Origin of the sequence: Pseudomonas sp. GLN_2 (genome assembly GCF_043106005.1) — a bacterium.
Classification (GTDB): Bacteria; Pseudomonadota; Gammaproteobacteria; order Pseudomonadales; family Pseudomonadaceae; genus Aquipseudomonas; species Aquipseudomonas alloputida.
Window position 1 is genome coordinate 56,098 of sequence record NZ_JBICMC010000090.1, and the last position, 109,853, is coordinate 165,950.

Annotated in this window: 92 protein-coding genes; 43 read left to right on the top strand and 49 right to left on the bottom strand. The window is 62.6% G+C overall.

Features of this window, described 5'->3' with window-relative positions:
• Positions 1-40: 40 nt before the first annotated feature.
• The gene (gene apbC / locus ACF8Q6_RS22495; protein ID WP_392492639.1) at positions 41-1,135 is read right to left on the bottom strand and encodes an iron-sulfur cluster carrier protein ApbC; all 1,095 of its coding nucleotides are present in this window, start codon (positions 1,133-1,135) and stop codon (positions 41-43) included.
• Between the two features lie 158 nt (positions 1,136-1,293).
• On the opposite strand from apbC, the gene metG reads away from it, so the two are divergent.
• The 7 genes from metG to ACF8Q6_RS22530 all read left to right on the top strand — a co-directional run bounded on the left by metG (position 1,294) and on the right by ACF8Q6_RS22530 (position 6,996).
• Positions 1,294-3,333 (top strand): methionine--tRNA ligase, encoded by a 2,040-nt coding sequence (gene metG / locus ACF8Q6_RS22500; protein ID WP_014860064.1) that lies wholly within the window; start codon positions 1,294-1,296, stop codon positions 3,331-3,333.
• Between the two features lie 106 nt (positions 3,334-3,439).
• The gene (locus ACF8Q6_RS22505) at positions 3,440-3,988 is read left to right on the top strand and encodes an Rnf-Nqr domain containing protein (RefSeq protein WP_392492641.1); all 549 of its coding nucleotides are present in this window, start codon (positions 3,440-3,442) and stop codon (positions 3,986-3,988) included.
• Positions 3,985-4,956, top strand: coding sequence for an RnfABCDGE type electron transport complex subunit D (locus ACF8Q6_RS22510; RefSeq protein WP_392492642.1), 972 nt, complete (start codon positions 3,985-3,987; stop codon positions 4,954-4,956). The genes ACF8Q6_RS22505 and ACF8Q6_RS22510 overlap by 4 nt, the downstream gene beginning before the upstream one ends.
• Entirely contained in the window at positions 4,953-5,555 is a 603-nt protein-coding gene (locus ACF8Q6_RS22515; protein WP_392492644.1) for an RnfABCDGE type electron transport complex subunit G, read from the top strand. Before ACF8Q6_RS22510 ends, ACF8Q6_RS22515 begins: the two co-directional genes overlap by 4 nt.
• Complete coding sequence (locus tag ACF8Q6_RS22520) at positions 5,548-6,072, top strand: Rnf-Nqr domain containing protein (RefSeq protein WP_392492646.1); 525 nt, start codon at positions 5,548-5,550, stop codon at positions 6,070-6,072. The genes ACF8Q6_RS22515 and ACF8Q6_RS22520 overlap by 8 nt, the downstream gene beginning before the upstream one ends.
• Before the next feature lie 4 nt (positions 6,073-6,076).
• Positions 6,077-6,715, top strand: coding sequence for an endonuclease III (nth, locus tag ACF8Q6_RS22525; protein ID WP_003254935.1), 639 nt, complete (start codon positions 6,077-6,079; stop codon positions 6,713-6,715).
• A 104-nt stretch (positions 6,716-6,819) separates the two neighbouring features.
• On the top strand, positions 6,820-6,996 hold the full coding sequence (locus ACF8Q6_RS22530) for a PA3496 family putative envelope integrity protein (RefSeq protein ID WP_010952256.1): 177 nt from the start codon (positions 6,820-6,822) through the stop codon (positions 6,994-6,996).
• A 70-nt stretch (positions 6,997-7,066) separates the two neighbouring features.
• Here the strand turns inward: ACF8Q6_RS22530 and ACF8Q6_RS22535 are convergent, their stop codons facing one another.
• A complete protein-coding gene (locus ACF8Q6_RS22535) occupies positions 7,067-7,690 on the bottom strand; it encodes a response regulator transcription factor (protein ID WP_003254939.1) in 624 nt (207 codons plus the stop codon).
• Between the two features lie 368 nt (positions 7,691-8,058).
• Between ACF8Q6_RS22535 and ACF8Q6_RS22540 the strand changes: the two genes are divergently transcribed.
• Positions 8,059-8,541, top strand: coding sequence for a hypothetical protein (locus ACF8Q6_RS22540; RefSeq protein ID WP_392492648.1), 483 nt, complete (start codon positions 8,059-8,061; stop codon positions 8,539-8,541).
• A 67-nt stretch (positions 8,542-8,608) separates the two neighbouring features.
• On the opposite strand, the gene ACF8Q6_RS22545 is transcribed toward ACF8Q6_RS22540, so the two are convergent.
• Together ACF8Q6_RS22545 and ACF8Q6_RS22550 are read right to left on the bottom strand one after the other, a co-directional pair.
• Positions 8,609-9,826, bottom strand: a complete 1,218-nt coding sequence (locus ACF8Q6_RS22545; protein ID WP_003254941.1) for an argininosuccinate synthase — start codon at positions 9,824-9,826, stop codon at positions 8,609-8,611.
• 347 nt (positions 9,827-10,173) lie between these two features.
• The gene (locus ACF8Q6_RS22550) at positions 10,174-11,115 is read right to left on the bottom strand and encodes an OmpA family protein (RefSeq protein WP_392491240.1); all 942 of its coding nucleotides are present in this window, start codon (positions 11,113-11,115) and stop codon (positions 10,174-10,176) included.
• Between the two features lie 130 nt (positions 11,116-11,245).
• Here ACF8Q6_RS22550 and pyrC point away from each other — a divergent pair, with 130 nt between their 5' ends.
• On the top strand, positions 11,246-12,292 hold the full coding sequence (gene pyrC / locus ACF8Q6_RS22555) for a dihydroorotase (protein ID WP_014755516.1): 1,047 nt from the start codon (positions 11,246-11,248) through the stop codon (positions 12,290-12,292).
• Positions 12,293-12,351: 59 nt separating this feature from the next.
• Entirely contained in the window at positions 12,352-12,963 is a 612-nt protein-coding gene (rnt, locus tag ACF8Q6_RS22560; RefSeq protein ID WP_010952252.1) for a ribonuclease T, read from the top strand.
• Positions 12,964-13,061: 98 nt separating this feature from the next.
• Here the strand turns inward: rnt and ACF8Q6_RS22565 are convergent, their stop codons facing one another.
• The gene (locus tag ACF8Q6_RS22565; protein ID WP_003254945.1) at positions 13,062-13,664 is read right to left on the bottom strand and encodes a peroxiredoxin; all 603 of its coding nucleotides are present in this window, start codon (positions 13,662-13,664) and stop codon (positions 13,062-13,064) included.
• A gap of 224 nt (positions 13,665-13,888) precedes the next feature.
• Between ACF8Q6_RS22565 and ACF8Q6_RS22570 the strand changes: the two genes are divergently transcribed.
• The gene (locus ACF8Q6_RS22570; RefSeq protein WP_003254947.1) at positions 13,889-14,107 is read left to right on the top strand and encodes a bacterioferritin-associated ferredoxin; all 219 of its coding nucleotides are present in this window, start codon (positions 13,889-13,891) and stop codon (positions 14,105-14,107) included.
• 199 nt (positions 14,108-14,306) lie between these two features.
• The gene (gene bfr / locus ACF8Q6_RS22575) at positions 14,307-14,780 is read left to right on the top strand and encodes a bacterioferritin (RefSeq protein WP_003254948.1); all 474 of its coding nucleotides are present in this window, start codon (positions 14,307-14,309) and stop codon (positions 14,778-14,780) included.
• 57 nt (positions 14,781-14,837) lie between these two features.
• Here bfr and grxD read toward each other — a convergent pair whose 3' ends face one another.
• Both grxD and ACF8Q6_RS22585 read right to left on the bottom strand, forming a co-directional pair.
• The gene (gene grxD / locus ACF8Q6_RS22580) at positions 14,838-15,173 is read right to left on the bottom strand and encodes a Grx4 family monothiol glutaredoxin (RefSeq protein WP_003254949.1); all 336 of its coding nucleotides are present in this window, start codon (positions 15,171-15,173) and stop codon (positions 14,838-14,840) included.
• Positions 15,174-15,264: 91 nt separating this feature from the next.
• Positions 15,265-17,373 (bottom strand): molybdopterin-dependent oxidoreductase, encoded by a 2,109-nt coding sequence (locus ACF8Q6_RS22585; protein WP_392491241.1) that lies wholly within the window; start codon positions 17,371-17,373, stop codon positions 15,265-15,267.
• Positions 17,374-17,747: 374 nt separating this feature from the next.
• Between ACF8Q6_RS22585 and argF the strand changes: the two genes are divergently transcribed.
• Together argF and ACF8Q6_RS22595 are read left to right on the top strand one after the other, a co-directional pair.
• Positions 17,748-18,668 (top strand): ornithine carbamoyltransferase, encoded by a 921-nt coding sequence (gene argF / locus ACF8Q6_RS22590; protein WP_003254953.1) that lies wholly within the window; start codon positions 17,748-17,750, stop codon positions 18,666-18,668.
• On the top strand, positions 18,665-19,774 hold the full coding sequence (locus tag ACF8Q6_RS22595; RefSeq protein WP_014755513.1) for an ABC transporter ATP-binding protein: 1,110 nt from the start codon (positions 18,665-18,667) through the stop codon (positions 19,772-19,774). The genes argF and ACF8Q6_RS22595 overlap by 4 nt, the downstream gene beginning before the upstream one ends.
• 120 nt (positions 19,775-19,894) lie before the next feature.
• Here ACF8Q6_RS22595 and ybaK read toward each other — a convergent pair whose 3' ends face one another.
• Positions 19,895-20,365: a Cys-tRNA(Pro) deacylase gene (gene ybaK, locus ACF8Q6_RS22600; protein WP_392491661.1), complete on the bottom strand. Its 471-nt coding sequence runs from the start codon at positions 20,363-20,365 to the stop codon at positions 19,895-19,897.
• Positions 20,366-20,667: 302 nt separating this feature from the next.
• On the opposite strand from ybaK, the gene ACF8Q6_RS22605 reads away from it, so the two are divergent.
• The 4 genes from ACF8Q6_RS22605 to glpD all read left to right on the top strand — a co-directional run bounded on the left by ACF8Q6_RS22605 (position 20,668) and on the right by glpD (position 25,760).
• On the top strand, positions 20,668-21,519 hold the full coding sequence (locus tag ACF8Q6_RS22605) for an MIP/aquaporin family protein (protein ID WP_003254959.1): 852 nt from the start codon (positions 20,668-20,670) through the stop codon (positions 21,517-21,519).
• 51 nt (positions 21,520-21,570) lie between these two features.
• Positions 21,571-23,070 carry a glycerol kinase GlpK gene (glpK, locus tag ACF8Q6_RS22610; protein ID WP_392491662.1) on the top strand — a complete coding sequence of 500 codons (1,500 nt, stop codon included), beginning with the start codon at positions 21,571-21,573 and terminating at the stop codon, positions 23,068-23,070.
• A 101-nt stretch (positions 23,071-23,171) separates the two neighbouring features.
• Positions 23,172-23,927, top strand: coding sequence for a DNA-binding transcriptional repressor GlpR (gene glpR / locus ACF8Q6_RS22615; protein WP_003254962.1), 756 nt, complete (start codon positions 23,172-23,174; stop codon positions 23,925-23,927).
• A 294-nt stretch (positions 23,928-24,221) separates the two neighbouring features.
• Complete coding sequence (gene glpD, locus ACF8Q6_RS22620) at positions 24,222-25,760, top strand: glycerol-3-phosphate dehydrogenase (protein WP_392491663.1); 1,539 nt, start codon at positions 24,222-24,224, stop codon at positions 25,758-25,760.
• A 27-nt stretch (positions 25,761-25,787) separates the two neighbouring features.
• Here the strand turns inward: glpD and ACF8Q6_RS22625 are convergent, their stop codons facing one another.
• Positions 25,788-30,107 (bottom strand): NEL-type E3 ubiquitin ligase domain-containing protein, encoded by a 4,320-nt coding sequence (locus ACF8Q6_RS22625; protein WP_392491664.1) that lies wholly within the window; start codon positions 30,105-30,107, stop codon positions 25,788-25,790.
• A 332-nt stretch (positions 30,108-30,439) separates the two neighbouring features.
• Between ACF8Q6_RS22625 and ACF8Q6_RS22630 the strand changes: the two genes are divergently transcribed.
• From ACF8Q6_RS22630 to ACF8Q6_RS22660, 7 genes are all read left to right on the top strand, one after another.
• Positions 30,440-31,357 (top strand): glutamate/aspartate ABC transporter substrate-binding protein, encoded by a 918-nt coding sequence (locus tag ACF8Q6_RS22630; RefSeq protein WP_392491665.1) that lies wholly within the window; start codon positions 30,440-30,442, stop codon positions 31,355-31,357.
• A 145-nt stretch (positions 31,358-31,502) separates the two neighbouring features.
• Positions 31,503-32,249 (top strand): amino acid ABC transporter permease, encoded by a 747-nt coding sequence (locus ACF8Q6_RS22635; RefSeq protein ID WP_012051388.1) that lies wholly within the window; start codon positions 31,503-31,505, stop codon positions 32,247-32,249.
• Positions 32,250-32,921: an amino acid ABC transporter permease gene (locus ACF8Q6_RS22640; protein ID WP_012051387.1), complete on the top strand. Its 672-nt coding sequence runs from the start codon at positions 32,250-32,252 to the stop codon at positions 32,919-32,921. It abuts the gene before it with no gap.
• Positions 32,918-33,652, top strand: a complete 735-nt coding sequence (locus ACF8Q6_RS22645; protein ID WP_003254971.1) for an amino acid ABC transporter ATP-binding protein — start codon at positions 32,918-32,920, stop codon at positions 33,650-33,652. The genes ACF8Q6_RS22640 and ACF8Q6_RS22645 overlap by 4 nt, the downstream gene beginning before the upstream one ends.
• Positions 33,653-33,720: 68 nt before the next feature.
• A complete protein-coding gene (locus ACF8Q6_RS22650) occupies positions 33,721-35,604 on the top strand; it encodes an ATP-binding protein (protein ID WP_392491667.1) in 1,884 nt (627 codons plus the stop codon).
• Between the two features lie 18 nt (positions 35,605-35,622).
• Positions 35,623-36,951 carry a sigma-54 dependent transcriptional regulator gene (locus ACF8Q6_RS22655; protein ID WP_010952238.1) on the top strand — a complete coding sequence of 443 codons (1,329 nt, stop codon included), beginning with the start codon at positions 35,623-35,625 and terminating at the stop codon, positions 36,949-36,951.
• Positions 36,952-36,974: 23 nt separating this feature from the next.
• Positions 36,975-37,295 (top strand): GlpM family protein, encoded by a 321-nt coding sequence (locus ACF8Q6_RS22660; RefSeq protein ID WP_392491669.1) that lies wholly within the window; start codon positions 36,975-36,977, stop codon positions 37,293-37,295.
• Positions 37,296-37,427: 132 nt separating this feature from the next.
• Here ACF8Q6_RS22660 and ACF8Q6_RS22665 read toward each other — a convergent pair whose 3' ends face one another.
• Positions 37,428-38,423, bottom strand: coding sequence for an alpha/beta fold hydrolase (locus ACF8Q6_RS22665; RefSeq protein ID WP_012051384.1), 996 nt, complete (start codon positions 38,421-38,423; stop codon positions 37,428-37,430).
• Between the two features lie 195 nt (positions 38,424-38,618).
• Here ACF8Q6_RS22665 and metR point away from each other — a divergent pair, with 195 nt between their 5' ends.
• Positions 38,619-39,536: a transcriptional regulator MetR gene (metR, locus tag ACF8Q6_RS22670; protein WP_003254981.1), complete on the top strand. Its 918-nt coding sequence runs from the start codon at positions 38,619-38,621 to the stop codon at positions 39,534-39,536.
• Here the strand turns inward: metR and ACF8Q6_RS22675 are convergent.
• The gene (locus tag ACF8Q6_RS22675; protein WP_392491393.1) at positions 39,520-39,933 is read right to left on the bottom strand and encodes an NUDIX domain-containing protein; all 414 of its coding nucleotides are present in this window, start codon (positions 39,931-39,933) and stop codon (positions 39,520-39,522) included. The two genes, metR and ACF8Q6_RS22675, sit on opposite strands and share 17 nt — an antisense overlap.
• 136 nt (positions 39,934-40,069) lie before the next feature.
• Here ACF8Q6_RS22675 and ACF8Q6_RS22680 point away from each other — a divergent pair, with 136 nt between their 5' ends.
• On the top strand, positions 40,070-44,350 hold the full coding sequence (locus ACF8Q6_RS22680) for a DEAD/DEAH box helicase (protein WP_392491394.1): 4,281 nt from the start codon (positions 40,070-40,072) through the stop codon (positions 44,348-44,350).
• A gap of 283 nt (positions 44,351-44,633) precedes the next feature.
• Positions 44,634-46,253, top strand: coding sequence for an FMN-binding glutamate synthase family protein (locus ACF8Q6_RS22685; RefSeq protein ID WP_004575669.1), 1,620 nt, complete (start codon positions 44,634-44,636; stop codon positions 46,251-46,253).
• 36 nt (positions 46,254-46,289) lie between these two features.
• Here ACF8Q6_RS22685 and ACF8Q6_RS22690 read toward each other — a convergent pair whose 3' ends face one another.
• A complete protein-coding gene (locus tag ACF8Q6_RS22690; RefSeq protein ID WP_003254987.1) occupies positions 46,290-47,708 on the bottom strand; it encodes an amino acid permease in 1,419 nt (472 codons plus the stop codon).
• A gap of 388 nt (positions 47,709-48,096) precedes the next feature.
• Here ACF8Q6_RS22690 and ACF8Q6_RS22695 point away from each other — a divergent pair, with 388 nt between their 5' ends.
• From ACF8Q6_RS22695 to ACF8Q6_RS22705, 3 genes are all read left to right on the top strand, one after another.
• Positions 48,097-51,246: a transglycosylase domain-containing protein gene (locus ACF8Q6_RS22695; RefSeq protein ID WP_392491395.1), complete on the top strand. Its 3,150-nt coding sequence runs from the start codon at positions 48,097-48,099 to the stop codon at positions 51,244-51,246.
• 89 nt (positions 51,247-51,335) lie between these two features.
• Entirely contained in the window at positions 51,336-51,881 is a 546-nt protein-coding gene (locus tag ACF8Q6_RS22700; RefSeq protein ID WP_014859958.1) for a PadR family transcriptional regulator, read from the top strand.
• A complete protein-coding gene (locus ACF8Q6_RS22705; RefSeq protein WP_324737448.1) occupies positions 51,874-52,635 on the top strand; it encodes a siderophore-interacting protein in 762 nt (253 codons plus the stop codon). The genes ACF8Q6_RS22700 and ACF8Q6_RS22705 overlap by 8 nt, the downstream gene beginning before the upstream one ends.
• A 275-nt stretch (positions 52,636-52,910) precedes the next feature.
• Here the strand turns inward: ACF8Q6_RS22705 and ACF8Q6_RS22710 are convergent, their stop codons facing one another.
• From ACF8Q6_RS22710 to ACF8Q6_RS22765, 12 genes are read right to left on the bottom strand one after another with little or no spacing between them, the layout of a single operon-like run.
• Positions 52,911-53,573, bottom strand: coding sequence for a hypothetical protein (locus ACF8Q6_RS22710; protein ID WP_392491396.1), 663 nt, complete (start codon positions 53,571-53,573; stop codon positions 52,911-52,913).
• The gene (gene gspM / locus ACF8Q6_RS22715; protein WP_014859960.1) at positions 53,570-53,956 is read right to left on the bottom strand and encodes a type II secretion system protein GspM; all 387 of its coding nucleotides are present in this window, start codon (positions 53,954-53,956) and stop codon (positions 53,570-53,572) included. Before gspM ends, ACF8Q6_RS22710 begins: the two co-directional genes overlap by 4 nt.
• The gene (gene gspL / locus ACF8Q6_RS22720) at positions 53,953-55,029 is read right to left on the bottom strand and encodes a type II secretion system protein GspL (protein ID WP_392491397.1); all 1,077 of its coding nucleotides are present in this window, start codon (positions 55,027-55,029) and stop codon (positions 53,953-53,955) included. The genes gspM and gspL overlap by 4 nt, the downstream gene beginning before the upstream one ends.
• Entirely contained in the window at positions 55,026-55,616 is a 591-nt protein-coding gene (locus tag ACF8Q6_RS22725; protein ID WP_014589891.1) for a type II secretion system protein, read from the bottom strand. The genes gspL and ACF8Q6_RS22725 overlap by 4 nt, the downstream gene beginning before the upstream one ends.
• Positions 55,613-55,981, bottom strand: coding sequence for a type II secretion system protein GspI (locus tag ACF8Q6_RS22730; protein WP_392491398.1), 369 nt, complete (start codon positions 55,979-55,981; stop codon positions 55,613-55,615). Before ACF8Q6_RS22730 ends, ACF8Q6_RS22725 begins: the two co-directional genes overlap by 4 nt.
• Complete coding sequence (gene gspH, locus ACF8Q6_RS22735; protein WP_003254996.1) at positions 55,978-56,409, bottom strand: type II secretion system minor pseudopilin GspH; 432 nt, start codon at positions 56,407-56,409, stop codon at positions 55,978-55,980. Before gspH ends, ACF8Q6_RS22730 begins: the two co-directional genes overlap by 4 nt.
• Before the next feature lie 2 nt (positions 56,410-56,411).
• A complete protein-coding gene (gspG, locus tag ACF8Q6_RS22740) occupies positions 56,412-56,846 on the bottom strand; it encodes a type II secretion system major pseudopilin GspG (protein WP_004575677.1) in 435 nt (144 codons plus the stop codon).
• Positions 56,847-56,863: 17 nt separating this feature from the next.
• Entirely contained in the window at positions 56,864-58,066 is a 1,203-nt protein-coding gene (gene gspF, locus ACF8Q6_RS22745) for a type II secretion system inner membrane protein GspF (protein ID WP_088512953.1), read from the bottom strand.
• Positions 58,067-58,069: 3 nt separating this feature from the next.
• Positions 58,070-59,518 (bottom strand): GspE/PulE family protein, encoded by a 1,449-nt coding sequence (locus ACF8Q6_RS22750; protein WP_180690157.1) that lies wholly within the window; start codon positions 59,516-59,518, stop codon positions 58,070-58,072.
• On the bottom strand, positions 59,518-61,254 hold the full coding sequence (gene gspD / locus ACF8Q6_RS22755) for a type II secretion system secretin GspD (protein WP_221100936.1): 1,737 nt from the start codon (positions 61,252-61,254) through the stop codon (positions 59,518-59,520). The genes ACF8Q6_RS22750 and gspD overlap by 1 nt, the downstream gene beginning before the upstream one ends.
• Before the next feature lie 21 nt (positions 61,255-61,275).
• Positions 61,276-61,698: a pilus assembly protein PilZ gene (locus ACF8Q6_RS22760; protein WP_049588493.1), complete on the bottom strand. Its 423-nt coding sequence runs from the start codon at positions 61,696-61,698 to the stop codon at positions 61,276-61,278.
• Entirely contained in the window at positions 61,698-63,338 is a 1,641-nt protein-coding gene (locus ACF8Q6_RS22765; protein ID WP_392491399.1) for a lipoprotein UxpA, read from the bottom strand. The genes ACF8Q6_RS22760 and ACF8Q6_RS22765 overlap by 1 nt, the downstream gene beginning before the upstream one ends.
• A gap of 224 nt (positions 63,339-63,562) precedes the next feature.
• On the opposite strand from ACF8Q6_RS22765, the gene ACF8Q6_RS22770 reads away from it, so the two are divergent.
• Positions 63,563-65,638, top strand: a complete 2,076-nt coding sequence (locus tag ACF8Q6_RS22770; RefSeq protein WP_014859299.1) for a PhoX family phosphatase — start codon at positions 63,563-63,565, stop codon at positions 65,636-65,638.
• Between the two features lie 129 nt (positions 65,639-65,767).
• Here the strand turns inward: ACF8Q6_RS22770 and gspK are convergent, their stop codons facing one another.
• Positions 65,768-66,733 (bottom strand): type II secretion system minor pseudopilin GspK, encoded by a 966-nt coding sequence (gspK, locus tag ACF8Q6_RS22775; protein WP_392491400.1) that lies wholly within the window; start codon positions 66,731-66,733, stop codon positions 65,768-65,770.
• Positions 66,734-66,878: 145 nt separating this feature from the next.
• On the opposite strand from gspK, the gene tatA reads away from it, so the two are divergent.
• Genes tatA through tatC form a run of 3 tightly spaced genes read left to right on the top strand, consistent with a single transcriptional unit; the run spans position 66,879 to position 68,160 of the window.
• Complete coding sequence (gene tatA, locus ACF8Q6_RS22780) at positions 66,879-67,112, top strand: twin-arginine translocase TatA/TatE family subunit (RefSeq protein WP_012051370.1); 234 nt, start codon at positions 66,879-66,881, stop codon at positions 67,110-67,112.
• Complete coding sequence (gene tatB, locus ACF8Q6_RS22785) at positions 67,112-67,402, top strand: Sec-independent protein translocase protein TatB (RefSeq protein WP_003255013.1); 291 nt, start codon at positions 67,112-67,114, stop codon at positions 67,400-67,402. The genes tatA and tatB overlap by 1 nt, the downstream gene beginning before the upstream one ends.
• On the top strand, positions 67,399-68,160 hold the full coding sequence (gene tatC, locus ACF8Q6_RS22790; protein ID WP_003255015.1) for a twin-arginine translocase subunit TatC: 762 nt from the start codon (positions 67,399-67,401) through the stop codon (positions 68,158-68,160). The genes tatB and tatC overlap by 4 nt, the downstream gene beginning before the upstream one ends.
• A 103-nt stretch (positions 68,161-68,263) precedes the next feature.
• Here tatC and ACF8Q6_RS22795 read toward each other — a convergent pair whose 3' ends face one another.
• Entirely contained in the window at positions 68,264-68,575 is a 312-nt protein-coding gene (locus tag ACF8Q6_RS22795) for an NGG1p interacting factor NIF3 (protein WP_392489644.1), read from the bottom strand.
• Positions 68,576-68,578: 3 nt separating this feature from the next.
• Positions 68,579-72,478, bottom strand: a complete 3,900-nt coding sequence (gene purL, locus ACF8Q6_RS22800) for a phosphoribosylformylglycinamidine synthase (protein WP_012051367.1) — start codon at positions 72,476-72,478, stop codon at positions 68,579-68,581.
• A gap of 339 nt (positions 72,479-72,817) precedes the next feature.
• Here purL and mltF point away from each other — a divergent pair, with 339 nt between their 5' ends.
• Positions 72,818-74,275, top strand: coding sequence for a membrane-bound lytic murein transglycosylase MltF (gene mltF / locus ACF8Q6_RS22805; RefSeq protein ID WP_392489643.1), 1,458 nt, complete (start codon positions 72,818-72,820; stop codon positions 74,273-74,275).
• A gap of 93 nt (positions 74,276-74,368) precedes the next feature.
• Here the strand turns inward: mltF and tadA are convergent, their stop codons facing one another.
• The gene (tadA, locus tag ACF8Q6_RS22810) at positions 74,369-74,848 is read right to left on the bottom strand and encodes a tRNA adenosine(34) deaminase TadA (protein ID WP_012051365.1); all 480 of its coding nucleotides are present in this window, start codon (positions 74,846-74,848) and stop codon (positions 74,369-74,371) included.
• Complete coding sequence (locus ACF8Q6_RS22815; RefSeq protein ID WP_392489642.1) at positions 74,848-76,227, bottom strand: multicopper oxidase family protein; 1,380 nt, start codon at positions 76,225-76,227, stop codon at positions 74,848-74,850. Before ACF8Q6_RS22815 ends, tadA begins: the two co-directional genes overlap by 1 nt.
• A gap of 196 nt (positions 76,228-76,423) precedes the next feature.
• Here ACF8Q6_RS22815 and ACF8Q6_RS22820 point away from each other — a divergent pair, with 196 nt between their 5' ends.
• Positions 76,424-79,381 (top strand): dermonecrotic toxin domain-containing protein, encoded by a 2,958-nt coding sequence (locus ACF8Q6_RS22820; protein ID WP_392499511.1) that lies wholly within the window; start codon positions 76,424-76,426, stop codon positions 79,379-79,381.
• Between the two features lie 55 nt (positions 79,382-79,436).
• Here the strand turns inward: ACF8Q6_RS22820 and guaA are convergent, their stop codons facing one another.
• The 4 genes from guaA to ACF8Q6_RS22840 all read right to left on the bottom strand — a co-directional run bounded on the left by guaA (position 79,437) and on the right by ACF8Q6_RS22840 (position 84,009).
• Positions 79,437-81,014, bottom strand: a complete 1,578-nt coding sequence (gene guaA, locus ACF8Q6_RS22825; RefSeq protein ID WP_003255024.1) for a glutamine-hydrolyzing GMP synthase — start codon at positions 81,012-81,014, stop codon at positions 79,437-79,439.
• 78 nt (positions 81,015-81,092) lie between these two features.
• Complete coding sequence (gene guaB, locus ACF8Q6_RS22830; RefSeq protein ID WP_003255025.1) at positions 81,093-82,562, bottom strand: IMP dehydrogenase; 1,470 nt, start codon at positions 82,560-82,562, stop codon at positions 81,093-81,095.
• An 86-nt stretch (positions 82,563-82,648) separates the two neighbouring features.
• Positions 82,649-83,206, bottom strand: a complete 558-nt coding sequence (locus ACF8Q6_RS22835; RefSeq protein ID WP_003255027.1) for a hypothetical protein — start codon at positions 83,204-83,206, stop codon at positions 82,649-82,651.
• A 47-nt stretch (positions 83,207-83,253) separates the two neighbouring features.
• On the bottom strand, positions 83,254-84,009 hold the full coding sequence (locus tag ACF8Q6_RS22840; protein WP_012051361.1) for a sulfite exporter TauE/SafE family protein: 756 nt from the start codon (positions 84,007-84,009) through the stop codon (positions 83,254-83,256).
• A gap of 97 nt (positions 84,010-84,106) precedes the next feature.
• Here ACF8Q6_RS22840 and ACF8Q6_RS22845 point away from each other — a divergent pair, with 97 nt between their 5' ends.
• The 4 genes from ACF8Q6_RS22845 to leuA all read left to right on the top strand — a co-directional run bounded on the left by ACF8Q6_RS22845 (position 84,107) and on the right by leuA (position 89,542).
• Positions 84,107-84,985 carry a LysR family transcriptional regulator gene (locus ACF8Q6_RS22845; protein WP_003255031.1) on the top strand — a complete coding sequence of 293 codons (879 nt, stop codon included), beginning with the start codon at positions 84,107-84,109 and terminating at the stop codon, positions 84,983-84,985.
• A 205-nt stretch (positions 84,986-85,190) separates the two neighbouring features.
• On the top strand, positions 85,191-86,570 hold the full coding sequence (xseA, locus tag ACF8Q6_RS22850; protein WP_121784236.1) for an exodeoxyribonuclease VII large subunit: 1,380 nt from the start codon (positions 85,191-85,193) through the stop codon (positions 86,568-86,570).
• A 3-nt stretch (positions 86,571-86,573) separates the two neighbouring features.
• Positions 86,574-87,401: a M23 family metallopeptidase gene (locus ACF8Q6_RS22855; RefSeq protein ID WP_054889405.1), complete on the top strand. Its 828-nt coding sequence runs from the start codon at positions 86,574-86,576 to the stop codon at positions 87,399-87,401.
• 467 nt (positions 87,402-87,868) lie between these two features.
• The gene (gene leuA, locus ACF8Q6_RS22860) at positions 87,869-89,542 is read left to right on the top strand and encodes a 2-isopropylmalate synthase (RefSeq protein WP_010952204.1); all 1,674 of its coding nucleotides are present in this window, start codon (positions 87,869-87,871) and stop codon (positions 89,540-89,542) included.
• A gap of 62 nt (positions 89,543-89,604) precedes the next feature.
• Here leuA and ACF8Q6_RS22865 read toward each other — a convergent pair whose 3' ends face one another.
• The 5 genes from ACF8Q6_RS22865 to zwf all read right to left on the bottom strand — a co-directional run bounded on the left by ACF8Q6_RS22865 (position 89,605) and on the right by zwf (position 94,142).
• Positions 89,605-90,318, bottom strand: coding sequence for a monalysin family beta-barrel pore-forming toxin (locus ACF8Q6_RS22865; RefSeq protein WP_014755484.1), 714 nt, complete (start codon positions 90,316-90,318; stop codon positions 89,605-89,607).
• Positions 90,319-90,337: 19 nt separating this feature from the next.
• On the bottom strand, positions 90,338-91,057 hold the full coding sequence (locus ACF8Q6_RS22870) for a monalysin family beta-barrel pore-forming toxin (RefSeq protein ID WP_392494273.1): 720 nt from the start codon (positions 91,055-91,057) through the stop codon (positions 90,338-90,340).
• Between the two features lie 217 nt (positions 91,058-91,274).
• Positions 91,275-91,955, bottom strand: a complete 681-nt coding sequence (locus ACF8Q6_RS22875; protein WP_003255037.1) for a bifunctional 4-hydroxy-2-oxoglutarate aldolase/2-dehydro-3-deoxy-phosphogluconate aldolase — start codon at positions 91,953-91,955, stop codon at positions 91,275-91,277.
• A gap of 17 nt (positions 91,956-91,972) precedes the next feature.
• The gene (pgl, locus tag ACF8Q6_RS22880) at positions 91,973-92,686 is read right to left on the bottom strand and encodes a 6-phosphogluconolactonase (RefSeq protein ID WP_003255038.1); all 714 of its coding nucleotides are present in this window, start codon (positions 92,684-92,686) and stop codon (positions 91,973-91,975) included.
• Positions 92,673-94,142 (bottom strand): glucose-6-phosphate dehydrogenase, encoded by a 1,470-nt coding sequence (gene zwf, locus ACF8Q6_RS22885; protein ID WP_014755481.1) that lies wholly within the window; start codon positions 94,140-94,142, stop codon positions 92,673-92,675. Before zwf ends, pgl begins: the two co-directional genes overlap by 14 nt.
• Positions 94,143-94,353: 211 nt before the next feature.
• Here zwf and hexR point away from each other — a divergent pair, with 211 nt between their 5' ends.
• The gene (hexR, locus tag ACF8Q6_RS22890) at positions 94,354-95,217 is read left to right on the top strand and encodes a DNA-binding transcriptional regulator HexR (protein ID WP_392494279.1); all 864 of its coding nucleotides are present in this window, start codon (positions 94,354-94,356) and stop codon (positions 95,215-95,217) included.
• On the opposite strand, the gene ACF8Q6_RS22895 is transcribed toward hexR, so the two are convergent.
• From ACF8Q6_RS22895 to edd, 11 genes are all read right to left on the bottom strand, one after another.
• On the bottom strand, positions 95,210-96,064 hold the full coding sequence (locus tag ACF8Q6_RS22895; RefSeq protein ID WP_003255044.1) for a D-hexose-6-phosphate mutarotase: 855 nt from the start codon (positions 96,062-96,064) through the stop codon (positions 95,210-95,212). The genes hexR and ACF8Q6_RS22895 overlap by 8 nt on opposite strands.
• A 117-nt stretch (positions 96,065-96,181) precedes the next feature.
• The gene (locus ACF8Q6_RS22900) at positions 96,182-97,525 is read right to left on the bottom strand and encodes a carbohydrate porin (protein ID WP_392494276.1); all 1,344 of its coding nucleotides are present in this window, start codon (positions 97,523-97,525) and stop codon (positions 96,182-96,184) included.
• Positions 97,526-97,565: 40 nt separating this feature from the next.
• The gene (locus ACF8Q6_RS22905) at positions 97,566-98,720 is read right to left on the bottom strand and encodes an ABC transporter ATP-binding protein (protein ID WP_392499518.1); all 1,155 of its coding nucleotides are present in this window, start codon (positions 98,718-98,720) and stop codon (positions 97,566-97,568) included.
• A 3-nt stretch (positions 98,721-98,723) separates the two neighbouring features.
• On the bottom strand, positions 98,724-99,569 hold the full coding sequence (locus ACF8Q6_RS22910; protein WP_392491170.1) for a carbohydrate ABC transporter permease: 846 nt from the start codon (positions 99,567-99,569) through the stop codon (positions 98,724-98,726).
• Positions 99,562-100,470: a carbohydrate ABC transporter permease gene (locus ACF8Q6_RS22915; RefSeq protein ID WP_009683405.1), complete on the bottom strand. Its 909-nt coding sequence runs from the start codon at positions 100,468-100,470 to the stop codon at positions 99,562-99,564. The genes ACF8Q6_RS22910 and ACF8Q6_RS22915 overlap by 8 nt, the downstream gene beginning before the upstream one ends.
• 133 nt (positions 100,471-100,603) lie before the next feature.
• Entirely contained in the window at positions 100,604-101,890 is a 1,287-nt protein-coding gene (locus ACF8Q6_RS22920; protein WP_392491169.1) for an ABC transporter substrate-binding protein, read from the bottom strand.
• 107 nt (positions 101,891-101,997) lie between these two features.
• Positions 101,998-103,251 carry an AGE family epimerase/isomerase gene (locus ACF8Q6_RS22925; protein ID WP_392491168.1) on the bottom strand — a complete coding sequence of 418 codons (1,254 nt, stop codon included), beginning with the start codon at positions 103,249-103,251 and terminating at the stop codon, positions 101,998-102,000.
• 215 nt (positions 103,252-103,466) lie between these two features.
• Positions 103,467-104,921, bottom strand: coding sequence for an ATP-binding protein (locus tag ACF8Q6_RS22930; RefSeq protein WP_012051349.1), 1,455 nt, complete (start codon positions 104,919-104,921; stop codon positions 103,467-103,469).
• Complete coding sequence (gene gltR / locus ACF8Q6_RS22935; protein WP_014589861.1) at positions 104,902-105,627, bottom strand: two-component system response regulator GltR; 726 nt, start codon at positions 105,625-105,627, stop codon at positions 104,902-104,904. The genes ACF8Q6_RS22930 and gltR overlap by 20 nt, the downstream gene beginning before the upstream one ends.
• A gap of 78 nt (positions 105,628-105,705) precedes the next feature.
• The gene (locus ACF8Q6_RS22940) at positions 105,706-106,665 is read right to left on the bottom strand and encodes a glucokinase (RefSeq protein ID WP_392493861.1); all 960 of its coding nucleotides are present in this window, start codon (positions 106,663-106,665) and stop codon (positions 105,706-105,708) included.
• A complete protein-coding gene (gene edd / locus ACF8Q6_RS22945) occupies positions 106,662-108,488 on the bottom strand; it encodes a phosphogluconate dehydratase (protein WP_392493862.1) in 1,827 nt (608 codons plus the stop codon). The genes ACF8Q6_RS22940 and edd overlap by 4 nt, the downstream gene beginning before the upstream one ends.
• A gap of 264 nt (positions 108,489-108,752) precedes the next feature.
• Here edd and gap point away from each other — a divergent pair, with 264 nt between their 5' ends.
• A complete protein-coding gene (gene gap, locus ACF8Q6_RS22950; RefSeq protein WP_003255058.1) occupies positions 108,753-109,754 on the top strand; it encodes a type I glyceraldehyde-3-phosphate dehydrogenase in 1,002 nt (333 codons plus the stop codon).
• Positions 109,755-109,853: the final 99 nt, after the last annotated feature.

Sequence of the window (109,853 nt, forward strand, 5' to 3'; positions counted from 1 at the left end):
TTAGAAATTGAGCAAGACAGTTGCCCCCACAGGGAATGCGTCAGTCTTCGCTGATGGTAATGCTGGGCATTGCCGGCGCCGCAGCTTCCTGCAGCACGATCCGCGCGCCCACCTGGCGGGCCAGTTCCTGGTAAACCATGGCAATCTGGCTTTCCGGCTCGGCGATCGCCGTCGGCTTGCCACTGTCGGCCTGCTCACGTATCAGCATCGACAACGGCAGCGACGCCAGCAGGTCGACGCCATACTGGCTGGCCAGCTTCTCGCCGCCACCTTCACCGAACAGGTGTTCGGCATGGCCGCAACTCGAGCAGATATGCACGGCCATGTTCTCGACCACGCCCAGCACCGGAATGTTGACCTTGCGGAACATTTCCACGCCCTTCTTGGCATCCAGCAGCGCCAGGTCCTGTGGCGTGGTGACGATCACCGAACCGACCACCGGCACCTTTTGTGCCAGGGTCAGCTGGATGTCACCGGTACCCGGCGGCATATCGATCACCAGGTAATCCAGGTCATCCCAGGCGGTCTGGGTGACCAGTTGCAGCAGCGCGCCAGACACCATCGGGCCACGCCATACCATCGGTGTGTTGTCGTCGGTGAGGAAGGCCATGGACATGACTTCCACGCCGTGGGCCTTGATCGGCACGAACCACTTCTGCTCACGAATCTGTGGACGAGTACCTTCGGCGATGCCGAACATCACCCCCTGACTGGGGCCGTAGATATCGGCATCGAGAATACCTACCCGTGCGCCTTCGCGTGCGAGGGCCAAGGCCAGGTTGGCAGCGGTGGTCGACTTGCCCACACCGCCCTTGCCCGAGGCCACGGCGATGATGTTCTTGACGTTGGCCATGGCTGGTACCTGGGCCTGGGCCTTGTGCGCAGCCACCACGCAATCGATCGAAACCTGGGCGCCAGTGACACCGTCGAGGCTGCCAATGGCGGTCTGCAGCACCTGGGCCCAGCCGTTCTTGAACAGCCCTGCGGCATAACCCAACTGCAACTGCACGCTGACCTGCCCGCCCTGGATATCGATGGCGCGCACGCAGCCGGCGCTGACCGGGTCCTGGTTCAGGTAGGGGTCGGTGTACTGGCGAAGCACGCCTTCAACGGCGGCACGGGTGACGGCACTCATGGAGACTCCCATTGGCAAACTGAATGTAAAACAGCCGCCTATCCTAACCCGTCAATCGTCAGCAGATGCGCTTGCGGGGTGAAATATCTTCGCCAGCCCTTTATAGTGGCCGATCACCCTCATTTTTACCCCGTAGCCAGATAAGTAGCCGAGCCACCATGTCCGAGCCACGCCAGATTCTCGTCACCAGCGCCCTGCCCTATGCCAATGGATCGATCCATCTCGGCCATATGCTGGAGTACATCCAGACGGACATGTGGGTGCGCTTCCAGAAGCTGCGCGGCAACCAGTGCATCTATGTCTGCGCCGACGACGCCCACGGTTCGGCCATCATGCTGCGCGCCGAAAAGGAAGGCATCACCCCGGAACAGCTGATCGCCAACGTCCAGGCCGAGCACAGCAGCGATTTCGCCGACTTCCTGGTGGACTTCGACAATTTCCACTCCACTCATAGCGAAGAGAACCGCGAGCTGTCGAGCCTGATCTACTCGCGCCTGCGTGAAGCCGGGCACATCGCCACCCGTTCGGTGACCCAGTACTTCGACCCGGAAAAAGGCATGTTCCTTGCCGACCGCTTCATCAAGGGCACCTGCCCGAAGTGCGCGGCCGAAGACCAGTACGGCGACAACTGCGAAAAATGCGGCGCCACCTACGCACCCACCGAGCTGAAGAACCCCAAGTCAGCGATCTCCGGTGCCACCCCGGTACTGCGTGATTCCCAGCATTTCTTCTTCAAGCTGCCAGACTTCCAGGCCATGCTGCAGCAGTGGACCCGAAGCGGCACCCTGCAGGACGCGGTAGCCAACAAGCTGGCGGAATGGCTGGACTCCGGCCTGCAGGAGTGGGATATCTCCCGCGACGCGCCGTACTTCGGCTTCGAGATCCCGGGTGAGCCTGGCAAATACTTCTACGTATGGCTGGATGCACCAATCGGCTACATGGCCAGCTTCAAGAATCTCTGCGCACGCCGCCCGGAGCTGGACTTCGACGCCTTCTGGAACGAAGGCTCCAAGGCCGAGCTGTACCACTTCATCGGCAAGGACATCGTCAACTTCCACGCCCTGTTCTGGCCAGCCATGCTCGAAGGCGCCGGCTTCCGCAAGCCGACCGCGGTCAACGTGCACGGCTACCTGACGGTCAACGGCGCCAAGATGTCCAAGTCGCGCGGTACCTTCATCAAGGCCCGCACCTACCTGGATCACCTGCAGCCGGAATACCTGCGTTACTACTATGCGGCCAAGCTGGGCCGTGGCGTCGACGACCTGGACCTGAACCTGGAAGACTTCGTGCAGAAGGTCAACTCCGACCTGGTCGGTAAGGTCGTCAACATTGCCAGCCGCTGCGCCGGCTTCATCCACAAGGGCAACGAAGGCGTGATGGTAAGCGGTGATGCCGCGCCTGAGCTGACCGAAGCCTTCCTGGCTGCCGCACCTTCCATCGCCGAAGCCTATGAGGCCCGTGATTTTGGCCGCGCCATGCGCGAAATCATGGCACTGGCCGACCGCGCCAACGCCTGGATCGCCGACAAGGCACCGTGGTCACTGGCCAAGCAGGAAGGCAAACAGGATGAAGTCCAGGCCATTTGCGCCCAAGGCATCAACCTGTTCCGCCAGCTGGTGATCTTCCTCAAACCGGTACTGCCGGTGCTGGCCGCTGACGCCGAGGCTTTCCTCAACGTGGCCCCGCTGACCTGGAACGACCACCTGACACGCCTGGAAAACCACACACTTAACCCGTTCAAGGCCCTGATGAGCCGTATCGAGCCGGCCAAGGTCGAAGCCATGGTCGCTGCCAGCAAGGAAGACCTGCTGGCAGCCGAAGCCAAGGCCCCGGCGGGCAATGGCGAGCTGGCCAAGGACCCGCTGTCGGCAGAGATCGAGTTCGATACCTTCGCTGCCGTCGACCTGCGTGTGGCGCTGATCGTCAAGGCTGAAGCCGTGGCGGGTGCCGACAAGTTGCTGCAACTGACCCTGGACATTGGTGACGAGCGCCGCAACGTGTTCTCCGGCATCAAGTCGGCCTACCCAGACCCGTCCAAGCTGGAAGGCCGCCTGACCATGATGGTAGCCAACCTCAAACCCCGGAAGATGCGCTTTGGCGTGTCCGAAGGCATGGTCATGGCTGCCGGCCCTGGCGGTGAAGAAATCTACCTGCTGAGCCCGGACAGCGGCGCCAAGCCAGGCCAGCGCATCAAGTAACCGCCCTGCGGGCCATTGTGGGAGCGGCCTGCCCGCTTCCACAATTACGCAGGCCCCTTCATGCCAAACCCGGACAATCGCCCCGATTCCCGGCTATCGTCATCTCATGAATGACTACATCCTGGTCCTGATCAGCGCCGCACTGATCAATCACCTGTGCCTGCTTCGACAGCCACTCTCCGGGCTGCAACTGCAAGTGCACGGCCTGGCCTGCGCCCTGTGCATCGCCCTGGGCGTAATCGGCGCGCAGTTGCTGGTGCACGCGGTACTTGCCCCGTTACACATCCACGATCTTGCCCTGTTTCTGCTATTGCCCTGGCTGGCTTTGCTCGCCTGGGGCCTGCCCTGGCTATTGGCCAAGTGGCGCCCGGCCTGGCCTGTAGTGGGGTTGCCAGCGTTGCTGTTGAGCAATGCAGCAGTGCTTGGGCTGGCCCTGCAACAGACAAGCGACGACGGCACCTGGCCAACCATGCTGCTCCAAGGCTTGCTGACGGGGGGCGGCTTCTGGCTCGCGCTGATGGTGTTCGCCGACCTGCGCCAGCGCAGCGCCCACGCGGATATTCCCGACGCGATGCGCGGCCTGCCGATAGAATTGATCGGCGCCGGGGTAATGGCCATGGCGCTTTCCGGTTTCAACGGAATGTTTGGCCAATGAGCAGCCCCGATCCGCGACTACGTACCAGCATGCGCCTGGTCTTGCTCGCCTGCACGCCTGGACTGCTGGCGCTGTTTTGGTTGCATGGCTGGGGCATAATGCTGAACCTGTTGCTGTGCGCCAGTGCCGCGCTGCTGTGCGAGGCATTGCTGCTGGCACTGCGCAGCCAATCACTGAGCCAGGCGCTAAACGACGGCAGCGCACTGGTGACCGCCGTGCTGCTGGCGGCCGCCCTGCCCACCTTGGCGCCATGGTGGCTGCCGGTCATCGCGGCAAGTGTCGCGATCGGTATCGGCAAGCAAGCCTACGGTGGGGTCGGGCGAAATCTGTTCAATCCGGCCATGGTAGGTTATGCCTTCGTGCTGCTCAGCTTCCCGTTGCAGATGAACCATTGGCCTGGGCAGGCCCCAGGCCTGCTCGACAGCGTGCAGCAGGTGTTCGCTGGGGGCGAACAGATCGATGCCTGGGCCCGTCCGACATTGCTCGACGGCTTGCGCCACAACCGCAGCCTGACCATCGACGAGCTGTTCGCTAGCCATCCGGGCTTTGGCAACATTGGCGGGGCAGGCAGCGAATGGGTCAACCTGGCATTCCTGCTTGGCGGCCTGTTCTTGATGCAACGCAAGGTGATCAGTTGGCATGCGCCGGCAGGTTTGCTGGCAGGGCTAGTGGTATTCAGCCTGTTGGGCTGGAACGGTTCGGGGTCGGACTCCAATGGCTCGCCTTTGCTGCACCTGTTTTCCGGCTCGACCATGCTGGCAGCCTTCTTCATTGCGACCGAGCCAGTGTCCGGCCCCAGAGACGACTGGGCCAAGCTGTGCTTCGGCGTGGGGACAGGGGTGCTCATCTACCTGATTCGTACATGGGGCAGCTACCCGGATGGCACCGCGTTCGCCGTCCTGCTGATGAACCTTTTGGCACCGGCACTCGAGCGCATGGCTGTGCAGCGTCAGCAGGCAGCCCGATGAAGCGCGGGGTTCGGGATGTGGGCCTGCTGCTGCTGACTGGAATATTGGCAGTGTCTGCCACCTTGGCCTGGCGGCAGTGGACCGGTCCGGCCATCGCCGGCGCTGAAAAGCAGCTGCAAAGCCGCCAACGGCTGGCCGTGCTGCCCGACGGTAGCTATGACAACCAGCCCCTGGAAAGCCCGCTGCCAAGGCCCGCCGCACAGAGGCCCAACAGCCGTATCCTGGCGGCTTACCGTGCCACTTTGGCAGGTAAGCCAAGCGCCATTGTCCTGATCACACAGACCCAGGGGTATGCCGGGCCGATCGTGCTGAGCGTCGCCATCACCATGGACGGCCGGCTGATCGGCAGCCAGGTTGTCGAACAACAGGAAAGCCCCGGGCTGGGCGACCGCCTGGGGGATCCGCGATTGCACTGGCTGAGTCAGTTCAACAACCGCGATCAGGGCGATCACTGGGCGCTGAAGCGGGACCAGGGTGACTTTGACCAATTGGCCGGCGCAACCGTGACCTCGCGAGCGGTGATCGCCGCATTGCAGGATGCGCTGAGCTATTTCGACGAGCAGCGTAGTGTATTGCTGGAGGGCGCCACCCATGAATAGGTTCTGCCTGCTGGCCTTGAGCCTGGCGCCACTGCTGGGTGCCACCCGAACGCTGGCTGAAGGCGCGGCCATCGGCCTGTGCGCAGTAGTGATGGGGGGCCTGCACCAACTGTTGCTGGCGCCACTGCGTAAACACATGGCCAACTGGGCATATGTACTGGCTAGCCTGCTGCTGCTGGCCGCCTTGGCCAGTTGCCTGCAGTTGGCCATGCGGGCCTGGCTGCTACCACTGGCCATTGCCCTGGGCCACTATCCCGCATTGTTGTGCCTGCAATGCCTGGCCAGTGACCACCTATTGCCTGACCAACACCGCTGGCGCCTGCTCGCAACGCACCTCGGCGCTGTCTTTGCCAGTTGCCTGCTGCTGGGCGCCAGCCGCCAATGGCTGGCTGACCATGCCGAGCTGCACCTGGCCAGCCTCGCCCCTGGTGCGCTACTGCTGCTGGGACTGCTGCTGGCCTTGTACAATCGCCTGCTTCCGGGCCCTGCCCACCCACATCGTCAAGGAAAGCCCTGATTTCATGAATGCCGCCAAACGCCTGGAGATTTTTCGCAGGCTGCACGAAGACAACCCCGACCCCAAGACCGAACTGGCCTACACGACCCCGTTTGAACTGCTGGTCGCCGTGACACTGTCCGCGCAATCCACCGACGTCGGCGTCAACAAGGCCACTGCCCGCCTGTTCCCCGTCGCCAACACCCCCGAGGCCATCTATGCCCTGGGCGTTGAAGGCCTCAGCGAATACATCAAGACCATCGGGCTTTACAACAGCAAGGCCAAGAATGTCATAGAAGCGTGCCGGCTGCTGATCGAGCGCCACGACAGCCAGGTACCGCAAACCCGCGAAGCGTTGGAGGCGCTACCCGGCGTCGGCCGCAAAACAGCCAATGTGGTGCTTAACACGGCGTTTCGCCAACCGGCCATGGCCGTGGATACCCATATTTTCCGGGTGAGTAACCGCACGGGCATCGCGCCAGGCAAAACGGTGCTGGAAGTGGAAAAGAAACTGGTCAAGTTTGTACCCAAGGACTACCTGCTCGACGCCCACCACTGGCTGATCCTGCACGGGCGCTACGTATGCCAGGCGCGCAAGCCAAGGTGCGGCAGCTGCAGGATCGAAGATTTGTGCGAGTACAAGCACAAAACCTCCGACGATTGAGCCGATAGCCAAAAACCACTCACGTCGATTGAAAAAATCTTTTTTACCAGCGTCTGCTTTCTGGTTATAAGGACGGCCAATGGCCCCTTGGCTTGGAGCGACTCATGAGTACCGATAAAGACGACCTGTCGATCGATGATGATTTTGTTGCCGCAGACGATGACGCGGAGCCACAGGTTGAAATCGCAAAAACCAACCTGAGCAAACGCCGCACCATCGACAACATGCTGGAAGAACGGCGCCTGCAAAAGCAGTTGGCCGATTTCGATTACGACCTGTAGTGCGGGTCCCGTAGTCATGGACCGATAGCCTTGGCAAAGCCTCCTGGCTGGAGGCTTCAAGGCTTGGCGATCAGTTCAGACCTTGCCGTTGCGCCAGCTCGATCAGGTCAACCAATGACCGTGCATTGAGCTTGAGCAACAGCCGAGACTTGTAAGTACTGACCGTCTTGTTACTGAGGTACATGCTGTCGGCAATCTCCTTGTTCGAACGCCCTCGCGCCAGTTGTTGCAGCACCGTCATTTCTCGCGCAGACAGGCGATTCACCATGTCCGTCTCGCTTCCCGCCCCCCTGCCACGTGACGCATGCAAGGCCTGGTTGGGGAAGTAGCTGTAACCCGACAACACAGCCTTGATAGCGCTAAGCAGTTCGGTAAGCTCCTGCTGCTTGCACACGTAACCCGCCGCACCTGCCTGCATGCAGCGCATCGAAAAATTGCCGGGGGCCTGCGACGTCAGCACCAGTACCTTGCTACCCGGGCTGAATGTCGCCATGCGGGCGATCACCTCCAGGCCATCCAGCTTCGGGATACCGATATCCAGCACCACAATATCCGGCAGGTGTTGCCGTGTCAGCTGCAGCGCAGCTACCCCATTGTCAGTCTCCGCCACAACGTCATACCCATGCCGCTCCATCAGCATGCGTACGGCCAGGCGTATGACCGGATGATCATCCACGATAAGCACTTTATTCATGCGATATCCATACAGTGTTGTTGCTTTGGCACGCCACCATAACCGACAGGACGCTTGCTGGCGCGGCGATTTACCAGCGAAAGCCATGGACAGACAAAGCCTACAGAACTTACAGAAACTTCCTACACACAATGGCTAAGGTTGTAACAAACAAATTACTTATTACCGAAAGAAACGGTACCACCCGCTGACATAAACGTACCAGTTGAATACTGATCTTGAGCAGAGGAAAACTTCCGATTCAAACACGTTGAAAAAGTCATACAACGAGGTTCTCTGACGATCATTCCTCCCCCGGGAAACAATCCAGCCTTTAGTTGAGTACAGCAGTAAGGTAAAGATGGGCAAAACCGCTGGAGACGGCCCATATGACCCAAGCACAACCTGTCGCCCCGCTGACGATCATTGCCATCTTCGCGGGGATCATCGAAGCCTCCGCCCTTGCCACACTGCCATTTCTCGGCGAGTCCAGCCAAAAGCTCTACACCTGGTTCCTGGTAGGCTTTCCATTCTTTCTGACGGCACTGTTCTTTCTGACGCTCAACTTCAATTACAAGTCGTTCTACAACCCGCTACCCGACAGCACAGCACAGCCCCACACGCCAGCACTGAACAGTGTGGCCACACCCGCGATTTCCAATGATGCCCGTGAGGCGGTACAGGGCGAGCCTGTCACGTTCATGTTTTCCGGCCCCGACGCCTATCGCATGATGGAGCAGCAACTCTTGCACGCACTTGCCCAACCGCCCGAGCCAACGCGAGTCTGGCGCTTTTGCAATCTGGAGAGACGTCAATGTGCGCAGCTTTCGATCTGCGCACTTGAGGGCGATGATGTAAGCCATCGAAGTTGAACAACCTGCCTTTGCGCGGGCATAAAAAAACCCCGGACTGAGCCGGGGTTTTCGCACACACCAGCAATCAGAGCAGCGAACGGCCCTTGTTGGCGGCAATGCGCATACGCAGTGCATTGAGCTTGATGAAGCCAGCAGCATCTGCCTGGTTGTAGGCACCACCATCTTCTTCAAAGGTGGCGATGTTGGCATCGAACAGCGAATCGTCCGACTTGCGGCCAACCACGGTCACATTGCCCTTGTACAGTTTCAGGCGCACCACACCGTTCACGTTGACCTGCGAAGCATCGATCATCTGCTGCAGCATCAGACGCTCCGGGCTCCACCAGTAGCCGGTGTAGATCAGGCTGGCATACTTTGGCATCAGCTCATCTTTCAGGTGAGCGACTTCGCGGTCCAGGGTGATCGACTCGATGGCACGGTGTGCCTTGAGCATGATGGTACCGCCAGGCGTTTCGTAGCAACCGCGCGACTTCATGCCGACGTAACGGTTTTCGACGATGTCCAGACGGCCGATGCCGTTGGCACCACCGATACGGTTCAGGTCTGCCAGGACGGTGGCCGGGGATTTCTCGACGCCGTCGATGGCAACGATGTCACCATTGCGGTAGGTCAGCTCGATGTAGGTAGCCTGGTCCGGGGCGTTCTCAGGCGAGACACTCCAGCGCCACATGTCTTCTTCGTGCTCGGTCCAGGTATCTTCCAGGACACCGCCCTCGTAGGAGATGTGCAGCAGGTTGGCGTCCATCGAGTACGGCGACTTCTTCTTGCCGTGGCGCTCGATCGGGATGCCGTGCTTCTCGGCGTAGTCCATCAGCTTTTCGCGGGACAGCAGGTCCCACTCACGCCATGGGGCGATGACCTTGACGCCTGGCTTCAGGGCATAGGCACCCAGCTCGAAGCGCACCTGGTCGTTACCCTTGCCGGTGGCGCCATGGGAAATGGCGTCAGCGCCGGTTTCGTTGGCGATTTCGATCAGACGCTTGGCGATCAGCGGACGGGCGATGGAAGTACCCAGCAGGTACTCGCCTTCGTAGACGGTGTTGGCGCGGAACATCGGGAACACGAAATCACGCACGAATTCTTCGCGCAGGTCGTCGATGTAGATCTCTTTAACGCCCATTGCCTGGGCCTTGGCACGGGCCGGTTCGACCTCTTCGCCCTGCCCCAGGTCAGCGGTGAAGGTCACCACTTCGCAGTTGTAGGTATCCTGCAGCCACTTGAGAATCACCGAAGTATCAAGGCCGCCGGAATACGCCAGTACGACCTTTTTTACGTCCGCCATGCCATCACTCCACGGGGTTGTACGGAAAGGGGCCGATTCTACCGGCGTTGCGGATAAATTTACAGTGGGGCGACAGCTTCTGACGACAAAGCGACAAGAACTTTCGTAGGGGCGACGGGCGGTCGGTTGCGGGATGTGGCATGAGGCATGAGGCATGAGGCATGAGGCATGAGGCATGAGGCATGAGGACCATGGAGGGGCGTCGAACCGCAGCGTGCATGCCTTCAGGCGTTCAGCGCCTGTGAGACCGAGCGCCGCCAGGTGTCCGCCTCGACACAGGCGCTGAAAATGTTGTGACGAACCCCTGGTGGCCTTGATGCGAGCCCATGACATGCACCGACCAGATCTCAGGGCGCCTTCGCCCCCGGGACGCCCGAGGCAGGTGCAACAACAGGCGCCGCTTGCTCAACCGGCTTTTCCACCGGTTTCTCAACCACCGCCACCCGATCCAGCTCGATATTCACCCGCCGATTACGCGCCCGATTCGACGCACTGTTGTTCTTCGCGAGCGGATAACGTTCGCCATGGAAGCGCACAGTGATCTGCTCCTCCGGCACACCGTTAGCCTTGAAGTAATCGGCAACGGCCAATGCCCGACGGCGCGACAGGTCGCGGTTGGTAAGGCGGTTGCCACTGTTGTCGGAGTGGCCGTTGAGCTCGACATGATTCACCGTCGGGTCGGCTTTCATGTAATCGAGGATCACGTCCAGCCGCGCCTTGGCTGCCGCATCCAGCTCGATACCGCCCCCGGGGAAACCCACCTGGGTCTGGCGCACCTGGTCGTAGTTCATCGGCAACAGTTTGCCAGCACAGACCTGATAGTCATTGTAGGCTTTGGCGAAGCTGACCGGCAGCACTCGCACCTCCATCGGCCTGCCCGCCTCGCCGGTGTAGTTGCGCACGACGGTGCTACGCCCGTCGAGCAAGCCGTTGATCAGCCGGCTGGCCTGCCCTTGGGAGGAGCTGAACAGCACGCCACTGCGGGCCATACGCACATTGCCCAGGTTGATATCGCCACGCCCTGGTTGCCACGGCGCTGCCGCAGCCAGCAGGCTGGCGGTGCCGGCACCCAGTACGTTGCTGTCCGACCGCAGTTGGAACACCGGCTGCTCGCCTGCCCGACGCACGAACGTACCGCTGCCGAAACCTTCGATCGGCTGGCTCAGACGGCACTCGAACTGGTCACCCTCGACCTTCCAGGCAATGTTCTCCATGCGTGTCTGGAAAGTCAGTGCGCCGGCCGGCAGGCTGGCGAACAGGGTCAACAGGGCTAGGTAACGCTGGCGCACGGGCGGCTCCACAAATTCTGGCGGCTTACCTGCAGGCTATCGGACGCTGTCCGGAAAACTTGATAGCCGTGCTCGCCCCGGGGTTTTCCGGTAGGATTGGGGCTTGAGTTCGACCCGCCTGGAATCCCCAATGTCCGATCGCCTGACCCTCCTGCGCCCCGACGACTGGCACATCCATCTGCGCGATGGTGCCGTCCTGCCCCACACCGTTGGCGACGTGGCGCGTACCTTCGCCCGTGCCATCATCATGCCCAACCTCGTGCCGCCGGTGCGCAATGCCAACGAGGCCGGCGCCTACCGTGAGCGCATTCTGGCTGCCCGCCCGGCCGGCAGCCGCTTCGAGCCGCTGATGGTGCTGTACCTCACCGACAACATCAGCCCCGAGGACATCCGCGCGGCCAAGGCCAGCGGTTTCGTGTATGCCGCCAAGTTGTACCCGGCCGGCGCCACCACCAACTCCGATTCCGGCGTGACCAGCATCGACAACATCTTCCCGGCCATAGAGGCAATGGCGGAAGTGGGCATGCCGCTGCTGGTGCATGGCGAAGTGACCCGCAGCGAGATCGACGTGTTCGACCGCGAGAAGCGCTTCATCGACGAGCACATGCGCCGTGTGGTCGAGCGCTTCCCGACGCTGAAAGTGGTGTTCGAACACATCACCACCAGCGATGCCGCGCAGTTCGTCACCGAGGCCCCGGCCAACGTGGGTGCGACCATCACCGCCCAGCACCTGCTGTACAACCGCAACCACATGCTGGTCGGCGGCATTCGCCCGCACTTCTACTGCCTGCCGATCCTCAAGCGCAACACCCACCAGGTGGCCTTGCTGGACGCAGCCACCAGCGGCAATCCGAAGTTCTTCCTCGGCACCGACTCGGCACCTCATGCCCGTCACGCCAAGGAAGCAGCCTGCGGTTGCGCGGGTTGCTACACCGCCTATGCGGCCATCGAGATGTACGCCGAAGCGTTCGAGCAGCGTAACGCGCTGGACAAGCTGGAAGGCTTCGCCAGCCTGCACGGCCCGGCCTTCTATGGCCTGCCGGCGAACACCGACACCATTACCCTGGTCCGCGAAGAATGGACCGCTCCGGAAAGCCTGCCATTTGGCGAGCAAACCGTAGTCCCGCTGCGCGCTGGCGAAAAACTGCGCTGGCGCCTGCTGGAGAAAAACGCGTGAGCGAAGACCTTTACGAAGACGACCTGGACACCCAAGGCAGCAGCGGTCCTCGCCACCCGATGGCCGAGCGCTTCCGCGGCTATCTGCCGGTCGTGGTGGATGTTGAAACCGGTGGTTTCAACAGCGCTACCGATGCATTGCTGGAAATTGCCGCCGTCACCATCGGCATGGACGAGAAAGGCTTCCTGTTCCCCGAACACACCTACTTCCACCGCGTGGAGCCGTTCGAGGGCGCCAACATCGAGCCGGCCGCACTTGAGTTCACCGGGATCAAGCTGGACCACCCGCTGCGCATGGCGGTCAGCGAGGAAAGCGCGATGACCGACATCTTCCGTGGCGTGCGCAAGGCACTCAAGGCCAACGGCTGCAAGCGGGCGATTCTGGTCGGCCACAACAGCAGCTTCGACCTGGGTTTCCTCAATGCAGCAGTGGCGCGCAATGACCTGAAACGCAACCCGTTCCACCCGTTCTCCAGCTTCGACACCGCCACCCTGGCGGGCCTGGCGTATGGCCAGACCGTGCTGGCACGAGCCTGCCAGAGCGCTGACATCGATTTCGACGGGCGGGAGGCGCACTCGGCACGTTATGACACCGAGAAAACGGCTGAGCTGTTCTGCGGCATCGTCAACCGCTGGAAAGAAATGGGCGGCTGGCGCGATTTCAACGATTGATCTGCCAAAGGCATTCGCGGGCGCGCCCGCGAAGAGGCCGGCACAGGAAGGCATAAAAAAACCGGCCACGAAGGCCGGTTTTTTTATGCACGCAGCAATTACAGCTTGCCAGCGTTCTCGCTCAGGTAGGCAGCAACGCCTTCAGGCGAAGCGTTCATGCCCTTGTCGCCTTTTTTCCAGTTGGCAGGGCACACTTCGCCGTGCTCTTCGTGGAACTGCAGAGCGTCGACCAGACGCAGCAGCTCGTCCATGTTACGGCCCAGTGGCAGGTCGTTGACGATCTGCGAACGGACAACACCGTTGGTATCGATCAGGAAGGCACCACGGAAGGCCACGCCGCCTTCGGACTCAACGTCGTAGGCTTTGCAGATTTCGTGGGTCATGTCGGCAGCCAGGGTGTACTTCACCTGACCGATGCCGCCATTGTTGACCGGGGTGTTACGCCAGGCGTTGTGGGTGAAGTGCGAGTCGATCGACACACCGATCACTTCCACGTTGCGCGCCTGGAAGTCAGGGATGCGGTTGTCCAGGGCGATCAGCTCGGACGGGCAGACGAAGGTGAAGTCCAGCGGGTAGAAGAACACCAGGCCGTACTTGCCCTTGATGGCCGAGGCCAGGTTGAAGCTATCGACGATCTCGCCATTGCCCAGCACGGCCGGAACGGTGAAATCGGGGGCTTTCTTACCAACGAGTACGCTCATTGTAATCTCCTGATGAGGGTGAAAAACCGTTTGCCGGGCCAGACGGGCTTGCCCGACATCCAACAAAGGCCGACCATCATACACGGCTTCTCATGACAGGCCGACTCCGTCGACAAAGCGACCACCGGTCGCTCAAGCACACCCCTCTCAGAAAGATCTTTGACAAGCATTCTCATTAACATTAAGCTCCAACCCATCGACCCAACCAGCGATGGTCAGCCCTTATGTATGTGTGTCTTTGTGTCGGCGTTACCGACGGACAGATCCGCGATGCGATCTATGAAGGATGCTGCAGTTACAAGGAAGTGCGCGCCGCCACCAATGTCGCCAGCCAGTGTGGGAAATGCGCTTGCGTGGCCAAGCAGGTGGTCCGCGAGACCCTGACCGAGCTTCAGGTCAGCCAGGCGGCCTTGCCCTACCCCGTCGAATTTACCGCTGCCTGAACGCAGAATTTCAAGAACCGGACCTGGTGTCCGGTTTTTTTATGCCCGAAATTCAACAAGTTAGCGTTGCAACGCGGTTCACAAACATTCTTATTCCTATTAATTTTCACTTAGTATTCAAGAACTTAGGTTTGACACACCTAAGTATCGGGCTCAAACTTCAGTGGATTGACACACTTCTACAGGGCAGGAACCCGACATGAAAGGCGACGTAAGCGTCATCCAGCATCTCAACAAGATCCTCGGAAACGAGCTGGTCGCGATCAACCAGTACTTCCTGCACGCACGCATGTACGAAGATTGGGGGCTGAACAAACTCGGCAAGCACGAGTACAAAGAATCCATCGATGAAATGAAGCACGCTGACAAACTGATCAAGCGTATTTTGTTCCTCGAAGGTATTCCTAACGTTCAGGACCTGGGCAAACTGCTGATCGGCGAGCACACCAAGGAAATGCTTGAGTGTGACCTGAAGATTGAACAGCAAGGCCTGGTCGACCTGAAGGCCGCCATCGCCCATTGTGAAACCGCTGGCGACTTCGGCTCACGTGACGTGCTCGAAGATATCCTCGAGTCCGAGGAAGAACACATCGACTGGCTGGAAACCCAACTGGGGCTGATCGACAAGATCGGTATCGAGAACTACCTGCAATCGCAGATGGGCGAAGAGTAACTATTCGCCCCATAAAAAAACCCGCTGATCGCGGGTTTTTTTATGTTTGCCGGAAGATCAGGCTTCAGAAGCCTTGGCCTTGGCAGCCGCTTCCTTGATCAGGGTTTGCAGCTCACCCTTCTCGAACATTTCCAGCATGATGTCGCTGCCGCCAACCAGCTCACCGGCTACCCACAGTTGCGGGAAGGTCGGCCAGTTGGCGTATTTTGGCAGGTTGGCGCGGATTTCCGGGTTCTGCAGGATGTCGACGTAGGCGAACTTTTCGCCACAACCCATCACGGCCTGCGATGCACGCGCAGAGAAGCCGCACTGCGGGGCATTCGGCGAGCCTTTCATGTAAAGCAGAATGGTGTTGTTGGCAATCTGCTCTTTGATCGTTTCGATGATATCCATGTAGCACCTCGGCTGAACTATCCGACACAGTCGTCGGCACGGTGTCGCATTGTATCGGAAAGCCGAGCGCCGTGCTCGGCCTTGCCGTTCCTCAAGCGGCCTCGACCTGCACGGGTACGCCATTGAGCGCAGCGTTCCCGGAAACCTGGTCCCGAAAGCGCTCATCGGTCAGGTCATTGGCACTCACGCCGGGTTGCGCCTGGGCGATCTGCAGGTGCACGCCCTGACGACCATGACCATAACCATGGGGCAAGCTGACCACACCAGGCATCATGTCCTCGCAGGCCTGCACCTCGACCTCCAGTGAGCCAGTACGCGAACGGATACGCACGCGCTGGCCATCCTGCAGTTGCCGCTGCTGCAAATCTTGCGGGTGCATCAACAACTGATGCCGTGGCTTGCCTTTCACCAGGCGATGGAAGTTGTGCATCCACGAGTTGTTGCTGCGCACATGACGGCGCCCAATCAGCAGCAGCTCGCCCGGCACTGGGGGCGTCATTTGCGCCAGGCGGTGCAAGTCGTCCAGCAAGACCTGAGGGGCTGCTTCGACAGCCTTGCGGGCGGTCGCCAGGCGCCCAGCGAGGTTGCTGCGTAACGGCCCCAGGTCAAGCCCGTGCGGGTGATCGTCCAATGTTGCCAGGGAGAGCCGCCAGGGCGTTGCTTCACCATAGCGCCCTTTGCGCAGGGCTTGATCAATCATCTGGGCAGGCGACCAGGTCGGCTTCAACGCCAACTCGGCACGCTTGGCAAACGCCTGGGCCAGGCCGACGAAGATCTCCCAGTCATGCAGTGCCCCCTCCGGCTTGGCCAGGATCGCCCGGTTGAAGCGCGTGACATTGCGCACTGCCAGCAAGTTGAAGGTGCTGTCGTAATGGTCGTTCTCCAGCGCTGAGGTGGAGGGCAGGATCAAGTCGGCATGGCGGGTGGTTTCATTGATGTAGAGATCGATACTGAGCATGAACTCCAGACCCTCCAGCGCCGTATCCAGCTGGCGGCCGTTAGGCGTGGACAACACAGGGTTACCGGCAACGGTCACCAGGGCGCGCACCTGCCCTTCGCCCGGTGTTTGCATTTCCTCGGCCAGGGCAGCCACCGGCAGCTCGCCGCCGTACTCGGGCAAACCCGACACACGGCTCTGCCAGGCGTTGAAATGGCCGCCCGAGGTGGTTGCCACCAGGTCGACGGCAGGCTCCGTGCACAACGCGCCGCCTGTGCGGTCGAGGTTGCCGGTCACCAGGTTCACAAGTTGCACCAGCCAGTGGCAAAGGGTACCGAATGCTTGGGTCGAGACGCCCATGCGGCCGTAGCACACGGCCTGCCCGGCAGCAGCGAAGTCGCGTGCCAGCTGGCGAATATCCGCTGCAGCAATACCACAGTGAGCGCTCACGGCCTCGGCACTGAACGGCGCAATGGCCTCGCGCACCTGCTGCAGGCCGTTGACCGGCAAGTGCGAGCCCCGTGCCAGGCCTTCTTCGAACAATGTGTTGAGCAAGCCGCACAACAGGGCTGCATCGCCACCGGGGCGTATGAACAAATGGCTGTCAGCCATTGCCGCCGTTTCGCTACGCCGCGGGTCAACCACCACCAGGCGCCCACCACGCGCCCGCAGGGCCTTCAGGCGCTTTTCCACGTCCGGAACAGTCATGATGCTGCCATTGGAGGCCAGCGGGTTGCCGCCAAGAATCAGCATGAACCCCGTGTGGTCGATGTCCGGAATCGGCAGCAGCAGCCCATGCCCATACATCAAGTGACTGACCAGGTGTTGGGGCAACTGGTCCACTGAAGTGGCTGAGAACCGGTTACGGGTCTTGAGCAGGCCCAGAAAGTAGTTGCTGTGGGTCATCAAGCCGTAATTGTGCACGCTCGGGTTGCCTTGGTAGACCGCCACGGCATTGCGCCCATGGGCTTGCTGGACCGCCCACAATTTTTCGGCTGCCAGTGCGAAGGCCTCATCCCAGCCAATGGCCTGCCAATGCTCGCCGACTCGCTTGTGGGGCTGGCGCAGGCGATCCGGGTCGTTCTGGATGTCCTGCAACGCCACGGCCTTGGGGCAGACATGGCCACGGCTGAACGGGTCCATGGGGTCGCCCTTGATCGAGCTGATCAGGGCCCGCCCGTCCTCCTCATGGCTGACTTCGATGTTGAGCCCGCAGATCGCTTCGCACAGGTGACAGGCACGGTGATGCAGGGTCTTGGTCATGGCCGCCTCTGCCTTGTTGTTGTCGAACAGTGACTATGCGCCCGCCCCCGCCCTGCGGCCAGTGCGCTTCGCCGCGTGAATCCACCGACATCAGGCGCACGATTTACGACAGCCATTTGCCAAATTGCCAGCAAGCCGTGTACAACCGTCTGTAGCAAATAAAGAACAGCACGGGCCAACGGGTAAAGACACCCTTTGCAATACCCTTTGCGATCACCCCCGCTTTTCCCCCCTTGGCTTCAGGCGACATTTACTTATAGTATTGCGCCTTTCCCTATTTCGTCCGCCCCGTGCGGCTTACGCCGCAGGTCACCCCCGTTGTCAAAAAAACCATACGGTCGACCTGCATACCGTTGCAGATAAGGTAGTCACTCATGAGCGCTAGGCACTTTCTCTCCCTGCTGGACTTCACCACCGACGAATTGCTCGGGGTGATCCGCCGCGGCATCGAGCTGAAGGACCTGCGCAAGCGAGGCGTGCTGTTCGAACCGCTGAAGAACCGTGTGCTGGGCATGATCTTCGAAAAGTCCTCGACCCGTACCCGTGTGTCGTTCGAGGCCGGCATGATCCAGCTCGGCGGCCAGGCCATCTTCCTGTCGCCCCGCGACACCCAGCTGGGCCGCGGCGAGCCGATTGGTGACAGCGCCATCGTGCTGTCGAGCATGGTTGATGTGGTGATGATCCGTACCCACGCCCACAGCACCCTGACCGAGTTCGCTGCCAAGTCGCGTGTGCCAGTGATCAACGGCCTGTCCGACGAATCGCACCCGTGCCAACTGCTGGCCGACATGCAGACCTTCGTTGAACACCGCGGCTCGATTCAGGGCAAGACCGTGACCTGGATCGGCGATGGCTTCAACATGTGCAACTCCTATATCGAAGCCGCCAGGCAGTTCGATTTCCAGCTGCGCATCGCCTGCCCCGAAGGCTATGAGCCGGATCAACGCTTCATGGCACTGGGCGGTGACCGCGTGCAGATCATCCGGGATGCCAGGGAAGCTGTGCGTGATGCACACCTGGTGGTCACCGATGTCTGGACTTCCATGGGTCAGGAGGAGGAAACTGCACGGCGCCTGGCGCATTTCGCGCCTTACCAGGTCACCCGCGAACTGCTCGACCTGGCTGCACCCGATGTCCTCTTCATGCACTGCCTGCCCGCCCACCGTGGCGAGGAAATCAGCCAGGACCTGCTCGACGACCCACGTTCGGTCGCCTGGGACGAGGCTGAAAACCGCCTGCATGCACAGAAGGCGCTTCTCGAATTCCTTGTAGAACCGGCTTACCACCACGCATGAGTCAACCCCTACTGCTCAACCTGCGCAACCTCGCCTGCGGCTATGGCGACCAGCGCATCGTCCAGAACCTCAACCTGCACCTTAACGCAGGCGACATCGGTTGCCTGCTGGGTTCATCCGGTTGTGGCAAGACCACCACCCTGCGCGCCATCGCCGGTTTCGAGCCGGTGCACGAAGGTGAAATCCACCTGGCCGGTGAGGTCATTTCCCGGGCGGGCTTCACCCTGGCTCCGGAAAAGCGCCGCATCGGCATGGTATTTCAGGACTACGCGCTGTTCCCGCACCTGACCGTGGCGCAGAACATTGCCTTTGGTATCGCCAAACACCCACGCCAGGCCGCCGTCATCGAAGAGATGCTGGAGCTGGTCAAACTCGGCGGGCTGGGCGGGCGTTACCCGCATGAGCTGTCTGGCGGCCAGCAGCAACGTGTCGCCCTGGCCCGGGCGCTGGCGCCCGAGCCGCAACTGTTGCTGCTTGACGAGCCATTCTCCAACCTCGACGTGGAGCTGCGCCGGCGCCTGAGCCATGAGGTTCGCGATATTCTCAAAAGCCGCGGCACCAGCGCCATTCTGGTCACCCATGACCAGGAAGAAGCCTTTGCCGTCAGCGACCAGGTTGGCGTCTTCAAGGAAGGCCGCCTGGAACAGTGGGATACGCCCTATAACCTTTACCACGAACCGCAGACGCCATTCGTGGCGAGTTTCATCGGCCAGGGATACTTCATCCGTGGGCAAATGAGCAGCCACGAGGCAGTCAATACCGAAGTGGGTGAGCTGCGCGGTAACCGCGCCTACATCATGGCGCCGGGCAGTTCGGTGGATGTACTGCTGCGGCCCGACGATATCGTGTATGCACCGGGCAGCGGGCTACAGGCGAACATCGTTGGCAAGAGCTTCCTGGGGGCATCGACCCTGTACCGCCTGCAACTGCCGACTGGCAGCCAGCTGGAAGCGATCTTCCCTAGCCATAACGACCTTCAGGTCGGTGAAGATGTGGGGATTGCGGTGAAAGCCGATCACCTGGTGCTGTTCCCGGTGCCGGGTAGCGTAGCGGCGCAGTTGCCGCGCCAGGAGAATGGCGTGCGTCGGTACAGTTCCGCGACCTGATTGCAGACCCTTGGGGCCGCGCTGCGGCCCAATCGCGACACAAGGCCGCTCCCACAGGAAATCGAGAACTCCTGTGGGGCGGCCTTGTGTCGCGATTGGGCTGCAGCGCGGCTCCGGATCTCAGCCTCTGCCGATCCCGGCAAACGTGCCTTGCGTATACTCCGCCAGCACCGCCGCTGTCAGCTCCACTTCCAGGCCACGCCTGCCAGCGCTGACATGGATAGTTGCAAAATTCTGCGCTGAGTCATCAATAAAGGTCCGCAGGCGCTTCTTCTGCCCCAGCGGGCTGATGCCGCCCACCAGGTAACCGGTCGCCCGCTGCGCCGCTGCAGGGTCGGCCATCTCGCACTTTTTTACCCCGGCAGCATGGGCCAGGGCCTTGAGGTCCAGGGTACCCACAACAGGCACAACCGCTACCAGCAATTCCCCTTTCTCGCTGCTTGCCAGCAACGTCTTGAACACCTGTTGCGGGTCGAGCCCGAGCTTTTCTGCCGCCTCCAGGCCATACGACGCCGACTTCGGGTCATGTTCATAACTGTGCACACGATGCTCGGCACGGTGCTTCTTCAACAGGTCTAGGGCGGGGGTCATGCAAGGGCTCCAGTCAGGGACGACTCGGCGGCTACTTTAGGACAATTCCCACATCCCAGCCACCGCACCGCAATCGCGCGCGTCTAGCACAGGGATCAGCAGCTGATTCTAGCGACCATATCGTGACTGACCGTTCACTTTCGACCTTTGACATCAGCGTTTCTTGTCTATATTTTTTCGTTTCTGAATAAGCGGTGCACTTATAAGGTGCATTTCCTACATCACCCGGGGTCAATGGGGATAGACACCGGGTTTTGCTGTCGAGCGCCACGCGCCTCACAACAAAAAAAACGAGGTCATACATGACGACTGCTCTGCGCCAACCCACACTGTCCAGCCAATGCCTGGCCGAGTTTCTCGGCACCGCCCTGCTCATCTTCTTCGGTACCGGCTGCGTCGCCGCGCTCAAGGTGGCCGGCGCCAGCTTCGGGCTTTGGGAAATCAGTATCATCTGGGGTGTGGGCGTCAGCATGGCCATCTACCTCACCGCCGGTATTTCCGGTGCGCACCTGAACCCAGCCGTGAGCATCGCCCTCACACTGTTCGCAGGGTTCGACAAGCGCAAGCTGCCCTTCTACATGCTGGCCCAGGTATGCGGCGCATTCTGTGGCGCAGCACTGGTCTACACGCTGTACAGCAACCTGTTCTTCGATTTCGAACAAGCCCACGCCATGCTGCGCGGTAGCGAAGGCAGCCTGGAGCTGGCCTCGGTGTTCTCCACCTACCCGCACCCGTCGCTGTCCACCAGCCAGGCGTTTCTGGTCGAAGTGGTGATCACTGCCATTCTGATGGCCGTGATCATGGCCCTGACCGACGACAACAACGGCCTGCCGCGCGGCGCCATGGCCCCGCTGCTGATCGGCTTGCTGATTGCAGTGATTGGCAGCGCCATGGGCCCATTGACTGGCTTTGCGATGAACCCGGCCCGCGATTTCGGGCCAAAACTCATGACCTTCCTGGCCGGTTGGGGCGAAATCGCCTTCACTGGCGGGCGGGATATTCCCTATTTCCTGGTTCCGGTATTTGCACCGATCCTTGGCGCCTGCTTGGGTGCAGCGAGCTATCGCGGCCTGATTGCACGCAACCTGCCAATGGCGCCCGCCGCGACCCCTGAGACAAATGACATTCGCCAGGGCGATACTCAAGCCAATTGATGCCGCCATCACGCACAGCCCTGACCCCCTATTCTTGCAAGGCCTACGACCATGACAGACACCCAGGATAAGAACTACATCATCGCCCTGGACCAGGGTACCACCAGCTCACGGGCGATCATTTTCGACCGTGACGCCAATGTTGTAGGTACCTCCCAGCGCGAGTTCGCACAGCATTACCCGCAGGCGGGCTGGGTCGAGCATGACCCGATGGAGATTTTCGCCACACAAAGCGCCACCATGGTCGAGGCCCTGGCCCAGGCGGGTATCAGCCACGCCCAGGTCGCTGCGCTGGGCATCACCAACCAACGCGAAACCACGGTGGTGTGGGACAAGGAAACCGGACGCCCGGTGTACAACGCCATTGTCTGGCAGTGCCGCCGCAGCACCGAGATTTGTGCCCAGCTCAAGCGCGACGGCCACGAAGCCTACATTCGTGAAACCACCGGCCTGGTCACCGACCCGTATTTCTCCGGCACCAAGCTGAAGTGGATCCTCGACAATGTCGACGGCGCCCGTGAACGCGCCGAGCGTGGCGAACTGCTGTTCGGCACCATCGACACCTGGCTGATCTGGAAGTTTACGGGTGGCAAGGTTCACGTCACCGACTACACCAACGCCTCGCGCACGCTGATGTTCAACATCCACAGCCTGCAGTGGGACGACAAGCTGCTGCAAATCCTGGGCATCCCGCGGCAGATGCTGCCTGAGGTGCGTCCATCCTCGGAAGTGTACGGCCACACCAAGAGCGGCATTGCCATTGCTGGTATCGCCGGCGACCAGCAGTCGGCACTGTTCGGCCAGATGTGCGTTGAGCCGGGCCAAGCCAAGAATACCTACGGCACCGGCTGCTTCCTGTTGATGAACACGGGCGACCAGGCGGTGAAGTCGTCCCACGGCCTGCTCACTACCATTGCCTGCGGCCCGCGTGGTGAGGTGGCCTATGCACTGGAAGGTGCGGTATTCAATGGTGGCTCTACCGTGCAATGGCTGCGTGACGAACTGAAGATCGTCAACGACGCCCTGGATACCGAGTACTTCGCCAGCAAGGTCAAGGACAGCAACGGCGTGTACCTGGTGCCCGCCTTTACCGGCCTGGGCGCCCCGTACTGGGACCCGTATGCCCGCGGTGCGTTGTTCGGCCTGACACGTGGTGTAAAGGTGGACCACATCATTCGCGCCGCACTGGAGTCCATCGCCTACCAGACCCGCGATGTCCTCGACGCCATGCAGCAAGACTGTGGCCAGCGCTTGTCCGAGCTGCGCGTGGACGGTGGTGCAGTGGCCAACAACTTCCTCATGCAGTTCCAGGCCGACATCCTCGGCACCTGCGTCGAGCGGCCGCAGATGCGCGAAACCACGGCGCTGGGCGCCGCCTATCTGGCAGGCCTGGCCTGTGGCTTCTGGAGTGGCCTGGACGAGCTGCGCGACAAGGCGATCATCGAGCGTGAGTTCAGCCCGCAGTTGGACGAAACGCAGAAAGAAAAGCTGTATGCCGGCTGGAAGAAGGCGGTCGAGCGTACCCGTGACTGGGAAGATCACGAGGCATGATAGCTGTTGGGGCCGCCATGCGGCCCCAATCGTCCACTGGCCGTCATCCCCTTCCTACGGCATCATTGCAGAATTTGTCCGGCAGCCCCAAAGGACCGCCCATGAATCTGCCCCCTCGCCAACAACAAATCCTCGAACTGGTACGCGAACGCGGCTATGTCAGTATCGAGGAAATGGCGCAGCTGTTCGTTGTCACTCCCCAGACCATCCGACGCGACATCAACCAGCTTGCCGAGCTCAACCTGTTGCGTCGTTATCACGGCGGCGCGGCTTACGATTCGAGCATCGAGAACACCGCCTACGCCATGCGTGCCGACCAGATGCGCGACGAAAAGCAGCGCATTGCCGACGCCGTAGCCCGGCAGATTCCCGACCATGCGTCGCTGTTCATCAACATCGGCACCACCACCGAATCGATCGCACGGGCGCTGCTCAACCACAACCACCTGAAAGTCATCACCAACAACTTGCACGTGGCGGCGATCCTGGCCGCCAAGGACGATTTCGAAGTGCTGGTGGCGGGTGGCACGGTACGCCGTGATGGTGGTGTAGTCGGCCAGGCCAGTGTCGATTTCATCAACCAGTTCAAGGTCGACTTCGCCCTGGTGGGCATCAGCGGTATCGACGAGGATGGCAGCCTGCTCGATTTCGACTACCAGGAAGTGCGGGTGTCGCAAGCCATCATCGCCAATGCCCGGCAAGTGATCCTCGCGGCCGATTCCAGCAAGTTCGGGCGCAATGCCATGGTGCGTCTGGGCTCGATCGACCTGGTCGACTGCCTGGTGACCGACCAGACACCAACCCCCACCCTTACCCAATTGTTGAACCAGAACAAGATCAGGCTTGAGGTGGTTTGAGGGCTGGTGGGTGCATGCCGCCAGATGTGTGGCGGCCGTGAGATCAAGTGCGGCCCGCGCGGCGCATCGCGAGCGAGGCTCGCGCCTGCATCGGTTTCGGGCCCGTTATGCCTGAGACAGCGCCTCCCATAACCACAGCCACCCCCTAAATTTTCGGAAATGTTCACTTCATCGTCATTTGATCAGTTTTTTCTATAGAGACTGACTGGCGACCGGCTTTCTGTTGCGCTAATATTTTCGCAAACGAACATCAATGTTCATATTCGATGTGAACAGCCCCAGGAGGCCTTGCCCGTGTCCCAGCCAGTTTCGTCCCAGCTCCCAACAGCCAACTGCTATGACCTTGCCGTGATCGGCGGTGGCATCAATGGCGTGGGCATCGCTGCCGACGCCGCTGGTCGCGGCTTGAAGGTCTTCCTTTGCGAAAAAGACGACCTGGCCCAACACACGTCGTCAGCCAGCAGCAAACTGATTCACGGTGGGCTGCGCTACCTGGAGCACTACGAATTTCGTCTTGTACGCGAGGCCCTGGCTGAGCGCGAAGTACTGCTGGCCAAGGCGCCGCACATCGTCAAACCTATGCGCTTCGTGCTTCCGCACCGCCCGCACCTGCGCCCTGCATGGATGATCCGCGCCGGCCTGTTCCTCTACGACCACCTGGGCAAGCGCAAGCGCCTGGGTGCCTCGCGTAGCCTTCGCTTCGGCCCGGGCTACCCGCTGAAGCCGGCAATCACCCGCGGCTTCGAATACGCCGACTGCGCTGTCGATGACGCCCGCCTGGTAGTACTCAACGCCATGGCGGCCCGTGAGCTTGGCGCACATATCCACACCCGCACCCGCTGCTTGCGCGCCGAACGTGTAGAGGGCTTGTGGCAGGTTGAACTGCAGCACGCCGACGGCAGCCTCCAGACGATCCATGCCCGCGCGCTGGTCAACGCCGCCGGCCCGTGGGTGGCCAGCTTCATCAAGGACGACCTCAAGCTCGATGCGCCTTACGGCATCCGCCTGATCCAGGGCAGCCACATTATCGTGCCGCGCCTGTATGAAGGTGAACATGCCTACATTCTGCAGAATGAAGACCAGCGCATCGTCTTCTGCATCCCGTACCTGGACCGCTTTACCCTGATCGGCACCACTGACCGGGAATACAGCGGCGACCCGGCCGCGGTCGCCATTACCGAGCAGGAAACACATTACCTGTTGAAGGTCGTCAACGAGCACTTCAACCACCAACTGAGCCAAGCCGACATCCTGCATACCTACTCCGGCGTTCGGCCGCTGTGCAACGACGAGTCGGACAACCCTTCGGCGGTGACCCGGGACTACACACTCGCCCTTTCGGCAGAAGCTGGCCAGGCACCGCTGCTGTCAGTGTTCGGTGGCAAGCTCACCACCTACCGCAAGCTGGCCGAATCGGCCATGGCTGAACTCAAGCCCTTCTTCACCCAGATGCGCGGCCCCTGGACCGCCAGTGCGCCACTGCCAGGCGCAGAGGGCATGACAACGGTACAGGCGCTGATCGATGCCGTACTGGCACGGTGCGGCTGGTTGCCTGTTGACCTGGCCAAACGCTGGGTGCTCACTTACGGCAGCCGCGTGTGGCGGCTGCTCGATGGCGTTCACGGCCCCGAAGACCTCGGGCAGGCTATCGGGGCCGGGCTGTTCACCCGTGAGGTGGACTACCTGCTGGAGGAGGAATGGGCTGAGCAAACCGCTGACATTATCTGGCGTCGCACCAAGCTGGGCCTGTCGCTGACCGCACAGGAGCAGATAGCCCTGGAGGCGTATCTGCAGCAAGCCCGCAAGGTGCGCGCGAATAGCCGCGCAGCCTGATACCGACGGTGAAGCCCTCTTGATCCGTCAAGGGGGCGTATTCGCCCAGCGCTCGTAGGCTTCACGCGCCAACCGCGCCAGCAATGCCCGCTCGCTGCGATCGAAATCAGCCTTCAGTGCTTCACAGCGTTGCAGAAACTCGTTTTCGCTGATCACTTGCTCATCTACCTGAGCCTGCAGGGCCTCCATCCGCTGGTGCAGTGGCTGTACCAGGTCTTCAAATCGCTGCGCATGAAACTCACGCGCGTATTGCTCCCAGAAAGGCCGCTGTGCCAACGAGGCAATCAGGGCATCCGTCGTCTCAGTTTGCAAAACCGCGTCCTGGACCCGCAACACATCGCTGGTGGTTACGTTTGCAAAACCTGGGTAGTGCATTTCGTCGAGCTCGATCGGCAAGCCCAACGGACGCGCAAGCCGCTGTCGGTAAAAAAGCCGTGTCTCGATTTCATCGACATGAGGGGCGTGCTCGGCATGCATGCGTTGCACGTGCAACGTCGCGTGACGGTCGACCTCGTCCAGGCGAAACAAACCACGCGCCAGGCTTAGCAAGCGAGCTTCCATCCGACTGCCATGCGCGTCTTCGACGGCGCGCAGCACCAGAACCCCAAGCTCCATCTGCTCCAGCAACAGCAGCAGGCGGTCTTCACAACTGCGGGGACCAGATGCCTCGAGAAACAACTGATGACGCAACTGCTCGTGCTGCTCACACGTTTCCAGAATTCGCCAGATTCGGCTGCGGTAATGCCCAGGGTGCTGCTCAAAGTCCTCGCCGTGAACGAAGTCTGCCAGAAAGCGGAACATTCCATCTGAGTGCGGCTCCTCAAGCAGCGCTGTCCATATGGCCTGCTGGCGATCACGTTCAGCGTCGGCTGTGCTGTTGGCCCAGGTATTGAACAGGTCACTGTCAATGGCGCGATGGCGTGCGGACGCTGACCCCCACTGCCCTGGGGTTACACCTCGAGCCTCATCAAGCAGTAATGCGTCAGCTTCGCCAAGTGGATTATCGTGCAAGGACAACTGGTGCACCTGCAGGCGCAGCTGCTGCAACTCTCGGCGCAGCGTGCGAATGTTGTTGTTTCGCAAGTCTATGTGGGCACGAAATGAAATCCGCTCAGGCAACGCCTCAAGGCCAGCAGAGCGCAAGTTGACTTCACGCAAATTGCCCAGGCGCGTCAGTACCGGTGCCCTTCCCAGCGGGTTGTGACTGAGGTCGAGGTACCGCAGCGCGCTCATCCCGGCAAGACGCAATTCACCGGCCTCATCCATTATCACGCTGTTGCGACGCAGGTTTAGCTGCCGCAGGCGGGGCAAATGTTCAATGCCGTGAGGGATCGCAGTCAGGCGATTGCCGGACAGGTCGAGCTCAATCAGGTTGGGAAAACGTCGAAGGAAGTCCCCATTGATTTCACCAAGGCGCAGGTCACTGAGGATCAGCCGTCGCACATGATCAAAGCTCACCCCCTCCGGTAATTCGGGCAGACTACCGATACGCTCTCCGCTGATGATCAGCGCGTAGTCCCCGGCCTCGTCGGTTATCTTGCGCCGCCAGCTTCGCCGTATGGCAGTAGCGACCCGACGGCGGCGCAGCGCGTCCAGTGGGTTACTGGCATCCCTGCGCCACTGACGCAGGCTCTGACGCAGGCGTGTCAACTGCCCCGTGAGCTGGCTGTAGTGCTCCCACAACCCTACTCGCCGCTCCATGAGGGCAAGCAGATAGGCTTGTAGCTCCCCGTCTGTCATCGTCGGAAACACTTGGTGAATACCACGCCCTATGGCACGCCGACTGCTCTCGCCTCGCCCACTCAACGCATACCCGATACGCCCATCTCCAAAACGGGTCGGGGGTCGCAGGCCAACACCCAGACGCGGCATGCCGCAGAGCTCAGCCGCTTGGGTGCGATCACCGGCAGCGGCCTCGATCAGCAACGAGCCAAGGGCGCCTGGACTGACAGCGGCATCGCCGAGATCGGCTGTCTGCGTATCGTCCAGCGCAGCCAACAGTGCCGCCAGGTAGGGGCCGGATGTGCCTTGACCGGCGTAGCGGTAGCCGTCGCCGCGGCGCACGATACACCGTACATCCTGCGCAGACTCTGCGCCGATACCGGCCAGATACCGGCCACTCGGGCTACCTTCGCGCAGTTCGATGCGCAGGGTGTCTGGCCATTTCAGCTGACGCTCGAGCAAGCCCAAAGCCAGGCGTTCGGTGTCCGGATTGACGCAACGCGGCAGGCGCAAACCGGCACAGGCCCTGTCCAGACGGCTTTCGCGCAGCGACCATCGTGCACGCTCGGCCACTGCCAAAGGGATCCGCTGCGCGGTGCTGAGCGTATCGAGCTGCGCACCGCTGCATTGCTGAAGCAGCTCACGGGTACAGCGAGCCGACAGGCCGGGGAAAGTGCGCCGCAATATCCGCTCGATGCCGTTGGGCTGCACTTGCCGATCAGCAACGTACTGCGCCAGTCGCGGCGCGCTGAAGTCCGGGTGTAATTCATGTGCCTGATAAAGCTCCAGGGCATCGAGCAACCGTGCAGGTGCGCCCATGTGCTCAACGTGTAAACGGCGAATCTGCGCTTCACTCAGCCCTGTCACCTGGAGCAGGTAGTCGCATGTCGCTTCCGGTAGTTCTGCCAGGGGCGTACTCAAACGGCGTACCAGATTGGCCCGCCCTTCCCAGTACTGTGGCGTTTCGAGTTCATGGCGCCAGCCACCGGCGCCATTCTGCTCTATCGCTGGCCGGTAGGCCCTGGGGCGACCAGGGTGCAGGATCCTGGAGCGACCATCCTGCGGATCCTCCATCACCCGATAACGCCCCTCATCGAGGTGCCACAACCATTCCTGTGCGCCGACACCCCGCAACGGTTGGGCATCGTAACCGGGCAGATCCGTGGCCATGAGCCTGACCTTGCCTGCGGAGGTGCACACCGGTGCCAGGTCATCCACGAAGGCCAGACGCTCAAGGGCACGCACGGCCACTTGGCTGCCGGCTGCGATCATCCCGCCGAGCACGACATTCTCGGCAACGTTGAACAGGTGGTTCAACGCCCCTTCGCGATCACCCATGCGCCAGTCTTCATACCCTTCATACACTTCGTCAGCGATCTGAACCGCGTTTGCCACCAGCAACACTTCGCCAAGCACAGGCACGAAAGCCCCCGCCACATTCAGCAAGTTCATACCCAGCTCTTTGTAGCCCTGCATGCGCGCTTCGCGGTCTTCATCATCTTCGACATCGGTGGGCACGGCGAGCACCTTGGCGTCATCCCTGATCTTGGCAAGGTGTTGCCGGCGCAGGTGTACGAACGGTGCGTCAGTGATCGGTGCAGAACGGGCATCGAGCTCCACCCCGGCTGCCGATGCCTGCGCAACCCGTTCGTTCAATACCCGATAGAAATTGATGCGCTCACGCTCGGTAATGAAGCGCGCGAAAAAGCGCCGATAGGCCGGCGCACGGAAGCGCTTACCGAGGTACTTGTCGAGTGCATCCCAGCTGGCATGACGGGAGACGGGCTGATGAGGGTCATCGGGTATCCAGAGCACCACCGACTCCACTGCGTCAGCTGACGGACGCACTTCCAGCGTCAGCACGCCTGGAACCGGGCGGCCCAGCAGGTACAACTGTCGGGGCACCACAGTGCCAACCAGCGCAGGCACCACCGGCTTTTCGGCAATAAGTGGCAACAGAAAAAAATACGTGCGCTCGTCAATGTCCTGTTTCAACGCAGCGACCCGCATCGCCACCTCGAAATGGGCCTTGAAACTCGCCTCGAACAACCCGTGCAAGCGGGAAACGGCCTGGCCCGGCTCATCCTCAGGGCCATCTTCAGGCTGTAGATGGTGCGTAAGCAACGCCTGGTACTTGCCCCCTGCGTCAACCTCGCGACATGCGGAGGCAAACGCGTGGAAGCTCATCGGCAGCCGGTTACCGTTGCCATCGACCAGTTCACCTTTGAACATGAGCCCGGGGCGTGTTTCCCTGCGATGATAGTTATGCAACGCCGCCTCCAGCAATGAACGCCTGGAGCGGCGAACATAGGTGGGCCGCAGCAGCACAGGCGAAGCACTGGGCAGCAACAGCCGCTGCGAGACCCGTACACTCCAACCCGTCACGTCAGGGTTGCTGATGCCGCTCTTGCGCAGTTTCGTTTTGAGCAACGCTGCGGCGTAGGCTTGCAAAGAAGGGATGGTCTGAATGATCGGGCCAAGCCGCGCATTGCAGTGCGCCTGGCGACTCAGGGCATGACGTAACGCATCGAGCCTTTCCGGTTGCGCGTGGTCGACTAGCCATCCAGGCAAGTTTTGGGCAATCAGGCTATCGATGGAATCGTTCGGGGGCCGGTGCGGTGACATCTGTGGAGCTCTCCAGGCAAAGAGCTGAGCACACTACGTCTGCGCCCTTGCCGCGCACTGCATAGTTACTACACACGACACCTGGATGTGCGGCAGCCCACGCGTTCGGATAACCGAACGAGCAAGCGCCATTTATTCGGCCTGGCGAACCCCGGAGAGATGCCGAGACTGTCAAGCGCGAGCAATACAAGCGGTTTAAGGTCGACAGCAGGGCTTGGCACGAGTCATGCTCTACACTTGGTAGCCGAATGCACCCGCTTCTTGCTGTATTCGTTGAACGAAGAGTCCGCCAACGGCTCCATAAAAAAAACAAACACGTCGAGGAAAATTTGATGCGTATCGTTCGTCAATTGCTGGGCGCAGCCATCGCGGCTGCAGTCATCGCTTCGCCGGCCATAGCCGAGGAGCTCACCGGCACCCTGAAGAAGATCAAGGAATCGGGCACCATCACACTGGGGCACCGCGACTCCTCCATTCCATTTTCCTACCTGGCCGGCAAACCCGAGCCCGTCGGTTACTCGCATGACATCCAGCTGGCCGTCGTCGACGCGCTGAAAAAGCAACTGGGCACGGACATCAAGGTCCGCTACAACCTGGTCACCTCGCAAACCCGTATTCCGCTGGTGCAGAACGGCACCGTCGACCTGGAGTGCGGCTCCACCACCAACAACGTCGAGCGCCAGCAACAGGTTGGCTTCTCGGTCGGCATCTTCGAAGTCGGTACCCGCCTGTTGACCAAGGTCAAGGACGGTCAGCCGGCATACAAAGACTTCCCGGACCTGGCCGGCAAGAACGTGGTGACCACCGCCGGTACCACCTCCGAGCGCATCCTCAAGGCGATGAACGCCGACAAGCAGATGAAGATGAACGTGATTTCCGCCAAGGACCACGGTGAAGCCTTCAACATGCTCGAAAGCGGCCGCGCTGTGGCCTTCATGATGGACGACGCCCTGCTCGCCGGTGAAATGGCCAAGGCGCGCAAGCCAGCGGACTGGGTCATCACCGGTACGCCACAGTCGTATGAAATCTACGGCTGCATGGTGCGCAAGGAAGACGCTGCGTTCAAGAAAGCGGTCGACGACGCCATCGTGGCCTACTTCAAGTCGGGCGAAGTCAACAAAAGCTACGACAAGTGGTTCCAGCAGCCGATTCCACCAAAGGGCCTGAACCTCCAGTTCCCGATGAGCGACGAGCTGAAGAAACTGATCGCCGAGCCAACCGACAAGGCTGCGGACGAGAAGAAGTCCTGATCCTCAGCAAATAGTGGCCTGGTGCTCACAAGCACGAATCAATTCTGCAGGCCACTCATTAGTGTCTAACCTTTCATCCGAGGGCGCCTTGCGCCCCCGGATGCTCGAAGGTGCCCGTGAAACAACCGTCTGAGGGGAAATCCCGATGAATTACAACTGGGACTGGGGCGTGTTCTTCAAGTCCACCGGCGTGGGCAGCGAAACCTATCTGGACTGGTACATCACCGGCCTGGGCTGGACCATCGCCATCGCCATCACCGCCTGGATCATCGCGCTGCTGCTGGGGTCAGTCCTCGGTGTCATGCGTACCGTACCGAACCGCCTGGTATCGGGTATCGCCACCGCCTACGTGGAACTGTTCCGCAACGTGCCACTGCTGGTGCAACTGTTCATCTGGTACTTCCTGGTACCGGACCTGCTGCCAGAAGGCTTGCAGGAATGGTTCAAGCAGGACCTCAACCCGACCACTTCGGCGCTGATCAGCGTGGTCATCTGCCTGGGCCTGTTCACCGCCGCACGCGTCTGTGAGCAAGTGCGTACCGGTATCCAGGCGCTGCCCAAAGGCCAGGAAGCTGCCGCCCGCGCCATGGGCTTCAGCCTCCCGCAGATCTACAATAATGTGCTGCTGCCGCAGGCCTACCGGATCATCATTCCGCCGCTCACCTCCGAGTTCCTCAACGTGTTCAAGAACTCCTCGGTGGCGTCGCTGATCGGCCTGATGGAGCTGCTGGCGCAGACCAAACAGACCGCAGAGTTTTCCGCCAACCTGTTCGAGGCGTTCACTTTGGCCACGCTGATCTACTTCACCCTGAACATGGGCCTGATGCTGCTCATGCGCATGGTCGAGAAGAAAGTCGCCGTGCCTGGCCTGATTTCCGTGGGGGGCAAGTAAATGGAAATGGATTTCAGCGAAATCATCCCTGCCCTGCCTGCCCTCTGGGAGGGCATGGTCATGACCCTCAAACTGATGGTCATGGGTGTCATCGGCGGTATCGTGCTGGGCACCATCCTGGCCCTGATGCGCCTGTCGTCGAGCAAACTGCTGTCGAACCTGGCCGGTGCCTACGTCAACTACTTCCGCTCGATCCCGCTGCTGCTGGTGATCACCTGGTTCTACCTGGCGGTCCCGTTCGTGCTGCGCTGGATCACCGGCGAAGATACCCCGGTGGGTGCCTTCACCTCCTGCGTGGTCGCCTTCATGATGTTCGAGGCCGCGTATTTCTGCGAAATCGTCCGCGCCGGTGTGCAGTCGATCTCCAAGGGCCAGATGGGCGCCGCACAAGCGCTGGGCATGAACTACGCGCAGACCATGCGCCTGATCATCCTGCCCCAGGCCTTCCGCAAGATGACCCCGCTGCTGCTGCAGCAGAGCATCATCCTGTTCCAGGACACCTCGCTGGTATACACCGTGGGCCTGGTCGACTTCCTCAACTCGGCACGCTCCAACGGCGACATCATCGGGCGCTCCCATGAGTTCCTGATCTTCGCCGGCGTCGTCTACTTCCTCATCAGCTTCTCCGCTTCGTGGCTGGTCAAGCGCCTGCAAAAAAGGATCACCGTATGATTTCCATCAAGAACGTCAACAAGTGGTACGGCGACTTCCAGGTACTGACCGACTGCAGCACCGAGGTCAAGAAAGGTGAGGTAGTGGTGGTTTGTGGCCCGTCGGGCTCGGGCAAGTCCACCCTGATCAAGTGCGTCAACGCGCTGGAGCCCTTCCAGAAGGGCGACATCGTGGTCGATGGCACTTCGATTGCCGACCCGAAGACCAACCTGCCCAAGCTGCGCTCGCGCGTGGGCATGGTGTTCCAGCACTTCGAGCTGTTCCCGCACCTGACCATCACCGAGAACCTGACCATTGCCCAGCGCAAGGTGCTGGGCCGCAGCGAGGCGGAAGCCACCAAGAAGGGCCTGGCGCTGCTCGAGCGTGTAGGCCTCAGTGCCCATGCCAAGAAACACCCCGGCCAGCTCTCCGGTGGCCAGCAGCAGCGCGTGGCCATCGCCCGCGCCCTGGCGATGGACCCGATCGTCATGCTGTTCGACGAACCCACCTCGGCACTGGACCCCGAAATGGTCAGCGAGGTACTGGACGTGATGGTTCAACTGGCCCAAGAAGGCATGACCATGATGTGCGTAACCCACGAGATGGGCTTTGCCCGCAAAGTCGCCAACCGGGTCATTTTCATGGACAAGGGCAGCATCATCGAAGACTGCACCAAGGAAGCGTTCTTCGGTGACCAGAGCGCCCGCGACCAGCGCACCCAGCACTTCCTCAGCAAGATCCTGCAGCACTGACCCGGCCACAGCTTCCGCTGCCACGGCCCCACCAGGCAGCGGAAGCTGGTCGTAACAAGGCCACTGTGATGAAATGCGATCCCTCGCTACTTCGCCCTGCCAAGCCTGCCGTGAATTCCCGCCTGATCCGTCAATTGCTGTTACCACCACTGATCATCCTGCTGATGGTCGGGCTGGGAATGGCTGGCTACCTGATCAGCGAGAGCAATGGTATCCGCGCCCTCAGCGAAAACGGCGAACGCCAGCTGGAGCTGCATGCACGCACGGTCGAAAGCGAAATCAGCAAGTACACCTACTTGCCGAGCCTGCTGGAGCTGGAAGACAGCGTCTCGCACCTGCTCACCGACCCGGACGGCGCTTCACGCCAGACGGTCAACGAATACCTTGAAGGCCTGAACCGTCGCAGTCGCAGTCGGGCCATCTTCGTCCTCGACACCAATGGCCGGGTACAGGCCACCAGCAACTGGCGCGATGCCGACTCGTTCCTGGGTGAAGACCTGTCGTTCCGCGCCTACTTCCAGACTGCCGTGCGCGGCGAGCCCGGGCGTTTCTATGGCATCGGCAGTACCACTGGCGAGGCTGGCTATTACCTGGCCCATGGCCTTGAGGAGCACGGCAAGATCATAGGCGTTGCGGTGATCAAGGTGCGCCTGGACACCCTCGAGGAGCGCTGGCAGCGTGCCCGCCTGGAGGCGTTCGTCAGCGACGAGAATGGCATCATCATTCTCTCCAGCGACCCGGCCCGGCGTCTTAAGTCGGTGCGCCCGCTGACCCCGCAAATCAAGGAGCGCCTGGCGCGAAGCCTGCAATACTACTGGTGGCCGCTGAACGAACTGCAACCCCTGGCCCGGGAAACCCTGGCCGATGGTGTGGAAAAGCTGACCTTCCCGGCCAACACCGAAACCGCTCATGGCAAACCACACGAAGTGGCGTACCTGGCGCAAACCAGGCGCCTGGTCGACACGCCCTGGCATTTCACCCTGCTGACCCCACTGCAGGACCTGCGTCGCGAATCCATGGTGCAGGGCATTCTGGTGGGCGTGGCCTTTGCCTTGCTGGCGATCCTCGGCATTGCCTGGAACGAGCGGCGCAAAGTGATCGCCACCCGCCTGGCGGCCCGCGAAGCCCTTGAGGAAGCCAACAGCCAGCTGGAGCGGCGGATTGCCGAACGCACCGCCGACCTGCGCGCCAGCAACGAACGCCTCAAGGGCCAGATTCGCGAGCGCCGGCATGCCGAGCAGACCTTGCGCCACGCCCAGGATGAGCTGGTGCAGGCAGGTAAGCTGGCCGCCATCGGGCAAATGTCTACCAGCATTGCCCACGAGCTGAACCAGCCACTGGCTGCGCTGCGCACCCTGTCTGGCAATACAGTGCGCTTCCTCGAGCGCGGGGCGCTGGAAACTGCCAGCACCAACCTGCGCACCATGAATGACCTGATCGACCGCATGGGCCGCATCACCGCCAGCCTGCGCTCGTTCGCCCGGCGCGGCGATGACAGCGGCCAGGCTTCACTGGCCAAGGCGGTAGAGGCCACCCTGCAGGTGCTGGCCAACCGCGTCAGTGCCTGTCACTTGCAATTGCACCATCAGTTCGAGGACCAGCAACTGGCCATCGACCAGACCCGCCTGGAGCAGATTCTGGTCAACCTGATCGGCAACGCCCTTGACGCGATGGCCGCGCAACCGCAGCCTGAGCTGTGGCTGGAAGGCGAGTTGCAGGGCGACAAGTACCGTTTGCAGGTGCGCGACAACGGCCACGGCATTGACGCCGAAGCGCGCAAGCACCTGTTCGAACCCTTCTTTACCACCAAACCGGGCGAGCATGGCCTGGGCCTGGGCCTGACCTTGTCGGCTTCCCTTGCCGCCGCCGCCAAGGGAAGCCTCAACGTCGAGCATCCCGCCACCGGCGGCACAGCCTTCGTCCTGGCCTTGCCCCTGGTTTCCCCCCCCTAGCGAATCGGCAGAGCATCCATGAACCAAGCGCCTCTTACCGTCCTGATCGTCGAAGACGACCCGCATGTGCTGCTCGGCTGCCAGCAGGCGCTGGCCCTGGAGGATATCGCCTGCGAGGGCGTGGGCAGCGCCGAACAGGCGCTGGAACGCATCGGCGACGATTTCGCCGGCATTGTCGTCAGCGATATCCGCCTGCCGGGTATTGATGGCCTGGAGCTGCTCAATCGCCTCAAGGCCCGTGACCGCAGCCTGCCGGTGGTGCTGATCACTGGCCATGGCGATATCGACATGGCCGTCGGCGCCATGCGTAACGGCGCCTACGACTTCATGGAAAAACCGTTCTCCCCCGAGCGCCTGGTCGATGTGGTACGCCGCGCGCTGGAACAGCGCGGGCTGTCACGCGAAGTGGTGGCCCTGCGCCGCCAACTGGCCGAGCAGAGCAGCCTGGAGGGACGCATCATTGGTCGCTCACCGGCCATGGAGCACTTACGCGAACTGATCGCCAACGTCGCCGACACCTCAGCCAACGTGCTGATCGAAGGTGAAACCGGCACCGGCAAAGAGCTGGTCGCGCGCTGCCTGCACGACTTCAGTCGTCGCCAGAGCCACCCGTTCGTGGCGCTGAACTGTGGCGGCCTGCCGGAAAACCTGTTTGAAAGCGAGATATTCGGCCACGAGGCCAACGCCTTCACCGGAGCCGGCAAACGCCGCATCGGCAAGATCGAACACGCCAATGGCGGCACGCTGTTCCTCGATGAAGTGGAGAGCATGCCGATCAACCTGCAGATCAAGCTGCTGCGCGTGCTGCAGGAGCGCACCCTGGAGCGATTGGGCTCGAACCAGAGCATCCCGGTGGATTGCCGGGTGATCGCCGCGACAAAGGCCGACCTCGATGCCTTGGGCCAGAGCGGCCAGTTCCGCAGCGACCTGTATTACCGGTTGAACGTGGTCACCCTGGAGCTGCCGCCGCTGCGTGAGCGCCGTGAAGACATCCTGCAGTTGTTCGAACATTTCCTGCAGCAGTCGGCGCTGCGCTTCGACCGGGAAACACCGACACTGGACAGCCAGACCCTGTCGCGCCTGATGGCCCACGACTGGCCAGGCAACGTGCGCGAGTTGCGCAACGTGGCCGAACGCTATGCCCTCGGCCTGCCAGCCTTCAAGAAAGGCCCCAGCGGTGGTGCCAACCAAGGCCTGCTTTTTGCCGAGGCGGTGGAAGCATTCGAACGCAACCTGCTCACTGATGCCCTGCAACGCACGGGTGGCAACCTGAGCCAGGCCAGCCAGGAGCTGGGCATGGCCAAGACCACGCTGTTCGACAAAGTGAAAAAATACGGCCTCGCCTGACTGAACCCAAACTGGAAAACAACGTGGACCTGGTATTCAAAGCGGCCCTGGGCGCAGGCGTGGTGCTGTTGCTGGCGGTGCTGTCGAAAACGCGCAACTACTACATCGCGGGGCTGGTGCCGCTGTTCCCCACCTTTGCCCTGATTGCCCACTACATTGTCGGCAAGGGGCGCAGCATTGCCGACCTGAAGACCACCATCCTGTTTGGCATGTGGTCGATCATTCCGTATTTCGTGTACCTGGCAACCCTGTATGTACTGGTCGACCGCTTGCGCCTCGAGGCATCGATGGCGCTGGCCACGCTGGCTTGGCTGATCGCCGCGACTGTGCTGGTGACTGTGTGAGTGCGGATGCACTGATCGAAAGCGGCGCTGGCTGCTTCGCGGGCTCGCCCGCTCCCACAGGGTCTCCACAATGTCTGAGATCGGTGCAGCACCTGTGGGAGCGGGCAAGCCCGCGAAGCAGCCAGCGCGGATTCAGAGCCCTGCGATGTGCGTGACCGCTTGCCTGTGCGCCTGCAAATAAGGCAACACCGCCCCCAGTAACGGCGCCTTGAACGGCTCCTGAAAACGGTGCGCCAACCCCGGGATCAAGCGTAACTGGCTGCCCTGGATATGCGCCGCCAGGTGCACGCCATGCATCACCGGCAATAACGGATCAGCCGTGCCGTGTACCACCAGGGTCGGCACTCGCAACTGGTTGAGCAATTCGACGCGGCTCGGCTCGGCCAGTATCGCCATGATCTGGCGCTTGGCCCCGTCAGGGTTGAACGCCCGGTCGTAGGCCTGCGCCGCCTGCTGCAGCAACACTTCGCGGTCGTCTCGTACCTCAGGGCTGCCCAAGGCCGCCAGCAGGTCGGCCTGCTGCTCGATAGCCACTTCACGGTTCGGCGCGCTGCGCCGGGCCAGCAACTGCACCAACGCCGGGGCCGGCGCCGGCAGCCCCGCCGCCCCTGAACTGGACATGACCAGCGTCAGGCTGCGCACACGCTCAGGCGCCATCGCCGCCAGGTGCTGGGCAATCATGCCGCCCATGCTCACCCCCAATACATGAAACTGGCGCACGCCCAACGCGTCCATCAGGCGCAAGCCGTCATCGGCCATATCAGTCAGCGTATAGGGCGCCGACACGGGCAGGCCCAACTTGTAACGCAACAGTTCGAGCGTCAGGTTGGCGTGCGGTGGTACCTGGTTCCAGCGGGACAGGCCGACATCGCGGTTGTCATAGCGGATCACCCGAAAACCTTGGCGGCACAATGCCTCGACCACATCATCTGGCCAATGAATCAGCTGCCCGCCCAAGCCCATGACCAGCAGCAAGGCCGGGTCGCGTGGCGCACCGACGCTCTGGTACACCAGGCTGACGGCACCCAGTTCGGCACGCTGCACCGGCACCTGGGCGTCACAGCGCTGTTCGGCGAAACTCGCCGGTGCGCTAAACAGAAAGAAAAGAAAAAGCCAAAAAGCCCGCATGAAAGAAACACCAGAATGCAGATCCCCAGTAGAGCGCGAGTCTGATGAATTCTGTTCGGGCGCGCTGCCACAGTTCGGTGACAGTTTCATGACTCCCGCCAGGCGGTGCGACGATCGCCCAGTCGACAGATGTAGCATCATGAGAGAAACTCAACTCATTACCTGATTCCTCTATTCCATACCCCGGAGTTATCTGTGCTGGAGATCCGTCACCTGAAAACCCTTCATGCCCTGCGCGAAGCCGACAGCCTGGTGGAGGCCGCCGAACGCCTGCACCTGACCCAGTCGGCGTTGTCGCACCAGTTCAAGGAGCTGGAAGAGCGCCTGGGCCTCCCGATTTTCGTGCGCAAGACCAAGCCAATCCGCTTCACCAGCGCCGGGCTGCGTCTGCTGCAACTGGCTGATGCCACCCTGCCGTTGCTGCGCAGCGCCGAACGTGACATCGCACGCCTGGCCGGAGGCACTGCCGGACGCCTGCACATGGCTATCGAATGCCACAGCTGCTTCCAGTGGCTGATGCCGACCATCGACCAGTTCCGTGATGCCTGGCCGGAAGTGGAACTGGACCTGGCATCGGGCTTTGCTTTCGCCCCGCTACCGGCCCTGGCCCGCGGCGACCTTGACCTGGTGGTGACCTCCGACCCGGTGGACCTGGCAGGCATCACTTATGTGCCGCTGTTCACCTACGAGGCGATGCTGGCAGTGGCCAACCAGCACCCGCTGGCCAGCAAGCCTTACATCGTGCCGCAAGACTTGCTCGACCAGACGCTGATCACCTACCCGGTGGAGCGCGATCGCCTGGACATCTTCACCCGCTTCCTGGAGCCCGCCGATATCGAGCCAGCCGCCGTGCGTACCTCGGAGCTGACGGTGATGATGATGCAGCTGGTGGCCAGCGGCCGTGGCGTATGCGGCATGCCGCATTGGGCGCTGCACGAGTACAGCTCGCGCGGCTATGTGAAGGGCAAACGCCTGGGCGAGAAAGGCCTGTTTGCCACGCTTTATGCCGCCGTACGCACCGACATGCTCGATGCCCCGTACATGCGCGACTTTTTGCTGACGGCCAAGGACACCTCGTTTGCCACCCTCGACGGCGTCAGCGCGGTGCGTTGAGCGCCTGGCGATACAGCGGCAGGATCAAGTCGCGGGTCAGGGGAGCCAGTGGCATGACGGGTGCCTGATCTGCTGCCAGCCAGACCACCTCCTCGATCTCTGCGGCCGGCACCACGGCGGCGGCGCTGTCGACACGGAACAGCTCGGCTTGCACTTCGAAGCCTGGCTCGTTGGCGGCGGGGGCACTGAACTGGCCCAGGTGCATGGCCTGAGCCGGGTCGATGCGCAGGCCCAGTTCCTCCTGCAACTCGCGCACCAGCGCCTGTACCGGCGTTTCACCGGTATCGATCTTGCCGCCTGGCTGCATGAAAGCCTCGGTGCCACGCTTGCGCACCAGCAGTGTGCGGCCCTGAGGGTCGATCAGCAGGGCGGCGGCGATGCGGATGATGTTGGGCATGGGGTGGGCTCGCTAAATAAAATGACCCGCGAGGATCCCATGGGGTCATTGGCCTGACAAGGCCAGTTATTCCTGTACCGGCCTGGCAGACGAGCGGCCCCTTGCCAACCTGTTGCACACCCTCCATAAACAACACATGAACCTGCCCGCCAAACACCACCCGGTGCTCGAGCTGTTCCACCCTGCCGTCAGCACCTGGTTCCGCCGCCGCTTCGCCACGGTCACCGATGCCCAGGCACAGGCCTGGCCGTTGATCCACGCCGGGCAATCCATGCTGCTGGCCGCACCAACCGGCTCAGGCAAGACCCTGAGCGCTTTTCTGGCCGTGCTTGATGAGCTGCTGCGTGAAGGCATGAAGCACCAGGGCGAACTGCCCGCACAGACCCTGGTGATCTACGTTTCACCTCTGAAGGCCCTGTCCAATGACATTCGTCTGAACCTGCAGGCACCGCTCGAAGGCATCAGCCAAGCCATTGCAGAGCAAGGCCTGAACGCCCCACGCATCACCACGGCGGTACGCACCGGCGATACACCGCAGAAGGAACGCGCCGCCATGCGCAAGCTGGCCCCGCACATTCTGGTGACAACCCCCGAATCGCTTTACGTGCTGATGGGCTCGGCTTCTGGCCGTGAAGGCCTGGCCCATGTGCACACGGTAATCGTCGACGAAATCCATGCCTTGGCCGGTAACAAGCGTGGCGCCCATCTGGCCCTGACCTTGGAACGCCTGCAAGCCTTGTGCAAAAAGCCGCTGCGGCGGATCGGCCTGTCCGCTACCCAACGCCCGGTCGAACGGGTGGCACAGTTTCTGGTGGGTAGCGGGCGCCCCTGCGCCATTGTCGATATCGGCCATGCCCGCAAGCGTGACCTGGCCATCGAAGTGCCGCCGGTACCGCTGGGGGCGGTGATGGCCACTGATGTCTGGGGCCTGGTGTATGACCGCTTGGCCACCCTTGCCCGTGAACACCGCACTACGCTGGTATTCGTCAACACCCGGCGCCTGGCCGAACGTATCACCCGCCACCTCAGCGACCGGCTGGGCAAGGAGGCGGTTGCCGCACACCATGGCAGCCTGTCCAAAGCGCTGCGCCTGGATGCAGAGCAGCGGCTCAAGAGCGGCCAGCTCCAGGTGCTGGTCGCGACCGCATCGCTGGAGCTTGGCATTGATATCGGCGATATCAACCTGGTCTGCCAGATCGCCTCGCCGGGCTCGATTGCCGGCTTCCTGCAACGGGTTGGCCGCGCTGGACACCAGGTCGATGGTGCGCCGAAGGGGCGCCTGTTCCCCACCTCACGCGATGACCTGATCGAATGCGTTGCCTTGCTTGACTGCGTTCGACGGGGCGAACTGGACGCACTGCACATCCCCCGGGCACCGCTGGATGTGCTGGCCCAGCAGATCGTCGCAGAAGCCAGCAACCAGGCCTGGCACGAACAGGATCTGCTGGATTGCCTGCGCCAGGCCACACCTTACGCCGAGCTTGACCAGCACCATTACCAGGCCCTGCTGCGCATGCTCGCCGAGGGCTACAACGGCCGCCAGGGTGTGCGCAGTGCCTACTTGCACCGTGACGCAGTGAGCGGCACGCTGCGTGGCCGACGTGGCAGCCAACTGACCGCGCTGACCAGCGGCGGCACCATCCCCGACAACGCCGACTACGCCGTGTTGCTGGAGCCGCAGGCGTTGAACATCGGCAGTGTCAATGAAGACTTTGCCGTGGAAAGCATTGCCGGCGATATTTTCCAGCTGGGTAACGCCTCCTATCGCATTCTGCGCGTCGAGCCGGGTCGGGTGCGGGTAGAGGATGCTCATGGCCTGCCACCGACCATTCCGTTCTGGCTGGGTGAAGCGCCGGGGCGCAGTGACGAGCTGTCTGCCGCCGTGGCCCGGCTGCAGGCGCGAATCGACCAGCAACTGGCGCTGGCAGGCGGCGACACGGTGGAGGTACTGGCCTGGTTGCAGGCGACCTTCGAACTGAACGAAGCTTGTGCGGGCCAGTTGCTCGACTACCTGGCCCGCACCCGTGAAGTGCTTGGCGCCCTGCCCTCGCAGGATACGCTGGTGATGGAACGTTTTTTCGATGAGTCCGGTGGGACCCAACTGATCATTCATTCACCCTATGGTAGCCGCATCAACCGCGCCTGGGGCCTGGCCCTGCGCAAGCGCTTCTGCCGCACCTTCAACTTCGAACTGCAGGCTGCCGCCAGCGAGGACGCCATCGTGCTGTCACTGTCGACCAGCCACAGTTTCGAGCTGGACGAAGTGTGGCGTTACCTGAACAGCCGCAGCGCCGAGCTGATTCTCATCCAGGCCCTGCTCGATGCACCGCTGTTTGGCGTGCGCTGGCGCTGGAATGCAGGCGTGGCCATGGCACTGCCGCGCTTTGTGGGCGGACGCAAGGTGGCGCCGCAAATCCAGCGCATGAAGAGTGAGGACCTGGTTGCCGCCGTGTTCCCCGACCAGATCGCCTGCCTGGAGAACATCGTCGGCGAGCGGCAGATTCCCGACCATCCGCTGGTCGAGCAAACCCTCGACGACTGCCTGCACGAGGCGATGGACAGCGAAGGCTGGCTGGCGCTGCTGCGGCGCATGGAAAGCGGTGCAGTGCGCTTGCTGTGCCGCGACTTGCCCGCCCCCTCGCCGCTGGCTTCAGCGATTCTCAACGCCCGGCCTTATGCCTTTCTGGACGATGCGCCACTGGAAGAACGACGTACCCAGGCGGTACTCAACCGGCGCTGGAACGACGTGCACAGTAGCGACGACCTGGGCGCGCTGGACGCTGATGCCATTGCTGCCGTCGCGGCCGAGGCCTGGCCACAGCCGGCCAATCCCGACGAAATGCACGAAGCATTGATGAGCCTGGGTGCCATTGGTCAGGTCGAGGTAGATGCCAACCCCTGCTGGGATGTGCTGCTAAGGCAGCTGGCCAAGGCCGGGCGTGCCATGCGCCTGCCCGATGACAAGCTCTGGTTGGCCCGCGAACGCCTGAACCTGCTGCTGGCACTGTACCCCACAGCGCACAGGGAGCCAGCGCTCGAACGGCTCGCTGGCTTCGACCAGCCCATCGAGCCCGACCACGCACTGAGCGAACTGCTGCGCGCCCGCCTGAGCGGCCATGGCCCACAGACCCTGGCGCAAATCGCTGCGCCATTGGGCAAACCGGTAACCGATATCGAACAGTCGCTGGCCCGCCTGGAAGCCGAAGGCTATGTGCTGCGCGGGCATTTCAGCCCAGGTGCCACTGACCTGCAATGGTGCGAACGCCACTTGCTGGCGCGCATCCACCGCTACACGGTCAAACGCCTGCGCCGCGAGATCGAGCCGGTCAGCCTGCAAGACTTCATGCGCTTTCTGTTCGATTGGCAGCACCTGGCGCCAGACGAGCGCCTGCGTGGTCCGCAGGCGGTGGCCGAAGTGCTGGGCCAGTTACAAGGGTTCCCCAGCGCCGCAGCGGCCTGGGAGGCGGAACTGCTGCCGGCGCGTATCAAAGACTACAGTCCGCACTGGCTCGACGAAGCCTGCCGAAGCGGCCAGTTTGCCTGGAGCCGGCTGGCGGCAACCGTGGCGAGCAGCACGTTGACCAGTACCCCACTGGTGTTGCTGCCGCGGGACCAGTTGAACACGTGGCGCAGCCTGGCACCCGCACCTGCTGTCGACGCCCTTGGCCTACGTGCGCAACGTGTGCACGAAGCGCTGAAAACCCAGGGTGCGCTGTTCTTCGATGAACTGGCACATGAGGCACACCTGCTGCCCAGTGAACTGGAAACTGCACTGCAGGAGCTGGTGGGCTCGGGCCTGGCCGGGGCGGACAGTTTCACTGGCTTGCGCAGCCTGATCACGCCTGCAACCAAGCGCAGCGCACGTAACAGCCGCCGGGGCCTCCCGCCGCTTTCCAGCAGCATGGCGCATGCCGGACGTTGGGCCCTGCTGCGCCGCAGCGATGCGCCACCGGATCACGACCAGCGTCTGGAGCACATTGCCCGCACGCTGCTGCGCCGCTATGGCGTGATCTGCTGGCGGCTGCTGGCGCGCGAGAGTGATGTACTGCCGCCCTGGCGTGAGCTGCTGCGCTGCTATCACCGATTGGAAGCGCGTGGCGAGATCCGGGGCGGGCGCTTCATTGCCGGGCTGGCCGGTGAACAGTTCGCCTTGCCTGAGGCGGTAGTATTGCTGCGGCAAGTGAGACGACGTGAACCGGACGGAACGCTGCAGGTGGTGAGCGCCGGTGACCCGCTGAACCTGATCGGCTCGTTGCTGCCCGGGGCGAAAGTGCCGGCAGTGATTGGCAACCGGCTCCTGTATCGCGACGGGATACCGGTGGCGGTGCGGATGGCCGGGCGTTACGCGTATCTGGTCGAGGCGTCCGCACAGGAGCAGGAAAGCTGGCGGCAAAAACTGCTGCGCGCCCCCCTGTAGGAGCGGGTTTACCCGCGAACACGGTGGCGGCGGCAACGCTGACCGGCGGGTAGAAATTGGCCAGCAGGCCCGACCCTTTCGCGGGTAAACCCGCGCCTACGACGGCCTGCGCCCAATCACCAATGTGTGCCCACCACCGATCTGCGTTGCGACCAGGCAATTTGGCTCGGGTCGAGAATGATTTTCGCTACCCCGATTTTATTTTGCAGGGCCCGGCAACTTGGCTATGGTCGGGGTTTGCCCCCAGGCCCTGAGCCTGACCGCGCCATCGCAAGGACCCTGTATGAGCCTGTCACTTCTCAGTCGTTATGCCTTCTTCGCCGCCTGTGTGCTGTTCACCCTGGCGAGCCTCCCCTTCAGCCACCACGAATGGTTGTGGCCGTTCACCCTGACCACAGGCATTCTCAGCCTGATCGGCCTGTTCGACCTGCTGCAGCAGCGCCACGCCGTTCGCCGCAACTACCCGGTTCTTGGCAACATCCGCTATCTGGTCGAGGCCATTCGCCCGGAAATCCGCCAGTACCTGCTGGAGTCCGACAGCGATGCCCTGCCCTTCTCCCGCGCCCAGCGCTCGCTGGTGTATGCCCGGGCGAAGAACGAAGCCTCGGACAAACCTTTCGGCACCCTGATCGACGTATATGAATCCGGTTTCGAGTTCATCGGCCACTCCATGCGCCCGGCACCGCTGGCTGACCCGGCCAGCTTCCGCGTCATCGTCGGTGGGCCGCAGTGCAGCCAGCCGTACTCCGCGTCGATCTTCAACATTTCGGCCATGAGTTTCGGCTCACTCAGCGCCAATGCCATCCGTGCGCTCAACCAGGGCGCCAAACTGGGCAATTTCCACCATGACACCGGCGAGGGCAGCATCAGCCCCTACCATCGCGAGCACGGTGGTGACCTGGTGTGGGAACTGGGCAGCGGCTACTTCGGGTGCCGCACGCCAGATGGACGCTTCGATCCCGAACGTTTCGCCGCCCAGGCGCGCAGCCCTCAGGTGCGCATGATCGAGATCAAGATGAGCCAGGGTGCCAAGCCTGGCCATGGCGGCATATTGCCCAAACACAAGGTCACCCAGGAAATTGCCGAAACCCGTGGCGTGCTGATGGGCGAGGATTGCATCTCACCGTCGCGCCACAGCGCCTTCTCGACACCGATCGAAATGATGCAGTTCATCGCCCAGTTGCGTGAGCTGTCCGGTGGCAAGCCAGTGGGGTTCAAGTTCTGCCTGGGCCACCCGTGGGAATTCATGGGCATCGCCAAGGCCATGCTGGAAACCGGCATCCTGCCCGACTTCATCGTCGTCGATGGCAAGGAAGGCGGCACCGGCGCAGCGCCCGTGGAGTTCACCGACCATATCGGCGTGCCACTGCGTGAAGGCCTGCTGTTCGTGCACAACACCCTGGTCGGCCTGAACCTGCGCGACAAGATCAAGCTGGGCGCCAGCGGCAAGATTGTCAGCGCCTTCGACATCGCCAGCGTGCTGGCCATTGGCGCCGACTGGGCCAACTCGGCACGGGGCTTCATGTTCGCCATCGGCTGCATCCAGTCGCAAAGCTGCCACACCAACAAGTGCCCGACCGGTGTGGCCACGCAAGATCCGCTACGCCAGCGTGCGCTGGTGGTGCCCGACAAAGCCCAGCGGGTGCTGAACTTCCATCACAACACGTTGCGTGCCTTGGCAGAAATGCTGGCGGCGGCGGGCCTGGAGCATCCGGCACAACTGGAGGCCAAGCACCTGGTGCGGCGCATTTCAGCCACCGAGATCAAGCTGTTCTCGCAGATGCATGTGTTCTTGAAGCCAGGTGAGCTGCTGACCGGCGAGGTGAACGGGCAGTTCTATTCGCGGATGTGGCAACTGGCCCGGGCGGACAGTTTCGAGCCGCACAGCGAAGTGGCGGCCTGAGAGAACGCTGGGGCCGCAAAGCGGCCCCACGTCAGGTCAGGAGGCTGTACTCGTCACACCTTGTGCGTCTTTCGGCGCCAGGCGGAACGTGTAATACAGCACTGTCAGCAACACCAGGAACGCCGGGCCGATGTACAGGGCCACACGCGTATCCTCAAAGTACGCCATCAGCCCGACCACCAGCACCAGGAAGGCCAGTGCCAGATACGAGCTCAGCGGCCACAGCCACATGCGGTACTTCAGTGCCTTGCGCTCGGCCGTGGTAAGGCCGGCACGGAACTTCAGCTGTGCCAGCAAGATCATCACCCAGGTCCAGATCGCACCGAAGGTGGCGATCGAGGTCACCCAGACGAAGACCTTTTCTGGCACCAGGTAGTTGGCCAGCACGCCCAGCAGCAACGCGCCGATCGACAGTAGCAGCGCATTGCGTGGCACGCCGTTCTTCGAGGTGCGGGCGAAGGCCGCCGGCGCCTGGCCGTTCTGCGCCAGGCTATAAAGCATGCGCCCGGTGCTGAAGATGCCGCCGTTGCACGACGAAAGCGCCGCCGTGATGACCACGAAGTTGATGATGCCGGCGGCGGTCTTGATGCCGAGGCGCTCGAAAGTCATGACGAACGGGCTGCCCTGGCTACCGATTTCGTTCCACGGGTAAATCGACAGGATCACGAACAACGCACCGACGTAGAACAGCAGGATGCGCCAGAACACCGAGCCGATGGCCTGCGGAATGGTCTTTTGCGGGTTGCGTGCTTCACCGGCGGTGAGACCGATCATTTCCACGCCCAGATAGGCGAACATCACCATCTGCAGCGACATCAGCACGCCGGTCACGCCATTGGGCATGAAGCCGCCGTTGCTCCACAGGTTGGAGATCCCCACTGCCACACCGTCATTGCCAAAGCCGAAGGCAATGATGCCGATGCCGCCAAGCACCATGGCGATGATGGTGACGATCTTGATCAGCGCGAACCAGAACTCGAATTCACCAAAAGCCTTCACTGCCACCAGGTTGACCGCGCCCATGCTGCCCAGCGCCGCCAGGGCCCAGATCCAGCGCGGAACGTCGGGGAACCAGATGCCCATGTAGATGGCCACTGCCGTGATTTCGGCAACACAGGTCACCAGCCACAGGAACCAGTAGTTCCAGCCGGTCAGGAAGCCTGCCAACGGGCCGAGGTAATCCTGGGCATAACGGCTGAACGAGCCGGCGACAGGGTTGTGCACGGCCATTTCACCAAGGGCGCGCATGATCACCAGGATGGCCAGGCCGCCGATGATGTAGGACAACATGATGGCCGGACCGGCCATTTCGATCGCCTTGGCCGAACCGAGGAAAAGACCGACACCGATACAGGCGCCCAGCGCCATCAGGCGGATGTGCCGTTCGCCCAGTTCACGCTTGAGCGGGCCGCCTTCTGTGGCCTGGCCGTGGGCAGAGTGGTTGCCGACTGGCATAGCAATACAACCTCATTTTGTTATTGGATTTGACCTTCGTGCCGCCGCGACCATGCCGATAGGCGTGGCATTGGCTTGCCAGGCTGGTCTTGTGGACCGGCCCGTGTGCCGGAGTAGAGCGCCCGGCAAGGCGAAGGGGGCGAGCAGTATAGGAAGACCGTTGTAGGAGTTTTCACTGTATATATGCAGAAATTTGGCTAGAACTCTGGGGCCGCTACCCGCCCCAAAAATCGCCGGGGCACCATAGCAACATCGGCCGTTGAAGGAACCCACACCAAAGCCGCATAGCCCCTCACCACTTTCCTTCTTCTACAAATTTTTCACCCTATCCACTCAACGTCTAAGCTTCAGACAAGCAAGACGAAAATACTTGGCCGGATAGAAGACTATGGGCGCACTGTGGCAATCGGAACCAAGCAGAACGGAAGCACCCGAGATACCTCCGGCCGAGACGCCACAACCCAAGTCCCCCCGTCAGCGTCGGCTATGGTGGCGGCTGATCATCCTCATCCTGCTGGTGGCACTGGTAGCCATAGGTGTTGCCGCGTATGACGAATTTCGTACCTCCGAACTGCAATCGCGCGAGTTCAGCAAACTGGCCGGTACACTGACCTATTCACTGCAACCCGGTCCCAGCGATGCCATCATCTACCCCGGTGATGGGCCGTTCGACAGACGCCTGGGCTATAGCGCCCTGGGTGAATTCCTGCCACGCCTGCTCAAGCGCGACTACCTCATCAGCGAACAGGTGAAGTTCTCACCCGCATTGATGAACTACGTCGATCATGGGCTGTTCGCACCCTATATCGAGAAAATCCAGGCCGGCCTGTCGATCACCGACTGCCGCGGCGACACGCTGTACCAGTACAACTACCCCCAGCACCTGTACCCGGACTTTGCAGCGATCCCTCCCGTGATGGTCAACAGCTTGCTGTTCATCGAAAACCGCGACCTGCTGGATACCCAGGACCCACGTAACAACCCGGCAGTGGACTGGCCACGCTTTGCCAAGGCCGCCTACAGCCAGGTCGCCAAGTACCTGGCCCTGCCCGGCCAGTCTGCCGGCGGCAGCACCCTGGCCACGCAGCTGGAGAAATATCGCCACTCACCCGACGGCCTGACGGTGTCGGGCGCGGAGAAAATCCGGCAGATGATTTCTGCCAGCGTGCGTGCCTACCAGGGCGGTCCCGACACCACCGAGGCACGCCAGCGCATCGTGCGTGACTACCTCAACAGCGTACCGCTGTCGGCTGTGCCTGGGCATGGTGAGGTACATGGCATGGCCGAGGGCCTGCGGGTGTGGTACGGCGCCGACTTCGACCAGGTCAACCAGGCTCTGAACGCCACCGCCACCGACCCCCAGAGCATGGCCGCACGTGGCCTGGCCCTGCGCCAGGTGCTGTCGCTGATGATTGCCCAGCGCCGCCCCTCGCATTACTTGTCCAAGGGCCGGGTCGAGCTGGCCGAACTCACCGATTCGCACATTCGCCTGCTTGCCGCCAACAAGGTCATCGATCAGCCGCTGGCCGATGCCGCGCTGGCCAGCAAGGCGGTGTACCGCGACTGGGTCGCGCAGCCGACCATCGTACCGATCATTACCAACAAGGGCATCAGCCTGGCGCGCAACCGCCTGTCGGCCATGCTCAATCGCCCGCTGTACGACCTCGACCGCCTCGACCTGTCAGCCACCAGTACCTTGCAGGCCGACCTGCAGTTGCAGATCAGCCAGTACCTGAAAAACCTTGCCGACCCGGCGTTTGCCGCACAGATCGGCCTGATCGGCGAGCGGCTGCTCACTGCCAAGACCACCGACCAGGTGAGCTACAGCTTCACCTTGTTCGAACGCACCGCCGATGGCTCGCGGGTCCGGGTGCAGACCGACAGCACCAACCAGCCCTTCGACATCAACGAAGGCAGCAAGCTGGAGCTGGGCTCAACCGCCAAGCTGCGGGTACTGACCACCTACCTTGAAATTATCGCCGAGCTGCACGACAAGTACGCCGGCAAACCTGCCGCCGAGCTGAAGAAGGTCGAAGTGGCCGAACTCGACCGCATCACGCAATGGTCGCTGGAATGGCTGGCGCTGAACAGCAAGAACCAGAGCCTTGACGCCATGCTCGACGCCGCGCTCGAACGCAAGTACTCGGCCAACACCGGCGAAGCGTTTTTCACCGGTGGCGGGATGCATGTGTTCAACAACTTCCGCAAGGAAGACAACAACCGCAACCCGACACTCAAGGATGCACTGCGCGAGTCGATCAACCTGCCGTTCATCCGCCTGATGCGCGACCTGGTGCGCTACGTGACTTACCAGCAGCCGTACAACCGCGTGCCGCTGCTCAAGGACGATGCCGACCCGCGCCGCCAGGAATACCTTGCGCGCTTTGCCGACAAGGAAGGCACCAACTACCTGATGCGCTTCTGGAAGAAGTACCAGCGTAAAACCTCGCAACAACGCCTGGACACCTTCCTCGACAGCATGCGCGTGACCCCACAGCGGTTGGCGGCGGTACACCGCTACCTGTTCCCCGAGGCAGGCCAGGAAACCTTCAACGCGTTCGTGCGTGCCCACCTCAAGGGCGACAAGGCCGTGCTGGGCAAACTGACCGATGGCCGTCTGTCCGAGATGTACGCAGCTTACGGCCCCGGCAAGTACGACCTGCCCGACCAGGGTTACATCGCCAAGGTCCACCCACTGGACCTGTGGCTGCTTGGCTACCTGCTGAAGAACCCAAGCTCGACACTGACCGAGATGATCAACGCCAGTCGTTTCGAACGCCAGGAGGTATACGGCTGGCTGTTCAAGAGCCGCCACCAGGGCGCCCGTGACAGCCGCATCCGCACCATGGTCGAAATCGAAGCCTTCCTCGATATCCACCAACGCTGGAAACGCGTGGGCTATCCATTCGACCACCTGGTGCCCTCATTGGCCACCGCCATCGGCAGCTCCGGCGACCGCCCCGCTGCCCTCTCCGAACTGGTCGGGATCATCCAGAACGACGGTGTTCGCCTGCCGACCCTGCGCATCGACACCCTGCATTTCGCAGCCAACACACCCTATGAGACCAAGTTGATCACAGACCCTGACCGGGGCGTGCGAATTCTGCCAGTCGAAGTGGCGCGTGCACTCAAAGGCGCCATGTCGCAAGTGGTCGATGCAGGTACCGCGCGGCGTATTTCCGGCAGTTTCAAGCTGCAGGACGGCACCCCACTGGTGATGGGCGGCAAGACCGGTACCGGCGACAACCGAATCGAGAGCTTTGGCGCCGGCGGCCGGCTGATCGGCTCGCGCTCGCTAAACCGCACCGCCACCTTCGTGTTCTTCCTCGGCGACAACCATTTCGGCACGCTGACCGCCTTCGTGCCGGGTCGCACGGCAGAAGCGTTCAAATTTACTTCGGCGCTGCCAGTGCAGGTGCTCAAGGGCATGGCACCGATCCTCATGCCATACCTGCAGCCTGGCAATCCGAATGAGTGCAAGCCGCCACAGGTTGCCCTGCACACACCGCCACCGGCAGGGAACGCATCGACGCAGTAGATGATAATCATCAGCATTTAAGGGCTTGTCTTTAGATATATCTTGAGTAATATCTTAAGATATATCGCAAACGACGGAGCCCTATCCTTATGCGCGAACATCCCCCTCATGATCCCTTCGAGCGGCGCCCCGCCCGTGGCGAGCGCGGCCCGCGTGTCTTCGCCCCGGGTGACCTCAAGCTGCTGATGCTGGACTTGCTGGCCGAGCAGCCCGGCCACGGTTACGACCTGATCCGCCAGATCGAAAATCTGTTCGACGGCAGCTACAGCCCAAGCCCTGGGGTGATCTACCCCACGCTGAACTTCCTCGAAGAGGCCGAACTGATCAGCGGCCAGGTACAAGGCAGCAAACGCCTCTACGCCATCACCGATGCAGGCCGCAGCGCCTTGGTGGATCAGGCAGTAGCCCTGGATGGCGTGCGCATGCGCATCGAGGTCAGCAAACGCGCCCTGCGCGGCCACGACCGCCCGCCAGAGATTCATGAAGCGGTCGGCAACCTGCGCCATGCACTGCACATGCACAGCGGCCGCTGGACAGAGGAAGAAATCGAACGGGTCCGTGACCTGCTCAACCATACCGCCAAGGCCATCGCCTCCGGGCCCACCGAACCTTTCAGGGAGACGCCCCATGAGTGACACCATTCACCGCGTAAACCACGAGATCCGCCAGCGCCGTCTGCAGGTGCTGCGGGTCACCGAGCTGACCCCGCGCATGCGCCGCATCACCCTGGGGGGTGCCGAGCTGCAAGGCTTTACCAGCATGGGCAGCGACGACCATATCAAGCTGCTGTTCGCCGAAACGCCGGAGCAACAACAGGCCATCGAGGCCCGTAACCTGGGCAAGGACGGTGGCGCGCGGCCCACCATGCGCGAGTACACACCACGGCGCATCGACCTGGTGGCACATGAGCTGGACATCGACTTCGTGCTGCACGGCGACGGCCCTGCCTCTACCTGGGCCGCGCAAGCCGCGCCCGGGCAAACCCTGGACATCGCAGGGCCACGGGCCTCGCTGGTGGTGCCGGATATTTTCGACAGCTACCTGCTGATCGGTGATGAAACTGCCATCCCGGCAATTGGCCGTCGGCTGGAGGAGTTGCCGGCGGGCCGCCAGGTGCTGGCAGTGATCCAGATCGAAGACGAGCACGAGCGCCAGCCGCTGCCAAGCAAGGCGCAGGTGGAAGTGATCTGGGTACGTCGCCAAGGGGAAGACTTGTTGGAGCTGGTGCGTAACCTGAGCTTGCCGCAAGGCCAGCTGTATGCCTGGGTGGCGCTGGAAAAAGCCCTGACTCGCCAGGCCAAGGCGTTGTTGCTGGAGAAAGGGGTAAAGGAAGACGCGCTAAAGGCTGCAGCCTACTGGCGGGCCAACGGGACTGCCGACGACGAGTGATCGTGCTTGTCTGATCTGCCGTCTTCGCGGGCAAGCCCGCTCCTACACCGATCGGGGATGGACACAACTCGGCGGTTGGGCACAAATCGGTGGTTGGGCACAGGCCGTTGTAGGAGCGGGTTCACCCGCGAACACCGGCGCAGCCGGTGCCACGCAACGCGCAGCCTGCTTCGCGGGTATGCACCATCGATACGACCAAGCGCTTAAGCCCCGAGCACCTCAGAAAAGCTCGACCGCTCGCAGCGTATCTACAGGTGGCCGCGCCACGTTGTTGCTTACCAACGAAGGTCTCGCTGCCCCGCCAAGGCCTGCGGCCCAAGCCATTGGGCGCCACGCAACAATGGCGTCAACTGCGCTTCAGGCTGCAGCTGGAACACCACCTGCGCCTGGCGTCCTGGCAGGTCGGCATCCACGGTCAGTTGATGTTGCCCTTGCTGCGCCAACTGCCCGCGCAGGTGCCAGCCACTGCGGCAATCCATTTCCAGCCAGCCGTGCCCAAGGCCTAGGGACCAAGGGTCGCTCAGGGCAAGGTCGGTTACGATCACGCGGCCTTCACTGGCCTGGCATTGGCGCCCTGTCCCCTGCATCCTCAACACACCCTGCCACTGGCCGGCCAGGCGGTAATCCGTCGAGACCGTCGCCAAAGGCCCCTTGGCTGATGCCTCCAGCCGCCAACGCCAGGGCCAGCCTTCTGCACGCAACTGCCAGGCCTGCCCCTGGAACCCCACTTGCGCATTCGCCTGCAAGCGCCAGGGCTGCAGCGTCCAGCGCAACGGCCCGACCGGCCCCCATCGTTGTGCCTGCCCTTGCCAAAGGCTTCCACCGACATCGCGTACCGGCAGGCCGAACGCACGCACCACCCAATTGGCCGGAAGCTCGATAAACAGCGTGAGCACGAATACCAGTAACACCCAGGCCATTGCTGCACTGCGGCTCATGGCTGCACCACCAGATCAAATCGCAAAGCCTTGCCCTGCTGCTCCAGCCCCCATTGCAACGGCAGTGCGCCTTCTGCACGCAGGCTCTGCACCCAGCCTTGCAGCATGCGCTCATCGGCCACCTGCCCGCGCAGTTGCCAGGCCTTGCCTTGCGTATCGACTTCGGTCAGTTCAACCCCACGGGCCTGGGCCGACTGACGTAGCCGCTCCAGGTTCAAACCGGGCCCGCCTTGCAGGCTGGCCGCCTGTTCGGCCAGCACACGCCACTGGCCAAGCACGCGCCATTGCGCAACGCCTTCGCGCAGGGCCAGGAAGGCCAGCAGCAGGGCGATCAGTCCCCAGGCGAACGTGAAGCGATGACGCTGTAGCCAGTCCCGGTTCATGAAGCTGCTCCCAGGTCGAAGATCACTTGGCCTTCTTGAACCTGCACTGTGGCGCCAGCGGCAGCCGCCATATCACGCCATGGCGGCGCACTGCCCTCGCCCTCCAGGCGCAGGTGCCAACGCTGACCATCGAAGCGCACCGCTTGCAGGCGCAAGCCGGGGTTGGCACGCAGCCAGGTCTGCAAGCGAGCCTGCAGGTCGTCTAGCTGACGTGTACGCAGTTGCTGCTGCAGTACGCTCTCGCGCAGGCGCTTGAGGGCCTGTGCCGCGTGCCGAGGGCTGGCCTGCTCGCCGGTCACGGCAACGACCTGGTTGCGCCAGAGTTGCGCCTGACGCCATTGCTGACTCACCCACAGGCCACCCCAAACGGTGGCCAGCACCAGGCAAGCTGCCAGCAGCCGCTGCTGCTGGCGGGAGGCCGCCGGCAACGAGCGCACCTTGCGGGCGCGGTCGAACAGGCCGGGCAGTGTGTCGAGCGGCGCAAATACGGCTGGCCAATTGCCGCTCAGCAACGTCTTGTGCAGCCCTGCCCACGGTGGCTGCGGCACGCCACCCAAGGCATCAGGCCACGCCAGCCAGTGCTCCTGTCCGTCCTCGGCCAAGCCTTTGTAGAGCGACATGCCGGGGGTGCGTTGCCATTGCCAAGCGCATCCTGGCTCGGGTGGTGGCAGCAGCTGCAGCTCCGCCCAGCAACGTACCGTCTGCAAGCCCCATTCGGCGCATTGGCCACGCCAGTCATCCAGCTGCTGACGCGCCACTACCAACAGACGAAGGTACCCCGGTTCACGGGCCAGGCAAGCACAGGCCACCTCATGCGGGGCCTGCAGCAAGCGATCCTCAAGCAGCAAAGGCCATTCTTCGCGCTTGAGCCCGGGAGGGGCCGGCACGCGAAAATGGCTGCACGCCTCGGCAGGCAGGACCAGCGCAACATGGGCCTGCGGGTTGGCCGGTGGCTCGCCCTGCCCCTGGCTTTGCAAAATACCGTCCTGGACCAGCGCCCAATGCCAGACAGCACCCGGGCGCAGCAGCAGCCACACCTGGGCCGGCGCACGCCGTCGCCATTCAAGTTTCATGAGCGCCCCCATGGAAGGGCGAAGGTGCAGACATAGGGGGCTCCATCACGCAGCAGTTCCAGACGCACACCACGACCTGGGTGCACCGGTTGGTCAGAAGGCCAGGCCAGCCAGCGGCCGCCCTGGTAGTACAGAACGTTCATGGCGCTGACCTGGTCGAGTCGTTCGCGCTGTACCCAGCGCGGGGCGACGGCGGCGTACAAGTCCGCCGAGCTTTCCAGCAGCAGACGTTGCTCGCGGGCCTCGAACCGCAGGCGCTGGCGTTGCAGGCGCGAGCCACCTTCGGCTGCCGGCAGGCCGGTGCTGGCGACCCACAGCAACTGGTTGCTGGCGGGCTGCCAGTCCAGCCAACGGCTGGCCAGCGGCAGACGCTGGTCGTAGACACGGCGCAGCACCGGGCTGTCGAAGCGCCGCTCCAGGGCCAGGCAAAAGTCCAGCACCGAGGTTTGCCGCGTGGTGTCCTGCAGGCGTTCGCGCACCTTCAGCCATCCGTTGACCAGGGCGGCCAGCATGATGCCGAGCACGGCTGTCAGGGCCAGAGCGACCATCAGTTCGATCAGGGTCAGGCCGGTTTGGCGGTGTTTCATGGGCGCTCCAGAAACACGGTGTACTGGCCCAACGGCAAGCGCTGGTCGCGGTCGGCGAACAGCTGTAGCTCGCCACGGCGCAGGTCGCGCACGCCGGTGCGGCGCAGTTGCAATTGCCAGTGACACAGTTGGGCACCTTGGCCGAGCTCGCCGGCTACCTGGTTTTCAGCAGGCCAGTACTGCTCGACGGCAAAGCGGGCTTGCAACTCACGCGCGCACAACAGGCCAAGACGGTGCTGTTGCAGGTTGTCCTGCACTGCAAGCCTCTGGCGCAGTACCTGGCTGGTGATCACCGCCAGCACGGCAGCGATTGCCAGGGCTACGGTCACCTCCAGCAGAGTGAAACCACGCTGTGCTTGCTTCATGGCACGACCCACATGCCATCGGTGCGGCTCCAGGCCCATTGCTGACTACCATCGGCCCAGCGCCAGCGCACGCTACCCGCCTGCGCCCAGCCATGCGGCGTGAACAGCACGCGCGGTTGCGGGCTGGCGGGCCAGTCCGGGTGCAGGCCCTTGGGCCAGTCGCCGAGCGGGACCGCTTCGACCACCCAGGCATTGCCCTCGCGGCGGACGAACTCCGGGCGCTGGCCATTCCAGCGCAACCCGCGCAGTTGCCCCGCATGTCGGGCCAGCGCGGCCTGGCCGCGGACCTCGACCGCCAGCCGTTGCAGTGCCTGCTCGACACTGGCCTGGCCGTTGCCAAGGCCGGCCACCGCCAGCCCGGTCATCAGCCCGGCAATGGCCAGTACCACCAACAGTTCGATCAGGCTGAAGCCGCGCTGATGACGCACCGTTACAGCGCCCAGTTACCCAGGTCGGCATCCTGGCCTTCTCCACCTGGCAGGCCATCGGCACCCAGCGAGTACACATCGACCCGGCCATGTTCCCCAGGCATGCGGTACTGGTACGGGGTGCCCCACGGGTCCTCCGGCAGGCGACGCACGTAGCCATCACTGCGCCAGGCCCGAGGCACTGGCTCCTGAGCCGGCTTTTTCACCAGCGCGGCCAGGCCCTGTTCGCTGCTGGGGAAGCGCAGGTTGTCCAGCCGGTACATGTCCAGCGCCTGCTCCAGGGTGGCCAGGTCGGCCATCACCTTCTGCTTCATGGCCTTGTCCTGGTTGCCCAGCACGCTGGGCGCGACCACGGCGATCAGCAGGCCGATGATGAAGATCACCACCATGATCTCCATGAGGGTGAAGCCGCGTTGGCGGTTACGTCGATGCTGCATGGCAATACTCCTTGTCGTCACAATTGCAGGCCCTGGTTGAGTTGCATGATCGGCAGCAGCACCGCCAGCACGATGAACAGCACCACGGCGCCCATCACCAGGATCATCAGGGGTTCGAACAGCGCCATGGCGGTATCGACCTGGCGGGCAAAGCCGCGCTCCTGGTCGTCGGCCACGCGCTCGAGCATGTCCGCCAGGGTGCCGCTGGCCTCGCCGCTGCCGACCATGTTCACCAGCAGCGGCGGGAATTGCTGGCTGGCATCCAGCGCACGGTGCAGGCTGGTGCCGCCCTGCACGTGTTGGCGCACCTGCTCCATGGCCAGGCGGATACGCCGGTTGCCGATGGTTTCGGTGGCCACTTGCAAGGCTTCGAGCAGGGCCACGCCACTGCCAGTGAGAATCGCCAGGCTGCGCGCCAGGCGCGCGCTCTCCAGCACCTGCAGCAGGCTGCCAATACGCGGCAGGCGCAGCAGCAGCTGGTCGCGACGCAGGCACCAGTGCGGTTTGCGCAGCAGCCAGCCAGCCAGCCCCCCGAGCAACAGCGCCCCCCCTAACAACCAGGGCCCGGCGTGCACCAGCCCCTGGCTCAGGCCGATCAGCAACGAGGTGATCAGCGGCAGGCTTTGCCCGGCGTGGGCGAATTGCTCGGTGAGTTTGGGCACGACGAACGTCATCAGGCCAATCACCACTGCCAGCGACACACCCATCAGCACAGCGGGGTAGATCAGCGCTGTGCGGGCCTTGTGTTGCTGGCGTTGCACCTGCTCCAGGTGGTCGGCCAAGCGGGTCAGCACCTGGGCCAGGTGCCCGGAGCGTTCGCCGGCCTCGACCAGCGCGCAGTAAAGGCCAGTAAACGGTGCACCCTGCCGGGCCAGGCTGCGGGCCAGGCCCAGGCCTTCGGCCAATGAGCCGCGCAAGGCCACCAGCACACTGTGCAAGGCGGGTTGACGCAGTTGCCGTTCAAGGGTGGCAAGGGCATCGACCAAGGGAATGCCGGCCCCGGTCAAGGTGGCCAGCTGACGGGTCAGCTCACACAACTGGGCGCGGCTCAAGCGCTGGCGTCGGGGTTGTCGGCTGCCGGCTTCATGGCGCTGCAACTGGCGGGCGAACAGGCCCTGCTCGCGCAGCAGCTGGCGGGCGTGGCGTTCACTGTCAGCCTGAAGGCTGGCCTTGTGCGTTTTGCCGGCGAGGTCAACGGCCTGGTAGCGATAGGTCGGCATGCCTTAGCCCTGCACCACGCGCAGCACTTCAGCCAGGCTGGTCTCACCGCGGGCCAGGCAATCGCTGGCCATCGCCACCAGGCTCTGGCGCCGATCAGCCAGGTAATCCTGCATGGCCAGCTCACTGGCGCCGTCGTACAACAAGCCGATGAGCCCAGCGTCCAGTTCGATAAATTCGTACAGCCCCAGTCGCCCGATATAACCGCTGCCCTGGCACTGCTCGCAGCCTACGGCGTGATAAGTGCTGCCCAGCGCCGCCAGCTCGGGCCACAGCTCGCGCTCGGCGGCCTGTAGCGGGTGCGCCACCGCACAGCCGCACAAACGCCGCACCAGGCGCTGGGCCAGGACGCCGCGCAGGCACGAGGCGATCAGGAACGGCTCGATGCCCATGTCGCGCAGGCGGGTCACTGCGCCTACCGCGCTGTTGGTGTGCAAGGTCGACAGCACCAGGTGGCCGGTGAGGCTGGCCTGCACGGCGATCTGTGCAGTCTCCTGATCGCGGATTTCGCCGAGCATGATCACGTCAGGGTCCTGACGCAGGATGGCGCGCAGGCCACTGGCAAACGTCAGCCCGGCACGCGGGTTGATGGCGGTTTGGCCAATGCCGGCGATGGCGTACTCCACCGGGTCCTCGACGGTGAGGATGTTGCGGCTGCCGTCGTTGAGGCTGTTCAGGCTGGCGTAGAGGGTCGTGGTCTTGCCCGAACCGGTCGGGCCGGTGGACAACACGATGCCGTTGGGCCGCGCCAGGCAACTGCGCAGGCCCTGCAACACCGCTGCCGGCATGCCCAGGTTATCCAGCGCCAGCAGGCTGGCCTGCTTGTCGAGCACGCGCATCACCACCCGCTCGCCGTGGATGCCGGGCAAGGTCGAGACCCGTACGTCCACTTCGCGCCCCGCCGCGCGCAAGGTGATGCGGCCGTCCTGGGGCTGACGCTTTTCAGCAATGTCCAGGCGGGCCATGACCTTGATCCGTGATACCAGCATGGCCGACAACGCACGTGGAGGGCGCAGCACCTCACGCAGGTGGCCATCGACCCGCAAACGCACCACCAGGCTCTGCTCGAAGGTCTCGATATGGATGTCCGAGGCGCGCAGCCGCAGCGCCTGGCCGAACAGGCCGTTGATCAGGCGGATCACCGGGGCTTCGTCGTCGCTTTCAAGCAGGTCTTCGATGCGCGGCATCTCGCTCATCAGGCTATCCAGGTCGACCTGGTCGCCAATGCCTTCGATCAGCGCTTCGGTGGCGGCATCGCCGGCCTGGTACAGCTGGCCAAGGCGCTCGTCGAACAGCGCAGGTTCCAGGTATTCGAGCAGGCTTGGCTGGCCATGCACACGCAGCAACTCCTGCAACTGGGCATTGTCGGCGTCGGGCCGCAGCCATAGCTGCCAGCCCTGCTCTGCCGGGGCCATCGCCACTCCGCTCTGCCGTGCCTGGCGATAGGGCAGCATCACCAGTCACCGCCTTCCAGGCGTGCGCGGCTGGCGGGGAATACCTGCAACAGCCGCGTGCCCTCTGCAAGGTCCGGCAACTGCAGCGGTGTGGTCTGCTGCAGGGTGCGGTACTTGTCTTCACTGAGGCCCGCCAGGCTCGGGCCGTCGCGCAGAATGCGCGGGCGGATGAACACCATCAGGTTCTGCTTGGTGTTCCTGGTGGCATCGGAGCGGAACAACCGGCCAAGATAAGGGATGTCGCCGAGCAGCGGCACACGCTGGTTGCTGGTACTCAACTCGTCGCTGATCAGGCCGCCAAGTATCACCAGGCCGTTGTCCTCGACCATGACCTTGGTCTTGATCTCGCGCTTGTTGGTGATCACGTCGCTGGCCGAGCTGGTGTCGGCAATCGACGACACCTCCTGAACGATGTCCAGGCGCACGCTGTTGTCGATATTGATCTGCGGCTTGATGCGCAGCTTCACCCCGACTTCCTTGCGCTCGATGGTCTGGTACGGGTTGGCGTTGTTCTGCGTCACGGAACCGGTGACGAAGGGCACTTCCTGGCCAACCAGGATCGATGCCTCGGCGTTGTCCAGGGTCAGCAAGGTGGGCGTGGACAGCAGGTTGAAGCCGCTCTTGCCCTTCAGCGCGTTGATCAGCATGGCGAAGTTGAAGCCCCCGCCGAAATGGCCGATGCCTGCCGTGGCACCGGTGGTGGTGGACAACAGGTCACCCAGGGCCTCGCTGTCGCCACTCGCGGCGGCCCCGGCAATGCTGGCGATATTCACCCCGTTACTGCCGAAGTTGACGATACCGGCACCGAACTTCTCGTCGGCGAACAGCCACTGCACGCCCAGCTCCTGGGCGCTGCTGTCGGACACCTCGGCGATGATCGCTTCGACCACCACCTGGGCACGGCGAATGTCCAGTTGCTCGACAATGGCCCGGTACGCTGCCAGCTCGCTGTCGGGGCCGACCATGACCACGGCATTGGTCCCTTCTTCGTATTCCAGGCGGATACCCGGGCCACCGGAGGCTGGCATCACCGGCCGGTCCTTGCCCTCTGCCTCGCCCGCGCCTTCAGCCGGCACCGCCCCTTCCTGGCTGAGCCCTCGCAGCACCTTGACCACTTCACCGGCATTGGCATGGCGCAGGTAGATCACCTGGGTGCTGCCGCTGCCCGGTGCCTCTTGAGGGCGGTCGAGCTGGCGCAGCAGGCTGGCGATGCGTTCGAGGTTGCTGCGCCAGTCAGTCACCACCAACTGGTGCGCCGCCGGGTACGGTGTAATCACTCCAACCCGCGGGTCGATCAGCGGTTTGAGGATGCCCAGTACCTGTTCGCTGGCGGCGTTGCGCACGCTGAATACGCGGGTGGCCACGCTGTCGCTGCCCTCGCCCTGCTGCCCGCCCGCCTCTACCGGCACCGGCTCCAGGCGCGCGGCCTGGTCGGGTACGATTTTCACGCTGCCATTGGGCAGGTCGACGGTGGCATAGCCCTGGGCACGCAGTTGGGCCAGGAAGATGTCGTAGATGGCGTCGGCGTCGTGCAGGTCGACGGTGCGCACGGTGACCTTGCCCTTGACCCGGGGGTCGACGATGAAGGTGGTGCCGGTGATACGCGACACGCTGTCGATGAACTCACCGAGTTCGGTATCGACGAAATTCACTTCGTACATCGGCGTACCGTTGTCATCGAACACCGGCTCTTGGGCATAGGCCATGGACAAGGCCAGGCTCAGCGCAGCCGCCATGCAGTATCTAACAGGCATCGTTCATCCTTGCCGCTTGAAGCCGGTCACGGCGGGGCGTGGCGGCCAGGGCAGGCGCTCACGCCGCCCCTGGTTGTTGAAAATCAGGCCATCGCTGTCGATGTCCTGCAGCACGATCCCTGGCGCCAGGCGCTGACCGCGGGCCAGGGTGCGCACTTGCTCGCCGTAGCGCAGCACCACCACACTGGCGGCCAATGGCTGGGCCTTGAGGCCGCCGAGGTATTGCAGCGGCAGACGGGTAATGGTGATGGCGCCGTCGTCGGGCGGCGCCTGCCAGTGACCGACCATCAGCCCGGGCAGCGGGCTGTCGGCCACCGCAGGCGCCGTGGCCGGGTGTGGCTGCCGGCTCAACTGCAGCACACACTGCGCAGACAGCCAGCCGGCCAGGGTCAGGCCAGCGCCGGTGAGCAGACGCGAGGTGAGCATCACGAGGCCAACTGCCGTGGGTGCCAGCCTGGGTGCCCCTGCACGTAACGCACTTCGGGCAGTTGCAGCGGCGCCAGTTGCCAGTTGTCAGGCTGACGGGCCAGCCAGGCTTCGACCCGCTGCCACAGTGGCTCGCCGGCCTGGCTTTCGAATTGCAGGCCAAAGGTGCGGCACAGGCCCTGCACCGGCTCCAGCCCCGTGATGCGCTTGCCTTGTGGGCTGTAGCTGACGCTCCAGGTCTGGCCCTGCCAGCGCGGCAGGTCCTGGCTGTTGTCCAGCAGCAGCGGGTCACCGAACAATTGTTCAGCGGCGTTTTCCAGCACTTGTTCGACCTGCCTGGCCGGTGCCTCGACCACTGGCGCCGGGTAGCCACCGGTAAGGCTGATCAGGTGTTCGCGGGTAATGGGCGCCCCTGCTGCCAGCGGGTAGTCATAACGCAGGCCCGGCAGCAACACGGGCATGCTGCTATCGTCGGCCAAGGCTTGATGCAGCAGGCGGTCCCAGCTGCCGCCACGGGTATCGCGGCGCCACAAGGCCTGGGGCGCGCGGGCCAGCGGCTGGTCGAGCCAGGCTGCGTGGCCGGCGCGTTGCTGGTGCAGTTGCGCCTGCAGTTGCGCGACACGCAGCTGCGCGGCAGGCGCCAGTTGCTGTTCAAAGGCCGGGAAAAAACGCCCGTCGAACTGCCACTGGCCGGCCACACGCTGGCAGCGCAGGCGGAAGGCACCGCTGCCCCGGCAGCCGGCAAACAGCACCGGCACGCGCCGACCGCTGGCCTGGGTGACCTCGACCGGCGCGGGCCACAGATCCTGACCACGGGCGCACAACAGCACGTCGACTTGCGGCACCCGTTCAGCCAGCCACAGGCCGGGGCCCGTGCCTGCATCGGCCATGGCCACCACCAGGTCAGCCTCGCGCCGGGCTTGCTCGAACACAGGCAGCAGAGACTGGTACCACTGTTTAAGAGAGGCTTTCTGGTCTTGGGCATAGGGGTCGGTCACGCCAACCACTGCAATACGGGCACCGCCGCGCTCGAAAACGTGCAGGGCTTGCACGCCCAGTGCCTGGCGTTGTGCGTCTGCCAGCCCGGCGCCGAGGGTAATGGCGCTGGTCTGGCGATACAGGCCCGTGCTGCGTTGTGGCCACAGCACACGCTCATCGCTGCTGACCCGCGCTTCGATGCCCAGCAGTTGGCTGCCTTGCACACCACTTTCGCCCTGGGTCAGGTACGCCAGGCCACTGCCATTCCAGCCCTGGCCGTTCTCCAGGGTCAGGCTGTTGCCCGCACCGGCCTCGCCACGCAGTTGTTCCAGCAACGCCGCGAGCACCGCATAACCGCCCAGTTGCGCTGCCGTTGCCTGGCTGGCATCCAGCAGCGGCGCCAGTTGCGGGTAGGCGATACTGGCACTGCGGCCAGTCATCCAGGGCGCGCGGCCCAAATGGCTGACCGGCCCCAACCGGGTAGCCGGTACCACCGCCTGGCCAGGCTGGCGGGCATCGAGGGTATCGGCGACGTACAGCAAGTCGAGCTGGGCGTTGCCGCCCTGCTGCCCTGGGAAGGCTGTGCAGGCGCCGAGCAGCGGTGCCAAGGCACCGATACCCATCCAGCCGATCACTTCGCGCCTGTGCACACTGCTCGCCATCGCATCCGCCATCCTTATCCACGTCCATTCAGGGACCCGGATGTTGCGGCGTTGGCATTACAGTTTGATGGCAGAAATCCGACAGCAATTCCAATTTGATCTGTAGACCATAAATCTAAGAACTGGCAGTTTTAAAAGCTCGTTAACATTTCTGCCAAGGAATCATCACACTTGCGCCTTAAAGTCGCGGTTTCCTCCCACTCAGCCAACACAAGGACACCCTGATGAGTCGAGATACCGGCGACAACCTGGACCGGAACCAAAGCGGCAACCTGCCGATGGCCAATGTCATGGACGCCTACCTGAGCCGCCGCAGCGTCATGCGCGGCAGCCTGGGCGCCGCCATCGCCATGATCGCCGGTACCGGCCTGACAGGCTGCTTCGACGGTGGTGGTTCCGATCACGATGATCCGGTCACCGAGCCCCCGGTGACCGAACCGCCAGTCACCGAGCCGGAAGTGCCGAAACTGGCACTGGGCTTCCAGTCCATCCCAGGCTCGCGCACCGACGCCTGTGTGGTCGCCGCCGGCTATAGCGCCTACGTGCTGGCGCCCTGGGGTACGCCACTGAACAGCAACGGCAACCCGTGGAAGTCCGACGGCAGCAACACCTCGACCGACCAGGCCAACGCCATGGGCATGCACCACGACGGCATGCACTTCTTCCCCATCAACGGCAGCTCGGAAGACGGCCTGCTGGCAATCAATTTCGAGTACATCGACACTGCCGCCCTGCACCCGGCCGGCCCCACTACCGATGTCAACGGCAAGCGCCCGGTTGAAGAAGTGCGCAAGGAAATCAACGCTCACGGTGCTGGCGTTGTACGCCTGCAGAAGATCAACGGCCGTTGGCAAGTGGTCGACAACGACCCGCTGAACCGTCGCTTCACCACTGCTTCACGCATGGAGATCACCGGCCCGCTGCGTGGCACCGACCACGTCAAGACCAAATACTCCACTGCTGGCACCCACTGCCGTGGCACCAACAACAACTGCGGCAACGGCTATACCCCGTGGGGCACCTACCTGACCTGCGAAGAGAACTGGCCGGGCATCTTCGTCAACAAGGGCACCCGCCCCGAGGACCAGCGCCGCATTGGCGTGGGCACCTCCAGCGGCCAGTACAAGTGGGAAACCGCTGCCGGTGACGCCAGCGAAGTGGACGACGAATTCGCCCGTTTCGACGTTACCGTCAAAGGCGCCAGCGCCACCGACGACTACCGCAACGAAGCCAGCACCTACGGCTACATCGTCGAGATCGATCCGTACAACAACAGCACCCTGGCCACCAAACGCACTGCGCTGGGCCGCTTCCGCCACGAGGGCTGCGCCCCCGGCCTGCCCGTCGCCGGCAAGCCGCTGGTGTGGTACATGGGTGACGACTCGAACAACGAGTACCTGTACAAGTGGGTGTCCACCGCCGTGTGGGACGCCGCTGATGCCAACCCGGCCGACCGCCTGGCCACCGGCGCCAAGTACCTCGACCAAGGCAAACTCTACGTGGCCCGCTTCAATGCCGACGGCACCGGCGTATGGCTGCTGCTGGACGTGGCCACCGCCACCACCGGCGGCAGCACCCTGGGCGCGCTGTATGGTGACCTGCCGGGCATCATCCTCAACACCCGTGGTGCTGGCGACGCCGTGGGCGCAACGCCGATGGACCGCCCGGAATGGACCACGGTCAACCCGCTGAACGGCGACGTATACCTGACCCTGACCAACAACAGTGCACGTACCCCGGACAAGGTCGATGCAGCGAACCCACGCGGCCCGAACCGACACGGCCACATCATTCGCTGGCACGACAGCGACGACCAACTGAGCTTTACCTGGGACATCTTCGTGTTCGGCGCCAACGCTGCCGGCACCGCCGACATCAACCGCTCCGGCCTGACCGAACTGAACCAGTTCGCCAGCCCCGACGGCATGAGCTTCGATAGCCGCGGCGTGCTGTGGTTCGAGACCGACAACGGCGAAACCACCTTGACCGACTACACCAACGACCAGTTGCTGGCGGTGATCCCTACCGACCTGGTGGATGCCAGCGGCAAGCAGGTGCCGGTGAACGCACAGAACCAGGTGGACCTGCGGCGCTTCTTTGTCGGGCCAAATGGTTGCGAGGTGACCGGTATTACCTTTACCCCGGATAACAAGACGCTGTTCGTCAACATTCAACACCCGGACAACTGGCCGTATACCGACAAGGCGACCGATGCGACGCCGGCTGGGGCTACCGTGCGGCCGCGGGCTTCGACGGTGGTGATCCAGCGTATTGATGGTGGGGAGATCGGGACCGTTTGATCCCGTGCCGGTCAGCCAGCGTTTGCTGGCTGTACCGGCCTCTTCGCGGGCAAGCCCGCTCCTACAGGGGGCTCACTGGTTTCAGAACCAGCGTAGGGGCGGGCTTGCCCGCTTAGAGGTCAGTGAACGTTACCAGGCTATTGGCTCCCGGCTACGCACCCGCACTTGCTGCGCGGGCACCCGGGCATGCCATTGCACCACCCCCAGCGCCTCCACCTGGAACTCGCTGCGCATTACCCGCCCCTCTTCCTCGAATGACAGCTGCAACAGAAAATGCCCGCTGTTGAGCAGCAGCCCTTCGCTCAACCGTTCGAACGTTTCGTCATCCACCGCCCCCAGCGCCTGACGCAGTGCAGCCGCGTCCACATACCCCGACGCCGGCCTGCCGCTGACAATGCGGCTGAGCAACGAACGCGAGTAACGCCCTTCATACAGCGCCTCCAGCAGGGGCAGATGCTCCAACCCCAGCGCGTTGGCGTTGAGCCGCCAACCCGTGGTCTGGGGCAAGGCGCACAGCATCGGGTAACGCGCCTGGCGGCTGGCGTCCGACTCCAGCAACAGGTTCAGCTCGCTGGTGTCGAGCATCGGCTGGTCAGCCGCCAGCCGTGGCGGTTGCTGACGCAGGTACTGGGCGCTCTCGGCGCCCTGCAGGCGGGCATCACTGTCGGCATCGAGCCAGTCGGCCAGGGCATCGACCAGGCGTTCGGCCGCCATGTCATTGCCCAGCAAGTAACGCAACTGGCGCTCGGCGCGTTCGCCATCGGCACCCAGCAACGCATTGACGTTGAAGCAGGTGTGCTGGTCGCGTACCCGCAACTGCGCCTGGCCAGCGCCAAAATCGTAGTTAAGCGGCTGCCCGCGCAAGGCTTGCCAGAACAGCGGACTGAGCCGCCAGGCGGGGTCACGCAGGGCCTGCCCGGCATAGGCCAGGCCGGCCTGCTCCATGGCCCGCACCTGCACTCGCTGGTGCAGCAGGCGCACTTCGTCGACCTGACGCCGGCCATCTTCCACCAGCCAGGCCATGCCCGCCGCCAGCATTGCCAGCACCACCATCACCATCAACAGGGCCACACCCTGCTGTTGCCTTCCACCCATCGGTGCGTGCCTCGCTCGCGGAATAAAAACGCCAGTCAACACGCGGGGTGTTTCAGCTAGATGGCAGTGCCCGTTCGTCATGTGCTCGTCATCTAGGCAAGGCAGGATTGCCCTTCCTTTTCATGACCTTACAGGAGTGGTCGCTATGGGTGGCATTGGAATCTGGCAACTGGTGATCGTACTGCTGATCGTGTTCTTGCTGTTTGGTACCAAGCGCCTGAAGGGCCTGGGTAGCGATGTGGGCGAGGCGATCCAGGGTTTTCGCAAGTCCATGGGTGGTGACAATGACGCCAACGCCGCTGACCAGGCGCACGTGCAGCAACAGTGCCCGCTGAACGGCCAAGTTGCCCAGCAATCTCAAGCGGACCGCCAGGCCTGATGTTCGAGGTAGGCTTCAGCGAGTTGCTGCTGATCGGCGTCGTCGCGCTGTTGGTGCTGGGCCCCGAGCGCCTGCCGGTGGCAGCCCGTACCCTCGGCCGCGGCCTGGGCCAGGCGCGCCGGGCCATGCACGCCTTGCGCACGCAGGTGGAGCGCGAAATCGAGATGCCCAACCTCGACCAGGCACCTCTGCAACGCCTGGAACAGGAGATCCGCCAGGGCATCAGCCTGAACGCGGAACCGGCCAATGATGCGGCCACGGCCGTGCTGCCCAAGGAAAATGCTTCATGAGTATTGCCATGGACCCTGCCGCGAGCATGCCCCTGACCGAACACCTGCGCGACCTGCGCAAACGCCTGGTGCGTTGCCTGGCGCTGGTGGCATTGGTGTTCGCCGGCCTGTTCCCCTTTGCCCAGACGCTGTACACGCTCATATCCGAGCCGCTACGGCGCTTTTTGCCGGAAGGCGCGAGCATGATCGCCACCAGCGTCACCTCGCCCTTTCTGGCACCGTTCAAGCTGACCGCGATGTGCGCCCTGTTCCTGGCCATGCCGCTGCTGCTGCATCAGGCCTGGGGCTTTCTGGCGCCGGGGCTGTACCGCCGTGAACGGCGCATTGCCCTGCCGCTGCTGGTATCAAGCATCGTTTTGTTCTATGCCGGCATGGCGTTCGCGTTCTTTCTGGTGTTCCCGATGATGTTCGGTTTCTTTGCCAGCGTGACGCCGGACGGCGTGGCGATGATGACCGATATCAGCCAGTACCTGGACTTTATCCTGGCGCTGTTTCTGGCCTTCGGGCTGGCGTTCGAGATCCCGGTGGCGACGTTCATCGTGGTCTGGGCAGGGTTGGCCGATGTGGCCACATTGCGGCGCAGCAGGCCCTACGTGGTCGTCGGGTGCTTTGTGGTGGGGATGATCCTGACACCGCCGGATGTGTTTTCGCAGACGATGCTGGCAGTGCCGATGTGGGTGCTGTTCGAGGTGGGGTTGCTGGCTTGTGGAATGTTGAAGCGGCCGGAGCCAGGCAAGGAGATTGTGGCTGGATTGTAGGGCCCTTTCGCGGGCACGCCCGCTCCCACAGGGATATCACAGGTTCTGAAGATTGTGATATCCCTGTGGGAGCGGGCGTGCCCGCGAATAGCCGTGATGCGTTCTAGAACTCGGCGAGCCGCCAGACTTCATAGGCTGGCGTCTCGTACGGGTGGCTCTGCTTGAGCGCAGCGACGACCTGAGCCACCCGCTCGTCAGCCACCACCAGCTCCACCTTCCACTCTTCCACCACCTCGACCTGGCCGGTTTGCCCGAGGAACGGCTGGCTGCCGTCCAACGGGCGGAACTGGCCCTGGCCAAGGGTTTGCCAGGCGCAGTGCTCATAGTCACCGATGCGCCCGCCGCCAGCAGCGAACACAGCGGCCTTGACCACTTCGACATGGCTGGCGGGGACGAAGAAGGCGAGCTTGTACACGCCTTAGTTCACCCACACCCGCGCGTTGCGGAACATACGCATCAGCGCGGCATCTTCCTGCCACTCGTCCGGGCGCCAGGAGTTTTGCACAGCGCGGAACACACGCTCCGGGTGCGGCATCATGATGGTCACGCGGCCGTCGCGGCTGGTCAGGCCGGTGATACCACGCGGCGAGCCGTTCGGGTTGGCCGGGTAGGCTTCGGTGACCTTGCCGTGGTTGTCGACGTAGCGCAGGGCCACGCAACCGGACACATCGGCTTCCAGCAATGCTTCTTCGCTGGCGAACTCGGCATGGCCTTCGCCGTGGGCAATGGCGATCGGCATGCGCGAACCGGCCATGCCCTGCAGGAAGATCGAGTTGGACTTCTGCACTTCGACCATGGCCACGCGGGCCTCGAATTGCTCCGAGCGGTTGCGCACGAAGTGCGGCCAGTACTCGGTGCCCGGGATCAGCTCGTGCAGGTTGGACATCATCTGGCAACCGTTGCACACGCCCAGGGCGAAGCTGTCGGTACGCTCGAAGAAGGCCTGGAAGGCGTCACGGGCACGGGCGTTGAACAGCGCCGACTTGGCCCAGCCTTCGCCAGCGCCCAGCACGTCACCGTACGAGAAGCCGCCACAGGCGACCAGGCCCTTGAAGGCTTCGAAGTCGACACGGCCAGCGAGAATATCGCTCATGTGCACGTCGATGGCGGCGAAGCCAGCGCGGTCGAAGGCAGCAGCCATCTCGACCTGGCCGTTGACACCCTGCTCACGCAGGATGGCCACTTGCGGGCGCACGCCTTTCTTGATGTAAGGCGCCGCGATGTCGTCGTTGACGTCGAAGCCCAGCTTCACCGAAAGACCCGGGTTGTCTTCCTCGAGCAGCAGGTCGAACTCCTGGTCAGCGCAGTCGGCGTTGTCGCGCAGGCGCTGGATCTGGTAGCTGGTTTCAGCCCACTGGCGCTGCAGCATGCGACGGTCATCGTCGAACAGCACTTCGCCGTTCAGGCTGATGGTCACTTCAGCGTTGTTGACTGGTTTGCCGATCACCGCGACGCATTCTTCACCCAGGCCAGCAGCGCTGAACTGTGCCAGCACGTCCGGGGTAGCATCCTGGCGAACCTGGATCACCGCACCCAGCTCTTCGTTGAAGAGGATGGCCGGCACTTCGCCCTTGCTGTCGGTCAGCGGGTCGAGTTGCAGGTCGAGGCCGCAGTGGCCGGCGAAGGCCATTTCCAGCACGGTGGTGACCAGGCCGCCGTCGGAACGGTCGTGGTAGGCCAGCAGGTGGCCGTCGGCGTTCAGGCCCTGGATCACGGCGAAGAAGGCCTTGAGGTCTTCGGCGTCGTCGACGTCCGGTGCCTGGGCAGCGATCTTGCCGTAGGTCTGGGCCAGGATCGAGGCACCCATGCGGTTCTTGCCGCGGCCCAGGTCGATCAGGATCAGGTCGGTCTCGCCCTTGTCCATGCGCAGTTGCGGGGTCAGGGTCTTGCGGATGTCGGTGACCGGGGCGAAGCCGGTGATGATCAGCGACATCGGCGAGGTGACGCTCTTCTCGACGCCCTCGTCGCTCCACTTGGTCTTCATCGACATCGAGTCTTTGCCGACCGGAATGGTGATGCCCAGCTCCGGGCACAGCTCCATGCCGACAGCCTTCACGGTGTCGTACAGGCGTGCGTCTTCACCTGGGTGACCAGCCGCGGACATCCAGTTGGCCGACAGTTTGATGTCGGACAGCTTTTCGATGCGCGAAGCCGCCAGGTTGGTCAGGGTTTCGCCAATGGCCATGCGGCCGGACGCGGGGGCATCCAGCAGCGCCAGCGGCGTACGCTCGCCCATGGCCATGGCTTCACCGGTGTAGACGTCGAAGCTGGTGGCGGTAACGGCGCAGTCAGCCACCGGAACCTGCCACGGGCCGACCATCTGGTCACGGGCAACCAGGCCGGTGATGGTGCGGTCGCCAATGGTGATCAGGAAGCTCTTGCTGGCCACGGCCGGGTGGTTCAGCACGCGCTGGACGGCGCTGTCCAGGTCCAGTTCGCTCGGGTCGAAGTCATCGCCCAGCTCGGCTTCGCGGGTAACCGAACGGTGCATGCGCGGCGGCTTGCCCAGCAGCACGTCCAGCGGCATGTCCACCGGGGTGTTGCCGAAGTGGCTGTCGCTGACGGTCAGGTGCGGTTCTTCAGTGGCTTCACCCACCACGGCAAACGGGCAACGTTCGCGCTCGCAGATGGCCTTGAAACGCTCGAAGTCGACCGCGCTGACGGCCAGCACGTAACGCTCTTGCGATTCGTTGCTCCAGATTTCGTGCGGGGCCATGCCCGGCTCGTCGTTGGGCACGTTGCGCAGCTCGAAGCGGCCACCGCGGCCACCGTCGTTGACCAGCTCAGGGAAGGCATTGGAAATACCGCCAGCGCCCACGTCGTGGATGAAGGCGATCGGGTTGTTGTCGCCCAGCTGCCAGCAACGGTCGATGACCTCCTGGCAACGGCGCTCCATTTCCGGGTTTTCGCGCTGTACCGAAGCGAAATCCAGGTCAGCCGAGCTGGCACCGGTAGCCACCGACGAAGCAGCGCCGCCGCCCAGGCCGATCAGCATGGCCGGGCCACCGAGCACGATCAGCTTGGCGCCGACAGTGATTTCGCCCTTCTGCACGTGGTCTTCACGGATGTTGCCCATACCGCCGGCAAGCATGATCGGCTTGTGGTAGCCGCGCACTTCTTCACCGTGCGGGGTGTTGATGGCTTGCTCGAAGGTACGGAAGTAACCGGTCAGGGCCGGGCGGCCGAATTCGTTGTTGAACGCAGCGCCGCCAAGAGGGCCTTCGATCATGATGTCGAGGGCGTCGACGATACGCTCGGGCTTGCCATAAGCCTGCTCCCACGGCTGCTCGAAGCCCGGAATGCGCAGGTTGGACACGGTGAAGCCGGTCAGGCCGGCCTTGGGCTTGGCGCCACGGCCGGTAGCACCTTCGTCGCGGATTTCGCCACCGGAGCCGGTGGAGGCGCCGGAGAACGGGGCGATGGCGGTCGGGTGGTTGTGCGTTTCCACCTTCATCAGGATGTGCACCGGCTCCTGCACCGCGCCGTACTGGCGGGTTTCAGGGTTCGGGAAGAAGCGGCCGGCAACGTTGCCGACAATCACCGAGGCGTTGTCCTTGTACGCCGACAGCACACCTTCGTTGTGCATCTGGTAGGTGTTCTTGATCATGCCGAACAGGCTTTTTTCCTGGGCCTGGCCGTCGATATCCCAACTGGCGTTGAAGATCTTGTGGCGGCAGTGCTCGGAGTTGGCCTGGGCGAACATCATCAGTTCGATGTCGTTCGGGTTGCGCTTGAGGCCCTGGAAGGCATTGACCAGGTAGTCGATCTCGTCTTCGGCCAGGGCCAGGCCCAGGTCGATGTTGGCCTTGGCCAGGGCGTCACGGCCGCCGGCCAGGATGTCGACCGAGGTCATTGGCTTGGGCTGGGCGTGGCTGAACAGGTCAGCGGCCTGCTCCAGCTGGCTGAGCACACGCTGGGTCATGCGGTCGTGCAGTTCGGCGGCGATCAGGGCGGCGTCAGCGTCGCTCAGGGTGCCGGCCACGTAGTAGGCGATGCCGCGCTCCAGGCGCTGGATCGACTGCAGGCCGCAGTTGTGGGCGATGTCGCTGGCCTTGCTGGCCCATGGCGAAATGGTGCCCAGGCGCGGTACCACCAGGAACAGACGACCCGTCGGCTCCTGTACCGGCACGCTCGGGCCGTACTTGAGCAGACGGCCCAGCACCTGCTGCTGGTCGGCGGTCAGCTCGCCGTCAACATCGGCGAAGTGGGCAAATTCGGCATACAAACCAGTAACAGCGGGGACTTTCTGGCTCAGTTGCTCGAGTAATTTACCGTGGCGAAAGGCAGAAAGGGCAGGAGCGCCGCGCAGGATCAACATCGTCGGGACAGCCTCAGGAAGGGGTGTGCTTAGAGGCCGTGCATTCTAGCCTAATTCGATGGCTTTCGGCACCTGCTCTAAGCCACGCCTGCCGGGCGGCGGAACCGGACTTCGGGGTCAGTTTTCAGAGATGTCCGGCTTGAGACGAGATCGAGCGGCGCCGGGTGTCCGGTTCAACACATTCAGCGCCTGTGCGATCGCCCAGGCGCTGAATGTCTCAAACCGGGCACCTGGTAGCCCTGATGCAATCCCCCCTCCCCCAACCACACAACCCGCTACCAGACAAGCTAACCGTTGTCGAGATATGGTTGGGCCAGTCCTTTGCGTATACTGCAACCTATGTTCGCCCACACTGCTTTGCGCCAGCGTTGCGCCAAATGGCTTCTCGCAACCGGACTCTTTCTGCTGCTAGGTGCCTGCGTTGAAAAACCCAGCACCCTCGAGCGCGTGAAGGAGGATGGCGTGCTGCGCGTGATCACACGCAACAGCCCGGCAACCTACTTCCAGGACCGTAACGGCGAAACCGGCTTCGAGTACGAACTGGTCCAGCATTTCGCCGACGATCTCGGCGTAAAGCTGCAGATCGAGACCGCCGACAACCTGGACGAACTGTACGACGCCCTCGGCAAGCCTTCCGGCCCGGTACTGGCTGCCGCTGGCCTGGTCAGCAGTGAGCGGCGCAAAACCCAGGTGAAATACTCCCATCCCTATCTGCAGGTGACCCCGCAGGTCATCTACCGCAACGGCCGCGCGCGCCCCACCGGCGCCAAGGGTTTGGTCGGCAAGAAGATCATGGTGCTCAAGGGCAGCAGCCATGCTGACCAGTTGGCCGAGCTGAAAAAGCAGTACCCTGCCTTGCAATATGAGGAATCCGACGCCGTCGAAGTGGTCGACCTGCTGCGCATGGTGGACGAAGGTCAGATCGACTTGACCCTGGTGGACTCCAACGAACTGGCGATGAACCAGGTGTATTTCCCCAACGTGCGGGTCGCCTTCGATTTGGGCGACACCCGCGACCAGCGCTGGGCAGTGGCAGCAGGCGAGGACAACAGCCTGCTGAACGAAATCAACGAGTTTCTCGACAAAGCACAGAAAAACGGCACCCTTCAACGCTTGAAGGACCGCTACTACGGCCATGTCGACGTGCTTGGCTATGTCGGCGCCTACACCTTCGCCCAGCACCTGCAACAGCGCCTGCCCAAGTACGAGAAGCACTTCAAGAGCTACGCCAAGGTCGAGCAGGTCGACTGGCGCCTGCTGGCAGCCATCGGCTACCAGGAATCGATGTGGCAGCCGGAAGTCACCTCCAAGACCGGCGTGCGCGGCCTGATGATGCTGACCCAGCGCACCGCCCAGGCCATGGGTGTGTCCAACCGCCTGGACCCGAGGCAGAGCATCCAGGGCGGCGCCAAGTACTTCATGAAGATCAAGGAAGAGCTTGACGACAGCATCAAGGAGCCGGACCGCACCTGGTTCGCCCTTGCCGCCTACAACGTCGGTGGCGGTCACCTGGAAGACGCCCGCACCTTGGCCAAGCGCGAGAAGCTCAACCCGAACAAGTGGCTGGACGTGAAGAAGATGCTGCCGCGGCTGGCTCAGAAGCAGTGGTACCGGCAGACCAAGTACGGCTATGCCCGTGGGGGCGAACCGGTGCATTTCGTGGCCAACATCCGTCGTTACTACGACATCCTCACCTGGGTGACCCAGCCGCAGCTCGAAGGCCAGGTGGCCGAGGGCAACCTGCATGTGCCCGGGGTCAACAAGGACAAGCCAGCGGATAAGTCGTCGCCAATGTAAGCCTGTCAGGACCTCTTCGCGGGCAAACCCGCGCCTACAAGATTTGCGCAGAACCTGTAGGAGCGGGCTTGCCCGCGAAGAGGCCGGTGCAGCTCAAGCCTTGGCCCGGCGGGCCTTGAAGAAGTCGCTGAGGATCTGCCCGCACTCTTGCGCCAGCACCCCGCCCTCCACCATCACCCGATGGTTGAGAAAGCCTTGGCCAAAGAACTGCCCCTGGCTCTGCACGATCCCCGCCTTGGGCTCCAGCGCGCCAAACACCACGCGCATCACCCGCGAATGCACGATCAGCCCCGCACACATGCTGCACGGTTCCAGGGTCACATACAGGGTGCTGCCGGGTAGCCGGTAGTTGCTGGCCGACCTGGCTGCCGCCCTGATCGCCACCATCTCGGCATGCGCGCTGGGGTCGCTGTCGATGATCGGCCGATTGAAACCCTGGCCGATCACCTGCCCATGCTGTACCAGCACCGCCCCCACCGGCACCTCGCCCAGTGCCGCGCCTTCGGCGGCCAAGGCCAGCGCCAGGCGCATGAACTCCTGATCGCGACTGCGATCGATGATCTGCGGGCGCATCAGACCACCGCAATCGCGGCCATCAGGCCGGTTTCCATGTGGTCGATGACGTGGCAGTGAAACATCCAGGTCCCAGGGTTATCCGCCACCAGTGCTACCTGGGCGCGCTCGTTCTTGCCCAGCAAGTAGGTGTCGGTGAACCACGGCTCCTTGATGTCGTGACGGTTGGAGGCGATCACCTTGAAGCTCATGCCATGCAAGTGGATCGGGTGCTGGTACTGGGTCATGTTCTTAAGCTCGAAGATGTAGCTCTTGCCCTTCTGCAACGTGGCGATGGGGCGGTCGGCGCAGGTCTTGTCGGTAATATCCCAGGCCTGGCCGTTGATCTGCCACATGCTCGACGGTTTGGCCGGATCAGGGGTGACAGAGACGCTGGCCGCCCACTCGAAATTGAAGTTCAGCTTTTCGGCATTCTCCAGGTCCGGCTCGGCGATCGGATTGGGCGGCAGCGCGGGCGGCCAGTCACTCGGCGCGTCGTTGCTGGCCACCGAACGCAGGGTGCCCAGGCGCACGAAACCGTCGCGCAGGGAAATTTCCTCACCCGCCTCAGGAATGCGGATGGCCAGGCAGATACGCATGCCAGGGCCTAGCCAGTATTCGTCCAGCGCACGCGGGGTCACCGGGTTGCCGTCGAGGGCATAGATTCTCGCCTCGCAGTTGCCCTTGAGGTTGAGGCGGTAGGTCCAGGTATTGTCCAGGTTCAGCACGCGCACCCGCACCACCTGGCCGGCCGGCAGCTCGGTGATCGAGTCGGCCTGGCCGTTGATGGTGATCAACCGCCCGGCAGTGCCGTTGCGCGCAGCCTCGCGCGGAATGCTGAAAGGCAGCCATGCGCCCTGCTCGTCCACATGCCAGTTCTTCAGGCTCAGCGTACGCTCATGCTGGAACCCGGTGGGTTCACGTTCCTCGACGATCAGCGGCCCGACCAGACCGCGGCCCAGCTCCTCAGAGCTGCTGACGTGCGGGTGATACCAGTAACTGCCGGCGTCCGGCACGCGGAATTTGTAATCGAAGTACTCACCCGGCTTGACCGGCAACTGCGACACATAGGGTACGCCGTCCATTTCCAGCGGCAGGCGAATGCCGTGCCAATGGATAGTGGTTTCGACCGGCAGGTGATTGATGAAGCGCACCCGCAACCAGGTGCCTTGGCGTACTCGCAACTCCGTCCCCGGCGCTGAAGGGCCAAAAGCCCAGGCCTCGGTCTTGAAACCCGGCACCAGCTCCACTTCCAGCGGGGCGGCAATCAGCTCGTAGTCGTGCCCGGCGTTCTCGTCCTCGACCTTGCCCAACCAGTATCGCGCCGCGCCTCCGGCCCCCAGGCCTACTACAACCAGGCCAGTGAGGCCTTTGAGCATTTGTCGACGGGTGAAGGACATCGGTGCGGGTACCTCGCTTCGGTGCAATCAAACTGCCAGCATGACTGACGATAAAGGCGAATACGATACACCTGCAAACGGGAAATATTAAGTGAAAACCCGGCGTCACGAAGCGACCGGACAAGCAATAAGCACCACCGCCCTGGCTCACGACCGTTCAAAACTGGCAGCCTTTCACCTCTATTGGACAACCGTGATGCTTGCCGACACCCTCCCCAGCGACCAGCAAATGCTGATGACCCTCGCCGGACAACTCACTGAAGACTGCCCTGACATGCGCGAGATGGCGCGCGAAGTCGCACAACAGCTCCTTGCGCGTCATGACCTGAAAGCACTCGAGCCCGACAATGTCTACCTGCACCGTTTCCACACCGCCGTCAGCAGCCCTCGAACCTTCAACGGCTGGCAGCACCTGGATCAGCCCTTTGAATCCCTGACCCTGCCACAACTGGTGATGCACCGCTTCGATGCCCAAGCCCGGGACAACGCTGACGTGCTCAGTTACCTCGCTGGCTTTTACAGCGATGGACCAGGCAAAGACGTGTATGACGAGCGCAATGAAGTTCGACTCGACCCCAAGGACGTGCTGCAGTATTTCTGGCGCATTGATTTTGCCTCGGGTTTCAAGACGCGGATGACCTCGTTCTGGGCAAAACATTCAGAGCACTTCCGCACGCTGGCCAAAGCCAACTTCATGAGCAAATTACTGGAAGCCTGCGCGCAAGAGCCCTCCTCCGCGCTAGCCCGTCACGGCCAGGATATCGCTCATGCCCTGGTGGGCGAGACAACCTGGCCGCCATCGCTTGAGGCACTGCAACGAAGGGTCTTGCCGGGTGGCGCAACGCGCGTATGCGCGTTGGACATTGGCGGGTATGTGGCGACGGACATCCTTCGCCTGCAATTGGCCAATGGCAGCCAGCTGATTTACATGCCGGGCGATGTCGACGGCTTACATTACTTCCAGAACGACCAGGCACTGTTCTGGTGGGTGCTCACAAACTGCACCTATGTCGAAAACCGAACCCGCTTTCTGGCACATTTTTCCCTCGACGATCGTGAAGAGGCTGACGGCAAAGTCGGGTTGAATCATCTGATCGATCTGCTCTTTCACGGCTGGGGCAACCATGATTACAGCGGCCTCAATACCCTCGACCTGACCATTGAAGAGGATGCCTTCGACTGGCTGCGCAACAAGGCTCGCAAGCGGATGATCGATGATGCGCATTTCTCTTTGCGCTCCAACGCCGACCTGCGCAGACAATTGTGGATCGGTTATCTGAAGGCGGGCCTGCAGGTGTTCGGCCCCATGGCGGCAGTGAGTTGGCCGGTAGCGTTGGCGCTGGTGGGGGCAGGCATTGCTGAAATGGGTTTGAACATCTACCAGGCGGTACACGGGCACACAACGCGTGAACGCAAGGCAGGTACAACCGGCGCCATTTTCGCCGCCATTGAGACACTGTTCAACGCGACCTTTCTGCTCAGCGCACCAGGCAAACCCCTTGACCAGTTCGCAGAGGTGGCTGAAGCAGGCGCTGCGACTGAGGAAGGGGAAGCCCCGATACCGGCGGAAGAATCAGCGCATGAACACAGCGGGGAACCCACTGATGAAAGTGCTTCAGAGGTGGCAGAGGCGATTGAAACCTGGGTACCTCAGCCCTTCCAGCCAAGCGAAAGGTGGGCTGCACTGCGCCCTTTCGAAACGAATGTAGTGCTTGGCGGCAAACCTGGTACAGGGTTTCTTGAAGGTATCCATCTGCAAGATGGGCAGTTTTACGCACTGATCGATGAGATGCCTTACCAAGTGCGCTTTGTACCCGAACTGAAATCCTGGACCATCGTCGATCCTGAAAACCCTTTCTCATTTTACAAAAGCTTGCCCATCCGCCTGGATGGCGCAGGCCAGTGGCACCCAGTGGAACGCCTTGGCCTCAACGGAGGCATGCTGTCGAGCCTGAAAATCTGGGGCCGGCCGTCAGCAAGAGCAAGCGTGCCCCCCTTGGCTGAAACACCTTACGCAGTGCCAGCCGATTTGCGCGCCTCACTGAAGAATGTTTCTGACGATGAGATTACCGGTGCGCGAGCGTTCCTCGATGCCCCTGATCGACAGGCCGCCATCGCCCGATTTCGCCAACTACGTGATCAACTGGCCGCCGATGCCCAAACGTTCATGACCACAGTGCAAACACCGGCACGGCCGCATATACCAGAATTACCCGCCAACGCTTCTTCCAAATACATTTTGAAAAGTCTCTACAACAACAGTAACGGCTTGGTCATTGGCGAAGCGCACAGTGGCCTTGGCAGCAAGCGATTGCTGATCGACAACATGTGCCAGCTACGCAAACTGAAGGTAAAGACGCTGTACATGGAGCACTTCACCACCGACTTCCAGCAAGCAGACCTGGATACCTTCAACCGCACCGGCGTGATGCCGCAGGAGCTGGATCGCTACGTGGAAAGCCAGGATGTCGGCCACCGCACCGACCCCGAGGGCCGCTACACCTTTCGGCAGGTACTGGTCAGCGCACAGAAAAACGGCGTACGCATACAGTCCATCGACTGCATGGCCAGTTACCGCCAGGCGTGGGCAAATCCCGTTTCCGATGTGGCACGCCAGCGCATGATGAACTTCCATGCACACTTGATCATCGAGGCAGACCAGGCCGCGCGCGGCTCGGGAAAATGGATTGCGCTGGTCGGCAGTACCCACGCCAACACCTTCCATGGCGTAACCGGGCTGGCCGAAACCGAAGGCGCGATTGGACTGCGTGTCGAAGACCGCCCGATCGGCGAACCTGACGCTTACAGCGCAGACCCTGGTGTGGATGCCTTGGACGAAGGTGGCACCGTAAGGCATGTGCAAAGCGACCTGCGGCTACGCGCCGCCGTATTGACCACCCGCCCGCCATCACCAGACTTTGACAGCCTGCTGGTGAGGCCTGGCGATTACGCGATCGAACGCACCCAGGGCGAGGAATACCTGATCAACCGCAGCCGGGACTCGACCTTGCGACGCACGCTGATCCAGCGCGATGGGCGCTTTTACTACCTGGAGCGCCCCGATTGGCCAACCATCCATGAACGTCGCTTTCAAAACCTGGGCGAGCTTCATGCCCAATTGAGATTACGCGGCATGCATCACATCGCCCCTTGAGCCAGGCAAGGCGCAGATACGACAAGGGCGCCTTGCGGCGCCCTTGGGGTTCAGCTTATTCCCACTCGATAGTGGCAGGCGGCTTGCTCGACACGTCGTAGGTAACGCGCGAGATACCGTCGATTTCGTTGATGATACGACCGCTGACAGTTTCCAGCAGCTCGTACGGCAGGTGTGCCCAACGCGCGGTCATGAAGTCCACGGTCTCGACGGCACGCAGGGCGACAACCCAGGCGTAGCGACGGCCGTCGCCGACGACGCCGACCGACTTGACCGGCTGGAACACCACGAATGCCTGGCTGGTCTTGTGGTACCAGTCGGCCTTGCGCAGCTCTTCGATGAAGATGTGGTCGGCGCGACGCAGGATGTCGGCGTATTCCTTCTTCACTTCACCGAGGATACGCACGCCCAGGCCCGGGCCCGGGAACGGGTGGCGGTAGACCATGTCGTACGGCAGGCCCAGTTCCAGGCCGATCTTGCGCACTTCGTCCTTGAACAGTTCACGCAGCGGCTCGACCAGCTTGAGGTTCATCTCCTCCGGCAGGCCACCAACGTTGTGGTGCGACTTGATCACGTGGGCCTTGCCGCTCTTGGCGCCAGCCGACTCGATCACGTCCGGGTAGATGGTGCCCTGGGCGAGGAACTGGATGTTCTCCAGCTTGCTGGCTTCGGCATCGAATACGTCGATGAAGGTGCGGCCGATGATCTTGCGCTTCTTCTCAGGGTCGGCTTCGCCGGCCAGGTTGTCGAGGAACTGCTTTTCAGCGTCGGCGCGGATCACCTTGACGCCCATGTTCTCTTTGAACATGGCCATCACCTGGTCGCCTTCGTGCAGGCGCAGCAGGCCGTTGTCGACGAATACGCAGGTCAGCTGGTCGCCGATGGCGCGGTGCAGCAGCGCGGCAACCACCGAGCTGTCAACGCCGCCGGACAGGCCCAGCAGGACGTTGGCCGAACCGACTTGCGCACGCACCTGGGCGATGGCGTCTTCGACGATGTTGGACGCCGTCCACAGGGCTTCACAGCCGCAGATGTCCTGCACGAAGCGGGACAGGATGCGACCCCCTTGCTTGGTGTGGGTTACTTCAGGGTGGAACTGCACGCCGTAGTAGCCGCGGACGTCGTCGTACATGCCAGCGATCGGGCAGCTTGGGGTGCTGGCCAGAATGTTGAAGTTGCCAGGCATCTGGGTGACCTTGTCACCGTGGCTCATCCACACGTCCAGGCCCAGCACGCCGTCGTCGTCAACGTGGTCTTCGATGCCGTCGAGCAGGCGGCTCTTGCCGACAACGTCCACGCGGGCATAACCGAACTCACGCAGGTCGGAACCTTCTACCTTGCCGCCCATCTGCTCGGCCATGGTCTGCATGCCGTAGCAAATACCCAGCACAGGCACATTCAGGTCAAACACGGCTTGCGGAGCGCGCGGGCTGTTGGCTTCGTGGACCGACTCGGGGCCGCCGGCAAGGATGATGCCGCGCGGGTTGAATTCGCGGATCGCTTCATCGTCCATGTCGAACGGGTGCAGTTCGCAGTACACGCCGATTTCGCGCACGCGGCGGGCGATCAGCTGGGTGTACTGGGAACCGAAATCGAGGATCAGGATGCGGTGAGCGTGAATGTCGAGGGCCATGACTCAATCTCGTCAGTGGAAATCGGAAACGACGCGGGGCTGTCATGACAGCCCCGCTTTATGTTGTAGCTGGAAGCCTCAGCCTACGCGGTAGTTAGGGGCTTCTTTGGTGATTTGCACGTCGTGCACGTGGGACTCGGCCATGCCGGCACCGGTGATACGCACGAACTCCGGCTTGGTGCGCATTTCTTCGATGGTTGCGCTGCCGGTATAGCCCATGGACGAACGCAGGCCGCCCATCAGCTGGTGGATGATCGCGGCCAGGGCGCCTTTGTAAGGAACGCGGCCTTCGATGCCTTCCGGTACCAGCTTCTCGGCGCCGGCCGAGGAGTCCTGGAAGTAACGGTCGGACGAGCCTTGCGCCTGTGCCATGGCACCCAGCGAGCCCATGCCGCGGTAGGCCTTGTAGGAACGGCCCTGGAACAGCTCGACTTCACCCGGGGCCTCTTCGGTACCGGCGAACATCGAACCCATCATCACGCAGGACGCACCGGCAACGATGGCCTTGGACAGGTCACCGGAGAAGCGGATACCGCCGTCAGCGATCAGTGGCACGCCAGTGCCTTCCAGTGCTGCGGCAACGTTGGCGATGGCGCTGATTTGCGGCACGCCGACACCGGCAACGATACGGGTGGTGCAGATAGAGCCAGGGCCGATACCGACCTTGACCGCATCGGCACCCGCTTCGGCCAGGGCCTTGGCGGCAGCGCCGGTGGCGATGTTGCCGCCGATCACCTGCACTTGCGGGTAGGTTTCTTTCACCCAGCGTACGCGGTCGATCACACCTTTGGAGTGGCCGTGGGCAGTGTCGACGACGACGACATCAACGCCAGCTGCCACCAGCGCAGCAACGCGCTCGCCGGTGTCCTTGCCGGTGCCGACGGCGGCGCCGACGCGCAGGCGACCTTGGTCGTCCTTGCTGGCCAGCGGGTAAGCCTTGGCTTTTTCGATGTCCTTGACGGTCATCATGCCCTTGAGGTTGAACTTGTCGTCAACGATCAGGACTTTTTCCAGGCGATGCTTGTGCAGCAGCTCGCGAACTTCGTTTTTATCGGCGCCTTCGCGGACGGTGACCAGGCGCTCTTTCGGCGTCATCACGTCGCGAACCTTGGCGTCCAGGCGATTTTCGAAGCGCACGTCACGGGAGGTGACGATGCCGACCAGGTCGCCGTTCGCCAGTACCGGCACGCCGGAGATGTTGTTCAGGCGGGTCAGCTCGAACAGGTCGCGCACAGTGGCATCGGCGTCGATGGTGATCGGGTCCTTGACCACGCCAGCCTCGAACTTCTTGACCTTGCGCACTTCGCCGGCCTGTTGTTCGATGGTCATGTTCTTGTGGATGATGCCGATACCGCCTTCCTGAGCCATGGCAATGGCCAGACGCGCTTCGGTCACGGTATCCATGGCAGCGGAAACCAGCGGAATGTTCAGCTCGATGCCACGGGTCAAACGGGTCTTGAGACTGACTTCATTGGGCAGTACCTCGGAATAGCCAGGTACAAGGAGGATATCGTCGAAGGTCAGGGCTTCTTGGCTGATACGCAGCATCGCGGGGGCTCCCGGGCGGGAAAAATGGAAGCGCGCCATTATACTCATGCATGGCGCGCCGCTCAATGCAAAATAAGGGCCTTCGGTCAGGCTTGTGGCAGTTTTACCTGCACCACGGCCACCGGCTGGTCGAGCCAGTCGGCGAAGCTGTCGAGAAAGGCCTGGGTGAACCCGGCCTCGCCCCAGTTGTTGAAGATGAACCCCAGGTTGGAAAAGGCACATGGCTGCAGGTAAATGAAGCCATTGATGTCATCTTCGAAGCCGCACAGTGGGCAGGTAAAGTTGTCGCTCACTGCCGGCATCCACTCTTCCAGGCTTTCGAACAACGGCTCGCCTACCTCGCGCCGGCACTCCGGGCAACCGGCTTCTTCGAGGAAGCCTTCGGTGGGGGTATAGATGCAGCGTTTGAGCATCACTTCCAGGCCGTTGACCGGTTCGCCGAAGGGCAGTTTTTCCGGGTGCAGGGCCACTTTGCGCGCCCCTGCCGCCAGGGCATGGCCCATGCGGTTACCGGTGCGGCCACAGGTGGTCAGCTGCTCCTCGACGACCTTTTCGCGCACCAGCCAGCGCAGGATGGCGCGGGCACGGGCTTCATGCACCGGGACGGTAGACAGCTTTGGAACGATGATGCTCTGGGTGTTCATGAACGGGACAAGCCTGAGAAACGCCGGTAATGACGCAATTCTACCGCTCAGGCGCTCAGGTAGCGACCAATCAACGCCAGCCCACTGGCCAGCACCAGCCAGGTGACCAGGCGTACGAACGCTTCGCGGGACAACCGGTGGGTCAACCGACGCCCTACCCACAGGCCAATGAACATGACAGGCAGCAGGCAGGCGGCGAGCAGCAGCAGGCGTTGGTCGGCATAGACACCGGCGATCAGGAACAGCGACAGACGCACTATCGTACTGCAACTGATCAGCGCGCTCTGGGTGGCGCGTACCTGTTCCTTCACCTCCAGCCGTGCGCTCAGGTAAAGGGCATAAAGAAACCCGCCGCTGCCGAACAGAGCCCCGAACAACCCGCCTGCCGTGCCCATCGGCACCGCCCAGAAGCCGGACAGGCTGGCTGGCCTCACTTTCACTGCCAGCCCGTAAAGTGCATAGGCAGTCACGAATACCCCCATCAACAGCAGCAACAGGTCGGACTTCAGTTGCAGCAGGAACACCACGCCCAACGTACACCCCAAGGCCATGAAGGGCAGCAGCCGCAGCAATTCACTGCGTACCACATCCCGGCGCGACGGCAGCAGATTGCCGAACGCGGCCACGAAATCCAGCAGCACCAGCAACGGGATGATGCGTGACAACGGCATGAAGTGAATCAGCACCGGCCCCGCCACGAGTGCAGTACCGAAGCCGGCGATGCCGAAGACGATGTAGGCCGCAGCGATGGCGAACAGGATCGGCAGCCAGTCAAGGCCGGAAAACGACAGTTGGGCAAGCATGGCAACAGTTCCTGGGAAGACAGGCAAAGGTTAGTCAGCCATGAGCCATGCCGACTAATATGCCTTTATCCAGAAAGCCATCTCGAAAAGGCATGACATGACGTCGATCCGACAGTTGCGTTACTTCGTGGAAATCGCCGAGTGTGGCAGTTTCAGCAGTGCAGCCGAGCGACTGTACGTCGCCCAGTCCGCCCTTAGCCGGCAGATCAAGGAGCTGGAGCAGCAACTGGGCACGCCGCTGTTCGAACGCACGGCGCGCCTGCCTCGCCTGACGCTGGCCGGTCAGGCCTTTCTTGAACGGGCACGACGCTTGCTGGCTGACCTGGCACAGGCGGAGCGGGTTACCCGTGACATTGGCCAAGGGTTGCAAGGCAGCTTGCGCCTGAACCATTCCAGCACCGTGCCGCTGACCGGCGGGCTTCTGGCTCGCCTGGGGAACTACCTGAAGCACAACCCAGGGGTTTCGCTGGAGATTGCGCAGCAGTCGTCGGAGGCACAACTGGAAGACATTGCTGCCGGACGGCTGGATATCGGCCTGTTGCGCTTGCCGGTGCTGCGCCAGCATGAAGGCGTGGTGCTGCATGAACTGTTCGACGAACCCTTGTTGCTGGCGGTCGCCGCTGGGCACCCCTTGGCGGGTACTCGGCACGTGCAACTGGAGCAATTAAAGGAAGAACGCTTCATTTCCATCCCGCACCGGGATCGCGGTGGCTTGAGCTACCTGTCGGCCTCGTTGTGCATGGGGGCAGGGTTCTTCCCGCAGGCGGCGCAGGTACTGTCGCGCAAGACTACGCAGTTGCAGCTGATACAGGCGGGGTTTGGTGTGGCGTTGTTGCCGCGGTGCATGTGCGAGATTGCCCCGGCTTCAGTCAGCTTCGTAGCGCTGGAGGGTGATTGCCAGAGCACAGTGGCACTGGCCTGTCGCCGTGATGCGGGGCAACTGGTGCGGCAGTTCGTGGCGACGATGCAGGGCTGAAGGCACCGGTTGCGGTCTTGTGGGAGCGGCCTTGCGTCGCGAAAGGGCTGCGATGCAGCCCCAGGTTTTCAGCTTCGCCGCATGAAGTGCCGGGGCCGCGTTGCGGCCCTTTCGCGACGCAAGGCCGCTCCCACAAGGATTGGGTCAAGGCTGACAGTAGGGGCAAGACAGACAACCGGGGCCGATGTCATTTATGATGCCTGCCATGATCAAAGACCCTTTCGAACGACTCGGGCTGGACCGCGAGGTCCTTACCGTCAGCCAACTCAACGGCCGCGCCCGCGTGCTGCTGGAAGACGTTTTCCGCAGCGTGTGGGTGGAAGGCGAAATCTCCAACCTCGCCCGCCCGGCGTCCGGCCACATGTACTTCACCCTCAAGGACAGCGGCGCCCAGGTGCGTTGCGCGTTGTTCCGGCAGAACGCCACGCGGGTACGCCAGGCGCTGCGAGACGGCTTGGCGGTGCGGGTGCGCGGCAAGGTTTCGCTGTTCGAGGGACGTGGCGACTACCAGCTGATTCTCGACACCGTCGAGCCTGCCGGTGATGGCGCGCTGCGCCTGGCTTTCGAGGCCCTGAAGGAAAAGCTCGGTGCCGAGGGACTGTTCAGCACCGAACGAAAGAAGCCACTGCCGGCTCACCCGCAGCGCATCGGCATCATCACCTCGCCCACTGGCGCGGTGATCCGCGACATCATCAGTGTGTTCGGCCGCCGTGCCCCGCAGGTGGAGCTGAACCTGATCCCTACGGCGGTACAAGGCCGCGAAGCCATCGCGCAGATCGTACGCGCCATCCGCCTGGCCGACAGCCTCGGCTTCGATGCGCTGATTCTGGCGCGTGGTGGTGGTTCGCTGGAAGACCTGTGGTGTTTCAACGAGGAAGCCGTGGCGCGTGCCGTGGCCGCCTGCGTCACGCCAATTGTCAGCGCCGTGGGCCATGAAACCGACGTGTCGATCAGCGACTTCGTGGCTGACGTGCGCGCGCCCACTCCGTCGGCTGCCGCCGAGCTGCTGGCCCCTGACAACAGCGGCCTTCGGCAACGCCTGGATGGCCTGCAACGGCGCCTGCTGCTGCGCATGCAGAACCGCCTGACCCACGACCGCCTGCGCCTGGAGTCACTCACCCGCCGCCTGCGTCACCCAGGCGAGCGTTTGCGCCAGCAGGCTCAACGCCTGGACGACCTGGACATGCGCCTGCGTCGCGCGTTCATGCTCAACCTCAACCAGCGCCGCGAACGCCTGGCACGCCTGGACGCCCGCCTGGCCGCGCAGCATCCGGGGCGTAACCTGAAACTGCTGAACCAGCGCCTGGACAGCCTGGCCGAGCGCCTGCCACGGGCCATGCGTGAGGTGCTCAAGGACCGTCGCCAGCGGTTCCAGGCCCAATTGCAGACACTGCAGGTGGTCAGTCCGCTGGCCACCCTGGCCCGCGGATACAGCATTTTGCTGGATGAGCAAGGCCAGGCCATTCGCAGCGCCCAACAGACCCGCAACGGCCAACGCCTGACCGCCCGCCTGAACGAAGGCGAGCTGCTGGTGCGGGTCGAAGACAACCACCTGACCCCGGTCACCCTCTCACTACTGGACTGACACATGCCCCGCGTGCTCGCGCATCTGCTTGCCCTTTCCCTGCTGCTGCTGGCCGGCGGCGCCCAGGCCAGCTACATCACCCGCACACTGAACAAACCGGTACCCGGCGGTGTGGCAGTCGTCGACCTGGGCCCCGCCGCCAACGCCCCCAGCGCCCGTTTCGACGGCAAGCCGGTGCTGGTGGTGAAGGAGCAGGACAACTGGCTGGCCATCGTCGGCATCCCGCTGACCCAGAAGCCCGGCACCGCAGTGCTGAACCAGGGCGGGCGCACCCTGCCTTTCAGCGTAGGCAGCAAGAAGTACCCTGAGCAGCGCATCACCCTGAAGAACACGCGCCAGGTCAACCCGAACCCGGCCGACCTCAAGCGCATCGACCGCGAACTGGCCGAGCAGATCAAGGCCTACCGCAGCTTCAGCCCTAACCTGCCGAGCAACCTGGTTCTCGACAAGCCGGTCAACGGCCCGCTGTCGAGCAAGTTCGGCGTGCGCCGCTTCTTCAACGGCGAAGAACGCAACCCGCATGCGGGGCTGGATTTTGCGGTGCCGGCAGGCACGCCGATCAAGACACCCGCCAATGGCAAAGTGATTCTGGTGGGGGATTATTTCTTCAACGGCCGCACGGTGTTCGTCGACCATGGGCAGGGCTTTATCAGCATGTTCTGCCACATGTCGAAAATCGATGTGCAAGTGGGCCAGCAACTGCGTCGTGGCGAGGTGGTCGGGCGCGTGGGCTCGACCGGGCGGGCTACCGGGCCGCACATGCACTGGAACGTCAGCCTGAACGATGCGCGGGTGGACCCGGCGATTTTCATTGGCGCGTTCCAGCCCTGAAACTGCGGCGCCTGCTTCGCGGGCACGCCCGCTCCCACAGGTACAGCGAAGCCTTCAGACACAGCTCAATACTTGTGGGAGCGAAGCCTTCAGACACAGCTCAATACTTGTGGGAGCGGGCATGCCCGCGAAGAGGCCAGCGAAGTCGACAGCAGTTCAACTGTGTTGCGCCATCGAAAAATACTGCGCAAAAATCAATAAGCACCCAGCAGATCCAAGCCATAAAATCTCGCCTAATTACTTTTTTTAAGCATTCCTCTCAATTTTCCCCGAACGCTTGCCATCCCCCACCCCACTGGTTAAGTTTGAAGGCATGAAAACCTTCAGCACCCTCATCCTGCTCCGACAACATCGCAGCCTCTGCCTGGTCAGCGCCCGACTACCAGGCTGAATCGCGTCGCCTCGCCTCTTCATATCGTTATCGCTCGGCAGGCCCGATCTCGGCCGCACACAAAAGGATTGCTTCCATGACCATGCTCAAAGACCCTTCGAAGAAATACCGCGCTTTCCCGACCATCGACCTGCCTGACCGTACCTGGCCGTCGAAGACCATCACCCAGGCACCTATCTGGTGCAGTTCCGACCTGCGTGACGGCAACCAGTCGCTGATAGAGCCGATGGACTCGGAGAAGAAACTGCGCTTCTGGAAGACCCTGGTGCAGGTTGGCGTGAAGGAGATCGAAGCCTCGTTCCCGTCGGCCTCGCAAACCGATTTCGACTTCGTGCGCACCCTGATCGAGGACGGCCACATTCCGGATGACACCACCATCCAGGTGCTCACCCAGGCACGTGAAGACCTGATTGCCCGCACCTTCGAATCGCTGCGCGGCGCAAAAAAGGCCATCGTCCACCTGTACAACGCCACCAGCCCGTCGTTCCGCCGCATCGTCTTCAATCAGGACAAGCAAGGCGTGAAGGACATCGCGGTGAACGCGGCCAAGCTGTTCGTCAAGTACGCCGCCCAGCAGCCGGAAACCCAGTGGACCTTCCAGTACTCGCCAGAAACCTTCAGCGCCACTGAAATGGAGTTCGCCAAGGAAGTCTGCGACGCGGTCATCGAGGTGTGGAACCCTACACCTGAACACAAGATCATCCTCAACCTGCCGGCCACCGTGGAAGTGTCCACGCCAAATATCTACGCCGACCAGATCGAGTGGTTCTGCCGCAACGTCAGCCGCCGCGACAGCGTGATCATCAGCCTGCACTGCCACAACGACCGCGGCACCGGCATCGCTGCCACCGAACTGGGCCTCATGGCCGGCGCCGACCGTGCCGAAGGCTGCCTGTTCGGCAACGGCGAGCGTACCGGTAACGTCGACCTGGTGACCTTGGCACTGAACCTCTACACCCAGGGCATCGACCCGTTGCTGGACTTCTCCGACATCGACGGTGTGCGCAAGGTGGTCGAAGAGTGCAACCAGTTGCCGGTACACCCACGTCACCCGTATGTGGGCGACCTGGTCCATACCGCGTTCTCCGGCTCGCACCAGGACGCCATCCGCAAGGGCTTTGCCAAGCAGCAGGACGGGGAACTGTGGGAGGTGCCTTACCTGCCGATCGACCCGGCCGACATCGGCCGCAGCTACGAAGCGGTAATCCGCGTCAACAGCCAGTCGGGCAAAGGCGGTATCACCTACCTGCTCGAGCAGGAATATGGCATCAGCCTGCCGCGTCGCATGCAGATCGAATTCAGCCAGGTGGTGCAGGGTGAGACTGACCGCCTGGGCCTGGAAATGACCGCCCAGCAGATCTACAGCCTGCTGCACAAGGAATACCTCCAGGCCAACGCGCCATACGCACTGGTCAGCCATCGCCTGCAGGAAGAAAACGGCCACAGCGCTGTGGAAGTGGAAGTTGCCGGTGAAGGCGAAACCACCCTGCACTGGCGCGGCAAGGGCAACGGCGCCCTGGAAGCACTGGTGGCCGGCCTGCCGATTGCCGTGGAGATCATGGACTACAACGAGCACGCCATTGGCGCTGGCACCAACGCCAAGGCCGCGGCCTACATCGAACTGCGCGTGGCCGGTGGCCGCCCGGTACATGGCGTGGGTATCGATGAGAACATCACCACGGCCAGCTTCAAGGCCCTGTTCAGCGCGCTGAACCGCTCGCTGAGCCAGCAGGAAGCAAAAGCGGCTTGATCAAACCACTACAGGCAGAAAGCCCGCTGGTTTAAAGCGGGCTTTTTTCATTGCGACGTTAATCAAAATACCGAGAAATCAAAAGTCCAGCGTCTGGCGCCTGGCGCTTTCTCAAATTGATTGAACAAGACCGCTTGGTTAACCTGACTCCAGGTCAGAGGCTTTATTGATTTTTCATTCCTGACCGGAACAAGCTGATCGCAAACCACCGATGAAAGCATCGTGATGTCCTGCCGCACCAGCCGCCCGTCGTCATTGAATATATCTGAGCTTTTGGTATAGGGTACGTATCCAGCAAGCACGCCAGCGGATGTCATGTGGTGCGCGTAGACCATGTGCACTTGATACACCATGATGGTCCCATCGCCCTTCACTCTCAATGAGCGCTTGGTTGACTCCGAACCGCTCACCGTTTCAGAAACCGAAAACATGGCAGTGAGTTCAGCGTTCGCATTCGCCGGGCCGAAGTCAGCAGAGAAGCCTACCTTGAACTCGACGCCTTGGGAGAAACTCTTGCTGAAGCCCTCGCAAACTACCACTTCGCGCTCGTGTTCCGTTTGCACATTGGATCGTATCGTGGCCACATGTTGCAGATAAGCAAAGACTGGCCGCGTGTAAGTGGCCCAGTCATAGTTACCACACCTGACATCACCGTAGGTGGTATCGGCATCCACCCAGCAACCGGCATGCAACTGATCACCTATCAGGTACTGCTCGATTTCGAAAGACCCTCTTTTCAGGGGATACCGGCTGATTTCATTCATCAAATCGCTCATTGAATATGACCTCATCCACTCAATATTGCAGGAAGCGGTTGCTGGCCGCCTGATCATTAAAACTCCAGCCGGCGTCACCCGCTGCGCCATAAGCAAGATTGAATATCAGGTGATATAACGCCTGTCGTGATATTGGCGCTTTGGTGTTATCCGAACCATGTCCTACCCACATCAGGTCTGTGGCCACGGAAGAAAGGAAGAAAACGCCTTTGTTGCCGCCTTGCACACGCACGGGCTGTACCTTGAACAGCTCAGAGCACTGGGCATCGCCCTGTTTTACCCAATGCGCATAGACCAGTTTCAACTGGTAGGCCACATAGCATTCAGCTCCCGCTACGCGCACGGTATGCCCCACCGATGATAACGGCCGCCACTCTTCGGCAGAGCAGCCTGAGAGCAGATCTGACTTTACGCTTACCAGCCCAATTCCACTCGGCGCAGAAAAGCCTTCGGCATCATGTGCAAACCAGACCTCATGCCCACTGGCACGGGACAGATCAATTTCACAGTCTCCAGCACTTAATGTTTTATAGGTGCCCACGTAGTCGAAGTAGGCGAAAACCGGGCGGGTCAATACCTTCTTTTTCCCTGAAGGAAACCCAAACCCACCGTAGACGGTTTCACCTTCTATCCAACATCCAGGATGAAACTCGTCCGTGCTGAGCAGGTACCTTTCAATCAGGTATGAACCGTTTAAAACGGGGAACGCATCGGGTGACAAACGCTCGAAGCCTGTCATCGCACACCTCTGAACAATAGTTGAAGGCGTGAGACTATTAACGGTTGAGTTCTGCGCCTAGGCGCTCATGTTTCCTCACCAGGAAGTGTTTATGGGGGCGTGATCACGTATTGAGGGCCGGCACGTCAGCCGTCAGGTAAAGCAGACAACGAAATCAACGGATAAAAAAAAGGGGCGCCGACCAAGCGCCCCATAAGCCGTAAAGCACACAACTGATTCAGTTGGCGTCCAGCAGTGCCATTGCCTCGGCACTGCACGCTTCGATCCGCGCCCAGTCACCGTTCTTGATCCAGCTGCTGTCGAGCATCCAGGTTCCCCCCACGCACATCACGTTTGGCAGTGCCATGTAGTTGCGCACGTTGGCCGGGTTTACACCACCGGTAGGACAAAAACGAATGTCGCCGAACGGGCCACCAAAGGCCTTGATCGCCGCTACGCCGCCGCTGATTTCCGCCGGGAACAATTTGAACCGGCGGTAGCCCAGGGCATAGCCCATCATGATTTCGGACGGTGTGCTGATGCCCGGCAACAGCGGGATTTCGCTGTCCACGCCAGCCTCGAGAATATCCTGGGTAATGCCAGGGGTAACGACGAACTGCGCGCCCGCAGCTTCAACCGCCGCGAACATGCTGCGGTCGAGCACGGTACCGGCACCGACACACAGCTCCGGGCGCTGCTCACGCAGCACCTGAATGGCCTTGAGGCCATGCTGTGAGCGCAGCGTCACTTCCAGGGTACGGATACCGCCAGCGGCCAGGGCGTCAGCCAGCGGCAGGATGTCTTCCTCACGAGCAATGGTGATTACCGGCAGGATGCGTGCCTTTTTGCAAATGGCGTCGATCCGCGCGGCTTTATCAGCCATCGAGAGCTTGGGCTGTGGGCGTTCAAGGGTGGTCATGACTGTGGATCCTTGGCTCATGGGCACCAGTAGATGTCCAGGGGGTCGTGAAGAAAAGCGCGAATCGGCATTTCAGTAAGGTCGTTGCCCGCCAGCGCGGCGCGCAGGGTAGCGAGTTTGCCCTGGCCTTGCACAGACAGCGCGATGAAGGCCGCGCTAGCCAGCAGCGAACGGGTCATCGACAGGCGCTGGTGCGGCACGCTCGGCGCCAGCAATGGCAGGCAGCGGCGCGGGCCGGCCGGGTCCAGGCCTGCTTCCAGGTTGGGACTGGCGGGGAACAGCGAGGCGGTATGGCCATCATCGCCCATGCCCAGCACCAGCACGTCGATCGGCGGTAGCTCGGCCAAGGCCTGGTCAGCTTTGAGCGCAGCTGCATCAAGGTTCTCCGCCTGCTGGTACAGGCCAACGAAGCGGGCCTTGGCCGCTGCGCCCTTCAACAGGTGGCGGGCCAGCAGGCCGGCATTGCTGTCAGCGTGCTCCACTGGCACCCAGCGCTCATCAGCCAGGCTGACGATGACCTTGGCCCAGTCCAGCTGCTCGCTGGCCAGCTTCTCCAGGAACGGCACCGGGCTGCGGCCGCCAGACAACACCACACAGGCCTGCCCCTTGGCGGCAATCGCGGCGCGCAGGCGCTCAGCCACATCATGAGCCAAGGACACGGACAGTGCCTTGGCATCCGCCAGTTCATGAGCCTTCACGGCCGCTGGCAGTTTCAATTCAGATATCCCCATACCACGCCCTCCCATCGCGTGTGATCAGTGCAATCGAGCTCATCGGCCCCCAGGAGCCCGCCGCGTATGGCTTGGGCGCATCGCCCGCATTACGCCAGCCGGCGATCAACTGGTCGCACCACTTCCAGGCGTACTCGATTTCGTCCTTGCGCACGAACAGGTTCTGGTTGCCGCGCATCACTTCGAGCAACAGCCGCTCGTAGGCATCCGGAATTCGTGCACTGCGCCAGGCATCGGAAAAATTCAGCTGCAATGGGCCACTGCGCAGTTGCATGCCCTTGTCCAGGCCCTGCTCCTTGGTCATCACCCGTAAAGAAATGCCTTCGTCCGGTTGCAGGCGGATGATCAGCTTGTTACCGATCTGCAAACGCTGTTCCGGGGCGAAGATGTAGTGCGGCGTTTCCTTGAAGTGAATGACGATCTGCGACAGCTTTTGCGGCATGCGCTTGCCGGTTCGCAGGTAGAACGGCACGCCCGACCAGCGCCAGTTGCGGATGTCGGCGCGCAGGGCGACGAAGGTTTCGGTGTCGCTCTGGGCGTTGGCGTTGTCTTCTTCCAGGTAACCCGGCACCGGTTTGCCTTCGCTGTAGCCGGCAATGTACTGGCCGCGCACCACACTGGTGCTCAAACCGTCACCAGTGATCGGTGCCAGGGCCTTGAGCACTTTCACCTTCTCGTCGCGGATGGCATCGGCGGACAGTTCGCTGGGCGGGTCCATGGCGATCAGGCACAGCAACTGCAGCAGGTGATTCTGAATCATGTCGCGCAGTTGGCCGGCCTTGTCGAAATAACCCCAACGGCCCTCGATACCGACCTTTTCCGCGACGGTAATCTCCACATGGGAGATGGAGTTCTGGTTCCACTGGGTTTCGAACAGGCTATTGGCGAAGCGCAGGGCAATCAGGTTCTGCACCGTCTCTTTGCCCAAGTAGTGGTCAATGCGGTAAACCCGACTTTCAGGGAAGAACCGCGCCACGGCATCGTTGACCCGGCGCGACGACTCCAGGTCGTGGCCAATCGGTTTCTCGAGCACTACCCGGGTGCGCGCAGCCAGCCCGACCTTGTCGAGGTTTTCGCAGATGGCCCCATACACCGCCGCCGCCGTGGCGAAGTAGGCGATCAGCGGCAGCTCACCGGGTAGTTGCTCGGCCAGGACCTGATAGCCCTCGGGCTGAAGGAAGTCCAGATGCTGGTAATTCAGGCGGGCGAGGAAGCGCCCCAGCGCGGCAGGCTCGATATCTGCCTCGGGCACGTGCCGACGCAGGTGGGCTTCGATGCTGTCCAGGTGCTCCTGCGCACTGCCGACCTCACGGGCGAGAGCCAGCAGGCGAGTGTCCGGGTGCAACAGGTTGGCCCGGTCGAGCTGGTAGAGCGCAGGAAACAGCTTGCGCAATGCCAGGTCGCCGAGGGCGCCAAACAGGGCAAAGGTGCAAGGTTCGACACTGATTGCAGCCATGATGTTGGTTCTTTCCTAAAGTTGGTCTAGGAATACCGCTTTCACACACGGTTTTCAAGGGATAATGTAGTAAAAACCACAACATTACACACAAGTGTTACAGACAAGTGGTACGCCAACCGCACCGACAGTACGATAGACGACCGTGCAAAAAGCCTGCTGCTCCCACAGCCGGCTGTCTTCCCGACCCAAGGACACACCCATGGACCGCGTGCGAAACCTCCTGGAACAGATCCAGGGCCGCCTCGACGAGCTGAACAAGGCCGAACGCAAAGTCGCCGAAGTCATCCTGCTCAACCCGCAACAAGCCACCCGTTTCAGCATCGCTGCGCTGGCCCAGGCGGCCAAGGTCAGCGAACCGACCGTCAACCGCTTCTGCCGCTCGTTCGGCGTCAGCGGCTACCCCGAGCTGAAGCTGCAACTGGCGCAGAGCCTGGCCAGTGGGGCTGCGTATGTCAGCCGCGCAGTGGAGGCCGACGATGACCCGGCCGCCTATACCGAGAAGATCTTCGCCAGCGCCATCGCCTCGCTTGACAGCGCCTGCCAGCAACTGGACCCGCAACAGGTCAGCCGCGCCGTGGACATGATGATCCAGGCCCGGCAGATCCACTTCTTCGGCCTCGGTGCCTCGGCCCCGGTGGCCCTGGATGCGCAGCACAAGTTCTTCCGCTTCAACCTGGCCGTGTCGGCCCACGCCGATGTGCTGATGCAACGCATGCTGGCCTCGGTCGCCCACACCGGCGATCTGTTCGTGATCATTTCCTACACCGGGCGCACCCGCGAACTGGTCGAAGTGGCGCGCCTGGCACGTGAAAACGGCGCTTCGGTGCTTGGCCTGACCGCCGCGGGCTCGCCACTGGCCAATGCCTGCAGCCTGAGCCTGCACATTCCGCTGCCGGAAGATACCGACATCTACATGCCTATGACCTCGCGGATCATCCAGCTGACCGTGCTCGATGTACTGGCCACCGGCATGACCCTGCGCCGCGGCGTGGACTTCCAGCCCCACCTGCGCAAGATCAAGGAAAGCCTCAACGCCAGCCGCTACCCGATCGAGGACGACGAACTCAACTGAGCCGGTGCGCCTGCAAACGCAGATGCGCACGCTGTCCAGGCGCCAGGCTCAGGCCTTCGCCACTGCCGCTGGTCGCCTCGACGCAGACAAAACGCTGCGACTCGCGGCCAGTCACCCCCATCAGCGGGCGATTGCCAGGGTGCCAGACCACGGTGTCGTCGCTGTCACCGGTATCGATGCACAGCTCGCGCTGCCAGGCCGGGTCCTGCAATTGCACCCGTGGCGTGCCGGGGTAGACCTTCTGGCAGCCGCCCTTGAGCTTCAGCGCGCCATCTTCACGGCAAGCCTGGCGGTTGAGGCGGTCGTAGCCCTCAATATCTTCCAACCCAGACAGCGCTATCTCGGACACGTCACTGATGCGCCAGTACGCCAGCAGTGCATGGCTCAACTGGCAGGGTTCGCTGTCCTGATGCTCGGTGCTCAGGCTCAGTTCCATGCGGCTACCCAGCCGGGCGTGCAGGTCGACCTGCCAGTCGCACAGGTCGAGCCGCCATTTCAGGGTCACGCCCTCCTCGTCCTCACGGCTGTCCACCAGCTTCCAGTCCAGCAGCCGCGCCCAACCGTGGGCCGGCCACAGGTCTTCGCTGGGATGACGTCCATACCAGGGCCAGCACACCGGCACACCACCCCGGATCGCCCCAACCTGCGGCCACTGTTCGGCGCACCACAGCCACGGCCGTTCACCCGCTGGTTGAAAGTGCAACAACTGCGCGCCCTGGCGGCTGAACACCGCCTGGCAACGGGGGTGATCGATGATCAGGACATCGCGCTGCTGATAACGCTCCCACTCGAATGTCGGCCGGGGCCGCTGCGAGGAAAAGAAGCGATGGAGCGGATGTTCGGGCATGGTTCAGAGCTCTTGTTGTTTGAGATAGCGCTGTCTCGGCCTATCCCCAACACCCACTGCAGGCCAGTGGATGCCGGGAACCGAAAATGGATTGGCGTAAATTTACAACAAGTTGCCTCAGAATGACGACTGAATCTTCAAGCCAGCGACCAGCGCGTTATCCACCTCGTCCACCCCACCAGGGCTCTTGATGTACTGCAGGTTGGGTCTCACGGTCAGCCAGTTGGTGACGTGGAAGCCGTAGTAGAGCTCTGCGTTGTATTCGGTACGCTGCAGCGGTACGAAACCAGGGTTGTCGTAATCGTTGATGCCGCTCTGTGCGTTGAGCAGTTCGGCGCGCTTCTTCACGTCGTCATTCACATGAATTCGCGCCACGCCGAAGCCGATGTCATCCTTGGGCCGAGCGTCGAAAGCGCCTTTGTAGACCAGCCCCACCTGTTGGTAGTTGTCGACCACGTTGGTGGCCTTGTCGTGCACGGTGAAGTTGGCGAACAGGCTGAGGCCCCGGTTGACGTCGCCGCCATGGGCAGTGACCTGCTGCTGCGCCACCACCCACCATCCGTGCTTGCTGGAATGGGACTTGAAGGCCTCACCGGTCAGCGCCTGCGGGTTGCCGTTGACATCGTCGTACACATCGTCAGCCTTGGCCGTGCTGTAGTAGTAGCCCAGGCGGTACTCGCCTGGCAGGCCATTGACCTTGGGCGACCACACCGCTTCCACCGGCAAGATCGCTCCCTTGGTACCGCTACCGCTCAGCTTGAAGCCGTTGCCGGTTTCCAGGTTGGAGGGGTTCTGCTCGAAGGCCCCGACCTGCACGAAGAACGCCGGGGTGATGTTGTACTTCACCCGCAGCGCCCACTGGCTGACCGGCCAGTTGTACCAGATACCGCCCACCCAGTTGCCCACCTGCGAGCCGCAGAAGGCCAGGTTCTGGAAGTCGCAAGGGAAGCTGTTGAAGTCCTCCCCCTCGCCAAAACGGCCAAATTTCACGTCAAGCGCGCCGTCGAAGTACTTCTGCTTGATCCACATCTGGGTCAGGCGCCAGGTCTGGCCACGGCCCCACACCTCCTGCACCGAGCTGAACTGCCCGGCGCGCGGGTCGCTGATGCGGTCGTTGGACAGGTTGCGACCGCTTCGCTCGGTGATTGCCAGCTTGAACTCGGCATCATGCCAGCCCAGTATCTTCTGCAAGTCCAGATGCGCGCCGAGGGCGAACTGGTCGCTGTAGCGTGCTGTCTTGTCGTCGTTGTAGCCGCCATGCAGGTTGCCAGCCACCTCACCCACATAATCGAGGCTGAAGTCATAGCCTTTGTCCAGGAGCTCGGTCCGGGTGCCGCCCCAGTCGCCGGTCATCCATTTGGATTCGCTGGAAAAAGCCTCGGCAGCCTGTGTACCGCTGCTGCCTACAAGTGCAAGCAGAGCCAGCGATCCCAGTGTCTTGATGCGTTTGCGCTGTTCCATCCCTTTGCGTCCTCTTTTTCTTATTGATGGTGTAGACGATTCAACGGCCTTTGAAGTGAGCCACGTTGTCCTTTGCGGTTGCGCCAGTGCTGGCCAGGTGCAGGCGCTCGCCATTGGCAGCGTCGAACAGCAGCACCCGGGCCGGGTCGAATTGCAGGTTGAGGGTGTCACCCACCCGGCACGCCACATCTGGCGCCAGGCGGCAGCACACCTTGGTCTGGTTGAGCGTGACGAACACCAGCAGGTCCGGCCCGGTGGGCTCTGTGACCTGCACCTCGGCGCGGATAGCCGGCAAACCATTGCCGTCAGCAGCGCCCAGGGCAATCTGCTCAGGGCGGATGCCGAGGATCATCTCGCGCCCCTCAAGCGCGTCAGCAGCCCCCCCCAAGGGCAGCTCGCAGCGCGCCTGGCCGCTGTCGAGCAACGCCAGCAAGCGGCCGTCCTGCCTGGTCAGACGCACCGGAATGAAGTTCATTGGTGGCGAACCGATGAAGCTGGCCACGAACTGGTTGGCCGGGTCGTTGTAGATCTGCTGCGGGGTGCCGAACTGCTGGATGATGCCGTCCTTCATCACCGCCACCTTGTCGCCCAGGGTCATGGCCTCGATCTGGTCATGGGTGACGTACACCGTGGTGGTCTTCAGGCGCTGGTGCATCAACTTCATTTCGGTGCGCATTTCGACCCGCAGCTTGGCATCGAGGTTGGACAGGGGTTCATCGAACAGGTAGATCTTGGGTCGCCGCGCCAGTGCCCGGCCCATGGCCACGCGCTGCTGCTGGCCGCCGGACAGCTGCGCCGGCTTGCGCGCCAGCAAGTGTTCGATCTGCAGCAACTTGGCAACCCGCGCCACTTCCTCATCGATGGCGGCCTGGGGCAGCTTGCGGATTTTCAGGCCGAATTCGATGTTCTCGCGCACGCTCATGGTGGGGTACAGCGCATAGGACTGGAACACCATGGCGATATCGCGGTCCTTGGGGCTCATGCCACTGACGTCCTGCTCGTCAATGAGGATGGCGCCGCCGGTGATCTGCTCCAGGCCGGCGATACAGTTCATCAGGGTCGACTTGCCGCAGCCCGACGGGCCCACCAGGATCAGGAACTCGCCGTCCTTGATCGACAGCTGGATGTCCTTGAGGGTATCCGGCAGGCCGCTGCCGTAGGTCTTGTTCACATTGCGAAGTTCGAGCGTTGCCATGGCTTACCCCTTGACCGCGCCGGCCGTCAGCCCGCGCACGAAATATTTGCCTGCCACCACGTAGACCAGCAGGGTTGGCAGGCCAGCGATCATTGCTGCCGCCATGTCGACGTTGTATTCCTTGGCCCCGGTACTGGTATTGACCAGATTGTTCAGGGCTACGGTAATCGGTTGCGAGTCGCCGCTGGAGAACACCACGCCGAACAGGAAGTCGTTCCAGATCTGGGTGAACTGCCAGATCAGGCAGACCATGATGATCGGCGTGGACATCGGCAGGATGATGCGGCGGAAGATGGTGAAGAACCCGGCGCCGTCCAACCGTGCGGCCTTGACCAATGCGTCGGGGATGCTCACGTAGAAGTTGCGGAAGAACAGCGTGGTGAAGGCCAGGCCGTAGACCACATGCACCAGCACCAGGCCACCGGTGGTGCTGGCCAGGCCAAGCTTGCCGAGGGTGAACGAGGCCGGCAGCAGCACAGTCTGGAACGGCAGGAAACAGCCGAACAGCAGCAGGCCGAAGAACAGTTGCGAACCTCGGAAGCGCCACATCGACAGCACATAGCCGTTCAGTGCACCAATCGCGGTGGAGATCAGCACCGCGGGCACGGTGATCATGATCGAGTTCCAGAAGTAACCGCTGACCGCTCCCCAGGCCTTGACCCAGCCTATGCAGGTAATCACTGCAGGCCAGCTCAGCAGGTTGCCGGTGCTGATGTCTTCGGGGGTCTTGAAGCTGGTCAGCAGCATCACCACCAGCGGCACCAGATACAGCAGCACGGCGATCAGCAACACGGCATGGATGGCCATACGGCTGAGGCTGAGCACCGGCTTGTCGACAGGACTATGCATGGCGTTTGCTCCGCAGCTCCGAGTACAGGTAAGGGACGAGGATCGCCAGGATTGCCCCGAGCATCAGGATGGCGCTGGCCGAGCCCATGCCCATCTGGCCGCGGCTGAAGGTGAACGAGTACATGAACATTGCCGGCAGGTCGGAGGAGTAACCCGGGCCGCCAGCGGTCATCGCCGCGACCAGGTCGAAGCTCTTGATGGCAATGTGCGAGAGGATCATCAGCGCGCTGAAGAACACTGGGCGCAGGCTGGGCAGCACTACAGTCCAGTAGATGCGCGGCAAGCTGGCACCGTCGATCTGTGCGGCGCGGATGATCGACTGGTCAACGCCGCGCAGGCCGGCGAGGAACATCGCCATGATAAAGCCCGAGGCCTGCCACACGGCGGCGATCACCAGGCAGTACACGACCCGGTCAGGGTCGATCAGCCAGTCCAGGCGAAAACCCTCCCAGCCCCAGTCACGCAACAACTTGTCCAGGCCCATGCCGGGGTTGAGCAGCCACTTCCAGGCCGTGCCGGTGACGATCATCGACAGTGCCATGGGGTACAGGTAGATGGTGCGGATGAAGCCCTCGCGACGGATGCGCTGGTCGAGCAACACCGCCAGCAACACACCGATGGCCAGGCTGATGGCGATGAACAGGCCGCCGAACAGAAGCAGGTTCTTGCTCGCCACCCACCAGCGGTCGTTGTCGAACAGACGGGCGTATTGCGCAAGGCCCGCCCACTTGTAGGTAGGCAGAAAGGTCGAGGTGGTGAAGGACAGCACGAAGGTCCAGAGGATGTAGCCGTAGAAGCCCACCAGGACGATGAACATGCTGGGTGCCAGCACCAGCTTGGGCAGCCAGCGCTGAAGCGCGTCCAGGGGTGAGGCCCGCAGTTGGGCGGTGGTCGTGGTCATGTCTTGGATCCCGAGGTAGTGGCGGTGCTACGCACCGCTTCGCGGGCAAGCCCGCTCCCACAGGTCCGGCGTCATGACCAGGAACAGTGGTGAGCAGGGCCCATCTGGGAGCGGGCGTGCCCGCGAACAGCCGTTACTGGGCAGCCTTGATCGCCGCCGCCAGCTTCTTCGCCGCATCGGCCGGGTCGGCCTTGGGGTCGTTGATGTAGTTGGTCACCACATCGAAGAACGCACCCTGCACAGCCAGCGTGGTGGCCATGTTGTGCGCCATGCTCGGTTGCAGGCCGCCCGTTTTGGCGTCAGCCAGGAAGTCCTTGGCGGAGGTTTGAGCACAGGCATCGAAACCATACTTGCCCATGTCGGCAAGCATGTCGTTGCGTACCGGGATCGAACCCTTGTTGATGCTGAAGACCTTCTGGAAGTCCTCACCCAACACCTTGCGGGCGATGTCCTGCTGACCAGCAGAGGTGCCAGCGTTGTTCTGCTTGAACACCACCAACGAGTCGATGTTGTACAGGAAGGCCTTGTCGGTACCGGGGAACGGCACGCACTGGTAATCCTTGCCGGCGGTTTTCTTCGCCAGGGTCCATTCGCTCTTGGCCCAGTCGCCCATGATCTGCATGCCGGCCTTACCGTTGATGACCTTGGCGGCTTCCAGGTTCCAGTCCTGGCCCTTGCCGTCCGGGTCCATGTAGGTGGCGACCTTTTTCAGCTCGGTCAGCGCCTTGACCATCTGCGGCCCGGTCAGCGTTGCACTGTCGAGGTCGACCAAGGCCTTCTTGTAGCCATCGACGCCCATCACCGACAGCACCACGCTTTCGAATACGGTGCTGTCCTGCCAGGGTTGGCCACCATGAGCCAGCGGGATGAAGCCGGCCGCCTTGAGCTTGTCGGCGGCGGCGTAGAATTCGTCGAGGGTGGTAGGCGCCTTGTCGATGCCGGCTTTTTTGAACACCTCGGGGTTGATCCACAACCAGTTGATGCGGTGGATGTTCACCGGTACAGCAACGTAATCACCGTCGTACTTCACGGTGTCGGCCACTTTCTTGTCGAGCAGCGAGTCCCACTTTTCGGCCTTGGCCACATCCTTGAGCACATCGGCATCAAGCAAGCCGGTGGCCGCCCAGTCCTGGATGTCGGGGCCTTTGATCTGCGCGACACCGGGCGGGTTGCCTGCGACGGCGCGGCTTTTCAGCACGGTCATGGCCGTGGCACCACCACCACCGGCAACAGCGCCGTCCTTCCAGGTGAAGCCGTCTTTCTCGACCTGCGCCTTGAGCACATCGACCGCCGCCTTTTCACCGCCAGAGGTCCACCAGTGCACGACCTCGACACTGCCTTTGGGTTCGGCAGCCGAAGCCCCCAAAGGAAGTAAAGAAGCCAGAGAGATTGCGGCAGCGAGACGGAGCGTGGAATTCATCGGAGCACCTTTCTTGTTGTTATGCCGTGCAAGTCGATCGCTTGCGTAGCATGAAGTCTAAACAGCGTGCCCGCCTCGTCAGGTAACGAAGCGATGCGTGAATGTCATCATCTGGTTACATAGCTGGAGCTGGCCAGGTTGCTGGCCAGGCTGGGTGCCAGCGGCAAGCCTGGCAGCAGCAGCGCCTGGTAGGCGTGGTAGAGGTCGGGCTTGCCCGGCCAGATGGTCCCCGCTGGCCGGTTGCGGGCATCGAGTTCGTGGTGCCAGCTGCCAGCGACAGGGTCGATGAAATGGTTGGCGATTAAGCCCCAGCAGTTGCGGTACCACTGCTCGTACTGAGCTTCGACGGTGCGCTGCAACAAGGCTGCTGCTGCGGCACAAGCTTCGGCGTGCACCCAGTGCAGGCGTGCATGCACCACCGGGCGATTGGCCCAGTCCAGGGTGTAGACGAAACCTGCAGCGCCATCGACGTTCCAGGCATGCTGGCAGGCGGCATCGAACAATCTGCAGGCACTGTCTGGAAGCCACTGCGGGGCGAACAACCCGGCCCGTTGCAGGCTGGCCTCCAGGTGCAACAGGAGCCGTGCCCACTCCATGGCATGCCCGGGCGTAGTGCCATAGGGCCGGAAGTGGTCGGCGGGGTGCTCGCGGTTGTAATCCGGCAGCGGCTGCCAATGGGCGTCGAAATGTTCGATGACCCGATAACCGTTGGCGGCGGCATGGGTATGGATAATGCGCTCAGCAATGCGCAAGGCGCGTTGCAGCCAAAGGCTGTTGCCGGTGGCATCGGCCAGGGCCAGGAATGCCTCGGTCGCGTGCATGTTGCTGTTGGCGCCACGGTATGGCTCAGGCAGTTGCCATGCGCGAGAGAAGGTCTCTCGAAGGGCACCCTTGGCTTCGCTCCAGAAGTGCGTTTCGATCACCTCGGTCGCATCGGCCAGCAACAGCTGGGCATCGGCTGCACCGGCCACCACTGCAGAGCTGGCGGCAAGGGCGACGAAGGCATGCAGGTAGGCGGCCTTGCCGCTGTCTTCCTGGCCGCCGGGGTGGGCGAACCAGCCACCGTAGCTCGCGTCCTGCATGGCCCCACGCAGGGCAGCCACACCGTGTTCGGCATAGGCCAGGCTGCCGGGAATGCCCTGCAGATGGGCCAGGGCGAAGCAGTGGGTCATTCGCGCGGTGTTCATGGTTTCGGCGCAGGCGCCGGGAGCGAGCTGGCCTTTGGCATCCAGGTTGCCAAAGCCGTCAGGCAGTTTCGCAGCTTTGGCGAATGCCAGCAGGCGCTGTGCTTCGGCCAGGCGCCAGGCGGTATGGGCCGGGGCGTTGAGCCAGCTGGTGGGCGGCAGGTTGAGGGTGTTCATGGGCCAGCTTGATCCTTGCCAGTCGTTTGCGAATTCTAGCCAGCGGGGTCATGGCGGATGTCACGAAGGACGACGGGATTGTCACCGGTCAGTGACATTTGGGGTGCCTGTGCGGGCCTCTTCGCGGGTGAACCCGCGCCTACAACGGCCGAGTCAGGTTTGCGTCGCAGGAGCGGGTTCACCCGCGAAGAGGCCCGCACAGGCACCCCAAAAATTCAATCCATACCCCGCGGCAGATACAGGGTCACTCGCAGCCCGCCCTCACGCAGGTTCAGCAAGCTCACCTCGCCCCCATGGCTATGGGCGATGTTGCGCGCAATGCCCAACCCCAGCCCATAGCCCTGCTGCTGCCCGGCCAGACGGAAATGCGGCTCGAACACCTGCTCCAACTGTTGCTGCGGCACCCCCGGCCCCTGATCGTCCACTTGCAACACGAAGCCCTCTGTACCGTCGATGATGCGCAGCCGCGCCCGCTCGCCGTATTTGATGGCGTTATCGATCAGGTTGCCGATGCAACGACGCAACGCCAGCGGCTTGCCCGGGTAAGGCGCCAACGCCTGGCCCTCGACGGTGATGCGACCATCGCCCAGGTAAGGCTCGGCCAAAATCTCCAGCACCTGGTTAAGGTCGACCGGCTCGATGTTTTCGTGGATGTCGGTGTCCTTCACGCACTGCAAGGCGCCTTTGACCAGCAACTCCAGCTCGTCCAGGTCCTGGCTGAACTTGGCCTGCAATCGCTCGTCTTCCAGCAGTTCGACGCGCAGGCGCAGGCGCGTGATCGGCGTGCGCAGGTCGTGGGAAATGGCGCTGAACAGCTGGCTGCGTTCGGTCAGGTAACGGCTGATACGCTCGCGCATGCTGTTGAATGCCCGGCTCACCTCGACCACTTCGCTGCCGCCCGCTTCAGCCACTGGCGCCACATCGGCACCCAGCGACATCTCTCGGGCGGCCCGCGCCAGGCGCTTCAATGGCCAGCTTTGCCAATGCACCAGCAAGCCGATGAACAGCAACAGCAAGGCCGTGGTCAGCACGATGAAGCCGATCTGCTGGCGCGGCAGGCGTTCGGCTTCCAGCCCCGTGTACGGTTCGGGCAACAGTGAGGCGATGTACAACCATTCGCCCTCGCCCAAGCGGATCTGCGTGACCAGTACCGGGGGTTTCAGCGGCTCCAGGGTCAGCGAATAATGGGCCCATGAGCGCGGCAGCTCGTCGAGTTTGAGGCCGCTGTTGAAGATGCGCAGGTCGTCAGGCCCGACAAACTCCACGGAAATTTCCATCTGCGAACCCAGGCGCTCGTGCAGCACCTGCTGGAATACATCGATCACCGCTTGCTTGCGAGGGGTGACGGGCAGTGCCTGCATGTCCAGCGGTGTGGCGTTGAGCGACACGAAGAAACGCGTGCCGCCCATGCTGCGCAATTGGTCGAGCACCAGCGGCCGGTAGGCCACCGGCAGCGAGCGGAAGTAACTGACGCTGGCACTCATGGAATGGGCCAGGCTGCTGGCGCTGGCACGCAGCCCCTGAAGCTGGCTGGCGCGCAGCTGGGACACCCAGATGATGCTGGACAACCCTTGGGCCAGCAGGACAACCAGCAAGGTCAGCAGCAGCATGCGCCCCAGCAAGGAGCGCGGCAGCAGGCGCCAGCGCCGCTCAGGGCGCACAGCAGACATGCGCCGCCAACAAGTAGCCACTGCCACGCACGGTGCGGATCAGCCGGGGAGGTTTGTCGGTATCGCGCAGGCGCTGGCGCAGACGGCTGACCGCCATGTCGACGATGCGGTCCAGCGGCATCGGTTCGCGGCCACGGGTGGCGTTGCCGATGGTGTCGCGGTCGAGGATTTGCTGCGGGTGATCGAGGAACAGTTTGAGCAGCGCAAAGTCGGCGCCAGAGAGGATCACCTCCTCTCCATCACGGTGGAACAGGCGGTGGCTGACCGTGTCCAGGCGCCAGTCGTCGAAGGCCAGCACGGCGCTGCCCGGCGCCGTCTGGCCGAACTCGGTGCGGCGCAACAAAGCCTTGATTCGCGCTTGCAGTTCGCGGGGGCTGAACGGCTTGCCCAGATAGTCGTCAGCGCCCAGCTCCAGGCCGATGACACGGTCGGCCTCGTCAGAGCTGGCGGTGAGCATGATGATAGGTACGCGCGCCTGGCGTGGGTGCTGGCGTACCCAGCGGCACAAGCTGAAGCCGTCCTCGTCGGGCAACATGACGTCAAGAATGACCAGGTCGCAGGGCGTGGTTTCCAGCGCGTGGCGAAAGCCCTTGCCGTCAGCTTCGGCATGCACCTGGAAGCCGGAGCGGCTCAGGTAGGTTTGCAGCAGTTCACGGATTTCCTGGTCGTCGTCGACCATCAGGATCGATTTGCCGGCAGTGCTCAAGGTGGTCCTTCCTCTTGTTGATTGCAGGTCTTCTTGCCTGCTGTCGGGTAGTGCCATTGGTGCCGCAAAGCGGCTCCATCAGTGATCCAACGCCTGCTGCAACGCTACCCCTGCCCCCTCCAACCCGGAATATTCCGCCGTCACCAGCCACACCGGCACCCCGGTGAAATAGCCACTCATACACCCCTTGTCGGCAAAACTCGCGGCAAACCCGCTACGCAGGAACAGCTCGGCAAAGCGCGGAATCACACCGCCCACAATATAGACCCCGCCTCGCGCGCCCAGCGTCAGCACATTGTTACCCGCCACGCGCCCAAGGAAACGACAGAACTGCTCGACCACCGCCAGCGCCCGTGGCTCACCGCCCAGTGCGGCGTCGGTGATATGCGCCGGGGTCTTGTGCCTGGGCGTGTCGCCGTCCAGCGCACAGATCGCCTGGTACAACCGCACCAGCCCCCCCCCACTGAGCACGGCCTCGGCGCTGACATGGCCGATCTGACTGTGGATCTGCTGGTGGATTGCCGCTTCGCGAGCATTGCCTACCGGCAGGTCAACATGCCCGCCTTCACCCGGCAGGGCCTTCCAGTGCTGTTCGCCCAGACGCAGCAGCGAGCCCACACCCAGGCCAGTACCTGGACCGATCACCAGTGCCGGCCTCAAGGGGTCGGCCTGGCCGGGGCACACCTCGCGGAACTCGCCTTCGCGCAGACGCGTCATGCCCAGCGCCATAGCGGTGAAATCATTGATCAGCAACAGTCGCTCGACCTGCAAGGTCTTGCAAAATGCCGTGCGGCTCAGGCGCCAGTGGTTGTTGGTGAAGCGAAATTCATCGCCATCGACCGGGCCGGCCACCGCCAGGCACACCGCCGCCAGGCCACCACGGGCGATACCTTGGCTTTCCAGGTAGGCCTCGATGGCCTGCTCGGGGTTGGTGTAGTCCGCGGTGGCGAAAACGTTTACCTCATGCAGCTGGTTGTCACGCCACAACGCAAAACGGGCATTGGTGCCGCCAATATCACCAACCAGCAGGTGCTTCATTTGAGGTGCTCCAGGGCCGAGGTAAAGGCACTGGCGCCCTGCTCTGCCGGGCTGAACGCCATGCGCATGAAGCCGAACAGCTCGCGCCCACACCCCAGGTCGTTGCCCAGGGGGGCCGGCGGCAGCTCACGGCTGGCCAGTTCTTCGGCCGACACCATGATCCGCAACGTGCCTTCGACTCCGTCGACCCGCACGATATCACCATCGCGCACCCGCGCCAGCGGGCCGCCGTCGTAAGCCTCCGGGCAAACGTGGATGGCCGCGGGGATCTTGCCCGAGGCACCGGACATACGCCCGTCGGTAACCAGCGCAACCTTGTAGCCACGGTCCTGCAATACACCGAGGAACGGGGTGAGTTTGTGCAGTTCCGGCATGCCATTGCAACGCGGGCCCTGGAAGCGCACCACCGCGACAAAGTCACGTTCCAGCTCACCGGCCTTGAACGCGTCGGCCAACGACTGCTGATCCTGGAACACCCGCGCCGGGGCCTCGACCACCTGGTGCTCGGGGGCGACGGCAGACACTTTCATCACGCCACGGCCGAGGTTGCCTTCCATCACCCGCAGGCCGCCTTCGGCCGAGAATGGTCGCGACACTGGGCGCAGGATACTTTCGTCCAGGCTGTGTTGCGGCCCTTCGCGCCACACCAGCTTGCCATTGTCGAGGAAGGGTTCCTGGGTGTAGCGGCGCAGGCCATGGCCGGCCACGGTGTTGACATCTTCGTGCAGCAGGCCGGCGTCGAGCAGTTCACGAATCAGGAAGGCCATGCCGCCGGCAGCCTGGAAGTGGTTGATGTCGGCCTTGCCGTTGGGGTACACGTGCGACAGGGTCGGCACCACTTCGGAAAGGTCGGCCATGTCCTGCCAGGTCAGTTGGATACCCGCAGCCTGGGCAATCGCCGGGATGTGCAGGGTGTGGTTGGTCGAGCCGCCGGTAGCGTGCAGCGCGACGATGGAATTGACCAGTGCCTTCTCGTCGACGATTTCGCCCAGCGGCATGAAGCTGCCGCTGGCCTTGGTCATGCGCGTCACCTGCTGCGCAGCCTCGGCGGTGAGTGCGTCACGCAGCGGCGTGTACGGGTTGACGAACGAGGCGCCCGGCAGGTGCAGCCCCATCACTTCCATCACCAACTGGTTGGTGTTGGCGGTGCCGTAGAAGGTGCAGGTGCCGGGGCTGTGGTAGGAATTCATCTCGGACTCCAACAGCTCTTCGCGGCTGGCCTTGCCTTCGGCATAGCGCTGGCGCACATCGGCCTTCTGCTTGTTGGAGATGCCGGAAACCATTGGCCCACCCGGGACGAAGATGGTCGGCAGGTGGCCAAAGCGCAGCGCGCCCATCATCAGCCCGGGGACGATCTTGTCGCAGATGCCCAGCATGAGTGCTGCGTCGAACATGTTGTGCGACAGCGCTACCGCCGTGGACATCGCGATCACTTCACGGCTGGCGATCGCCAGCTCCATGCCCGGCTCGCCCTGGGTCACCCCGTCGCACATGGCCGGCACGCCACCGGCGAACTGGCCGACCGAGCCGACCTCGCGCAGGGCCTGCTTGATCTGCTCGGGGAAGTGCAAGTAAGGCTGGTGGGCAGACAACATGTCGTTGTAGGCAGAGACGATGGCCACGTTAGCCGCGTTCATCAGGCGCAGAGTCTGCTTGTCTTCGCTGCCGCAACCGGCCACGCCGTGGGCGAAGTTGGCGCACTGCAGGCTGGCACGCATGGGGCCTTCACTGGCCGCACCGCGAATCAGTTGCAGGTAGCGTTCGCGGGTGGCGCGGCTGCGTTCGACCAGCCGCTGGGTGACCTCAAGGATGCGCGGATGCATGTACTGGACTCCAGGCTAATTGTAAGGGCGGTTTACCGGGCATTTCCCCTCCAAACGATTGCGGCCTAGGCTCATGGTTAGGAGCCCGCTGCATCGGTGGAGGCACGTCGCCCAACCACTCGTTGTATATTTAAACAAAATACTGCCACTAAAAAGGCTTGTTTTCTATCAGCCAGTGAATAATCTTGTAATTCCAACAACAAAACCGTTTCAGTGAAGCTCCTTTGTGCCACAGGTTTCACTCGAACTGCCAGAGGTACTGCCATGACCCTTCGTATCGCCATCAATGGATTCGGCCGAATCGGGCGCAATGTCCTGCGCGCACTGTATACCCAAGGCTACCGCCAGGACCTGCAGGTCGTCGCCATCAACGACCTGGGCGACAGCGCCATGAATGCCCACCTGCTCAAGTACGACAGTGTCCACGGCACCTTCGACGCGACCGTCGAGGCCGACCACGAAAGCCTGACGGTCAACGGTGACCGTATCGCGGTCAGTGCCATTCGCAATCCGGCCGAACTGCCCTGGAAGGCCGAGGCGATCGACGTGGTGTTCGAGTGCACCGGGCTGTTCACCGACCGCGCCAAAGCCGCTGCGCACCTGGCCGCCGGGGCGGGCAAGGTGATTGTCTCGGCTCCGGCCAAGGGTGCCGATGCCACTGTGGTGTACGGGGTCAACCACGACATCCTGCGGGCCTCGCACCAGGTCATTTCCAATGCTTCCTGCACCACCAACTGCCTGGCGCCGATCGCCCAGGTGCTGCACCGGGAGTTCGGCATCGAGCAAGGCCTGATGACCACCATCCACGCCTACACCAACGACCAAGTGCTGACTGACGTTTACCACAGCGACCCGTACCGCGCGCGTTCAGCCACCCAGTCGATGATCCCGAGCAAGACCGGTGCCGCCGAGGCCGTGGGCCTGGTGCTGCCGGAGCTGGCCGGCAAGCTGACCGGCATGGCGGTGCGGGTGCCCGTCATCAACGTGTCGTTGGTGGACCTCACCGTCAACCTCAAGCGCGAGGCCACGGCCGAGCAGGTCAACCAGCTGTTCCTCGAGGCCAGCAAGCACTCCAAGGTATTGGGCTACAACGCCCTGCCATTGGTTTCCTGCGATTTCAACCACAACCCGCTGTCGTCGATCTTCGATGCCAACCATACCCGGGCCAACGGGCGGATGCTCAAGGTGCTGGCCTGGTATGACAACGAGTGGGGGTTCAGCAACCGGATGCTGGATAACTGCCTGGCGCTGCACCGGGCTGGCTGACGCAACTGTCTTGCTCAATTTCTAAAAGCTGGCGCAGCTCAGATCCCTGTGGGAGCGGCCTTGCGTCGCGATAGGGCCGTGCAGCGGCCCCAGGATCTC

Coding starts and splice junctions, on each gene's coding strand:
- ACF8Q6_RS22870 (WP_392494273.1), bottom strand. CDS start 91,057: ATGACAGGCTTCGAGCGTTTGTCACCCGATGCGTTCCCCGTTTTAAAC.
- rnt (WP_010952252.1), top strand. CDS start 12,352: ATGGCCGAGCGCTTCCGCGGCTATCTGCCGGTCGTGGTGGATGTTGAA.
- ACF8Q6_RS22915 (WP_009683405.1), bottom strand. CDS start 100,470: ATGACCACGACCACCGCCCAACTGCGGGCCTCACCCCTGGACGCGCTT.
- ACF8Q6_RS22855 (WP_054889405.1), top strand. CDS start 86,574: ATGCCCCGCGTGCTCGCGCATCTGCTTGCCCTTTCCCTGCTGCTGCTG.
- ACF8Q6_RS22930 (WP_012051349.1), bottom strand. CDS start 104,921: ATGTCTGCTGTGCGCCCTGAGCGGCGCTGGCGCCTGCTGCCGCGCTCC.
- ACF8Q6_RS22920 (WP_392491169.1), bottom strand. CDS start 101,890: ATGAATTCCACGCTCCGTCTCGCTGCCGCAATCTCTCTGGCTTCTTTA.
- pgl (WP_003255038.1), bottom strand. CDS start 92,686: ATGGGGATATCTGAATTGAAACTGCCAGCGGCCGTGAAGGCTCATGAA.
- ACF8Q6_RS22630 (WP_392491665.1), top strand. CDS start 30,440: ATGCGTATCGTTCGTCAATTGCTGGGCGCAGCCATCGCGGCTGCAGTC.
- ACF8Q6_RS22565 (WP_003254945.1), bottom strand. CDS start 13,664: ATGAGCGTACTCGTTGGTAAGAAAGCCCCCGATTTCACCGTTCCGGCC.
- zwf (WP_014755481.1), bottom strand. CDS start 94,142: ATGGCTGCAATCAGTGTCGAACCTTGCACCTTTGCCCTGTTTGGCGCC.
- ACF8Q6_RS22925 (WP_392491168.1), bottom strand. CDS start 103,251: ATGAACACCCTCAACCTGCCGCCCACCAGCTGGCTCAACGCCCCGGCC.
- ACF8Q6_RS22520 (WP_392492646.1), top strand. CDS start 5,548: ATGAATAGGTTCTGCCTGCTGGCCTTGAGCCTGGCGCCACTGCTGGGT.
- ACF8Q6_RS22545 (WP_003254941.1), bottom strand. CDS start 9,826: ATGGCGGACGTAAAAAAGGTCGTACTGGCGTATTCCGGCGGCCTTGAT.
- ACF8Q6_RS22640 (WP_012051387.1), top strand. CDS start 32,250: ATGGAAATGGATTTCAGCGAAATCATCCCTGCCCTGCCTGCCCTCTGG.
- ACF8Q6_RS22510 (WP_392492642.1), top strand. CDS start 3,985: ATGAGCAGCCCCGATCCGCGACTACGTACCAGCATGCGCCTGGTCTTG.
- ACF8Q6_RS22910 (WP_392491170.1), bottom strand. CDS start 99,569: ATGCATAGTCCTGTCGACAAGCCGGTGCTCAGCCTCAGCCGTATGGCC.
- xseA (WP_121784236.1), top strand. CDS start 85,191: ATGATCAAAGACCCTTTCGAACGACTCGGGCTGGACCGCGAGGTCCTT.
- ACF8Q6_RS22845 (WP_003255031.1), top strand. CDS start 84,107: ATGACGTCGATCCGACAGTTGCGTTACTTCGTGGAAATCGCCGAGTGT.
- ACF8Q6_RS22595 (WP_014755513.1), top strand. CDS start 18,665: ATGAGTCAACCCCTACTGCTCAACCTGCGCAACCTCGCCTGCGGCTAT.
- ACF8Q6_RS22760 (WP_049588493.1), bottom strand. CDS start 61,698: ATGCTCACCTCGCGTCTGCTCACCGGCGCTGGCCTGACCCTGGCCGGC.
- ACF8Q6_RS22700 (WP_014859958.1), top strand. CDS start 51,336: ATGCGCGAACATCCCCCTCATGATCCCTTCGAGCGGCGCCCCGCCCGT.
- ACF8Q6_RS22865 (WP_014755484.1), bottom strand. CDS start 90,318: ATGAGCGATTTGATGAATGAAATCAGCCGGTATCCCCTGAAAAGAGGG.
- ACF8Q6_RS22535 (WP_003254939.1), bottom strand. CDS start 7,690: ATGAATAAAGTGCTTATCGTGGATGATCATCCGGTCATACGCCTGGCC.
- ACF8Q6_RS22905 (WP_392499518.1), bottom strand. CDS start 98,720: ATGGCAACGCTCGAACTTCGCAATGTGAACAAGACCTACGGCAGCGGC.
- ACF8Q6_RS22900 (WP_392494276.1), bottom strand. CDS start 97,525: ATGGAACAGCGCAAACGCATCAAGACACTGGGATCGCTGGCTCTGCTT.
- ACF8Q6_RS22940 (WP_392493861.1), bottom strand. CDS start 106,665: ATGAAGCACCTGCTGGTTGGTGATATTGGCGGCACCAATGCCCGTTTT.
- pyrC (WP_014755516.1), top strand. CDS start 11,246: ATGTCCGATCGCCTGACCCTCCTGCGCCCCGACGACTGGCACATCCAT.
- ACF8Q6_RS22695 (WP_392491395.1), top strand. CDS start 48,097: ATGGGCGCACTGTGGCAATCGGAACCAAGCAGAACGGAAGCACCCGAG.
- ACF8Q6_RS22505 (WP_392492641.1), top strand. CDS start 3,440: ATGAATGACTACATCCTGGTCCTGATCAGCGCCGCACTGATCAATCAC.
- apbC (WP_392492639.1), bottom strand. CDS start 1,135: ATGAGTGCCGTCACCCGTGCCGCCGTTGAAGGCGTGCTTCGCCAGTAC.
- ACF8Q6_RS22675 (WP_392491393.1), bottom strand. CDS start 39,933: ATGCCCAACATCATCCGCATCGCCGCCGCCCTGCTGATCGACCCTCAG.
- glpR (WP_003254962.1), top strand. CDS start 23,172: ATGAATCTGCCCCCTCGCCAACAACAAATCCTCGAACTGGTACGCGAA.
- purL (WP_012051367.1), bottom strand. CDS start 72,478: ATGTTGATCCTGCGCGGCGCTCCTGCCCTTTCTGCCTTTCGCCACGGT.
- bfr (WP_003254948.1), top strand. CDS start 14,307: ATGAAAGGCGACGTAAGCGTCATCCAGCATCTCAACAAGATCCTCGGA.
- gspM (WP_014859960.1), bottom strand. CDS start 53,956: ATGAACCGGGACTGGCTACAGCGTCATCGCTTCACGTTCGCCTGGGGA.
- nth (WP_003254935.1), top strand. CDS start 6,077: ATGAATGCCGCCAAACGCCTGGAGATTTTTCGCAGGCTGCACGAAGAC.
- gspK (WP_392491400.1), bottom strand. CDS start 66,733: ATGGGTGGAAGGCAACAGCAGGGTGTGGCCCTGTTGATGGTGATGGTG.
- ACF8Q6_RS22750 (WP_180690157.1), bottom strand. CDS start 59,518: ATGCTGCCCTATCGCCAGGCACGGCAGAGCGGAGTGGCGATGGCCCCG.
- ACF8Q6_RS22710 (WP_392491396.1), bottom strand. CDS start 53,573: ATGAGCCGCAGTGCAGCAATGGCCTGGGTGTTACTGGTATTCGTGCTC.
- ACF8Q6_RS22635 (WP_012051388.1), top strand. CDS start 31,503: ATGAATTACAACTGGGACTGGGGCGTGTTCTTCAAGTCCACCGGCGTG.
- ACF8Q6_RS22530 (WP_010952256.1), top strand. CDS start 6,820: ATGAGTACCGATAAAGACGACCTGTCGATCGATGATGATTTTGTTGCC.
- tadA (WP_012051365.1), bottom strand. CDS start 74,848: ATGCGCCCGCAGATCATCGATCGCAGTCGCGATCAGGAGTTCATGCGC.
- ACF8Q6_RS22540 (WP_392492648.1), top strand. CDS start 8,059: ATGACCCAAGCACAACCTGTCGCCCCGCTGACGATCATTGCCATCTTC.
- tatA (WP_012051370.1), top strand. CDS start 66,879: ATGGGTGGCATTGGAATCTGGCAACTGGTGATCGTACTGCTGATCGTG.
- gspF (WP_088512953.1), bottom strand. CDS start 58,066: ATGCCGACCTATCGCTACCAGGCCGTTGACCTCGCCGGCAAAACGCAC.
- ACF8Q6_RS22570 (WP_003254947.1), top strand. CDS start 13,889: ATGTATGTGTGTCTTTGTGTCGGCGTTACCGACGGACAGATCCGCGAT.
- ACF8Q6_RS22875 (WP_003255037.1), bottom strand. CDS start 91,955: ATGACCACCCTTGAACGCCCACAGCCCAAGCTCTCGATGGCTGATAAA.
- tatB (WP_003255013.1), top strand. CDS start 67,112: ATGTTCGAGGTAGGCTTCAGCGAGTTGCTGCTGATCGGCGTCGTCGCG.
- ACF8Q6_RS22705 (WP_324737448.1), top strand. CDS start 51,874: ATGAGTGACACCATTCACCGCGTAAACCACGAGATCCGCCAGCGCCGT.
- guaB (WP_003255025.1), bottom strand. CDS start 82,562: ATGCTGCGTATCAGCCAAGAAGCCCTGACCTTCGACGATATCCTCCTT.
- gap (WP_003255058.1), top strand. CDS start 108,753: ATGACCCTTCGTATCGCCATCAATGGATTCGGCCGAATCGGGCGCAAT.
- gspL (WP_392491397.1), bottom strand. CDS start 55,029: ATGAAACTTGAATGGCGACGGCGTGCGCCGGCCCAGGTGTGGCTGCTG.
- ACF8Q6_RS22765 (WP_392491399.1), bottom strand. CDS start 63,338: ATGGCGAGCAGTGTGCACAGGCGCGAAGTGATCGGCTGGATGGGTATC.
- ACF8Q6_RS22605 (WP_003254959.1), top strand. CDS start 20,668: ATGACGACTGCTCTGCGCCAACCCACACTGTCCAGCCAATGCCTGGCC.
- glpK (WP_392491662.1), top strand. CDS start 21,571: ATGACAGACACCCAGGATAAGAACTACATCATCGCCCTGGACCAGGGT.
- ACF8Q6_RS22585 (WP_392491241.1), bottom strand. CDS start 17,373: ATGACCAAGACCCTGCATCACCGTGCCTGTCACCTGTGCGAAGCGATC.
- ybaK (WP_392491661.1), bottom strand. CDS start 20,365: ATGACCCCCGCCCTAGACCTGTTGAAGAAGCACCGTGCCGAGCATCGT.
- ACF8Q6_RS22625 (WP_392491664.1), bottom strand. CDS start 30,107: ATGTCACCGCACCGGCCCCCGAACGATTCCATCGATAGCCTGATTGCC.
- ACF8Q6_RS22770 (WP_014859299.1), top strand. CDS start 63,563: ATGAGTCGAGATACCGGCGACAACCTGGACCGGAACCAAAGCGGCAAC.
- ACF8Q6_RS22515 (WP_392492644.1), top strand. CDS start 4,953: ATGAAGCGCGGGGTTCGGGATGTGGGCCTGCTGCTGCTGACTGGAATA.
- grxD (WP_003254949.1), bottom strand. CDS start 15,173: ATGGATATCATCGAAACGATCAAAGAGCAGATTGCCAACAACACCATT.
- ACF8Q6_RS22730 (WP_392491398.1), bottom strand. CDS start 55,981: ATGAAGCAAGCACAGCGTGGTTTCACTCTGCTGGAGGTGACCGTAGCC.
- ACF8Q6_RS22840 (WP_012051361.1), bottom strand. CDS start 84,009: ATGCTTGCCCAACTGTCGTTTTCCGGCCTTGACTGGCTGCCGATCCTG.
- argF (WP_003254953.1), top strand. CDS start 17,748: ATGAGCGCTAGGCACTTTCTCTCCCTGCTGGACTTCACCACCGACGAA.
- ACF8Q6_RS22835 (WP_003255027.1), bottom strand. CDS start 83,206: ATGAACACCCAGAGCATCATCGTTCCAAAGCTGTCTACCGTCCCGGTG.
- ACF8Q6_RS22690 (WP_003254987.1), bottom strand. CDS start 47,708: ATGCCAGTCGGCAACCACTCTGCCCACGGCCAGGCCACAGAAGGCGGC.
- ACF8Q6_RS22815 (WP_392489642.1), bottom strand. CDS start 76,227: ATGTCCTTCACCCGTCGACAAATGCTCAAAGGCCTCACTGGCCTGGTT.
- ACF8Q6_RS22895 (WP_003255044.1), bottom strand. CDS start 96,064: ATGCCCGAACATCCGCTCCATCGCTTCTTTTCCTCGCAGCGGCCCCGG.
- edd (WP_392493862.1), bottom strand. CDS start 108,488: ATGCATCCGCGCATCCTTGAGGTCACCCAGCGGCTGGTCGAACGCAGC.
- ACF8Q6_RS22725 (WP_014589891.1), bottom strand. CDS start 55,616: ATGAAACACCGCCAAACCGGCCTGACCCTGATCGAACTGATGGTCGCT.
- ACF8Q6_RS22645 (WP_003254971.1), top strand. CDS start 32,918: ATGATTTCCATCAAGAACGTCAACAAGTGGTACGGCGACTTCCAGGTA.
- metG (WP_014860064.1), top strand. CDS start 1,294: ATGTCCGAGCCACGCCAGATTCTCGTCACCAGCGCCCTGCCCTATGCC.
- gspG (WP_004575677.1), bottom strand. CDS start 56,846: ATGCAGCATCGACGTAACCGCCAACGCGGCTTCACCCTCATGGAGATC.
- ACF8Q6_RS22650 (WP_392491667.1), top strand. CDS start 33,721: ATGAAATGCGATCCCTCGCTACTTCGCCCTGCCAAGCCTGCCGTGAAT.
- ACF8Q6_RS22680 (WP_392491394.1), top strand. CDS start 40,070: ATGAACCTGCCCGCCAAACACCACCCGGTGCTCGAGCTGTTCCACCCT.
- ACF8Q6_RS22655 (WP_010952238.1), top strand. CDS start 35,623: ATGAACCAAGCGCCTCTTACCGTCCTGATCGTCGAAGACGACCCGCAT.
- ACF8Q6_RS22665 (WP_012051384.1), bottom strand. CDS start 38,423: ATGCGGGCTTTTTGGCTTTTTCTTTTCTTTCTGTTTAGCGCACCGGCG.
- leuA (WP_010952204.1), top strand. CDS start 87,869: ATGACCATGCTCAAAGACCCTTCGAAGAAATACCGCGCTTTCCCGACC.
- tatC (WP_003255015.1), top strand. CDS start 67,399: ATGAGTATTGCCATGGACCCTGCCGCGAGCATGCCCCTGACCGAACAC.
- ACF8Q6_RS22820 (WP_392499511.1), top strand. CDS start 76,424: ATGCTTGCCGACACCCTCCCCAGCGACCAGCAAATGCTGATGACCCTC.
- ACF8Q6_RS22685 (WP_004575669.1), top strand. CDS start 44,634: ATGAGCCTGTCACTTCTCAGTCGTTATGCCTTCTTCGCCGCCTGTGTG.
- gspD (WP_221100936.1), bottom strand. CDS start 61,254: ATGGCGGCTGCGCTGAGCCTGGCCTTGTCCATGGCCTATGCCCAAGAG.
- mltF (WP_392489643.1), top strand. CDS start 72,818: ATGTTCGCCCACACTGCTTTGCGCCAGCGTTGCGCCAAATGGCTTCTC.
- guaA (WP_003255024.1), bottom strand. CDS start 81,014: ATGGCCCTCGACATTCACGCTCACCGCATCCTGATCCTCGATTTCGGT.